Source organism: Janthinobacterium sp. DSP2-3-3 (assembly GCF_049897325.1).
Lineage (GTDB): Bacteria > Pseudomonadota > Gammaproteobacteria > Burkholderiales > Burkholderiaceae_D > Janthinobacterium.
This window is the reverse complement of the sequence record NZ_JAFCWA010000003.1, coordinates 1-115,343: the sequence shown is the minus strand read 5'-3', so window position 1 is coordinate 115,343 and position 115,343 is coordinate 1. Positions and strand designations below refer to the sequence as shown.

Below are 115,343 nucleotides of genomic sequence, written 5' to 3'. Positions count from 1 at the left end.
TCGACCGCGCCCGTCATGGCATGGTCGACAGCGGCGGCGAGCAACTGGTGTTCGCCTCACCGTTCGAATCGGCCAAGCTGAATATCGGCGACTACAGCGGCATGAACAATATTGGCGGCCAGTTCCCCCTGGGCGAAGTGTTTACGGAAGCGCAGGATCTGGAAGCGGTGAATGGCCGCGTGCGCATCTTTGTCTTTGGAGATACGCACTTCATGGTCAACCGCCCCGATACGCCGATTACCCTGATCATCGAGAAGGGCCGCGTGACGGGCACCGAACACGCCACGCCAGAATTTACCGCCATGCTGGAAATCATTCGCGCCCACGAAGGCGACGTGTGGGTGCGCGAACTGGGCTTCGGCATGAACCGCGCCTTTTCGCGCGAGCAGCTGGTCAACGATATCGGTACGTATGAACGCATGTGCGGCATCCATTTGTCGCTGGGCGCCAAACACGGCGTCTACACCAAACCGCAATTCAAGCGCAAGGATGCGCGCTACCATGTCGACATCTTCGCCGTCACCGAAGCCGTTTATCTGGACGACGAGCGCGTGTATGCGGATGGCGCGTGGACGCTGGAACCCGTCGCCTTCAACTGACCGTCAGTTGAAGAATCCCGCCGCTTGCAGCTCGCGGTCCCATGGCGGCACGGGCTGGTATTCGGCCACCAGGAAATCGATCAGCGCGCGCACCTTGGGCGATGGCTGGCGGCTGGCCGGATACAGGGCGCTCAAGTGATTCAGCGGCAGGTCCCAGCCGGACAGCACGGGCAGCAGGCTGCCGTCGAGCAGATTGCGCCAGGCGAGGAAGGTAGTGCTGTAGACGATACCGAGCCCCCGCTGCGCCGCCTGGTGCAGCACCAGGCCATTGTTCGCCGTGAAGCCCGCCTGCACGCGCACGCTCACCTCTTCTTGCTTGTCGCCCACCCCGCGCTGGAAATGCCAGTTCGTGCCATCGGTCAGATGGCTGAAATGCAGGCACTGGTGCTTCAGTAGCTCTTGCGGCGTCTGCGGCACACCCCACTGCGCCAGGTAGGCGGGACTGGCGCACAGCACGGCGCGGCACGGCGCCAGCGGTCGCATGGCCAGCGCGCTGCTGTCCGGGATGCCGCCCACGCGGATGGTCAAGTCAAAACCATGGCGTATCGGATCGAGCAGCGCATCGTCGACAAACAACTCGGCCTGCACCTGCGGGTGCAGCAGGCTGAAACGGGCGACGGCGTCGGCCAGCCACACGCTACCGAAACTCGATGGCGCCTGGATGCGCAGCGGCCCGGCGAGCTCCGCCCCCGCACCGGCCTGCGCCACGTGCGCCACCATGCGCGCCGCTTCTTGCGCCTGGCTGACGGTGGCCATGCACGGCGCCAGGTAGGCACGCCCCGCATCCGTCAAGCTCACTTCGCGCGTGGAGCGGTGCAGCAGGCGCGCATGCAGGCGTTCTTCCAGCTGCATGATGGTCTTGCTGACCATGGCCCGCGTCAGACCCAGGCGCTGGCCGGCCACAGTGAAGCTGCGCTGGCGCGCCACTTCGACAAAAATTTCCATCGCTTTTAGTTGATCCATATCAAATATTGTCTTCGTTTTAGCGACAATCTGTCAACCTACTGCCAATTGTTTGCCGCCTTCGCCCATCCTACAATGGCGCTTTCCATTGACCTCCGGAGCCGCCGCCATGCTGAATCAATCACAACAAGAACAATACCAACGCGACGGCTACATCATCTTGCCCGATTTCAAGGGCGCGGACGAAATCGCCGCCTTGCGCGCGCGCGCCGAGCAGATTGTCAACGAATTCGATCCCAGCGTCAGCCAGTCCATCTTCACCACGCGCGACCAGGCCAAAAACACCAACGACTATTTTCTCGCTTCCGACAACACCATCCGCTGCTTCTTCGAGGAAGAAGCGTTCGGCGCGGACGGCCAGTTAAAGCAGGCGAAATCGCTGTCGATCAACAAGATCGGCCACGCCATGCATGACCTGGATCCCGTCTTCCGCGCTTTTTCGGCCGACCCGAAGCTGGCCGAAGTGGCGCGCGACTTGGGCCTGGCAGACGCGCAGGTATGGCAATCGATGTACATTTTCAAGCAGCCCGGCATCGGCGGCGAAGTGCGCTGGCACCAGGACGCCACGTATTTCGAAACCACGCCGATCAGCGTGACCACCTTCTGGTTCGCGCTGGAAGACGCGACCCTGGACAATGGCTGCCTGTGGGCGGAACCGGGCGGCCACCGCGGCCCCTTGCGCGAACGCTTCATCCGCAACGGCGACGCCGTGCGCGTGGAAAAACTCGATACCATGCCGTGGCCCGACGACAGCACGGCCGTGCCGCTGGAAGTGAAAGCCGGTGCCCTGGTCTGCTTCCACGGCTTGCTGCCCCATTACAGCGCGCCGAACCGCTCGCCCGTCTCGCGCCACGCCTATACCCTGCATGCGACGGACGGCCAGACCGCATACGCAGCCCACAACTGGATCCAGCGCGACGCGGCGTTCCCTGTGCGGGGCTTCGTCTGATGCGCATCGAAGTCTACGCCGCCCACTGGGGCAATAACCACCTGGCGCCCGAGGTCTTCATCGACAAGGTGCTGGCGGCCGGTTTCGACGGCATTGAAATGTCGCTGCCGCTGGACGCTGCCCTGCGCGAGGAATGGACGGACCGCATCGCGCAAGCAGGCCTGGAACTGATCGCCGCGCAATGGGAAACTGTGTTCCACCGCGACTTCGAGCAGCACCGCGCCGCCCTGGCGGAACTGCTGGAAAACGCCTGCCTGGCGCGTCCCGTGCTGGTCAACACGCACACGGGCAAGGATTACTACAGCCAGGCACAAAACGCAGAGCTGCTCGACCTGGCCGCCGCCATCGCGGAAAAGCACGGTGTGCCCATCGTGCATGAGATCCACCGCAGCCGCTTCAGCGGCCACCCGATGCTGCTGCTGCCCTACCTGGCGCAGTATCCGCAATTGCCGCTGACGGCCGACCTGTCGCACTGGTGCTGCGCCTGCGAATCCTTGCTGGAAGACCAGCCGCCAACCCTGGCGCAGGTGCTGCCGCTGGTGCGCCACGTGCATGCGCGCGTGGGACATGCACAAGGCCCGCAGGTGGCCGACTTCCGTGCGCCGGAAGCCAAGGCAGCGCTGGATGCCCACCTGGCGTGGTGGGATACCATCGTCGCCCTGCGCCGCGCAGCCGGCGCCGAGCGCATGACATTCACGCCGGAATTCGGCCCCGCGCCATACACGCAAACCCTGCCCTGGACGCAGCAACCGGTGAGCGACGCGTGGGAACAGAATGTCGCCATGCTCGAACTGCTGCGCCAGCGCTACCAAGACTGAACGGAAGGCACCGGCCAGGGCAAGCCGGTGTGCCATCTACCCGCCGGCACTCGCTTGCAATTGAATAGCGCGCTATATATACTATCCCTATGGATACCACTGCCGCCCCCAACCCCTTGCACCAGGTGCCGCGCCTGGACAGCCAGCTATGCTTTGCGCTGTACTCGACCTCGCTTGCCATGAACAAACTGTACCGCAAGCTCCTGCGTAAACTCGGCCTGACGTATTCGCAATACCTGGTAATGATGGTGCTGTGGGAACGCGACGGCTTGACGGTATCGGAAGTGGGTGAGCGCCTGTTCCTCGACTCGGCCACCCTGACGCCTCTGCTCAAGCGCATGGAGCAAGCGGGCCTGTTGACGCGTGCGCGTGCCGCCAGCGACGAGCGCCAGGTCATCATTTCCCTCACACAGCAAGGCGACCAGCTGCGCCACGAAGCGGCCCTGTTACCCGAAGCCATCCTGACAGCCAGCCACTGCAGCGTGGAGCAGGTTGTGGACATGAAACAACAACTGGACCAGTTGCGCGACAGCCTGATGAAAAGTGAGTAAAAGCGCTACTTTCCCGAGCAAAATCAGGTAAAGCATCCTCCTGACAGCGCCAGGAAAAAGCTGGAGCAAAATCCGCCTTTCCTTATTACAAATCGATACAAGGATGGCCCCACCCTGCGTATAGAATAGTTGCCACTATTTCTTTACAACAACATCAGGGTGACTATGCGCATACCTTTCAGCTCCGTAGCCTCGTTGGCTCTCTGCTTTACCGTGTCGGCTTTCGCTGCCGAACCATTCGACGACAAGTTCCGCCAGCTCGAAGAAGTACTGCCCACCCCGAATACCTACCGCACCGCCTCCGGCGCGCCGGGCCACGCCTACTGGCAGCAACGCGCCGACTACACCATCCGCGCCACGCTGGACGAAGCCAAACGCGAGATCGCCGGTAGCGGCAGCATCACCTACCATAACCAGTCGCCTGACACCCTCGGCTACCTGTGGGTGCAATTGGACCAGAACATCTACCAGCCCGATTCCGACGCGCGCCGCATGACCACGGCGCCCTCGCGCCAGGCGTGGGCCAAAACGACGGGCGAAGAAACGATGAAGTTCGAAGGCTTGCGCGGCATCTTGGCGCGCGGCGACTTCCAGGGCGGCTTCCATATCCGCCGCTTGACAGGCGCGGATGGCCAGCCTTTGAAACATGTAGTGAACCGCACCATGATGCGCATCGACCTGCCGCAGCCTTTGAAACCGGGCCAGGATTTCGTCTTCCAGATCGACTGGGATTACCGCATCAATGAACAGAAGGTGCTGGGCGGGCGCGCCGGCTATGAAGTCTTCGACGACAAGAACGCCCTGTTCGAAGTGGCGCAGTGGTTCCCCCGCATGGCGGCCTATTACGACGCAGCCGGCTGGCAGCACAAGCAGTTCCTGGGATCGGGCGAATTCACGCTGGAATTTGGCGACTACGACGTGCAGCTCACCGTCCCCGCCGACCATATCGTCGCCTCCACGGGCGAGCTGCAAAATCCGCAGGCCGTGCTGTCTTCCGCGCAGCGCGAGCGCCTGGAAAAGGCCCGCAGCAGCGACAAGCCCGTCATCATCGTCACGCAAAAAGAAGCCGAGGCGGCCGAAAAATCCGTCAGCCGCGCGCAAAAGACCTGGCACTTCAAGGCGGCCAATGTGCGCGACTTCGCCTGGGCCTCGAGCCGCAAGTTCATCTGGGATGCGCAGGGCTACAAGAAGGGCGGCAGCGACGTGATGGCCATGTCCTACTATCCGAAAGAGGGCAATCCGCTGTGGGAAAAGTACAGCACGCAAGCCATCGTGCACACGATCGAACAGTACAACAAATACAGCATAGACTACCCGTATCCGACGGTCATCTCCGTCAACGGCCCCGTTGGCGGCATGGAGTATCCGATGATCTCGTTCAACGGCCCCCGTCCGGTGAAAGACAAAAAGACGGGCGAGCTGACTTACTCCAAGCGTACCAAGTATGGCTTGATCGGCGTGATCATCCACGAGGTGGGTCACAACTACTACCCGATGATCATCAACTCGGACGAGCGCCAATGGACGTGGATGGACGAAGGCTTGAACACCTTCGTGCAATACCTGGCGCAGCAGGCCTGGGAAGAGAACTATCCGGCCTCGCGCGGCGAGCCGCGCGAGATCGTCGACTACATGCGCAGCCGCGACCAAGTGCCGATCATGACGAACTCCGAATCGCTGCTGCAGTTCGGCAACAACGCCTACGCCAAGCCGGCGGCGGGCCTGAACATCCTGCGCGAGACCATCCTCGGGCGCGAACTGTTCGACTACGCGTTCAAGGAATATGCGCAGCGCTGGAAATTCAAGCGCCCCACGCCCGCCGACTTTTTCCGCACCATGGAAGACGCGTCCGGCACGGACCTGGACTGGTTCTGGCGCGGCTGGTTCTACACCACCGATCCGGTCGACATCAGCATTGACGGCATCAGCGAATATGGCGTGAGTTCCAAAAATCCGGCAACGGAAAAAGCCTGGAAGAAGGCGCAGAAGGATGCCCAGCCCGAATCCGTCACGAGCCGCGCCAACAAGGGTATGCCGCGCCGCGTCGACGCGCATCCGGAACTGAAGGATTTCTACAACCAGCACGACGACTTCACGGTGACCAACAAGGACCGCAACAGCTATGCCGAAGCGCTGGCCGGCCTGGAACCATGGGAAAAGGACTTGCTGAAACAGGGCAAGCACCTGTACCTGGTCGACCTGTCGAACCTGGGCGGCATGGTCATGCCCCTGATCCTGGAGATCGAACTGAAAAGCGGCAAGAAGTACGTCGAGCGCGTGCCGGCCGAAGTGTGGCGCTACTCGCCCAAGAGAATCACCAAGGTCGTCATCACGGATGAACCGATGGTGGGCCTGGTGCAGGACCCGTACTGGGAAACGGCCGACATCGACACCAGCAACAACGCCTGGCCGAGAAAAGTCACGCCATCGCGCCTGGAACTGTTCAAGAGCGAGAAGTCGCCCAAGGATAACCTGATGCGCGATTTTCATACGCCATTGAAAGGCAAGAACGGCGGCTCGGACAAGGGCGACGAGGCATGAAGCGCTGGCGCATGTTCGCGGCAAGCCTGCTGGCCTGCGCCAGCATGGCCGCTGGCGCCCACAATTTCCACATGGGCATCGCCGACATCAGCTATAACGCGGCCAGCGGCAACACGGAAGTAGTGCACACCTACACGGGCCACGACGTCGAGGCGCTGCTGACGCAGTTGTACCAGCGCCAGTTCGACCTGGGCCAGGAAGACAGCGAAGCGGCCCTGCGCCGCTATGTCGAAAAACAGTTTTATCTCGTGGCGCCGGACGGCAAGCGATTGCGTCTGAACTGGGTCGGCATGAAGGTCAATGCCGACAACGTGGTCATCTTCCAGGAAATCGAGCACACGCGCCTGGCCCCCGCCACGCGCATCCACAACCAGTTGCTGATCGATTTCCTGCCCAGCCAGCGTAACACCCTCAATGTGCAAGACAGCGGCACCATCCAGACGCTGACTTTCGACCGCCAGAACACGGAACTGCCGATCCGGTAAACACCGCCAGGACCCACCGCCGCCATACCCAGACACCCATGACGCCACGCTATCTTGCCCTCCTCCTCGCCGTCCTGTTTTCACCCGCCGCCCACGCCGACGACATGTTCCAGCGCGTGCTGGTCGACGGTTCGCGCATGAACCAGCTGGGCGTGGCCGATTCGGCCAACGCGGGCAGCGTCACGCAAAAGCAGCTCGACGCGCGCACCAACTACCGGCCCGGCGAATTGCTCGAAGCCGTGCCGGGGCTGATCGTCAGCCAGCATAGCGGCGAAGGCAAGGCCAACCAGTTCTACCTGCGCGGCTTCAACCTTGATCACGGTACGGACTTGCGCACTACCGTCGACGAGATGCCCGTCAACCAGCGCAGCCATGGCCACGGCCAGGGCTGGACGGACCTGAACTTCCTGATCCCCGAACTGGCCATGCGCCTCGATTACAAAAAGGGGCCGTATTCGGCGGCGCAAGGCGATTTTTCCTCGGCGGGAGCGGCGTCCATCGTCTACGCGAACCGCCTGACGCAGGGCATCGCCAGCGTGGGCATCGGGCAGAACGGCTTTCGCCGTGCCCTGCTGGCCGATACATTCGATGCCGGCGACGGCAGCCTGCTGTACGCGCTCGAAGCGCAGCATAACGATGGCCCGTTCACGCAGCCGGACCGCTACCGCAAGCTCAATGGCGTGCTGCGCTACAGTGTAGGCTACGCCAACAACGGCTTCAACGTCACGGCCATGGCGTATGACGCCAGCTGGCATGCCACCGACCAGATTCCGCTGCGCGCCGTGCAGGACGGCACGCTGGGCCGCTTCGACGCCATCGATGCCAGCGATGGCGGCAAGGCGCAGCGCTACAGCCTGTCAGGCGCCTGGCGCCAGACGACGAACGACATATCGTCCAAAGTCAGCGCGTATGTGATCGCCAACCGCCTGGACCTGTTCTCGAATTTCACGTATGCGCTGGACGATCCCGATAACGGCGACCAGTTCGCCCAGCCCGACCGGCGCGTGACTGCCGGCCTGGATGCCAGCCATACCTGGCACCGCCACACGGACAGGGGCAGCAGCGACACCACCATCGGCCTGCAGCTACAGAACGACAATATTCACAATGGCCTGTACAACACGCGCCAGCTCCAGATCCTGTCGACCACGCGGCAAGACCATATCGTCGAAACCAGCATCGGCGTGTATGGCGAAAACAGTACGCGCTGGTCGCGCTGGCTGCGCAGCGTGGCCGGCCTGCGTGCGGACGCCTACCGCTTCGACGTGCGCAGCGACCGCGCCGCCAATTCGGGTACGGCCAGCGACCATTTGTTCAGCCCCAGCCTGAGCGTGATCGCGGGGCCGTGGCGCGACACGGAAGCGTATATCAACATCGGCAATGGCTTTCACAGCAACGACGCGCGCGGCACGACGATCACAGTCGACCCGAAGACGGGCGAGGCGGCCGACAAGGTCACGCCCCTGGTGCGCTCGCGCGCCCTGGAACTGGGCTTGCGCAGCGACGCCATCGCCGGCCTGCAAACGTCGCTGTCGCTGTACCGCCTGGACTTCGATTCCGAGCTGCTGTTCATCGGCGACGCTGGCGCCACCGAGGCGGGCCGCCCCAGCCGCCGCTACGGCATCGAGTTTTCCAGCTACTACAAGGCGGCCAGCTGGCTGTCGCTGGACCTGGACCTGGCGTATGCGCGGGCGCGCGCGCGCGGCAGCGACCCGGCGGGCGACTTCATCCCCGGCGCCATCGAAGGCGTGGCCCAGCTGGCCATGACGGTGACGCCGCGCGGGCCATGGTCGGGCTCTTTGCGCCTGCGCTACTTCGGCCCGCGTCCTCTGATTGAAGACAACAGCGTGCGCTCGTCGGCCAGCGTGGGCTTGAACGGGCGCATCGCCTACCAGATCGACAAGGCCTTGCGCGTGGAGGTCGAAGGCTACAACCTGACCAACCGGCGCGACTCGGCCATCGATTACTACTATGCCTCGCGCCTGCCCGGCGAGACGCAGCCGGTCGACGATATCCACTTCCATCCGGTGGAATCGCGCTCGTTGCGCCTGACCCTGGTAAAGAATTTTTAACGCAACAAGCATAATTCCTGGCGGACGTAACACAAGAGTTGCCGCGAAGTCGTAGAATGCCAGGCTGGATAAACTGATACAGGCCGCGTTCCGGCCCGCACCGCCATGAGCACTTCCGCACCGATCTTTACCGACCCGTCCCACATCAAGGACGCCTTGCGCGACGATGGCTATGCCGTCTTGCGCCCGCAGGACGTGGCCGCGCTGGCCGGCTGCCCGCTGGACGCGTTGCGCGCGCTGGAACCGAGCTGGAATACCCTGGCGCTGGACAATTACCTGAAGGATGGCGGCCGCTATCGCCGCCGGCGCCACTCCTGCTTCGTGCAGGATGGCGCGCGCCTGACGCAGACGGCGCACCGTCCGCACTGGCAACCGGTCGAATACAACGCCCTGCATGGCGGCATGCACCGCCTGTTCGAGCCGGTCGAGCCAGCCATCGTCGCACAACCAGCCTGGCAACAGCTGATCCGCGCGCTGGGCGACGCCTGCTCGCAGGTCAAGGGTAGCCAGCCGTGGTTCATCGAGGCGCACCAGTTCCGCATCGATACGACCGATGGCATCGGCCGCCCCACGCCGGAAGGCGCGCACCGCGACGGCGTCGATTTCGTCGCCGTGCTGCTGATCGGACGCGAACAGGTCAAGGGCGGCGAGACACGCATCTTCGAAGCCAATGGTCCCAACGGCAAGCGCTTTACCCTGAGCGAGCCATGGTCGCTGCTGCTGCTCGACGATGCGGCGGTGATCCACGAATCGACGCCGATCCAGCCCATCGGCGAACATGGCCACCGCGACACGCTCGTGCTGACATATCGCGCGGGCCAGTTTCAGGGCGAGAATTAAGCGTTGGCCACAACATTCCCTGTGGCCAAAATAGTTACTTGTAAGTTACTTTTACAGACCTAAATCCGATATAGTCATACGATGTCGATATGGCGCGCTCACGGCGCCCAGCATCACCACACTGAAATCCTAGGAGAGGTCTGTGGACTCCAACAACCAAATCAAGCCTGACGAAATCGAGATCCTGATCGTCGAAGACAGCCCGACCCAGGCGGAGCGCTTGCGCCGCCTGATCCAGTCGCTGCACTACAATGCGCGCGTGGCGGCGAATGGCCAGCTGGCCCTGGCCGCCATCCGCGAGCGCAAGCCGCACCTGGTGCTGTCCGATATCGTCATGCCTGAAATGAATGGCTACGACCTGTGCCGTGCCATCAAGTCCGATCCGACCCTGCGCGACATTCCCGTGATCCTCGTCACCTCGCTCAACGACCCGAAGGACATCATCCGCGGCATCGAGTGCGGCGCCGACAATTTCATCCGCAAGCCCTATGCGGAAGACTACCTGCTCAACCGCATCAGCCACATGCTGATGAACCAGAAGCTGCGCAAGAACCAGAATGTGGAAATCGGCATCGCCCTGTACCTGGGTGACCAGAAGCATTTCATCAATGCGGAGCGCCAGCAAATCCTCGATTTGCTGATCTCCACCTATGAACAGGCGGTGCAGGTCAACGGCGAACTGCAAGCGCGCGAGCGCCAGGTGATCGAGCTGAACATGCGCCTGGCGCACCATGCGGCCGAACTGGAAACCATCAACCGCGAAATCGCCCTGAAAAACCTGGAGCTGGCCGAAGCGAGCCGCATGAAGTCGGCCTTCATCGCCAATATGTCGCATGAATTGCGCACGCCCCTGAACGCCATCATAGGATTTACCGGCGCGCTGCTGATGAAACTGCCCGGCCCCCTGACGTCCGACCAGGACAAGCAACTCAACACCATCCGCGCCAGCGCGCGCCATCTGCTCTCGCTGATCAACGACATCCTCGACGTGGCCAAGATCGAAGCGGGCAAGCTGACCCTGTCGATCGAACCCGTGCACTGCCAGGAGCTGATGGCCGAAGTGGCCGACACCTTGCGCCCACTGGCCCAGCAAAAAGGCCTGGCGCTGGAAATGGGATTGGGAGAAGCGGGCCGCCCGCCCGCCATCATCGACACGGACCGCCGCGCACTGACGCAAATCCTCATCAACCTGCTCAACAACGCCATCAAGTTCACGGAACAGGGCACGGTGCGCATCAGCCTGTCCCAGCGCGAGGAAGACGGTGTGCTGGTGACGGAAATGAGCATCGCCGATAGCGGCGCAGGCATCAAGGAAGAAGACCAGGCCAAGCTGTTCCAGGCCTTCTCGCAGCTCGATTCCACTTCCACGCGCCACGTGGAAGGCGCGGGACTGGGCCTGTACCTGTGCCAGAATCTGGCCAACGCCATCGGCGGCGCCCTGTTCTTCAACAGCGACTACGGTTCCGGCAGCACCTTTACGCTGGCCCTGCGCAGCAAGGCCTGAACTTCTGTGCGCCGCAACATGGAATGCTGATTTTTTGCTATCCAGGAGAGACCGATATAGTAGTTCTACGGTATTGCACTGCACCATTTTCAGCGCTATAGTGGAACTGTCTCCTCCAATTCGTTCTCCGAACATTGGATTTAGCCCGCGAATACAACCGCGGGCTTTTTTTTGCCCGCGTTTTACATTTTCTTCATCTTCCCTTAACTAAATCAACCGATTTAGTTATATCAATCGTTTGAGATATATGATTAAATCTCCGGCATGATTGAAAAAAACGCCATCCCCACTTCCCACGCCGACGACGGGCGCAAGCCCCGTTCCGACGGCGAACAGTCGCGCGAGCGGCTGCTGCATAGCGCCATCCGGCTATTTGCCGAACAGGGCTACGCCAAGACGTCCACGCGCGAACTGGCGCAAGCGGCCGGCACGAACGCGGCCGCCATCAGCTACTATTTTGGCGACAAGGCGGGCCTGTACCGCGCCGCCTTCGCCCAGCAGTCGTCGGCTCCGCAAGACAATATCGCCCTGTACGAGCAACCCCATTTCACCCTGCGCCAAAGCCTGGAAGGCTTTTATGCGCAATTGCTCGCCCCCATGCAGCAGGGAGAAATCGCGCGCGACTGCATGCGCCTGTGGTGCCGCGAAATGCTCGAACCGACAGGCCTGTGGGCACGCGAGATCGACCAGAACATCCGTCCCGAACATGAGGCGCTCACGCGCGTGCTGGCACACCACCTGGGCGCGCCCGACAACAGCGACGACATGCATCGGCTGGCGTTTTCCATCGCTTCACTGGCCCTGCAGCACATGGTGGGCGCCGAGGTACTGCAAACCTTGCGTCCGCAACTGCTGGAAACGCCGCACGCGATCGACACCTGGCTGGCGCGCATGACCGACTATGCGCTGGCCATGGCCGACGTGGAACGCCGGCGCCTGGCCATTCCTCCCTCTCCCCCTACCGCTCAATGACAAGCAGAAGGACCAGCATGACGACTATTCAATGCACCGTTCAACGCGTCCTGGCCGCCAGCATCGTGCTGGCGCTGGGCGGTTGCGCCCTGCAGGGGCCACCCGCAGCGGTGGCAGCTAGCGCACCCGCGCAGTGGCAGGCGCCGTTGCCGCATAACGGCAAGCTGACGGACCTGGCCAGTTGGTGGCAAGGCCAGGGCGACAGCCTGCTGGTGGAATTAATCACCGATGCGCAGCAGGTCAGCCCGACCATCGCCGCCGCCGGCACGCGCATCGTGCAGGCGCGCGCGGACCGAGTGGCCAGCGGCGCCTCGCTGGCGCCCACGCTCGACGCAACAGGCAGCGTGGTGCGCACCAGCCAGCAATCGGCCCAGCCGGGCGGCACCACCTCGCAGGCCGCCCTGCAAGCCTCGTGGGAAATCGATGTGTTTGGGGCCAAGCGCGCCACGCGCGATGCGGCGCAGGAGCGCTACGACAGCGCACGCGCCGGCTGGCATGAGGCCCGCGTCTCGGTCGCCGCCGAAGTGGCGAACCAGTACTACGCCTTGCGCACCTGCCAGCAGTTGCAAACAGTGTCCGAACAGGATGCCGTCTCGCGCCGCGATTCGGCACGCCTGACGGAACTGAGCGCCGGCGCCGGCTTCCAGCCGCCCGCCAACGCCGCCCTGGCCCGTGCCAGCGCCGCCGAAGGCGCCAGCCGCGCCATCGAACAGCGCGCCGCCTGCGATGTCAATATCAAGGCGCTGGTGGCCCTGTCGGCCATGCCGGAAGCGTCGCTGCGCCAGAAGCTGGCGGCCAGCCCCTTTGTTGCACCCTCGCCTGTGGCGATTGCGCAACTGCCGGCACAAACCCTGGGCCAGCGTCCCGACATCTACAGCGCGGAACGCGAAGTGGCGGCGGCCAGCTTCGAAGTGCGCGGCGCGCAGGCGCAGCGCTACCCGCGTCTGAGCCTGGCCGGCTCCATCGGCAAGGGCAATATCCGCAGCGGCGGCGACAGCATCACGGCCAGCACCTGGAGCATCGGGCCGCTGGCCGTCAGCCTGCCCATCTTCGACGGCGGCACCCGCCGCGCCCAGGTCGATGCGGCGTCGGCGCGCTATGACGAAGCGGTGCTGAAATACCGCGCCGGCGTGCGCCAGGCCGTGCGCGAAGTGGAAGAGGCGCTGGTCAACCTGGCCAGCACGGACGCACGCAGCGGCCACGCCAAAACGGCCCTGGAAGGTTACCGCGTGTCGTTTGTCGCCACCGAGGACCGCTACAAGAATGGCCTGGCCAGCCTGATCGAACTGGAAGACGCGCGCCGCACGCGCCTGGCCGCCGAAAACACGGTGGTCAACCTCGAGCGCGAACGCAGCGCCGCCTGGGTAGCGCTCTACCGCGCCGCCGGCGGCGGCTGGAACAGCAGTAGCGCCATCGCCAACAACGCACTTTGACGGATATGACAACATGAAAAAAATGACCTTGAAACCGATGGCACTCGCGCTGGCCACCCTCTTTGTGGTGCTGGGCGCCGGCGTGGCCCTGTATTCCCCGTCTTCCACCGCGGCCGACGATGCCAAGGATAAAAACGCGGCACAAAAGCCTGCGCTCACCGTCACCACGGCCAAGCCGCAAACGGCCAGCCTGCCCATCAAGCTGAAGGCCAACGGCAACGTGGCCGCCTGGCAGGAAGCCGTCATCGGCAGCGAATCGAACGGACTGCGCCTGACGGACGTGCGCGTCAACGTGGGCGACGTGGTGCGCGCCGGCCAGGTGCTGGCCGTGTTCTCGAACGACACGGTGAACGCCGACGTGGCGCAGGCGAAAGCGGCGGTGCTGGAGGCCGAAGCGAATGCCGCCGAAGCAGCCGCCAACGCGCAGCGCGCCCGCTCGCTGCAAAGCACGGGCGCCATCAGCGCGCAGCAGATCAGCCAATATCTGACGGCCGAACAAACGGCCAACGCGCGCATCGCGTCCGCCAAGGCGCAGCTGGCGTCGCAGCAGCTGCGCCTGAAATACACACAGGTGGTGGCGCCCGACAGCGGCATCATCTCTTCGCGCTCTGCCACCGTCGGCTCCGTCGTGGGCGCCGGCACGGAACTGTTCCGCATGATCCGCCAGGGCCGCCTCGAATGGCGCGCCGAAGTGACGGCCACCGAGCTGCTGAATCTGAAACCGGGCACCGTGGCGCAGGTGAAGGCCGCCAATGGCAGCGTTTTAACGGGCAAAGTGCGCATGATCGCTCCCACGGTCGACCCGCAGACCCGTTCTGCCCTCGTGTACGTGGATCTGCCGGCCAGCACCGGCAACAATGCGCCATTCAAGGCCGGCATGTACGCCAGCGGCGAATTTGAACTGGGCACATCGGGCGCGCTGACGGTGCCGCAGCAGGCCATCGCCGTGCGCGATGGCTTCAGCTATGCCTTCCGCCTGAATGCCGACCAGCGGGTCAGCCAGATCAAGGTGCAGGCCGGACGGCGCCTGAGCGACCGCATCGAGATCGTAGGCGGCATCACGGCCGACACGACAATTGTCGTCAGCGGGGCCGGCTTTCTCAACGATGGCGACCTGGTGCGGAATGTACAAAACCCGGTCGTGGCACCAGCAACCAAGACTGCCGCAGCATCTGCAGTGAAAAAGTAAGGAGAGGCCATGAATTTTTCCTCCCTCTCGATCAAGAACCCGATCCCGGCCATCATGCTGTTTGCGCTCTTGACCCTGGCCGGCCTGCTGGCCTACAAGGCCAACCCGGTGCAAGATTTCCCTGACATCGAACTGCCCATCGTCACCGTCAGCGCGGTGCTGCCTGGCGCCGCGCCGGCCCAGCTGGAAACGGAAGTGGCGCGCAAGATCGAAGACTCCGTCGCCACTCTGCAAGGCGTGAAAAACATCTACACCAAGGTGCTCGATGGCGTCGTCACGGTGACCGTCGAATTCATCCTGGAAAAGCAGATTGCCGAAGCCGTCAACGATGTGCGCGACGCCGTGGCCCGCGTCAAGGCAGACATGCCGGCCGAGCTGCGCGACCCCACCGTTACCAAGGCTTCCACGGCCGGGCGCGTGGTGCTGACCTTTATCGCCACGGCGAAAGGGGGCGTGGACAACCCGCTCGACGCGCCCGACCTGTCGTGGTTCGTCGACAACACGGTGGCCAAGCGCCTGCTGACCGTGCCCGGCGTGGGCGCCGTCACCCGCGTGGGCGGCGTTTACCGCGAGATCCAGGTGGAACTCGACGAGGCGCGCATGGCGGCATTGAAAGTGTCGGCCCTCGACGTCTCGCGCCAGCTGCGCCTGGTGCAGCGCGAAGCGCCCGGTGGCAGGGGCGACATCAGCGGCGCCGAGCAGTCGGTTCGCACCATCGCCACCGTCAAGACGGCCGATGAACTGTCGCGCGTGGAAGTGCCGCTGCCGGATGGACGCCATGTGCGCCTGGACCAGGTGGCCACCGTGCGCGACACGGTCGCCGAACCGCGCGCGCTGGCCGAGCAGGATGGCAGGACCGTCGTCGCCTTTGAAGTGTTCCGCACCAAGGGCGCCAGCGAAGTGGCCGTCGCCAAGGGCGCGCGCGACGCCATCGCCGATCTACAGAAGGAAAACCCCAACGTGGTGCTGCAGCAGTCGATCGACAATGCCTTCCCCGTCGAGGAAAACTTCGATGGCTCGATGGAGCTGCTGTACGAAGGCGCGCTGCTGGCCGTGCTGGTGGTGTGGTGGTTCCTGCGCGACTGGCGCGCCACCCTGGTGGCCGCGGCCGCCCTGCCCCTGTCCGTGATGCCGGCGTTCCTCGGCATCTACTGGTTCGGCTACACGCTCAATACCGTCACCTTGCTGTCGCTGGCCCTGGTCGTCGGCGTGCTGGTCGACGACGCCATCGTGGAAATCGAAAACATCGAGCGCCATCTGCGTATGGGCAAGTCGCCCATGGAAGCGGCCATGGAAGCGGCCGACGAAATCGGCATGGCGGTGATCGCCACCACCTTCGCGCTGGTGGCCGTGTTCCTGCCGACGGCCTTCATGAGCGGCATTCCCGGCCTGTTTTTCAAGCAGTTCGGCTGGACGGCGGTGCTGGCCGTGCTGGCCTCCCTGGTGGTAGCGCGCCTGCTGACGCCGATGATGGCCGCCTACCTATTGAAACCGCTGCCGCACAAGGAAGAGCAGGATGGCTGGCTGATGACGCGCTACCTGCACGTGATGCGCTGGTGCCTGAACCACCGCGGCATCACGGCCATCGCTGCGGCCCTGTTCTTTATCGGCGCCATCGCGCTCGTGCCGCTGCTGCCGACAGGTTTCGTGCCGGCCGCCGACCGCGCGCAGACGCAAATCAACCTGGAACTGCCGCCCGGCTCCACCCTGGGCGAAACGCAGGCAGTGGCAGCCATGGCGCGCGATGCGGCCATGCAGACGCCGGGCATCAAGGGCGTCTTCAGTTCGATTGGCGGCGGCTCCAGCGGCGACGCCTTCGCCCCCGGCGCGGCGGCCGAGGCGCGCCGCGCCGTGCTGACCCTGACCACCGTGCACCGCACGGAGCGCAAGGAATCGATGGCAGGACTGGAAACGCAGCTGCGCCACAAGCTCGATACGATACCCGGCGCCCGCTTCACGGTGGGGCCGCCCGACACGGGCGTCAAGATGCAATTGGTGCTGCGCTCGGAAGACCCAGTAGCGCTGATGGCGGCGGCGCAAAAGGTCGAGCGCGAACTGCGCGGCCTGAAAGGCATCGGCAACGTCAATTCCAGCGCTTCGCTGGTGCGCCCGGAAATCATCGTGCGCCCCGATTTTGCCAAGGCGGCCGATCTGGGCGTGACGGCGGCAGCCATCGGCGAGACGGTGCGCGTAGCCACGGCCGGCGACTACGACACGGACCTGACGAAGATGAACCTGCCCGAGCGGCAAGTGCCAATCCGCGTCAAGCTGCCCAACAGCGTGCGCGCCGACCTGGCCGCCATCGAACGCCTGACCGTGCCCGGCAAAAATGGCCCCGTGCGCCTGGCAAATGTGGCCAGCGTGACGATGGAAAGCGGCCCGGCGCAGATCGACCGTTTGAACCGCAGCCGCAACGTGACCCTCGATGTGGAACTCGGTTCGCGCACCCTGGGCGAATTGAATGAAGAGGCGCGCGCGCTGCCGTCGATGAAGAATTTGCCGCCGTCCGTGAAGATCGCCGAACTGGGCGACGCGCAGGAAATGGCTTCGCTGTTTGCCAGCTTCGGCCTGGCCATGCTGATCGGCGTGCTGTGCATCTACTGCGTGCTGGTGCTGCTGTTCAAGGACTTCATGCAGCCGGTGACCATCCTGGCGGCGCTGCCGCTGTCGATCGGCGGCGCCTTCGTGGCGCTCCTGATCACGGGCAGCGCCCTGTCGATGCCGTCGATGATCGGCCTGATCATGCTGATGGGGATCGTCACCAAGAACTCCATCCTGCTGGTCGACTATGCGATCCTGGCGCGCCAGGCCGGCATGAACCGCTTCGATGCGCTGGTCGACGCCTGCCACAAGCGCAGCCGACCCATCTTGATGACGACGATCGCCATGGGCGCCGGCATGATGCCGCTGGCACTGGGCTGGGGCGCCGATCCCAGCTTCCGTTCGCCGATGGCGATTACCGTCATCGGCGGCCTGATCACCTCGACTTTACTGAGCCTGCTGGTGGTGCCGGCGGTGTTCACCTACATCGACGATCTGGAGCACCTGCTCAAGCGCGGCATGGCGAAACTGCGCCGCCAGAAAGCGCCGCTGCGGCGCGATGACAAAGTGGCGCTGGAAAAATAAGCGCCGCCTTTGTTTGCAAAAGCGCCCCCTGCGGGCAAGGAAGCGAAGGAGCGACCGGCAGACCGCGCTCCCTCGCTTCCATCTATCTGGCATACTGCGCCCATTCTCCATGAACGCAATCTGCCTTGCCTATGAATTACCGCACCCCGCTCATTCTGCTACTGGTATCCGCACTGCTCGGCGCCTGTTCGGACAAGACCACCCCCGCCAGCGCCGACATGGCAGCTGACGGTGTAGCCGATGTCCCCGCAGCCGCTGCCGCTGACGATGCCGCATCGGCCGAACACGTGCCGCCGCCGGCCGCCACTCCCCCAAAGATGGAAGAGATGAACACGCCGCAGGCGCGCAAGCGCGAGGCGGGCATGATGCGTGCCGTCTTTGGCAAGGACTACCGCGGCGACAGCGACGATGCGCTGGCCGACCTGCCCGATCCGGACAACCATGTCGACAAACTCAGTTATGTCGTCAGTGCCGTCAGCCACAGGCTGCTGCCCGATGGCCGCGCCATCCTGGTGGCGAATGCGGAAACGGCCAACACGGAAGGCACGGCAGAATCGGCGCACGCCTCGTCGGGGCTGTTGAACGTCTTTTTCCTGGCACCCAAGGGTCAGCCGGAAGACGGCCAGTGGCAGGTCGTGAAGCGGCTGGAAAACATCGCGGCCCTGGGTTCGTCCGGGCAGCTGGGCGAAGTCCACTGGATCATGCTGGGTGCGAACAAGCCGGGACTGGCGATCCGCCACGGCTATACTGGCCAGGGTTACACCATCACGCAACTGGCCCTGTTTGAAATCGGCGACGGCAAGGTGACCGCGCTCGGTAGCGGCATCGAGCTGTACTCGGACAATATGGGCGCCTGCACGCCAGACATGGACGAGTGCTGGATGGTCGAAGGCAAGTGGCGCTTCGCCCCCGCGCGCAACGGCGGCGCCCACGACGACTTGCTGATCGACTTCACGGGGGCATCCGAAAAGATCAAGCCCGGCGTCACAGTCAAGCCTGACGAAGACCCGCCGCGCATCGCCACGCCCTTGAACGGCCGCGCGCGTTATGCTTTCGATGGCAAGGAGTACAAGCTGGTTGAAGGCAAAAACACGGTACCTGGCGTGTAAGCCAATACGCACCAAGCACCGTCATGCCGCTACCTGCGTGCCGCCTCCAGACGCACCAGCAGCGGCGCATACATAGCCCGCGTATGGCTGCTCCAGCGGGCCATGGCGCTGTCGATATCGAGCAGCAGGCGTCCCGACAACACCTTGTCACCCTGCTGCAGCGCCCAGATCGCATACTCGGCGCGGCACTCGAAGCTGTTGTAGCGCGTCAGCGCGTCGTCGAACTCCGCCTTCGCTTCCGGCTGGCGCCCGCTTTGCGCCAGCGCGCGCGCCGTCAGCAGGGAAACCATCTCGGGACGGAAATGGATGTCCGTGCGACGGATGAATTCCAGGTGCGTCAAGGCCTCGGCGCCGCGCGCGCATTCCAGGTAGGCGCGTGCCGCGCCCAGGCGAATTTCCAGGTCCGATGAAAACGCTCCCTGCAGGCAGGCTTCATACGTCGATGCCGCTTCCTGCGCATCGCCCGCTTCGAGCAACGCGCTGGCCAGGCGCATCTGGTTCTGCGCCGTCGGCGTGTACTCGAAGGCGGCCTTCGCCTCGCGCAATTCGCGGTTCGGGTCGAGTACTTGCACGGCCACCGAAGCGACCTTGCGCGCACCTTGCGGCAGGCGCGAATTTGGCAGGTAGATGGCGAAGAAATACACCACGCTGCCCAGCAGCGGGAACATGAATAAAATGAGCAGCCAGTACAACTGCTGCCCGTTGCGCACCACGTGAATCGCAAAAAATACCGCGATCAGTAGGTGGATGCCTATGCCAAAAATCGTCATGTTACAACCTCGTTCGTGACGGGAGCCGCTGGCACCATGCCGCCGCTTTCCCAGGCCAGAATATTACACCGGCCGCGGCAAACGGCCACGCCGTGCACGCGCGCCTATGGCGTCTTGGCCGACCAGCCGCCGCCCATGGCCCGGTACAAGTCGACCGAGGCAACGAGGATGCGTGTCTTCAGCTGCAGCAGCCCCACGTCGGCGCTGTACAGGGTACGCTGGGCGTCAAGTTCTTCCAGGTACGATGCGTAGCCATTGCGATAGCGGTTATGCGCGATGCGCAGGGTATCAAGCGCGGTGGCGCGGCGTGCATCGTTTTCCACGGCTTGCTGCTGGAGCCGGTAGATGGCACCCAGGCTGTTCTCCGTTTCGGCGAAGGCGTTCCTCACCACGTTTTCATAGGTGTACACCAGTTGGTCGCGCTGCGCGCCGGCCGCATCCGTCTGCGCCTGCACCCGCCCGCCATCGAACAGGGGACCGGCCGCCAACGCCGTCAGCCGCCACAGGGCGGTCGGCGCATGCAGGAAATCGGTCAAGGTCGTGGCTTGCCCGCCGCCGACGGCCGTCAGTTTGAATGACGGCAGCAGCTGGTCGCGCGTGGCGGCCAGACTCGCGTTGGCGGCCGCCAGGTTATGTTCCGCGCGCGCGATGTCGGGCCGCCGGCGCAGCAATTCGGACGGCAGGCCGGCCGGCACGTCAGGCGCCGCCAGCTCGGCCAGGGGCAAGCCGCGCGCGATGGGGCCGGGATTGCCGCCGACGAGGATGGCCAGCGCGTTTTCCTGTTCAAAGATCTGCCGCTGCAACTGCGGCACTTGCTCGGCCGCCGCATGGTATTCCGATTGTGCCTGCAGCCATTCCAGCCGCGAGCTGTAGCCCACCTCGAACTGCTTGCGCGCCAGCTCGCACGATTGTTCGCGCAGCTGCAGGGTCGATTGCGTCAGCGCCAGCTGCGCGTCGAGTCCGCGCAGGTTCAGGTAGGCAGTGGCCACGCTGGCCGCGATCGACAGGGCCGCCGCATCGAGGCTGGCCTGCTCGGCGCGGTAGCTCTCTCCGGCCGCGTCGCTCAGATTGGCCAGCCGGCCCCACACATCGATTTCATAGCTGGCCTGCAGTTCGGCCTGGAAAACATTCGTCACGTACGGCTTGCCGCTCGACGCCAGCGTGCGCGTGCGCGTGGGTGAGCCGTCAAACGCCAGGTTCGGCGCGCGGTTGGCATCGGCCTGCGCCAGGCGTGCACGGTATTCCTGCACGCGGGCGCGCGCCACGCGCAAGTCGCCATTGCGCGCCAGTGCCTCGCCCACCAGATCACTTAAAACGGGATCGCCAAATGCCTGCCACCACAGCTGTTCCACCTGTGTGCCATGCGCTGACGCTGCGCCGCCCTCGCCTTGCGCGCGCCAGCCGGACGGCAGTTGCAGGGCCGATGCGGGCTGCGGTGGCGCGTTGGCGGCGCAGCCCGCCAGCGCCAGCACGCCGGCCATCAGCCATACACAGCGCTTCATGGTTTGGCCTTCGCAGCCGCCTTTTTCGGTGCAGGCGGTGGCGCGGGATTGTCCGCCGAGTCGTTCAAGACGGCGGATGTGTCGACGCTGACCACCACCGACATACCCGGCACGAGGCGGCGCGCATTCGCCTGCCCCGCATCGATGCGGATGCGCACGGGAATGCGCTGGGCGATCTTCAGGTAGTTGCCCGTCGCGTTATCGGCCGGCAGCACGGAAAATTCGGATCCCGTGGCCGGCGAGATGCGCTCCACCTGGCCCGTCAACACGGCGCCGTCAAGCGCGTCGACGTGGAAGGTGGCGCTCTGCCCTTCCTGCACGCCATTCATCTGCGTTTCCTTGAAATTGGCGATCACCCACATCTGGCGCGGCACCAGCGCCATCAGCTGCGCACCGGAGTTCACGTACGCGCCCTGGCGCACCGTCACCTGGCCCAGCTGGCCATCGGACGGCGCCACGATGCGCGTGTTATCGAGGTCGATCTTCGCTGCCTTGACAGCCGCCTGCGCGTTCGCCACGGCCGCTTCCAGTGCCTGCTTGTTGACCACCACCGAATGCACGCTTTGCTGGGCAATGTCGAGATTGGCCCGCGCCTGCGCCAGCGCGGCCGCCATCTGCGCCTGCGTGGCGCGCGACTGGTCATGTTCGCGCTGCGACAGCGAACCGTCGGCCACCAGTTGCTCCACGCGATTCAAGTCGGCGCTGGCCTTGCGCGCCTGCGCTTCCGCGTTGGCCAGGGCCGCCTCGCTGACGGAAATCCCCGCCTGTGCGCTGGCCTTCTGCTGCGCCCAGTTCGACAGCGCCGCCTGCTGCGCCGCCTGCTGCGCTTGCGCCTGCTCATAGCGCTGCTGGTAGATGCGGTCGTCGATGCGCACCAGCAGCTGGCCTTCCTTCACATCCATGAAATCCTGCACCGTCACTTCCACCACATAGCCGGACAGCTGCGTGCCGATGATGGTCACCTGTCCGCGCACGGTGGCGTTTTCCGTCGTCACGATGGGACTGGTGAACGGCGGCAGGCGCCACGCATACAGCACGATCAGCACGCCCACCAGGGCCACGGCAGCGAAGGCCAGCGCGGACAGCCACTGGTGGCGCCGGTCCGGCTGCGGCGGGGTGGTGCTGGCTGCGGGCCCGGGTGCAGGCGGCGACGCTGGTGCTGGTGCTGGTGCTGGTGCTGGTGGTGTGGTGTTATTTTCTGTCATTGCTCGGTTCCGAATTGGTAATGGGGACGATGGCCATGGCCGTCTGCGCATCGCGCACGGGGCCGACCAAGCGACGCGCGCCGGTGGTAATGCGGGTCCAGGACTGGCTGACCAGCATCCACAGTAAAGTAGCAAGGGCGACACCGGCGATCATCAAAAAAACATCGTTGTAGGCGAGGACATTGGCTTCGCGCGTGGCGATGGCGCCCAGGCGCGCCACGCCCTGGGCGCTGCGCAAGGCGGGGTCCATCAGCACGCCGCCGTAAGCCGATGCCCCCGACTGCACGCGCGCGGCCACCTGCGGGTCGAGCATGGTCAGGTGCTCGACCAGGTAGCTGGAATGGTATTTTTCGCGCGCCGTCTGGATGGTGCCGACGATGGCCGAGCCGAGCAGACCGCCCAGGTTCTGGGTCATGGTAAACATCACGGAAAAACTCACGAGATTGCGCGGTTCCGCGATCACGGCACCCATGCCGGTGACCATGGTGGGTCCGAGAAAAAACGTACCGCCAAAGGCCAGCAGGAACTGGCTGACATACATGTTGACGGGGCGCGTCTGGCTGGTGGCGTGCGCGTCGATGAGCGCCCCGGCGGCGATCAGCAGCAGCGCGAACATCAGCGAGCGGTTCAGCGTCGCCGGATTTATCGTCAGCGCGCTGGCCACCAGGCCCGCCACGCTGCCCAGGAGCACCACGATGAACAGGTTCTGCATCTGGTCCGTATTCAAGCCCAGCGCCTGCAGGAAGCCGACCGCCCCCGTCGACTCGGACAACACGATGCGAAACAGCAGCACGGATAAAAACAGCTTGGCGATCTTGCCCGTGGTAAGCCAGCGCGTATTGAGCAGCGGGCGCGCGCGGTTATGCTCGATGGCCAGCGAGGCGGCGATCAGCACGATGGAGCACGCCAGGCACACGCCCACCCACTCCGCTTCCATCCACCACGCCGTGCGGCCCTGTGCCAGCACGGCGCACAGCAAGGCCACGCCGGGCGCGAACAAGATGAAAGTGAGGAAATCGAGCGGCTCGAAGGTTTGCACGCGGTCGCCCGGCGGCAATTTGAGGGCCAGCACACAGCCCAGCGCCAGCAGGGCCAGGCCCAGTTCGAACAGGTACAAGCCGTGCCATTCGCCGATCTGCAGCAGTTCGGAGGTGAAGATGCGCGCCAGGGGCAAGGCCAGTTGGGCAAAGCCCAGGCCCAGCACCACGCCCTTCAGGCGGTGCCGCGCAGGAAACGCCTGCAGAGTGTAGTACAGGCCCAGCACCCCCAAGGCGCCGCCCACCATGCCATGTGCGGCGCGCACGGCGATCGCCGACGGCAAGGTATTCGCATACAGGTGGGCGAACGTCACCAGCGCGTACAGCACCAGGAACGCTTCTGTGAACAGGCGCAGGCCGAACTGCTGGCGGAACTTCACCAGTAGCAAATTCATCGACACGATGGTCATCACGTAAGCGGCTGGCAGCCACTGCATCTGGTAGGCATAGGCTGCCAGCGAACCTTGCAGGTTCAGCAGATTGGCCGTCACCAGGCCATTGCCCAGTCCCCCCGTCAGCGCGACGATCAGGCCGACGATGAAATACGCGACACGCCTGGGCGTCGAATGTTCGGGCATCGATGGCGACCCGGGCAAGGTCGGGCGTTCGCCCGGCCCCCAGGTGCGCGGTGTGTACTTGTCCATGCAGTAATCGCGATCCGGTTTGCTGAAGCCGTTCTTTGCTGCTGTTATAGAAATAGTTGCAAATGAACAGTTCTAGTCAGCAGCATATCACCGCAGGACATCTTTATTGTTTACATATTGTATGGCGTTGCGCAGGCAAGGCAGTATGCAACCGGACCGGCGGGTCCGACCCTGGCCTTGCACCTGCGCTGACGCCGCCACTCACACACGCGGCGGGTCCGTTTCGCGCGCGAACGCCCGGTGCGCCGCCAGCGCCTTCTTGAAGGCGGCCACGGCTTTCACCACGTCGCCGGACGGCGCGACGATGATGGCAGGATCCGGCTTGCCATCGGGCAGGGCCGCCGGCACGCCTGCCTTGTCCAGCAAGCCCTTGCCCGCGCCGACAGCCAGCATCGGCTTGCAGTGGCGGTATTGCAGGCGCAGGAAGTCGAGCGCGTTGGCGTCGTCGCCCAACTGCTGTACGGCACCTTGGCCGTCGGCAAGCACGACGGCGTCAAACAGCACGGATGGTCCCGCTTCGAGCGATATTTCCACGTCGAGCGGCGCACCGCTGCTGGTGTCGACACGGCCAAGCTGGCTGCCCACCAGGCGCGGCACGGCGCCGTCGGCCAGCAGCGCGGCATAGATGTTGCGCACCTGCGCGCCATCGCTGCCCGGCCCCACCAGGATGGCCACGCGCAGGGTATGAATGCCCGTCTTGCCGGGGCGGAAAAAGAGCGACAACGCTGGCGACGGCGCATACGCGGGCAGCGGCTGCAGGGAGGCGCGCGGCATGACCGGCGGCAGCACCAGGCCCAGCCCATCGGCCAGGCGCTGCGCCAGGGTATCGTCGACATTACGCAGCATGGCGACGATACGCTGGCGTATCACCACGGTCTGTACCTTGCTCAGCTCAAAGCGGAAGGCATGCACGATATGGTCTTGTTCAACCGGCGTCTGGCTGATCCAGAACAGGCGCGCCTGGCCATAGTGCTCGGCGAATTTCTCGGGCTTGCCGCGCACCTTGTCGCCTTCGGCGGCTGCGGGAAAACTGTTAAAACCCCTGGCGCCCGCCTGGAAGGGACAGCCGCCCGCCAGCGAATTGGGTTCGTACGCGACCCGGCCACGGTTGATGGCCTGGCGGTGGATGCCGTCGCGCTGGTTGTTGTGCAGCGGCGCCAGCGGAGCATTGATAGGGATTTCATGGAAGTTCGCGCCACCCAGGCGCGTGAGCTGCGTGTCCAAATACGAGTGGATGCGGCCCTGCAGCAGCGGGTCGTTGGAAAAATCGATGCCGGGCACAATGTGCGCCGTGCAAAAGGCCACCTGCTCCGTCTCGGCAAAAAAATTGTCCGGGTTGCGGTTCAAGACCATTTTGCCGACGGGGACGAGCGGCACCAGTTCTTCGGGGATCAGCTTGGTCGGATCGAGCACGTCGAAGGGGAACGCTTCCGCCTGCGCTTCCGTGAAGACCTGGAAGGACAGCTCGTATTCGGGATACTCGCCGCATTCAATGGCTTCCCACAGGTCGCGCCGGTGGAAATCGGAATCGGCGCCGCTGATCTTGACCGCTTCGTCCCACACGAGCGAGTGCGTGCCGGCCATGGGCGACCAGTGGAATTTGCAGAAGACGGACTGGCCCTTGGCATTCACGAGGCGGAAGGTATGCACGCCGAAGCCCTGCATCATCCGATAGCTGCGCGGGATGGCGCGGTCGGACATGGCCCACATCAGCATATGCGTGATTTCCGGCGACAGCGAAGCGAAGTCCCAGAAGGTATCGTGCGCGCTGGCCGCCTGTGGCATGCCATTGTGCGGCTCGGGCTTGACGGCGTGGACAAGGTCGGGGAACTTCATCGCATCCTGGATGAAGAAGACGGGAATGTTATTGCCCACCAAATCCCAGTTGCCCTCGTCCGTATAAAACTTCACGGCAAAGCCGCGCACATCGCGCGCCGTATCGGTCGAACCGCGTTCGCCGGCCACGGTGGAAAAACGCACGAAGACGGGCGTGCGCTTGCCCTCCTTGGCGAACAGCGCCGCGCGCGTATGCTTGCTTTGCTCCTTGTAGCATTCGAAGTAACCATGGGCGGCAGAACCGCGCGCATGCACGACGCGCTCGGGGATGCGCTCGTGGTCGAAATGCGTGAGCTTTTCACGCAGAATAAAATCTTCCATCAGGGTGGGGCCGCGCAAGCCCGCCTTCAGCGAATTCTGGTTGTCGCCCACAGGCACGCCCTGGTTCGTCGTCAGCACGCAGCCACTGTCATCCGATCTGGCGCGGTCCAGCGAGGCATTCACGGCATTCTCGCCAAGCGCGGGCTGGCCATCGCCGGTTTTCGGTGATACTGTCGTTTCACCCGTGGTGCTGGCCGTCGCCAGCGGTTCGCCCGCTGCCACATGCACGCCTTCGGCCGGCGTGCGCGCCGCGTCGCCATACTGGCCGTCTTCCTTGGGATTTACCGCCATGGCGGCGGCCAGCTGCTGGCTGGCGGCGGTTTTTTGCAGCAGCGAGCGGGTCACATCATTGTCCGCGCCCAGGCTGTACGGCGCCTTGCTGTCGGATGGGCCGGACATGCTGCTCAAGACGGAACCCGCACCGTCCGTGGACGGCGTTTTTTTGTTGCTAGCCATTACATCTCCTGTGAGTAATTAATTTGCCCCGGGAAGTAACGCTACAACTCCCTCATTCAGCGCACGAACAGGGCAATCAAAATAATGAAGGGAATAGGTATGCCGATCAATCACAATAAAACGGAGCGCATTATCACTCTGCTTTACTGCTTTCTACTACCTCGTGCGCGTGGACGCTGTCCCACCGCGCCATGACGGCGAAGGGAACAGCACCCACGACAACACCTTGCCGAATTGCGTAAAACTTATTTACGCGAACCCAGCAGTTTGGACAGGCCATAACCGGCCGCTGCAGCAATCAACAGGGATACGGCAGGACGCTCGCGCACATAGCCGCGCCCCGTCTCGCCGGCGCGCTGGCAGGCGGCGCCCAACTGCTTGCCGCGCGCCATCAACGTTTCGGAGGCTTTGCTCACGGTGTCGCTGACCTGCTCGATGCGCTCACCCACCTGGTCCACGCCGTCGTGGACGCGCGTGGCCACCTTGTCGGCCAGAGGCTGGGCCTGGCTTGCCACCTTGTCGATGGTGCGGTGCATATCCTGGCGGGTATCCTGGGTGGTGCCATTCAGGTCGGAGCTGGTTTTTTCAATCGCGTTCATGATGGTTTCCTTTAATAGTGAATAATTTCAACCATGCTCGATGCCGTGACCGAATCATGATTCTCCTCGCTTCGGGGAAAAAGAAGCGGCTAAACGCTGCCGGGCTGAGCCATATCAAATACTGGATCAGCAGCAAGCTGTTGACACTACCTTAACCGCGCCTGCCGCACGCCACTGTGCGCTGCCACACCTTGTGACCCAGACTTAAATTCCTGATGGAAATAACAATCCTTACCGGCCTGGTGGGGCGGCGGGGATAGCAGCGGGGGACGGCAAGCCTGGCGCGCTGTTTCTTAATTGCCGCCCGACTTTTCCAGCAGGCGCGCCACATCCTGCAAGATGGCATTATCCAGGCGCAATGGCGATTTCGCCGGCAGCGCAGAGTCAAAATCGCTGGCCGTCATGCTTACTCTTGCAAGCGTGCGCGCTCGGGCGTCATCTGCAGCGGCATCATGTTCCTTGGGGTTATGCATGACTCACAGGAAGCCTGCCACCACGAGATAAAGCCTGTTACACATATAAATGTATGGATTTTTACACGTCTTTTCCCCATAATTACAGGAAGAAATATCCATACATGCAGATAAAATGTCCCAGTCAAAATCCATACAAAAAGAAAGCCAGGCCAGCGCGTGGATCACGCCCTTCGTGCAGTACGGCGGCCCGCGCTACCTGCAGATCGCCGACATGCTCGAGCGCGCGCTGTCCGACGGCAGCCTGCGCCCGGGCGACCGCCTGCCGCCGCAGCGCCGCCTGGCCGCCCTGTTCCAGGTCGATCTGACGACGGTGACGCGCGCCTACGACGAGGCCAAGCGCAGGAATCTGCTGGAAGGACAAGGTGCGCGCGGCACCTATGTGGCCGCGCCGAAAGTGGAATTGACGCTGATGCTGGACCTGAGCATGAACATCCCGCCGCCGCCCGTGGGCGTGGATTTCGACGACCTGCTGAAACAGGGTGTGGCGCAGGTACTGATGCGCACGGACAGCGATTTATTGATGAGTTATCACCTGGGCGGCGGCGGCAAGGCCGACCGCGCGGCGGGGGCCGCCTGGCTGGCGCCCATGTTCGACCACGTCGAGGAAGAGCACGTGGTGGCCTGCCCCGGCGCGCAGGCGGCGCTGGCGGCACTGATACTGACCTTGAGCCGGCCCGGCGATACCATCTTGACGGAGCCGGCCGTGTATCCGGGCTTGCGCTTGGCGGCGGGACAACTCAACCGCAAAGCCATCATCGTGGAAACGGATGCGGACGGCATGCTGCCCGAAGCGCTGGAAAAAGCCTGCCGCAAGCACCATGCGCGTCTCATCTATCTGAATCCCACCCTGCAAAACCCCACGGCACACACCATGCCCGCCGCGCGGCGCCTGGCCATCACGGAAGTGGCCCGGCGCTGCGGCATGCACATCATCGAGGACGACCCGTACTGGCTGCTGGCCGCCGACGCACCGCCGCCGCTGGCCCACTACGCGCCGGGCCACGTGTCGTATATCGCCACGCTGTCGAAATGCCTGGCGCCGGGCTTGCGCATGGCCTACACATTGATCGCCGACGCGCATCTGCGCGAACGCTTCGTGCAAGCCCTGCGCTCGTTTTCCTTGATGGCCACGCCCCTGACGACGGCACTGGCGACGCAATGGATACACGACGGCTCTGCGCGCGAACTGCTGGCCGGCGTGCGCAGCGAAGCGGACGCGCGCCAGGACGTCATCCGCACGCTTTTGACCGGCGCCAGCCATCCGCGCAGCGAGGGCATCCATGTATGGTTTTCGCTGCCCAGCTACTGGACCTCACGCGACCTGGCCGCCACCGCCCGCGCCCAGGGCGTGGCCGTCACGGCCTCGGACGCCTTCTACGACAGCCGCCCGCCGAACGCCATCCGCATCTCGCTGGGCAGCATCCGCGACCGCGCGCACCTGGCCAACGCCTTGAAAAAGCTGTCGCTACTGTTGGCGCACAAGCCGGTGGTGCGCAGGGAGTTTGTGATTTAGGCAGGCGGCGAGGTGGTGGAGATCCCGCCCGCGCAGGCTGGCGGCGATAAAGCTGCAGACGAAAAAAAACCACCGTTTGAGCGGTGGTTTTTTCTACTGCGAATACTTGGTGCCGTTGGCCGGAATCGAACTGGCGACCTTCACATTACGAATGTGCTGCTCTACCAACTGAGCTACAACGGCGAAGACCCACATTCTACAAACAATGCATAAAATTTGCTAGTGTCAACGCGATCTTTTTTCATTTTTTTTAGCGGCCGGGCTGCGGGCCGCTAAAAATCGCTGAAAAGTGCGGTTTTTTTACTCAGCGTGATATGCGGTGACGCGGGCCACTTCGTCCTTCGAGCCGAGGAACACGGGCACGCGCTGGTGCAGCTTGTGCGGGGCGATGTCCATGATGCGCTGCTGGCCGTCGGTGGCGGCGCCGCCGGCCTGTTCGACGATGAAGGCCATCGGGTTCGCTTCGTACATCAGGCGCAACTTACCCGGCATCGACGTGTCGCGCAAGTCGGCCGGGTACATGAAGATACCGCCGCGGTTCAGGATGCGGTGTACGTCGGCCACCATCGATGCGATCCAGCGCATGTTGAAGTTGGTGCCGCGCGGGCCCGTATCGCCGGCCAGCAGTTCGTCGACATAGCGCTTCACGGGCGGATGCCAGTGGCGCGCGTTCGACATATTGATGGCAAATTCCTTGGTGGTGGCCGGAATCTGCATATTGCTTTGCGTGAGCACCCACGAACCCATTTCGCGGTCCAGGGTAAAGCAGTTCACACCATTGCCGAAGGTCAGCACCAGCATGGTTTGCGGGCCGTACACGGCGTAACCGGCGGCAACCTGCTTGGTGCCGGCCTGCATGAAGTCCTGCTCGGTCGGCTGCCCCATGCCTTCCGGGGCTTTGAGCACCGAGAAAATGGTGCCGATCGAGACGTTGACGTCGATGTTCGACGAGCCATCGAGTGGGTCGAACAGCAGCATGTATTCGCCCTTCGGATAGCGGTTCGGGATCGGGTGAATCGATTCCATTTCTTCCGACGCCATGGCTGCCAGGTGGCCGCCCCATTCATTCGCTTCGAGCAAAATCTCGTTGGAGATGATGTCGAGCTTTTTCTGCACTTCGCCCTGCACGTTTTCCGTGTCGGCCGTGCCCAGCACTTCACCGAGGGCGCCCTTGCCGACAGCGTGGCTGATAGTCTTGCAAGCGCGCGCGACGACTTCGATCAGCAGGCGCAGTTCGGCGGGAATGCTGTTGTTCGAGCGCTGCTCTTCAACCAGGTATTGCGTAAGACTGATGCGTTTCATGAATTCCCTTTTGTTTTGGTGATGATTTGCCGTGCTAGTTCGCTAAAGCCTTGCTGACCACTTCCATCACGTCATTCGACAGGCTGGCCTGGCCGGCGACTTGTTCCAGCGCGTCGCGCATGTGACTTTGCAGCGCGGGCACGTAACGGCGCCAGCGGTCCATGGAACGCGCCAGGCGCGCGGCCACTTGCGGGTTCAGGGCGTCGAGCGCGATAACTTGCTCGGCCCAGAAGGCGTAGCCGCTGCCGTCTTGCGCATGGAATTGCGACGGATTGCCGTTGGTGAAATTGAAGATCAGGCTGCGCGCGCGGTTCGGATTTTTCAAGGTGAACGCCGGATGCGTCATCAACTGGCGCACGGCTTGCACATCGCTCGTTGGCGCGGCCGCCTGCATGGCAAACCACTTGTCGACCACCAGCGCTTCGTTCACGAAGTCGGCATAGAAACTGGCCAGCGCGGCCTCTGCATGCGATTGCGAACCCGAATGTATCAGGGCCGCCAGCGCAGCCGCACGGTCCGTCATGTTACCGGCGCTGTCGAACTGCTGCTGCGCCAGCGCCAGTTCAACATTGCCTGGTGCGATCAGCAGGTAGGACAGGGCCAGATTTTTCAGCGCCCGCTTGCCGGCCGACAGGGCGTCAGGGCTGTATTCGCCCGGCGTCTGGTTGGTGTGGTACTGCGCCCGCAATTCAGGCTTCAAGGCGGCAGCGATGGTGCTGCGCATGAACTGGCGCGCCGCATGGATCGCCTGCGGATCGACTTGCGCCATGCGCTCGGCGATGATGGTTTCCGATGGCAGGATCAAGGCCAGCTCGCGGAAGGCAGGATCGAGCGTTTCGTCGGCCAGCAAGGCGCGCTGCGCGGCGATGAAGGTGTCATCAAGCACCAAGGCCTCTCCGGCGGCGACGGCGCCCGTGAGTTTCAGCAAACGTTCCATGGCCAGGCGCTGGCCCGCTTCCCAGCGGTTGACCGGATCGCTGTCGTGTCGGAACAGGTGCAGCAGCTCGGCGTCGGTATAGTCGTATTCCAGCACCACGGGGGCGGAAAAGTCGCGCAGCAGCGATGGCACGGGGACTTCCCCCACCTGCGTAAAGCGGAAGGTTTGCGAGGCCTCGGTCAGCTCCAGCACCACGCTGGTGGCGCCGTTCGACACCACGCCATGCACGTACAGCGGCAGGTCGCGCCCATCCGCGCCCAGCAAGCCGACGGTGACGGGAATATGGAATGGCAGTTTTTTCGGCTGGCCCGGCGTGGCGGGACAGCTTTGCGCCAGGGTCAGTTCGAACGTCTGGCTGGCAGAGTCGTAGCGCGTGGAGGCCTTGACGATGGGCGTGCCGGCCTGGCTGTACCAGCGCTCGAATTGCGTAAAATCGCGGCCATTCGCGTCCGCCATGGCGGCGCGGAAGTCGTCGCACTGCACGGCCTGGCCATCGTGACGTTCAAAGTACAGGTCCATGCCCTTGCGGAAGCCGTCGCGGCCCACCAGGGTCTGGACCATGCGCACCACTTCGGCGCCCTTTTCGTAGATGGTGACGGTATAAAAGTTATTGATCTCGACGAAAGAATCGGGACGCACGGGATGCGCCATCGGACCGGCATCTTCAGGGAACTGCGCCTGGCGCAGGGTGCGCACCTGGTCGATGCGCGTGACGGCGCGGCCCGTGTCCGTGCCGATCATGTCGGCCGAGAATTCCTGGTCGCGGAACACCGTGAGACCTTCTTTCAGCGACAGCTGGAACCAGTCGCGGCACGTCACGCGGTTGCCGGTCCAGTTATGGAAGTACTCGTGGCCCACCACCGCTTCGATGCCCGCGTAATCGACGTCGGTCGCCACGCGCGAATTGGCCAGCACATACTTGGTATTGAAGATGTTCAAACCCTTGTTTTCCATGGCGCCCATGTTGAAGTCGCCCACGGCGACGATCATGAAGCGGTCCAGGTCCAGCTCCAGGCCGAAGCGCTCCTCATCCCAGCGGATCGAGTTTTTCAGCGACTGCATGGCGTAATCGGTTTTATCCAGGTTGCCCTCTTCCACCCACACCTGCAGCAGCACTTCGCGGCCGGACTTGAGCGTGTAGCGTTCTTCCTGGCACACCAGGCGCGCCGCCACCAGGGCAAACAGGTAAGACGGCTTCTTGAACGGATCTTCCCACTTGGCGTAATGGCGGCCGTCGCCCAGGTCGCCCTCTTCGATCAAGTTGCCGTTCGACAACAACACCGGATATTTGTCCTTGTCGGCCCGCAACATGACGGTGTATTTAGCCATCACGTCCGGACGGTCTGGGAAGAAGGTGATACGGCGGAAGCCTTCGGCTTCGCACTGCGTAAAGAAGTTATGGTTCGACACATATAAACCGGACAGCGAGGTATTGTCCTGCGGCGACAGTACCGTTTCGATATCGAGCAGGACCTCGTCCGGCGCCTTGGGAATGGTCAGCATGCCGGCCGTCAAGGTGTACTGCGACGGTTTCAGCAGCTTGCCGTTCAGGCGCACTTGCACCAGTTCGATGTGTTCGCCGTGCAATTCGATGCTGCGGCTGGTGCTGGCCGGGTTGTGGCGCATGCGCATCCGGCTCGCCACCACTGTGCGGGCGGGATCAAGATCGAAACCAAGTTCGACGCTGTCAACCAGGAAGCTGGGCGGCGTGTAATCTTTGCGGTAAATCGTCTGAGGGCTGTCTGTGCGCATAGGGAATGGGTGGGAGCGGAGGCAAAAGCCTATTTTACCAACACCAGGCAGGGAAAGGACCGATTCACCCGCCAATTGCACCGATTCAGATCAGGAATGTTGGATTCCCTTACACGCCGACATACCAGGTAACATTCTGTAATAATGCATGGGAACAAACAGCACTATTCTTATCATATTAGACGATGAATTGCCTCTACTATCAGGAGATCATGCCATGAAACGATATCTGACCATCATGATGGCTGCATTGACCGTGTTGCTGACCGGATGCGCCACCACCATACGCAGCGATGTGACCGTCTTCCATGAGTGGCCTGCGCAATTGCAGGACAAATCGTATGCTTTTGAAGCGCCAGCGCCCGAAAACGACACGCTGGAATACCGCAGCTACCAAAACCTGGTGCGCGCGGAACTGGCAAAACACGGCTTCGGCGAAGCTTCCGGCCCGGCGGCAGCCAACTTGCGCGTGGCGATGCATTTTTCGACAGTCGACTATCCTGAGCGCGTGCTGCAAGCCACCGATCCATTCTGGTATGGCCCCGGCTACTGGCCTGGCCGCTACGGCTATCGCTACGGCGCATGGCCAGGCTATGGCCGCTTTGGCTACAACCCTTACTGGTATGGTCCGATGGATATCGAAGAAAGCGTACGACATAAATACGAACGCGAATTGCGCGTGACGATCAATGACCGCAGCGGCAAGAAACTGTACGACGTGACCGTGCAATCGACCAGCAACAAACGCGCCACGTCGCAAGTGATGCCAGCCATGGTGGCCAGCGCCTTTGCCGACTTCCCCGGCCAGAGCGGCGTGCCCCGTAAAGTCGAAGTTAAAATAGAGTAATGACGTGGCAACACAAAAAACCGGCTTATGCAGCAATGCGCAAGCCGGTTTTTTCATGTCTACGAGTAATACGCTTCGGCGGCAAAAGTGAGCACGCCGATCAGGGCCACTGCCAGCACCAGCACGATCAGCAGGCGGCCGAACTTCGGCGTGCCATCATGTGCGCCGCTCATGGCACGATGATGGTCGAACCAGTGGTCTTGCGCCCTTCCAAGTCCGCGTGCGCCTGGGCGATATGGGCCAGGCTATAGTGCTGGTTGATCTCGATCTGCACTTCGCCACTGCTGACCACGCCGAACAACGAAGCGGCCATCTCTTCCAGGTTCACGCGGTTGGAGGCATAGCTGAACAGGGCGGGGCGCGTGAGGAAGAGCGAACCGCGCGAGGCCAGCTCGGACAAGGTAAACGCCGGCACGGGGCCGGAGGCATTGCCGAAGCTGACCATCATGCCCAGCGGCGCCAGGCAGTCGAGCGAGCCAGTAAACGTATCCTTGCCGATGGAATCGTACACGACAGAAACACCCTTGCCGCCGGTGATCTCGCGCACGCGCTCGACGAAGTTTTCCGTGTTGTAGTTGATGACGTGGGCCGCGCCATGCGCCTTGGCCAGCGCCGCCTTTTCATCGGAGCCGGCCGTGCCGATCAGGTTCACGCCCAGCACCTTCGCCCACTGGCAAGCGATCAAGCCCACGCCGCCCGCGGCCGCGTGAAACAGAATAGTGTCGCCCGCCTTCAGAGCCACCGTGCGGTGGAACAGGTATTGCACCGTCAAGCCTTGCAGCATCATGGCGGCAGCCGTATCGAAACCGATACGCTCGGGCAGCGCCAGCAACAGGGCCGCCGGCAAGTTGCGCTGCTGCGCATACGCGCCATTGATGCGCGCCGCGTAGGCCACACGGTCGCCCACCTTGACTTCCGTGACACCCTCGCCCACCGCCTCGACGATGCCCGCGCCCTCGACACCGAGGCCATTGGGCAGCGGCTGCGGATACAGGCCCGAGCGGAAATACACATCGATGAAATTGAGGCCGATCGCCTCGTGTTTCACGCGCGCTTCGCCGGGACCGGGCGGCGGCAGCTCCACGTCCACGTATTCCATCACTTCCGGGCCGCCCACGCGCTGCACGCGGATGGCTTTGGTGGTAATCGTTGCGCTCACAATATGCTCCTTGAAGAAGAATCGGGAAAAACGTCAGGCAGCCGCGTTGGCCAGCGCCTGCAGCTGCGACAGCACCAGGTGCGCCGACGACAGATTCGTCGCGCACGCCACGTTGTGCACGTCGCAGGCGCGCACCAGGGCGTTGATGTCCGGCTCGTGCGGCTGCGGCGTCATCGGATCGCGCAGGAAGATCACGCAATCGATCAAGCCTTCCACCAGCAGCGAGCCAATCTGCAAGTCGCCGCCGAACGGGCCGGAATGCTTGCGCTCCACTTGCAAGCCCAGCTCGTTGATCAGGCGGCCGCCCGTAGTACCCGTGGCCGACAGGTCACAACCCTTCAAAAAATCCAGGTATTCGCCCGCCAGGGTAATCATGTCATCTTTTTTCTTGTCGTGGGCAATCAGGGCGATGCGTGTTTTCATGTTCGGAGCGTTTTCAGTGGTTGGAGGAATTATTTCTTTTTCGACAGCAAGTAAATACCGGCCAATACCAGGCTGGTGCCAGCCAGTTGCCAGTTGGTGATCGGTTCATCGAGGATCATGGCGCCCAGGAACAGGGTCGACACGGGGCCGATCATGCCCGCCTGCGAGGCGACGGGCGCGCCGATGCGTTCCACGGCGATCATCGTCATGAAGACGGGCATCACCGTGCAAAAGATGCCATTTAATACAGACAAGCCATACACGGGCATGGGCTGGATCAGCAGCTCGACGGGGCGCAGGATGAAGAATTGGGCGATGCAGGCAAAGCTGGCCACGCACATCGCGTAGGAAACGAGCCGCATCGAGCCGATGCGCTTCACCAGTTCGCCGGAGCCCAGCAGATACACGGCGTACGAACAGGCCGAGCCCAGCACTAAAGTGGAACCCAGCGCCACATTGCTGGCGCCGCCCTGCAAGTCGTGCACGAAGACCAGCACGATGCCGCAATACGAGGTGAACAGGGCCATCCATTGCAGACGGCTGATGCTCTGCTTGAAGTACACCGTGGTAATCAGGAGCACGAAGGTGGGCGTGAGGAACAGGATCAGGCGCTCCAGTCCAACGGAAATGTATTGCAAGCCAAGAAAGTCCAGATAGCTGGACAGGTAATAGCCGACGAGACCCAGTCCGACCAGGCGCCAGCGGTCGCTGGTCGACAGCGGCGGCTCCGTGCGCATCTTCCACCAGGCGATGACGGCGAATACGGGCAGCGAGAAAATCATCCTGAAGGCGATCAGGGTGACGGCATCGATCTGGTAGCGGTACAGCAGCTTGGCGACGATGGCCTTGGTGGAAAACAACACCGCCCCGCCCACAGCGATGGCCAGGCCACCGAGGTAGACGGAACGGGGAATCGATGCAGGACTTGCTTGCGGGGAACTGGAGCTCATGCCCAGATTGTAATGGATAAGCACAAGTTTGCCGGGCCTGCCCCTCCGCACCGGCCGCCAGCCCCCATTCCAGCGACGGCTTAGGAAATACTGACCCCCACCGTACCAGCCGCCACCGTGGCCGTCGTCACGCGCGCAATCACGTTGCTTGGTGCCGCGGTGCCGATCAGCTTGTTGACCTGCTTGAACTGCGCCACCAACTTGCCCGGTGTCAAGGTGACTACCGTGTAGCCCTGCGCATCCGTATTCAGATGCTTGATCCATGGATTATTGCCCAGGCTAGACAATTGCTGTGCCAGGCCCAGCAGGGTCGCGCTGAAGTCAGTGCTCGCTTTCAAGCCTGCCTGTACGGCTGTAACCGTGGCGTCCAGCTGCGCTTCCGGCACGCCCTTGGCGGCCAAGGCGCCGCGCAGTTGCACGCGCAATTGCTCCAGCAAGCTGTCGATGGTGGGCGCCGCCTTGCCCATGGTGTAGTCGAGCAGGTTGATGTCCAGGTTGACCGAACCCAGGCCTGTGACGGGAATGGCCAGCGGATAGCTGACGAGGGTGCCAATGTCGCCCATGCTGCCGGCGGCCGACTTCAGGTAGCTGAAGAAGGAGTCGGAGCTGACGCCGGCCGACACCAGGTCCACCATGACGGGCGTGCCGCCGCCGGCCGCGTCGAAGTCGTCGCTGACCGTGCCGGCAAAGAAGGAATGGATATCGCCCGTGATGGCCACGACGTTGCCGATGGCATTCGTCTTCAGGTGCGCCATCAGGTTCCTGCGCTCGCCGTTATAGCCATCCCACTGGTCGCAATTGAGCAGGAAACGCGTGAAGAATGGCGTCAGCGCCGCTTGCTGGCCGGAAGCGGCCACAAAACTCGATGCGGCGCCCTTGGCCTGCACGTCGGGCTTGATCCAGCCGAAGGCGATCACTTGCGCGGCGGCGGCCGGCGAGCCGCTGTTGTAGGCAGCCACCGTTATACCGGCCTGGGCCGCACTCAAGCCGGCGCCCACAGCAGCGGCGCCCTGTGCGCTGGCGTTGGCTGCCGCGCCGGCAATCGCCATGGCCGCCGCTTGCGCCACGGTCGTCGATGCGCCCGCCGTCGAAGCGGCCACGATGGCCGAGGCCAGCGGCACGCTGCCGCCCACCAAAGGCAGGGTGCTGGCGATGGCCTTGCCCACGTTCGACATGGCGCTCAGCGCCAACAAGGTGGCTATCGCATCCGTGCCATTCAAGCCCATGCGCAGCAATGACACTTCATTGCCCCACAGCTTCCAGGTGGACGTGGCGGCCTTCATCTTGCTTTTCCACCAGTCGCGCTGCGTGCTGCCCAGCATGCCAACGGCAGCCAGCGGGTCGGCGCCAGCCTTGGTGGCGGCGGCCATTTTCTGCCCTTCCACGCTGTCGAACAGCGCTTGCGGCACCAGGTAGCGGCTGCCGATGCTGCCCAGCGGCTTGCCCGTGGCCGGGTTGATGGTCGACTCGGCAATCGCATGGTCAGCGCGGTACAGGCGCTCGTCCGTCATCACCAGCTGCATCAGTTTGCCGAACTGGAAATCGCGGTAGATCTGGATGTTCTGGAACGTTGTCGCGGCAGCATCGAACGTGACGTCGGCCGGCATGTATTCGAACCAGGCCTGGTTGGCGCTGCGGCGGCGATTTGGCTGGTGCAGGTCGCTGCCGTCCGTCGCCACGATGCTTTCATAGGTGGAAGCGTCCTGCCAGGCGTCGTCCGTGAATTCGTGGTCGTCCCAGATGGCGATGAAGGCAAAACGCTCGTGCACGGCTTGCAGGCGCGTATCGGTGCGGTATTTCTTGTACAGGTAGCGGTAGTCGGCCACCGTGGTCGCGTACTTGGCGCCGGCGTTGCCGCTCTTGTACGTGCCGTCCGGCAGGATCAAGCGGTCGTGGCGGCTTTCCACTGCGCCGCTCTGGAAGGCCTCGCCCACCGTTTCATAGATGTAATCGCCCAGGTGGACAATAAAATCGAGCGACTCGTTGGCGGCGATGTGCGACAGCGCGCCCCAATGGTTGATGCTCCAGTCCTGGCACGTCAGATAGGCGAACTGCAGCTGCGACACGTCAGCCGTGGCCGCGGGCGCCGTCTTGAAGCGGCCCACGTTCGAGCGCACGTCGCCGGCGATGAATTGGTAAAAATACACCTGGCCAGCTTGCAAGCCCGTCACCTTGTGGCGCAGGGTATTGTCGAAATCGGCTTTCAGCGGCAGTTTCGCATCGACGATGGGTGTGCCGGCCAGGGCCGTGTTGCTGCCCAGGGCGGCCGTATTGTCGCTGGCGCTGACGATCAGGCGCACGGCCACGTCCGACTTGCCGGCCACGGCGGGGGCGACGGCGTCAAAACTGGCGGGCACGACGCGCGTCCACAGCATGGCGCTGTCGGCGCGCGGATCGCCCGAGGCCACGCTTTGCGGGAATTTCCAGTCGCTGCCGGATGCCAGCGGCACGCCAGGATCGCTGTAATCGGTGCTGCCGCAGGCGGCGAGGCCGACAGTGGCGACAGAGACAGTTATAAAACCGCCCAATTTCAGAAATTGCCGTCTATCCATTTGACTTGCCATGATGTCGCGCCCTTAATCTTGATTATTGGAGTGGTGGGATGATGCATAACATGAAAGCGCGTCACTTTAACAACAAAATGTGTCGGCTTGATGACGGGGCCATGCCGCTTCGCAGGGGGGCAATATGCTAAAATGTCGGCCACAATTGAACACCTCGTCTAAGGAAGATTCGACATGGCAGGACATAGCAAATGGGCCAATATCAAGCATAAAAAGGCTGCCACCGATGCCAAGCGCGGCAAAATCTGGACGCGCCTGATCAAGGAAATCACGGTCGCGGCCCGCATGGGCGGCGCCGACGCCATCACCAATCCGCGCCTGCGCCTGGCGGTCGACAAGGCGGCTGACGCGAACATGCCGAAAGACAACGTCCAGCGCGCGATCAACCGCGGCAGCGGCGGCGTCGATGGCGCCAACTACGAAGAAGTGCGCTACGAAGGCTACGGCGTGGGTGGCGCAGCCGTCATCGTCGAATGCATGACCGACAACAAGGTGCGCACGGTGGCCGAAGTGCGCAACGCCTTCAACAAGAATGGCGGCAACATGGGCAACGAAGGCTCCGTCGCCTTCATGTTCCAGCACTGCGGCCAATTGCTGTTCGCGCCGGGCACCGACGAAGACAAGCTGATGGAAGCGGCGCTGGAAGCGGGCGCCGACGACGTCATCGCGGACGAGGAAGGCGGCTTCGAAGTGCTGACCCCCGTGCACGATTTCGCCACCGTCAAGGAAGCGCTGGAAGCGGCCGGATTCAAGGCCGAAGTAGCCGAAGTCATCATGAAACCGGCGACAGAAACCGTGTACGCGGGCGACGACGCCATCAAGATGCAAAAGCTGATCGATGCATTGGAGTTGCTGGACGACGTCCAGGAAGTCTTTACCAACGCCCTGATCGAGAACTAAGCGACAACATCAAGGGCGGCACCGCCGCCCTGCAACCCACACTGAACGAACGGTCCCTATGAAAATTCTGGTAGTCGGCTCTGGCGGCCGCGAACACGCCCTGGCCTGGAAACTGGCCCAGTCCGAACGCATACAGATGGTGTATGTCGCGCCGGGCAATGGTGGCACCGCACGCGATGCGCGCCTGGTCAATCTCGACATCAGCGACCCGCAATTGCTGGCCGACTTCGTTCAGCAGGAACACATCGGCCTCACGGTCGTCGGTCCGGAAGTGCCGCTGGCAGCGGGCATCGTCAACCTGTTCCGCTCGCGCGGCCTGAAAATCTTCGGCCCGACGAAAGAGGCGGCGCAGCTGGAATCGTCGAAGGACTTCGCCAAGGCCTTCATGCAGCGCCACGGCATTCCGACTGCCGCTTACCAGACGTTTTCCGACGTCGCGCCCGCGCATGCCTACATCGATGCCATGGGCGCGCCCATCGTCATCAAGGCCGACGGCCTGGCCGCTGGCAAGGGCGTGGTCGTTGCCATGACATTGGAAGAAGCGCACCAGGCGGTCGACATGATGCTGGCCGATAACCAGTTCGGCGACGCCGGCGCGCGCATCGTCATCGAGGAATTCCTCGCCGGCGAAGAAGCAAGCTTCATCGTCATGTGCGACGGCAAGAACATCCTGCCACTGGCCACCAGCCAGGACCACAAGCGCCTGAAGGACCACGACCAGGGCCCGAACACGGGCGGCATGGGCGCGTATTCGCCGGCGCCGATCGTCACGCCGGCCATGCATGCGCGCGTCATGCGCGAAATCATCGTACCGACCATTCAGGGCATGGCCAAGGATGGCATCACGTTTACAGGCTTCCTGTACGCCGGCCTGATGATCGACGACAAGGGCACGCCGAAGACCCTGGAATTCAACTGCCGCATGGGCGACCCGGAAACGCAACCCATCATGACGCGCCTGAAAACCGACCTGGTGAGCGTCATGGAGCACGCCGTCAACGGCACGCTCGACGCGGTGGAACTGGAATGGGACCGCCGCACCGCCGTCGGCGTGGTGATGGCCGCCGCCGGCTACCCGGACGATCCCGTCAAGGGCACGGCTATCGGCGACATCCCGGCCGAAACGCATGACTCGGTGACCTTCCATGCGGGCACCAGCATCGAGGGCGAGCGCCTGGTCACCAACGGTGGCCGCGTGCTGTGCGTGGTGGGCCTGGGCGACAGCATCAAGATGGCGCAGAAGCAGGCGTATGAAACCGTGGAAAAAATCCATTTCGATGGCGCGCAGTACCGCCGCGATATCGGCTGGCGCGGTTTGAAGCATTGATCGCCCCATAACGATCACACGGCGGGCCGGCGCGGAATGCATCCGCCCCGGCCCGTTTTCATTTTGATTGTCAGCCCCATTGCTCGCCATGACCATTCCAACCGGCCTTGCCGCACCAGACAACGATGCCCCGGTGAGCCCCCTGGCCTGGCTGACGCTTGCCTCGCTGCTCGTTGCCGGCCTGGCCTGGTACTGGTTCAGCAGCTATGCCGTACCGCGCTGTGACACCAGACAAAACGTGGCCGCGGTCACGGATGGCAAATTCAGCCTGCACGATATCAAACAGGCCGGCTATGCCTGGTCGCAAAAAACCCGTGGCTGCCTGGCCACCGTCATCCAGGACGGCAAGCCGATGCAATACGCCTGGACCATTTCGCGTGTGGAAGGCCGCCGCAAAAGCCGGCTGGGCTATGACCACGCGCATCCGGGCATCGTGCAAACGCGCTTTGCCGACATCGCCTGGCATGGCGGTTTTGTGCAGCAGGGCCAGCCCATCGGGCGCGATGGGCTGAAGAATGCGGTGCTGACCGGCATGGATGCACTGCGCGGCAAGCCGCTCTACCATGTCAATCTCAACGCAGTGGCGTCGCCGCAGCACTACCGTGAAATTGGCGATATTGAAGCGCTGGGACCATGCAAAGATGTGTTGCCCGGCGTGGTTTCCTGCCGTCTGCTGCTGGCCCGTAACGACCTTGTGCCCGCTGCCGCAACAAAGGTGCTGGCAGTCTCGGTGCTGCAGCAAGGCGACTTTACTTTCCAGCGCAGCAAGGATGGCAAGAACTGGTCAGTAACACCGCAGTTCAGGACAGAACTGGATCAGGCGCAGCTTCAATAGTGCGCTGGGGAAACGAGATTTTATTGTAAAGTTTATCATCTTAATTCTTGATAAACCCACTCCCGATGACAAGCAAGCTACCTGTGTCCACGCATATTTCCGTCGAGGCGCTGCATGTGCTGAAGCTGCTCACGCGCCGCCAGCGCGAGCATGCGCTTGCGCATCCCGACTTGCCACAGCTCGCCATCGGTACGCCGCTACCCGACACCTTGATGTGGTTGTACCGGCGCCAGATCATTACGTCCGAGGATGTGACAAGCCTGTCATTGAGCGTGGCGCGCAACTTCAGCGGCGACGAGCTGGCACTGCGTTTGTCGATCTTGCAGCAACTGGTGGAAGTGCTCAATCGCGTATCGCTCGATCAGTTGCGTGACGAAACGCTGATCACGCCAGAGCTGTACCAGCGGGCGCTGGCACACCTGCCCGGCGACGTTTTGCTGCCCACGCCGGGCGAGGCGCTGAACTGGATGCTGCATGTGGGACTGCTGCCGCGCGCAGAATTCAAGTCCATGGCCCAACGCATCGAGTCCGGCGGCAGCGATGATGCAAAGCGCGTGGTCCAGCATGCGCAAGGGCGCCAGGATGAACATAAAAAGGCGGTACGCGGCGTGATCCTCGATGGCCTGTTTCCCGGTTCGCGCCTGATCTGGGTAATCGTCGCGCCGCTGGCGCTGGCGGGCATGGTCTGGTACCTGGTCAGTGGCAATTCTGTCCCCGAGTGCGACGCCACTAACACGCTCACCACCGTGACACGCATGCTCAACAAGGCGGCGCCGGAAGGCATGGGCAAAGCAAGCCTGCACGACGTGAAAGAAGCCGGTTACGCCTCGTCACAAAATATCCGTGGCTGCCTGGCCACGATAGCACTCGATGGCGAGAAGATGGACTATGCCTATACCGTCGCGCGCGACGACAGCGGCAGCAAGAGCCGCATCAGCTATGTGGGCGCGCAACCGTTGCTGGTCCAGGCGCGCTTTGGCACCATCCAGGATGGCGACTTTGCCCAGCAAGCCAAGCCCCTGGGACGCGAGGCGCTGGAAAAGGCTTTCCGCGACGGCATGGATGGTGCGCGCATCATGCCCCGGCCACGGCAAGCGTTTTCGCTGACGCAATCGATGGAACGCACGCGCGAAATCGCCGAAATCGAACCGCTGGCGCCATGCAAGGAAATCTCGCCGGGCGTTTATTCCTGCCGCCTGCTGATCGAACGCAATGACGCCGTGCTGAGCATGCTCAACGGCGGATCGGCGGTCATGCTGGAAGGCGACTTCACCTTTCAGCGCAGCAGCGAAGAAAGCTCCGGCAATGGCTGGTCGGTGACGCCGCAATTTGCCGGCGAACTGCGCCAGGCCAAAGTAAAAGAGTAAGTCCATGCAGATCGAACCGCCCCACGCATCGCTGGGCCAGCTGTACCAGCTTGGCCTGATCACCGCGCAGGAACTGGACGAGGCTAACTCGGAACGCGATGTCGACGCCTTGTACGACCTCGATTTGCTGAACCAGTTCCAGCGCAATGCCGCACACGCGGCCGCGCCAGACGACCGCATGTTTTATACGTCCTGGATCGCCATGCGCTGGCTGGTGGTCAACGACGTCCTGCCGACGGCGCAGTTCGAGGCGCTGGAAGTTCACGTACGTGAACATGGCAGCGAACTGGCGCGCGAAATCATGGAAGCGTCCAGGCTGCGCCATGGTCACGACCGCATCGCGTACAAGCGGCCACCGGCCTGGAAAGGCGCGCTGATCGTGCTGGGGCAGATCCTGGTGATGTCCGCGGTGTATCGCTTGCTTACCGGAGGCCTGCAGCCATGAGCACCGATCCACGCCTGCTACCGCTGGCAGAACTGCTGCACCTCGGCCTGATCACCAGCGACGAATACGACGATACGCTGGCCGAGCTGGAGATCATCGACCTGCAGCGCGCGCACAATGCTGCCGAAGACATCGATGTGCCGGAACTGGCGATGAATGCCGACCAGATCAGGACGCTGGCCTGGCTGCTGAGCGCCGAATTGGTGCCCGAGGAGCGTTTTTTCAAGATGCCGCGCAAGCTGCCCGCCGATGAACCACGACGGCAACTGGCCAGCGCCGCGCTGCAGCAAGTGAACCGGCAGGCGGTCGACGCGCTGTACGACCAGAACCTGATCAACCCGTGGCAGCGCGACGCCGCCCACGACAGCCTGCCCGCCGATCACCTGGCCGGCACGCCCGTCGCGGCCTTGCGCCATATGCTGAAACAGGGCACGCTATCGCCGCTGCAATACAAGGAGCTGCAAGCGCGCACGCGCGCGAACGGCTCGCAACTGGCGCGCGTGATCGTCGATGCTGCCGGCAAACCGCCGGCCCAGTATGGCCGGCGCGCCGCGCGCCCGTTCAACGTCCTGATGATAGTGTTGATGCTGGTGATGCTGATGCTCGTGGCGATTGTGGGGCCGCTGTGGCTCAAGCGCGAGCAGCCGACGCCTGTGGCACCACTGGCGCAGCCGGTCGACACGGTGGAACGCGACGCCCTGCAGCAGCGCGCGGCGCAAGCACTCGACCACGCCCGCCAACCGGGCCATGACAGCGTGCAATATGATGTCCATGTGGTGCAAGACAAGCCGCCTCAGTAAAGCAGAGCCGGCAACAGCATCGCCGGTTTTGCTATCACAAAAATCCGTTACAGGGTACAATCCGTCCTTACTTTTTTATTTCGGCCTCGTCGGCCCACGCGATGTCGTCAACTCCCTCTCCTTCGGCCGTCAAGGCTTATTTGCTCGATTTGCAAAGCCGTATCGTGCAGGCGCTCGAAGCACAGGACGGCAAGCCCTTCCTGACCGATGCCTGGCAACGCCCCGAGGGCGGTGGCGGTATTTCGCGCCTGATCGAGGAAGGCAATGTGTTCGAGCGTGGCGGCGTGAATTTTTCGCACGTCACCGGCACCGCACTGCCGCCATCGGCAGCGGCCGCGCGCCCTGAGTTGGGTGGCAAGGCGTGGGAAGCGATGGGAGTGTCGCTGGTGCTGCATCCGCGCAACCCGTATGCGCCCACGGTGCACATGAATGTGCGGTTTTTCAGCACCGTGAATGCCGCTGGCGAAGCGGTATGGTGGTTTGGTGGCGGCATGGATTTGACGCCGTATTATGGCGATGCGGGCGACGTAAAGCACTTTCACCAGGTGTGCCATGACGCGTTGGCGCCGTTTGGCGCGGAGCTGCATCCGAAGTTCAAGCAGTGGTGCGACGATTATTTCTACCTGAAGCACCGGCGCGAAGCGCGCGGCGCCGGTGGTATTTTCTTCGATGACTTCAACGCCCTGGGCTTTGACAACAGCTTTGCCATGCTGCGCAGCGCCGGCGACGCCTTCATTGACGCCTATGTGCCGATCCTGGCGCGGCGCAAGGACACGCCCTACGGCGAACGCGAACGCGATTTCCAGTGCTACCGGCGCGGACGCTATGTCGAGTTCAACCTGGTGTTCGACCGCGGCACCCTGTTCGGGCTGCAGTCGGGCGGACGCACCGAGGCGATCCTGATGTCGATGCCGCCCGTGGTCAAGTGGCGCTACGACTGGCACCCGGAAGCGGGCAGTCCCGAAGCGGCGTTGTATACTGACTTCCTCGTGCACCGCGACTGGCTGAAGGCGTGACCGAAGGTAGTACGGCATGCGTGACGCTGCTGGGCGGCAGCTACGATCCGGTTCACATAGGGCATGTCGCGCTGGGCACGCATTTTTCCAGCCTGTTGCACGCCGATGAGCTGCGCGTGATTCCGGCGGGCGCGCCCTGGCAAAAAGGCAATCTGGGCGCCACCGGCCGGCAGCGCGCCGAGATGGCCAGCCTGGCTTTTTCCGGCTTGTCCTTGCCCGTGATGATCGATCGCCAGGAAATCGAGCGCAGCGAACATGGCCAGGCCAGCTACACCATCGATACCTTGCGCCAGGTACGCGCAGAACTGGGACCGCGCGCTTCCATCGTTTTCCTGATGGGCGCCGACCAGCTGCAGCGCCTCGCGACATGGCGCGAATGGCAGCAATTATTTGAATACGCGCATATCTGCGTCGCGGCCCGCCCCGGCTTCGCGCTGAATGACACAGCAGTACCGCAAGTGGTCGCCGACGAATTTTCGCGCCGCCTGGGGTCGCTGGAAAGCATCCGCAACACGCCGCACGGTCTGACTTATCTGGCACAGGACTTCGCGGTGGATATCTCCGCCACCGAAATACGTGCGGCATTACAACGGGGGAATCGGGCAAACTCGCTTGTTTCCCCGCTAGTGCTAGACTATATTGAACAACATAATTTATACAAAAGCTAAATGGACATCAAAAAACTGCAAACCCTCGTCGTTGACGCCCTTGAAGACGTCAAAGGCCAAGACATCGCCGTCTTCGAAACGAGTCACCTGACCAGCCTGTTCGACCGCATCGCGATCGTCTCCGGCACCTCGAACCGTCAAACCAAGGCGCTGGCCGCCTCGGTGCGCGACAAGGTCAAGGACGCCGGCGGCCAAATCATCGGCATGGAAGGCGAGGAAACGGGTGAATGGGTACTGGTCGATCTGGGCGACATGATCGTCCACATCATGCAAGCACCTATCCGCGCCTACTACCGCCTGGAAGAAATCTGGGGCGACACCCCGATCAAGCTGGGTGCCGCCAAGCGCGCGCCGAAAAAAGCCAGCGACGACGAGCCGAAGAAAATCAGCGGCCATCTGGCGGCCAGCAAGGCCAAGGTCGAAGTTTCGCCCGTGATCGAGAAAAAGACACCGGCCAAGAAAGCCACGGCAGCCACCGCCGCCAAAAAAGCCCCGGCGAAAAAAGCCGCCTCGAAAGCTGTCGGCAAGACCGTGAAAATCGCACCGACCAAGACCGAAGCAGCTGCCGTGAAAGCCCTGAAAGCGTTGCCAGAGAAAAAAGTGCGCGCGCCACGCGCGGCCAAGCCGGCAGCCGATGCTGCACCGGCAAAAACCGTGATCAAGCGTATCAAAAAAGTCGAAGCGTAAGCCTCGATGCAGCTCATCATCGCTGCGGTCGGCCATAAAATGCCGGCCTGGATAGAGACGGGCTTCGCGGAATACGCGAAGCGCATGCCGCCGGAACTGCGCATCGTGCTGAAAGAAATCAAGCCGGTGGAGCGTTCCGGCAGCAAGACCGCCGCTACGGCGATGGCGCTGGAACGCGAACGCATCGAAGCCGTCCTGCCCAAGGGCGTACGCATCATCGCCCTCGACGAACGCGGCAAGGACCTGACCAGCGTCGGCCTGTCGCAGCAGTTGATGGCGTGGCAGCAGGATGGCCGCGACACCGCCTTTTTGATCGGCGGCGCCGACGGCCTCGATCCGCAACTCAAGGCGCGTGCCGAAGGCATGCTGCGCATTTCCAGCATGACCCTGCCGCATGGCGTGGTGCGCGTGATCCTCGCCGAGCAGCTGTACCGTGCCTGGTCGATCACGCAAAACCACCCCTACCACCGCGTCTGAACTCCCCATGAAAACGGCTGATCACAAGATCTACCTTGCTTCCAAAAGCCCGCGCCGGCGCGAACTGCTGCGCCAGATCGGCATCGATTTCGAATTGCTGCTGCTGCGCAGCGACGGCCCGCGCGGCGCCGACGTCACCGAGGAAATCTTCGCTGGCGAATCGGCGCTCGACTATGTCGCCCGCGTGTCGAATGAAAAAGCCGCTTTCGCCTGGGACCTGGTGCGCCGCCGCCACCTGACCCCGCGCCCCGTGCTGGCCGCCGACACCACCGTCACCATCGACGGCATCATCCTCGGCAAACCGGTCGACCGGGCGGAAGCGGTGGCCATGCTGCAGCAGCTGTCGGGCCGCACGCACCAGGTGCTCACCTCGATCGCCGTGCACTACAAGGATTTCGCCGAGCAGCGCACGCAGGTGTCGCAAGTGCGCTTCGGCGTGCTCTCGCCCGCCGCCATCGCCGCGTATTGCGCCACGCCGGAGCCGTACGACAAGGCCGGCGGCTACGGCATCCAGGGCAGCGCCGCGCTGTTCGTCGAGCATATCGAAGGCAGCCATTCCGGCATCATGGGCCTGCCTCTGTACGAAACTGCACAGTTGCTAAGGCTAGCAGGTTTGCCCCTGCCCTGAACACGGGTATGATGTCATTCGTTGCCTCCACTCCCGCGCCTCCATGAACGAAGACATCCTGATCAATATCACGCCGCAAGAAACCCGCGTCGCCCTCATCTTGCAGGGCGCCGTGCAGGAATTGCACATCGAGCGCACGCTCACGCGCGGCCTGGCCGGCAATGTGTATTCCGGCAAAGTGGTGCGGGTGTTGCCGGGCATGCAATCGGCCTTCATCGACATCGGCCTGGAGCGCGCCGCCTTTCTGCACGTGGCCGACATCTGGGAAGCGCGCGGCCACGATGGCCAGAACGCCACGCCCGCTCCCATTGAAAAAATCCTCTTCGACGGCCAAGTGCTGACGGTGCAGGTGATCAAGGACCCGATCGGCACCAAGGGTGCGCGCCTGTCGACGCAGATTTCCATCGCCGGGCGCATGCTGGTGTACCTGCCGCAAGACAAGCACATCGGCATCTCGCAGAAAATCGAAAAGGAAGCGGAACGCGAGCAATTGCGCGTGCGCCTGCAAAGCCTGCTGCCGCCCGATGAAAAAGGTGGTTACATCGTGCGCACCATGGCCGAGGACGCCTCCGACGCGGACCTGAAGGCAGACGTCGATTACCTGCGCAAAACCTGGAGCACCATCACGCACGGCGCGCGCACGCGTCCCGCCACCAGCCTGCTGCACCAGGACTTGAGCCTGGCGCAGCGCGTACTGCGCGACTTCGTCGGCGATGAAACGGCCACCATCCAGGTCGACTCGCGCGAAAACTATGTGAAATTGCGCGAATTCGCGGAAATCTACACGCCCAGCGAACTGACGCGCTTGCAGCACTACACGGGCGAGCGCCCCCTGTTCGACCTGTACGGCGTGGAAGAAGAAATCCTACGCGCGCTGGGCCGCCGCGTCGACCTGAAATCGGGCGGCTACCTAATCGTCGACCAGACGGAAGCGATGACCACCATCGACGTCAACACGGGCGGTTTCGTAGGCGGACGCAATTTTGCCGACACCATCTTCAAGACCAACCTGGAAGCGGCGCACGCCATCGCGCGCCAGCTGCGCCTGCGCAACCTGGGCGGCATCATCATCCTCGACTTCATCGACATGGACAACGCCGAGCACCGCAATGCCGTGCTGGCCGAACTGAAACGCACCCTGTCGCGCGACCGCACCAAGGTTTCCGTCAGCAATTTCTCGCCGCTGGGCCTGGTAGAAATGACGCGCAAGCGCACGCGCGAGTCGCTGGCCCACATCCTGTGCGAACCCTGCCCCGCCTGCGCCGGCAAGGGACAAGTCAAGACCTCGCGCACGATCTGCTATGAAATCCTGCGCGAACTGCTGCGCGAAGCAAAACAGTTCAACCCGCGCGAGTTCCGCATCCTCGCCTCGCAGGAAGTCGTGGATCTGTTCCTCGAAGAAGAGTCGCAGCACCTGGCCATGCTCGGTGATTTCATCGGCAAGAAAATCTCGCTGCAGGTGGAGAATGCCTACCACCAGGAACAGTACGACGTGATTTTGATGTAGGCGACCACGCTCTCTTTCCATGAAAAAACCGCTGGCCTGGGGCTGTTACTGCTGTATGCCCCATGCGGGCGCCGCCACCTCGGTGACGTATGGCGCCTGGGTGGTGCTGGCGCATGATTACTGGTGCCCGGGCGCCGCCTTTCTGGCATAGAACGTGGCCACGCTGTCGATTTCCTCGTCCGTCATCGGCCGGGCCATATTGCGCATTTGCTGTTGCCCGTCATTTGTGCGCCGGCCATGTTTGAAGTCCTCCAATTGCTGTACCAGATAGGGTTTTGGCATGCCTTCCAGCCATGGCGCACCCAGTTTCTGATCCACGCCGCCATGGCAGGAAATACAGGGGGCGATATTGCGCATGGGGTCGCCCACGCGCACCAGCGCCGGCAAGGCTTCGTCGTAGGTGGTCGGCGCCGTGCGCGTCTTCGGCAGGCTGGCATAGTAGGCCGCCAGATCGGCGATGTTTTCTTCTGTCAGGTTTCTGGCCAGGGCCGTCATGATCGCGCTTGCCCGCTTGCCGCTCTGGTAGTCGAGCAGTTGCTTGCGGATCACCTCAGGATATTGCCCTGCCAGGTTGGGCACATCGGAGCGGCTCATGCCGAGCGCGCCGTGGCACATGGTGCAGTTCAGGGCCAACGTGGCGCCCCGCCCCACCGATGCCGATGACGCTGGCTTGCCCATCGCCGGCAGCAGCACCACATTGGTGGCGACCGTCGGCACACCTTCCCGGCGCCCGGCGTCATCCAACCATTTCCCGGGCACGCCGGCGGCGCGGCAGATGCTATCCCACAGGCCTTGCGCGCGGAAGTCCGCCTGCGCCGAGGGCAGCCAGGCAAAGGCGACCAGCGCCGCGACAAGAGTGAACACGGTGAGGCCCACGGTGCTCGCCCATGCCACGCGATTGGTTCTGGAGAAAAAGCCGTGTTCTCGCATTATCGCGCTCCGATTGGAACAATAGGCACGGACGCCTCGGGTGTCAGTGCCAGCTGCAAGATGGGATAGCCGTAGTTGACGACGGTGAGCGCGATCATCATGGTCACCCACAGGCCAAAGCCATTCAAGGCGGCCGGCACCCTGGCGTTGGGATGAACCGCCTGGCTGAACGTGAACGCGGGCACCTGAGCGTCCTGCCGTCTGGCCGCGGCCAGGATGTACAGAAATATCGCCGCGGAAATCACCAGTATCAGGCCGCCGAAGGTGGACATGGTGACCGTGATGGCCTGCGGCGCCAGCAAGGGATGCGTGTAGTCGTAATAGGCCATGCGGCGCGGCGCACCGAGGAGGCCCACCAGATGCCATGGCATGGTCAGTATCATCATGCCGATAAACCAGGTCCACAGCTGCGTTTTCATCAGGCGCTGGGACAGGGGCTGGCAGGCGCGCAGCTGCGGCCACAGTTCATAGGCCACCATAAAATACATGATGACGATGGCGCCGGCGAAGATCAGGTGGAAGTGGCCCGTGACCCATTGCGTGTTGTGGATCGATTCATTCAACTGATAACTCATGTTGATAATGCCGCCCGCGCCGCCGAATCCCAGCATGATGAAGGCCAGCGTCACGGCCAGCATCCATGGGTTTCCCCACGGTAGCGCCTTGACCCAGCCTAGCGGCCCCTTACCGCCGCGCAGCCGGCCCACGATTTCGGCCGAGGCGACGATGGTAAACACCGTGAGCAGGGTCGGGATGGAGACCATGGCCGTCATGGCGGCATGCACGAACTTGAAGCCGGCACCCACCTGCGGATCCGCAAACAGGTGGTGGATACCGATCGGCATCGAAAACACAAGGAACAGGGCAAACGCCACGCGCCCCATGGTGTCACTGTACAGCCGCCCGCCGATGGCGCGCGGGAACAAGGTATAAAACGCGATATAGGCTGGCATCAGCCAGAAGTACACGATGGCGTGCAAAGTCCATGAAAACAACACCCGCGCCAGGCCCACGTTGATGGTGTCGGTGAACCCCGTGGATGCGGGCAGGATCAGGACCAGGATTTCCACGGCCGCGCCGACGGAGGTCCAGGCCCACAGATAGGCACCGGCCACATTGCCGAACATGGCCAGCGGCATGACGGCGCCGGGGTGGGCTTTTTTCCACGCCCGAAGATTGATGGACATCAGCGCCACCCAGATCCATGAACCCACCACCACCAGCACGATGCCCAGGTAATAAAAGGTGCTGCCTATCATGGGCGGATAAAACGTGTACAGCACCGACGCCTTGCCGGATGCCGTGGTCAGCGCCGCCATCAAGGTGCCGGCGATGACCAGCCAGAAACCGGCCCAGGCCCAGCGCAAACCGATCAGAGGACGCTTGAGCGCCAGTTCCGTAATCGCGTAACCAAAGCCCATGGCCACCAGCGTGGGCAGCACATATGCCATCACCGTGCCATGCGCCGTCACCGAACGGTAATAGTGCTCCGGGTTGTTCACCCAGGGAGATAATGGGCTGCGCACGAACATCTGCCACTCGCCCAGCAGGATGGCCGCGAAGAAGGCGACAAACGCCACCCAGAAGTGCGCCAGCACCAGTCGTTTAGCCAGGTACACAGCTCATCCTTTCTGTCACTTTCGCTTTGGCGAAAAATTCTTCGGATGGGATCACCTGGAATTTCGCCCACATGGCCTCATGCCCTGTGCCGCAGTATTCGTGGCAGGGCATCAACTGCTCGCCGACCTTGGGAAAGGTGGTGGTAAAGGTCGAGACGAAGCCGGGGATCAGCATGGTATTCGCGTTGGTGCGCCCCACAACAAAGCCGTGGATCGCATCGGTGCTGGTGCCACGAAACGTGACAGGCACGCCGGCGGGCACCACGATGCATTGCGGCGCAAACGAATATTGCTGGCCGATCAGCCGCACGATCACGCGGCCATCTTTTTCGACCGCCGTGCCCAGGTTGCTTTCGACGAACTCGCCTTTGAGGTGCAGCGTCTTGACGTCGATCGTCTCGACGCGCGACGGCGGCATCGCGGCCCAGTGCAGGCCCGTAAAGATCATGACGCCCAACAGCAGCGCGATGATGGCAATGACGATATAGGCCCAGCGCCGTTCTGCCGCCACGGCGACCCTCTCGGACGCATGGTGCAGGTCTGGAGTCGCGGGCTGCTTCATTGCACCGTCCCCCGTGGCAGGTAAACCAGCCAGTAAAACAGGAAGAAAATGGCGAGGACGATAAAAGTCGCAATACCCGCCACCGCAAAGGCGCCTGACGGTCCGCGGCTGACTATCTCATCGATGCGTTTATCGAGTTCATCGGGCTCTTCATGGCCAGGCGTAGGCATGCGGTTCCTTTACTCGGGTAGTAATTTGCGCAAGTCATTGACCTGGGTGGCGCTGACGGGCGTGCCGCCATTGCCCCAGGTGACGCGAATATAAGTGACGACAGCGGCGACCTCATCGTCGTTCAGGAGATGCGAAAACGGCGGCATGCCGTGCGGCCGGGGATTTTTTTGCGTGCCCGGCGGGTAGCCGCCATTGAGCACCATGCGGATCGGATTGACGGGCGTGGCCATGGTGATAGAGCGGTTGCCCGCCAGGATAGGGAAGGACGGCGGCTGCCCGCCCCCTTCCCCGCCGTGGCACATCGCACACTGTGCCACATACACCCTGCGGCCCGTCTCCATCACTTCCGGATCGACCAGCCGTGCCTGGCTGGTGGGCGGCGCAGTATCGTCCTTTTGCGGCAGTGCCTTCAGATACACGGCCATCGCCTTGGCGTCTTCATCCGTCATGTATTGCAAGCTGTTGTAGACCACTTCGGCCATCGGTCCGTACACCGTGCCCCGCTGCGACACGCCCACTTGCAGCAGGTCGGCGATGTCGGCGATTTCCCAGTCGCCCAGACCCGCTTCGCGGTTCGAGGTGAGCGACGGCGCATACCAGTTCTGGTTCGGAATCATGCCCCCTTCAAACGCTTTCGATTCGCTCGATCCGCCCAGGGCGTTGACGGCCGTGTGGCACATGGCGCAGTGCCCCAGTCCCTTGACCAGGTAAGCGCCCCGGTTCCATTGCGCCGTTTGCGCGGGATCGGGCTGGAACTCGCCCTGCTTGAAGTACAGGGTGCGCCAGCCGATCAGCAACTCACGGTTATTGAAGGGAAAGCGCAGCTCGTGTTCGCGGTTCTTCTGCTTGACTGGCGGCACCGACATCAGATAGGCAAAAATGGCGTCCGAGTCGGCCCGCGTCACTTGCGTGTACGAGGCAAACGGCATGGCCGGATACAGCAGCGTGCCGTCGCGCGAGACGCCCGTGTGCATCATCCGGTAGAACTCGTCCGGCGTCCACAGGCCGATGCCGGTGTCGTCATCGGGCGTGATGTTCGGTACGTACAGGTTGCCAAACGGTGTCGCCATGGCCCGACCGCCGGCAAACACGGGGCCATTGGGCACCGTATGGCAGGCAACACAATCGCCCGCGCGGGCCAGATATTCGCCTTTATTGATGAGCTGTGTCGAGGCGCTCGGTTCCGTCTTTTTTTGATGCGGCAACTGGCCAGGGCTGAGAAAGTACAGCGCCGCGAGCGCGACTAGCGCCAGGAGCAACAACGCAAACAGGATGTGGAGGCCTTTGCGCATGGAACACCCCTACCGTTGGCTGCCGCAAGCGACCGGCATGCGAACGACGTCGGATGGCTCCGGGGAAGCATCGGCTGGCGGGGTTTGCTGGGCGAGCCAGGCAGCGACCGCAGAAATGTCGGTGTCGGACAGGCGCGTGGCAATGCGTTTCATGCAGTCGGGCTCGGCGGCGCGGCGCTCTCCCACGCGCCATCGCGTGAGCTGGCCCACGATGTAGGTGGAACGCAGGCCGGCCAGACCCGGGATGCCCGGCTCCATTCCCGTCAGGCTCTTGCCATGGCAAGCGATACAGGCCGGCACGCCCTTGGCGCTGTCGCCGCTGGTGGCGAGCAAGCGTCCACGTTCGGCCATGGTCGCATTCGCCAGCGCTGTTTCGGGCGGCTGAAAGGCGGGGCGCTGCGCCGCAAAGTGCCGCGCCATTTCCTTCAGATAGGCGTCGGGCAGATAGGCCACCAGGTAGTTCATGGGCGGATAGCTGCGCGTACCGTCGCGGAATCCGACCAACTGGTTATAGAGGTAGCCGGCGGGTTTGCCCGCAATGCGCGGAAAATAGCCGTTCGCCGTACCTTGCCCCTGCTGGCCGTGACATGTCACGCAACCCTGAACGCGCGCTTCGATGGAATCGAGCTTGCTGAATGCCGGGACGGCATCGCTATGCTGCTTGGGCTGGCCGCTTGCATGCACAGCGCAAAAAAGCAGCAATGCGCCTGCCAGGGGTTTGGCGACATGAAGCATGGCGTACACTCTCCAAAGGAAAAGTATGCTCTTGCAGCGTTGATCCGGATTGCGACGTCTGGAACCCGAACCGCCGATCCGCCATGCCGATATCCCGCATGGTGCATGCGATTAATGTGGCAGAGTATGGCGGAGTGGGTAAGTGAATTTAGTCTAGCATTGTTTTTGCGCGCACAATTGGAGTCCGATAAATTTCCATCGTTAACAAGACAGCCAGGCTAGCGGGAGGAGAAGGGAAAGCAGATGGGAAAGAACGGCGGCGCCGCCGGGACCGATATCCAGCGCCACCGCGTAAAGCAGGGGTATCAGGCAGGAATCGGGTCCAGGTAAAACACGGCGTACACTTTCAAGGGCGTCGTGACTGTCGCTTTTTCCGAGCGCACGACGGCGCAGTCGTCGGCGGCCATGCTGCGCCAGTTCTGCACGCCAGCCTTGGCAAACATGGCATGCGCGGGCGCATTTGCGGCCAGGTCCAGCACCAGGCAGGCATTGCGCGGACCGGTGGGCGCATAGCTGATGGCGCGAATTTCAATGCCGAAGGTAGTCATCCAGGCTGCCCACAAGCCTTTTTCCTTGCCGTCCGCCATGCGGTCGAGCATCTCGCCGAAGGATAGGCCTTTCTTGACGGTGCCGCGCAGGGCGGCCAAGGATGGGGCCAGGCGGGGATCGGGCTGCTTGTTGCCGGCGCGGATTTCGGCGATCGCCTTCAATTCCTTGATGATGGCGGCGTCGCGCTCCGTGTAATCGCGCATGCGCGCATAGAATTCGGCATCAAGGAAGGGATTGACGGTCAGCTTGACGGCGCCCTCTTCGCGGCGTTTGGCGGGAGGCGTGGTGGTTTTTGTCATGGCGATGGAGGGCAAGGGAAACAATGAGGGCCGCCAGTTTAACACCATGCGGCACCAGCGGCATACCTTGCGGCCGCTTTCATGCCATGCCTGGCGGGAGCCGGACGGTGCGACGCCTTTGGTGCGCGTGCCGGGCGACAGGAGAAAGCGGCATGGTCCGAGGCCCGCATACAGCCGCGCCAGCGGAGAGCGTACTTGATTCAGTACTGGCTGGCGCCGATGACTCAGTTTCTAAAGATCGGCCAAGTGCAGCCTGACAGCATCAGCAAGTTGGCGACGCTGAACACGAGGAGCGCCATGCGAATCTTACGGGGAGAAGATGTTTTCAATTTATTTCCTTAGTCAGTGAGATTGAGCGCGGATAAACATCGTTGAATCGGCCAATATAGCCAATACGGCCAGGCCAACGATAGCGTCGGGCATTTCACTATAGCAGATGGCGCAGGACGATCCTGCATATACGCATGTGTTCGCCAGTGGAATGGCAAACAGGGGAACGGAGGCGGTTCAAGCGCGCGGCGGCGCCGTCGATTCGCGCACCACCAATTCCGGCTTCAGGCGCACGTCGAGCACCGCGGAATCGGACGAGTCTATGGTTTGCAGGATCAGCCGCGCCGCTTCCGTGCCGATGCCGTGGTGGCGAATGCGAATGGTGGTCAGGGGCGGACGGATCATGTCCATGTACGGCATGTCGTTGTGGCCGACCACGGAGATATCCTCGGGGCAGCTCAAGCCCAGCTCGCGAATGGCATCGTAGCAGCCGATGGCCACCAGGTCGCTGCCGGTCACCACGGCCGTCGTCTGCGGCGACTGGCGTAGGAGCGCCAGCAGGGCTGCCTTGCCGCATTCGCGCGAATAGCCGCTGCTTTCAAAAACGAAGGCTTGCGAGGGATCGAGTTCGCTGGCCTGGATGGCGGCCAGGAAACCGAGGCGGCGCACGTGGCCCGTGGAGAGGTTTTCCGGTCCCGCAATGTGCGCGATATGGCGGTGGCCCAGCGCCAGCAAGTGCTCGACGGCCAGTCGCATGCCGACCACGTCGTCGCTGACGACACAGGAAGCGACGCCGGTCTCGTCGCTGCGGTTGACGGTGACGACGGGCACATTCTGGTCGATGCACATCTTGATGACGGGATCGTGGCGGCGCGCCGTTGCCAGGATCAAGCCATCGACCTGCTGCCCCAGCAGACGGTTGATGACGAACAGCTGCTCTTCCTCGTCGGCGCCCACGTTGGCGACGATGGCCAGGTAGCCATGCTTGCGCAAGCCTTCCTCGATGCCCAACAGGATCGGTGGAAACACAGCATTGGTAATGTCGGGCAAGACCACGCCGATGATGCGCGACTTGCGCGTGACCAGGGTAGAGGCGGCGCGATTGGGCCGGTAACCGAGCCGCCCCGCTTCGGCCAGCACGCGCGCGGCCACCTCGGCGCTGACCATTTGCCGCGTTGCCGGGTTCATCACGCGCGACACGGTGGAAAAATGCACGCCGCTGGCCCGCGCAACGTCGCTTAAGGTGGGGTTCTTGTTTGTCATGGGCTTCCCGGATCGCAATACCGTGATTTTATCGCAAAAATTCCCCTCCCCGTTAAAAACCGAGCAAACGCTTGCATTGAAATAAAGCCCTTACCCAAAGCGGTTTTGATCGGCTTAAGCACAATCCAGCCTTGACAGCGTGCAAACGCTTGCATACCATTGCTCGGACTTACCACTCGGGCCTGGTTGCCCTTCCCAGAATTCCTATGTCTACTTCGCACAGCAAGCACGCCGAACAGAACGGCGAAACCTTCAACCTGAAAGAAGCCGCCCTCGCCTATCACGCGGAACCCCGCGCAGGCAAGATTTCCGTGACGCCAACCAAACCGCTGGGCGACGCCCGCGCCCTGACCCTGGCGTACTCGCCGGGCGTGGCCTTCGCCTGCGAAGCCATTGTCGAAGATCCGCGCACGGCCGGCATCTACACCTCGCGCAGCAACCTGGTGGCCGTGATCACGAATGGCACGGCGGTGCTGGGCCTGGGTGATATCGGTCCGCTGGCCAGCAAACCGGTGATGGAAGGCAAAGCTTGCCTGTTCAAGCAATTTGCCGACGTCGACGTATTCGATATCGAACTGGCCGAGAACGATCCCGACCTGTTCATCGACACCGTGGTGCGCATGGAACCGACCTTCGGCGGCATCAACCTGGAAGACATCAAGGCGCCGGACTGCTTCTATATCGAGCAGCAATTGCGCAAGCGCATGAACATTCCCGTCTTCCACGACGATCAGCACGGCACGGCTATCATCGTCGCGGCCGGCATCCTGAACGGCCTGGAGCTGGTGGGCAAGGACATCGGCAACGTCAAAGTGGCCGTCTCGGGCGCTGGCGCCGCCTCGATTGCCTGCCTCGACTTGCTCGTCTCGCTGGGCCTGAACAAGGCGCTGCTGAAGGTATGCGACAGCCAGGGCGTAATTTACCCGGGCCGCGATGCCAGCATGGAAGAGAACAAGGCGCGCTACGCGAATGACACGAGCGACCGCGACCTGGCCGACGCCATGGTCGGCGCCGACATCTTCATCGGTGTCTCGAAGGGCGGCGTGGTCAGCGCGCAGATGGTCGAATCGATGGCCGCCAAGCCGCTGATCTTCGCTCTGGCCAACCCGCATCCGGAAATCGCCCCGGAAAAAGTGCATGCCGTGCGCGACGACGCCATCGTGGCCACGGGCCGCTCGGATTACCCAAACCAGATCAACAACGTGCTGTGCTTCCCATACATCTTCCGTGGCGCGCTCGACGTGGGCGCCACCACCATCAACGAAGAAATGAAGCTGGCCTGCGTACGCGCCATCGCCGCGCTGGCAAAAGAACCGCTGCCGGGCCACACCACCAGCGCGCTGACGCCGCTGCAACTGATTCCGTCACCATTCGACGAGCGCCTGCGCAGCTGGGTCGCGCCTGCCGTGTCGCAAGCAGCCATCGCCACCGGCGTGGCCACCCGCGTACCGGCCAGCGCCTGATACCAATGACAGGCCTGCCGGCCTTGGCAAATTAAGGGCAAGTTACCATTGCTTACAAAAAAACCATGGCTTAAAACCATGGTTTTTTCATTTCTGCCCTTGAGGCCGCCTATATAGTTGTAAAAAATCAAGTTTCTCAGGGGCGTTTTTGCCACTGCCTTCGATTACAATGACGCCTACTTTATGTTGCTACAGTTGCCATTATGGCGACGATGTGCGTTAACAAGGATATTCATGCTTGGCCTGACTTCTGTTTCTGTGTTTCTTTTTTTTGCATTGGCGCTGGCTGTCAACAGCGGATATTCCCTTGGTGCACTGGTCCTCCTGCTGGCCAGCAGCTGGCTACTATGGAAACGCCCCCGTCTGAACCTGCAACGCCAGGACTATCTGCTGCTCGGTACCCTGTTGCTGTATTTCTGTGTTTTCACTGCCAACATGCTGTACCACGCCGATCCGGCGCGTGAACTCGACATTCCGCTGCGGGCACTGCTGGCCGTACCAGTGCTGCTGCTGCTGCTCGCGTATCCACCGCGGCCGGGGGCCTGGTGGAGCGGTTTGGCCATCGGTGCCATCAGTGGTGCGGCTCTGGCTTTCTGGCAATTCTTTGCCAGTGATATTGGCCGCCCCCAAGCTGCCACAAGCAACGCCATCCATTATGGCAATGTGAGCATGCTGCTGGGTATGCTCTCGTTGTGCGGCGTCGCATGGGCACGCGCTCAATCGCGCCAGCGCCTGTGGACATTACTGATGCTGTGCGGCTGCATCGCTGGAATCGCAGGTTCGATCATAAGCGGTAGCCGTGGGGGCTGGCTGGCATTGCCGGTCTGCGTCTGCATCATCGCCCTGCATCATGCTAAAAAACACGGCAACCGTTACCTTTTCAGCGTCGCCACAGCCTTTGTTGTATTGGGAACCCTGGTCTATGCGCTCCCCAACTCACCGGTGCGGGAGCGCAGCGTCGCCGCCATCAACGAACTCAACAGCTTCAAGGATTCCGGCAACATATACTCTTCAGTTGGCCAGCGCGTGGAAATGTGGCGTTCTGCGCTACGCATGTCCGACGACAACCTGTTGCTTGGCATCGGCCGCAATGGCTATCTGCAACAAAAGCAGGAACTGGCTGCCGAAGGCAAGTTGAATGCCGTGGCGCGCGATTTCACGAATGCCCACAACGACTATATCGATTCGCTGGTCAAGCGCGGCATGCTGGGCCTGTCAGCATTGCTGGTGTTGTTTTTCCTCCCGCTGCGCTTATTCACCCAGGCCCTGCGCGAGGCTGGCAATGGACAAGCGACACAATCCTATGCACTGGCCGGTGTCATCCTGCTGTCCTGCTATATCACGTTCGGCTTGACGACGAACTCGCTCACCCTGAATATCGGCATCATCATGCTGGTCTTCCCGATGGTGATATTGTGGTCTCTGCTGCGCCATCAAAAGCGCACTTCCTGAACTCGTTTTCCGCCTGACCGTTTTTGCTATCTCCTGCAAGGAACCATACCGATGCTCACGCCCGACCTGAAGCGCCTCACAGCGCTGCACGCGCCGTATAAAAAACATCTGGCCCTGGCTCTGCTGGCGATGGTCGTCACGGCGGCCACGGAACCACTGTTGCCGTATGCGCTCAAGTTACTGCTCGACAATGGCTTTGGCGGCAAGGTCAATTTTTCCTTCTGGCTGGTGCCGCTGATCGTCATCGGTATTTTTGCCATGCGCGGCGCATCGACGTTTGCCAGCAGTTACCTGATGAGCTATGTCTCCACGCGCATCCTCAACGAATTGCGGCGCAGGATGTTTGCCAGCATGCTGAACTTGCCCATCGACTTCTACAACACACATACGGTTGGCAAGGTCATCAACTCCATCATGTTCGAAGTGCAGCAGATCATTGAAATGGTGACCAAGGTGTTTACCTCGATCGTGCGCTCCTCGCTGACCGTGCTGGGACTGCTGGCGTGGCTGCTGTACCTGAACTGGGTGCTGACCCTGGTCACCCTGGTGCTGCTGCCTCTGCTGACCATCGTCGTACGCACCACGGGCAAGCGCCTGAAAAAACTCAACCGCGACTCGCTGGCCGTCAATGCCGAGCTGACACAGGTCATCGAGGAAACCACGCGCGCGCAACAAGTGATCAAGATTTTCGGCGGCCAGGACTACGAAAAGGCGCGCTTCGAAGAACGCGCCGAACAATTGCGCCGCTACAGCATGCGCATGACGACGACCTTTTCCGCCACCGTGCCCATCACGCAAGTGATCACGGCTGCCGCCGTGGCCCTGGTCATCGTGATGGCCCTGCTCCAGTCGGAACAGGGGCAAATCACGGTCGGTGGTTTTGTTTCCTTCATCACGGCCATGCTGATGCTGCTGACACCCTTGAAGCAACTGGCGGAGGTCAACGGCCCCCTGCAGCGCGGCATGGCCGCCGCCGAGGAAGTCTTCCAGCTGATCGACAAGACACCGGAACGCACGGGCGGCAAGCCGCTCGCTGGCCGCAGCAAAGGCCGCATCGAGTTCAATGACGTGAGCTTTGCCTATCCAGGACATCAGGAACCGGCCCTGCGACACATCGATCTGAGCATCGCGCCGGGACAAACGGTGGCCTTTGTCGGTATGTCCGGTGGCGGCAAATCGACCCTGGTCAGCCTGCTGCCCGGCTTTTACTCGGCCAGTAGTGGTGAAATCTTGCTCGATGGGCAGAATATCGATGCCATCGCCCTGACGAGCCTGCGCAGCCAGATCGCCATGGTCAGTCAGCAGGTGGTGTTGTTCGACGATACCCTGGCCGCCAATATCGCGTATGGCGATGCCGCCCCGGACCGGCAGCGCGTCGAAGCGGCGGCCGCCGCCGCCTTCCTGTCTGACGTCATCGATGGCTTGCCCGACGGCCTGGAAACGCGCCTGGGCGACAACGGCTCGCGCCTGTCCGGTGGTCAGCGCCAGCGCGTGGCTATCGCCCGCGCGATCTACAAGGATGCACCCATCCTGATTCTTGATGAAGCCACCTCGGCACTGGATACGGAGGCGGAACGGGCCGTACAAGCGGCACTGGAGCACCTGATGCAAGGTAAAACGACATTGGTTATTGCTCATCGGCTATCAACAATTGAACGTGCGGACCGTATCGTGGTATTGTCACATGGGAAAATAATGGAAACCGGCAATCACCAGCAATTATTGGATGCCAACGGCGCGTATGCCAATCTGCATCGCCTGCAATTTTCCCAGCAAGTGGTTTGACACCATCGAATGAATACCTGAAATCGTACTGATACATGACGCCTTTGATTCCCGCCGAACTTCTACAAAAGTCGGACAAAATTCTTTTCATCGCCCATCTGGCGTTGGGAGACTTTACCTACCTGCAAAACGGTTTCCGCGCCTTTGCCGCGGCCTATCCGCATATGCAAATCCACCTGTGGGTCGATGAGGTACGGCGCACGTCCGACGCCAGGCAATGGGAAGGCTTGCGCACCTATTCGCTATACGACTGGGTCGAACAGTCGGGCTTGTTCTCCAAGGTTTACCGCAAGACCTACAGCCCCGCGCTCTACGAAGAATCATTGCGCGAAGCACAGGCGGAGCACTATCCTGTCGTCGTGTCGCTGGCCCACGTACGGCCGCAGCAATATGCGGATCTTGCCCGCGCGATCAGCCCGACCGGGCTGGTGATCGGCACGCGCAAGCCGTTCAGCCCGTTGCGCCCCTGGCATTACCTGGCCTACCGTAAGATCGATGCGGTACTGGCGTCGTATGCGGGTCAGGATGCCGGTGAGCACCATATCAGCAGCGTGTATGCGGACTGGTTCCATCAATTGACGGGGCTCGATATTCCCGTGACAGAACGCTATCCCTTCGTGCACATTCCCGAGCTCGCGTTGCAACAGGCGCAGGAACAGTTGAGCGCCTGGGGCTTTGCCCCGCGCCAGGGTCCACTCGTACTCCTGAATCCGTTCGCCAAATCGCACAAGCGCAGCTGGCCGCTGGAGCGTATTGCCGAGCTGATCGCACGCATGCAAACGATGCCCGAATGGCAGAACGCCTGCTTCCTGATCAACGCCATGCCGCAGGAACTGGCCAAGGTGAATGCCGTCGTGCAGGCGCACAACTTGCCGCGTACACAGGCCTTCAGTGCCGTCGACAACTTTTTCCAGCTGCCGGCCATGCTGGCGCAATGCGACCTGATTATCTCAGTGGAAACGTCGATCATGCACTTGGCGAACGCCGTGCATGTGCCCGTGGTGGCATTGATGCGCAAGAAAAATCCCGAATGGGCACCGTTCGACAGCGCCAACAGCACCGTCATCACGGTGGCGCGGCGCAGCGACTGGGTCAAGGCGATTTCAGTCGATCAGGTATTGAAAACCATCGCCTAGAGAATCTTTAACGGTTAGCCGGTGGCCAGCATGCTGATGCGCACCAGGTCAGCCACATTATCGACCCCCAACTTGTCCATCAGGCGCGCCTTGTGCACTTCCACCGTGCGCACGGAAATACCCAGCACCGGTGCGATATCACGGTTGTGCTGGCCCGTCACCACCAGGTGCATCACTTCCCGCTCGCGCGGCGTCAACGCGCGCAGCAAGGCCTGCCCCGCCGCTTGCCGCTGCAACTGGCCGCGCGCACGTGCCTCGCACGAAAATGCTTCATCGATGGCTGCCAACAACTTGTCGTGGTCAAATGGTTTTTCCAGGAAATCGCTAGCCTGTGCCCTGAATGCCTGGCGTGCCAGGGCTACGTCGGCGTGCCCCGTGATAATAATGACGGGCAACATGCACTCGAGTTCCAGCAAGCGGCGCTGCAGGCTCAGGCCATCCATGCCCGACATGCGGATATCGATCAGCAGACAGCCGGCCCACTCGGGCCGCCAACTGTGCAGGAAATCCTCGCCGCAGGAAAACAGGGCAGTGCGATAGCCGCGTATGCCTAATAGCAAACCCAGCGCATCGCGCACGGCGGGATCGTCATCCACGATAAACACCGTCAAATTACTTGTCACCATGCTCTCCTGTAGCGGCCGCACTGGCGCGCGCCAGGGGCAGGATAAAACGAAAAATACCATGCCTGCCCACTTCAGCCCATAGCTGGCCACCATGCGCTTCAACTATGCTTCGGCTGAGTACCAGTCCCAGCCCCAGGCCGCTGGCCTTGGTCGAGACAAATGGTTCGAACAGGCGTGCCGCCAAGCTATTGGAAATGCCGGGCCCGCTATCTTCCACGGACAGGCGCAGCCGCCCGCCCTCGATCCGCTCGGCTGACACCGTGATGCGGCGCTGGCCATGCGGCTGACCCATCACCGCATCCTGCGCATTGGCCAGCAAGTTACGTAGCACCAACTCGATTTGCAGGCGATCGGCGTTGACGGCCAGCGGCGACGGCGGCGCCAGCACCAGCTCGATGCCATGCTCATGGAACAGCGGCGTGAACTGGCGCGCCATGCCCTCGATCAATGCGCTCGCCTCGACCGCTTCGAGCTGCATCGCACCCGTGCGAAAAAAGTCACGCAGGCGACGCACCACGTCTGCGGCGCGCCCCGATTCGACGATCATATGTCCCACTGCGCCCTGCAGCAAGGCGCCAGTCTCACCGCGTTCCAGCAGGTATTCGCACGCCTTGCCATAGGTCGACAAGGCCGTCAGCGGCTGGTTCAGCTCATGCGCGAGAGCGGCCGCCATCTCGCCGGCGGCCGCCAGGCGCAGCGTGTGTTTCAGTTCGTCGGCCACCTGGCGCATTTCATCGACGACGATGCCGATAAAAAATCCCACCAGCGCCAGCACGGCATCGAGCAGTTGCAATTCATAAAACTGGATATCGACCGCATGCGTCCATTTCACCAGGGTGATGATGCACAGTTGCAATACAAACACGGCCAGCACGGCGCCATGCAAGCCCTGGCGCGAGGCGGCCCAGATCACGGGGAGAAACAGGAAGTAGAAATGCTTGTATTCGGAACGCACGATGGAACCGAAAAGGCTCCACAACACAAAACTGGCGAGTGCCAGATACGCCAGAGTTTCCCAACGCCAGACGGCGGCATGCAGGCGTTCGCGCCCCCGCTCGCTGAACAGCACCCAAATCAGCGGCATCGACACCAGCATGCCGACCATGTCGCCTATGCCGAAGCGCCAGACTGCCGTCCCCCATTCGCCAGCCGGGATGCGCCCCGTCAGCGACAGCAAGGAAATATAGCCGAGCGCATTGAGCACGGTGCCACACAGCACGATGGCAACCCAGGCGCTCAGGCGGCGCCGGCTGTCGAAGATGTCGCTGCTGCTGAAACTGCGGCGCAAGACTGCGCCGATACCGCCATAGCCGAGCACCAGCCACGCCGAACAGAGCAAGGTCAGGGGCAGGCCTGCCGGCATGCCACGCACCAGCACCTCGCCTGCCACCAGGGCAATAAACCAAGGCAGCGCAGCCTTGCGGCCATGGATCAGCCAAAATACCAATCCCAGCGCGGGATCGGGATTCCAGGGGGTGATGTTCAGCCCGTACATCGGGTCGATATACGTGGCCCAGTCAAACAACAGATACAGGCCGATAAAGGCGGGATACTGCAGGTAGCGGGACAGAAATGGGCGCATAACGGTGTTTTTTTAACTGTCCCGCATTATGCATCGCAAGCGTGCGCCACGCCATCTCATCTTGCGTTATAAGCACACAAAATAATCTTCATGCAATATCGCAAGTCGCCCAGGCAGTATCAGGCCACGACCAAGGGCAAGCGCACCTCCACCAGCAAGCCCCGGCCGCCATTGCCTCTATGCAACTGAATCGTGCCGCCGTGCTGGCGCACGACGGAAGCGACGATGGACAAGCCCAGGCCACTGCCCGGCTGCGCCTGCTGCGGCGCACGGAAAAAGCGGTCGAATACACGTTCATACAGGGCGGGCGCAATCCCCGGCCCCTGATCAGCCACGTGCAACACGGCCTGGCCCCGCTCCGCATGCAGCGACACCGTCACGCTGCTGCCGCGCGGACTGTACTTGATGGCGTTTTCCACCAGGTTGTCGATCAACGAAACCAGGCTCTCACGCTGTCCGGGCACGCTGAGCGAGACGCTGGCTTGCAACTCGAGCTCGATATCGCCCGCCTGAGCCAGGCCGGACAGGGCCGCCAAGCGGTCTTGCAGCAAGGTATCGAGCGCCTGGTGCTGCGGCAACTCGCCCCCGCCAGCCTGCACTTCGGTGCGCGTCAGCTGCAGCAGCTGGCCCACCAGGCGGGCTGCGCGGTTGCCACTATTTAAAATACCGTCCAGCAGCTCTTGCTGGCGTGCATCATGCGCCTGCCCCTGCAAGGCCTCGACATTCACGCGCATGGCCGCCAGTGGCGTGCGCAACTCATGCGTGGCATCGGCGATGAAGCTGCGTTCGCGCGCAGCACTGGTATCTACCCGCTGCAGCAGGGCATTGATATTGTCGACCAGTGCCGCCAGTTCGCCATGCGGCGGCTTGAAGGCCAGCGGACGCAAGTCCTGGGGCCCGCGCGCCGCCACCTCCTGCGCCACCTTGCGCCATGGTCGCATCGCAAGGCGAATCGACAGCCAGGCCGGCACCAGCAGGAACGGCAGGCTGATCAGCAGCGGCAGCAGGTAGTACCCGCGTGAATTGATCGTGATGAAAAATTGCCAGGCGCCGCCCACCTCCAGCACGGTCACGCGGGTCCCTCCTTCGGCCAGGCTGCGGCTGCGCCAGGCCTGGCCCTTGACGTACACCACTTCCATCTGTTCCGGGCCGGCGCTGCGGATACCGCTGGGCGCATCGGGGGACTTGTAGACCAACTTGCCTTCGCGCCAGACCAGGATGCGCGGCGCCAGCTCCGGCACCTGCCCCATTTCAAATTCCTCGCGCAAGGCTTCGTCGATGGCGCGCAAGCTTTGCTTCTGGCGCTCAGGCTGCTCGGCCAGATTATCGGCCACACTGATAATGGCGTGCAGGACGCCGCGCGTCACATTGCTCGCTTCGCCCGCCCCCTCGACCAGCACATACGCCACGGCCAGACTCCATAGCACAGTCAGCATCAGCATTTGCGCGATCATCAGGCGGCGCACCAGGGTAGGCCGGCGCAGCATGGCCCAGAAACGCCCCATCATGCACCGGCACCCGGCGGAGTAGATGTCTCGCCTTGCTGGTCGATGACATAGCCAACGCCGCGCACAGTACGGATATAGCCTTCGCCTATCTTGCGGCGCAGGTTACCCATATGCACATCCAGCGTATTGCTGGCATTGGCCAGCCCGCCGGGCAGGATATGTTCCTCCAGCACGCGGCGCGTGATGACGCGGTTGGCGCGCATCAGCAAGGTCTTCAGCAAGGCATATTCACTGGCGGTGAGTTCCACCGGCCGGCCGTGCACGCTGACACGGCGCGTGGGCACTTGCAGCAGCAGGCCGCGCAACTCGATGGTATCGCCATCGAAGCCATAGCTGCGGCGCGCCAGGGCACGCACGCGCGACAGCAGCTCAGCCAGCACAAACGGTTTTACCAGGTAATCATCGGCACCGCCGTCCAGGCCCCGCAGGCGCTGTTCCAGCGTGTCGCGGGCGCTGAGGATCAGTACCGGCAAGCGGGCCGCGCGCAGTCGGGCCAGCAAATCGAGGCCATCGCCGTCCGGCAAGCCCAGGTCCAGCAGCACCAGCTCGCAACTGTCGTGCTCGATACTGCGCGCCGCATCCTCCAGGCTGCGCACCCAGACCACTTGCATGCCCTGGTCGCGCAAGGCAATCCGCACGCCATTGCCCAGGTCCATATCGTCTTCAATCAGCAGTATTTTCATGGTGAGTATTAGACCACCGCAAGCTGAAGAATGGGTAAAGAAGCGCTCTTCATGCAATCTTAATAAAAGGCTCATTTTCCCTTCATGGCAAGGACAGATACTGTCGGCAGTCAATCGAGCCACTCCGGACTCGGTTCTCCACCTGACGGAAAACTCCATGCACGCATCTACAACCTTGTTGACCTCGCTGGCGCTGGCCTGCGGCCTGAGCTTGAACCCCTTGGCCGCCGCGGCGGCCGAACCGCCTGCGGAAAATGTCTTCACCATCGGCGGCGGCGTCGCCGCCGTGTCCAGCTATTCCGGCTCCGACAAGCTGTCGGCCTCGCCGCTGATCATCCTCGACTACGCCATGGCCAATGGCCTGTTCATCAGCACCTCGCGCGGTATCGGTTATGGCGGCCAGGCCGGCCCCTTCAGCTACAGCGCCGCGCTGGGCTACCGCGGCAAGCGCGAAGACCACAAGCGCACCGGTGTCAACGGTTTCGGCGGCAGCGATTACCTGAAAGGCATGGGCGAAGTCAAGGGCAACGCCAGCGCCCTGCTGAGTGCGGGCTATTCACCCTTGCCGGGCCTGTCGTTGAGCGTTTCAAGCGACACTCCCCTGTCGAATCGCGAAAATGGCGTGAACGTGCACTTCGGCGCGACAGGCCAGATTTACGGCCGCGCCGATGCCAAGGGAACACAGCAAGACAGCGTGAGCATCGGCGGCCAGCTGGGCTGGGGCGAGCGCAAGTACGTGCAGACCATGTATGGCGTAACGGCCACCCAGGCCGCGAATACTTCGTTCAAGCAATACACGCCGAAGGGCGGGTTATATGAAGCGCAGGCCACCGTCAACTGGGAGCACCGCTTCGATGCGCGCTGGGGTATCAATACCCTGGTCGGCATCGAGCACCGCATGGGCGATGCGGCCAAGAGCCCCATCGTGCAGCGCAAGACATCCCCGATTGGCGCCGTGTATGTCACCTACCGCTATTAGAACAGGGGCCGCATAAGGGGAACCCGTACGCTGTTTCGCCAATTTACAGGGGATGAGGGCATGGATAAGATGACCTGGTTTTCTGACTATGGCCATCCTTCCATGCATGCATCACGCCTTGCCCCGCAACATCACCGCGCCCCGGACAGCGCCGCGGGCGCGTACGGTAAGCCGGGCCAGGCATCATCGACGGTGTGCGCTACGCCAAGCGGCTACAGGAATGGGGGATATGCGTGAGTGTCAGCCTGCTGCATGTGACGCCAGCGCAAGCACGCCCTGCCGCAGCAAGATGCAGCTGAAGATGCCGGCAGTACGCTCACGCTGGCAGCCGGGCAAATCATGCACGAGGCCGGCTTGTACCTGAGCCGTTCACATATAGCCTTCACTACCCACATTTTTCCAGGCGAAATCATTTTTACGATACTCAACACGGCCGAAATGCTGGGATGCCATGAAATTGTCTTACTTGGCATTAAGAACAGTTCTTGGCGAAACCGATTCTCGGACGCCCTGGCGTGCAAGCTGGCCCACACCAGCCGTAGCGCCACCGTGCTGCTGGCCAATACCGATGGCATGAGCTGTCCGTCGCTGCCCTGAAGCACAGCCCGCAGCCACCACCGTTCTCATTTACCAAGGAAAGTGCCTGATGACACAAGCGATTACTCTGCATGCTGGTCTCACCAATATGCCCCCTGGGATTGCCCGCCTGCGCGAGCTGTTCAAACTGCAATTGCGGGCACGCCTGCAACAGCGGCAGACACGTCTCTGGCTCAAGTTGCTCAATTCCCACCCTGTCTTCGGCGACCTGCTGCAAGCCTACCCGCGTCTGGTCCACAAGGTGTACCGGCACTACCTGAGCAAAAGCCTGTCATGCCAGCAACGCGTATCCATGCTGGTCGACCACTATCATTTCATCCTGCAACAAGGCTGGGGCAAGCTGATGGTACAGGCTGCGCATCAGCCGGTCATACTCGCCACGGTACCGGGAAAATCCGGTTCGCTCTACCATCTGCGCCTGTCTTCGCTGTTCCGCATGGACCGCGAAGGCGAGATGGTCTTGCAGTTGATCCATGATGACGATGTGCTCTACACGGTGGTCTTCACCTTCTTCGGCTGCCGCACGCGCGCGCCCAGGGATGTGGGCGTGGGCATCGGCTGCATCCAGGGTCCGCAGGGCGCGGAAGGCTTGCGCCGCGTGCGCGAAGCCACGCGCGACCTGCACGGCATGCGCCCCAAGTTCCTGATGATACGCCTGGTACGCCAGTTGGCATACGAGCACGGTTGCCGCACCATGCTTTTGGTAGGCAATGCCAACCGAGCCGGCCACCATTCGGCAAAGAAGAATGGCCGGCTGCTCGCTGACTACAATGCATTGTGGCAAGAACTTGGCGCCACGGCCCGTAGCGATGGCGACTTTGAATTGCCATGCGAAAATCTACCTGCGCTCGTCCTCGAAGAGATCGCTTCCAAGAAACGTTCGGAAGCACGCAAGCGCCACGAACTGACCTTGAACATGATCGACAGCCTGCACAACGGCCTGGCATCGCATCGCAGCCATGTCCACGTCGCTGTGCACGGCACCGCCATGGCCGCCAATGATGCCCAGCATCCGGCCGAATTTGATGACGAGCACTTTTCCACCGTAGCCTGACCCTCTCCCTGGTATAGGCCAGGCGCCCCGCCCCCGCGCCCGCAGTCATTCCGCCACGCAATACCCCAGTTCTTCTCCCGCACGCGCGCAAAAACCATGCGCCGCACATTCCTGTTACGCTAGTCAGATCGGTGTGCATTCCTGGCGCGCCGGTTCCCCCAACGTTTACTAGGAGGCATTCATGCGCGTAGACATCTACCGCCGAGCCGAGCACGACGGCATTTTTTCCTACCTCGCCGTGCCGGAAGGAAAGATCATTCCGGAAGAAGTGACTAATACCGACTGGCAAATCGAAGTACGCGCCAGCGAAGTGGCCGACGACGCCCAGGCCTTGCCCGACTACCACATCGAACAGCCGCACCAGCAGATTGCCGCAAAAGGTTATGCAATCACGGGCCTGAAAGACATGTAAACGTCAAAAGCCAAACCCGATTCGCATCCGGTTTGGCTTTGGCGTAGTGCCTGCGCTGCTGCCGGTCAGTATTCGACCGCCACCTCTTGCGCACCCAGCATTTGCTCCAGCGCCATCTGCAATTCATCCGATGGCGCCACTTTCCACTCTTCCCCAAACTGCAGCACGCAACTGACGCCTTGCGGGCTGACCCGCGCAGCAATCGGCAAGCCCGTCTCGGCCCGGTGCGGCATGATCACGTCACGGATGCGCTTGGCGTCCAGGGTAGCAGGCAAGGTCAGGCCCAGCTGGCGGCCATACTGCACGCGCGCAGCGATGATATCGAAGGCGCTCTCGGCCGTGATGCGCAAGCCCCCCGAAAAACGGTCTTCCGACACCTTGCCCACGACGGCCAGGAATTCATCTTCCTTGAAGATTTTCCGGTTGGCATCGAACAATTCGCCATACACCGTCACTTCCACCGTGCCGCTTTTGTCGTCCAGGGTGACGATGAGGATCTTGCCGCGCTGCGTCATCTGCGTGCGCAAGCCCGTGATGACGCCGGCCATCATGCGCGGTTCGCGCGACGGCGACAATTCAGACAGTTTCGTGCGCGCGAAACGGCGCGCCTCGGGCGCATACGAATCGAACAGATGACCTGACAGGTAGAAGCCCAGCGCGATCTTTTCTTCCGTCAATCGCTGTTTATCGGTCCACACGGGCACCTTGACGTACTCGGGCGGCGCCACCATGTCGCTGTCGTCGCCGCCGAACAGGCTCACCTGATTGGCCGCCTTGGCGGCCTGGTCCGCGCATTCCATGGCGAACGCCACGGACGCGAGCAGGATGGCGCGGTCGACCTTCAGGCAGTCGAAGGCACCGCTGCGTATCAGGGACTCGATGGTGCGGCGGTTGATTTGCTTTTTATCCACGCGCTTGCAGAAGTCAAACAGGCTGGTGAATGGACCGCCGGCCTCGCGCGCGGCAATGATGGCTTCGATGGCGTTTTGGCCTGAACCTTTCACGGCACCCAGGCCATAGCGGATTTGCGTGACTTTCTTGCCACTCACGGAAGGCGCCGCACCGCTCGGCGTGAAGCGGTAATCCGATTCGTTGATATCCGGCGGCAACAAGGTCAGCTTGCAGATTTCCAGCGAGTCTTCCACCAGAATCTTGATCTTGTCCGTGTCGTCCATGGCCAGCGACAAGTTGGCGGCCATGAAGGCGGCCGTGTGGTGCGCCTTCAAATAAGCCGTATGGTACGACAGCAAGGCGTAGGCGGCGGCGTGCGATTTGTTGAAACCGTAGCCGGCGAACTTTTCCATCAAGTCGAAGATCTCATCGGCCTTTTCCGCCGTCAAGCCATCCTTGGCCGCACCGGCGCGGAAGATCTCGCGGTGCTCGGCCATCTCTTCGGCTTTCTTTTTACCCATCGCGCGGCGCAGCATGTCGGCGCCGCCCAGCGAGTAGCCGCCGACGATCTGCGCCATCTGCATCACCTGCTCCTGATACACCATGATGCCGTAGGTTTCGGACAGAATCGATTCCGTGCGCGGATCGGGATAATCGAAGCGTTCGCCGTGCTTGCGCTTGCAAAAGTCGGGAATCAGGTCCATCGGGCCGGGACGGTACAGCGCCACGAGCGCGATAATGTCTTCGAAACGGTCGGGACGCGCATCTTTCAGCATGCCCTGCATGCCGCGCGACTCGAGCTGGAACACGGCCACGGTCTTGGCCTTGGTCAACAGGTCGTAGGACGGCTTGTCGTTCAGCGGCAAGGTGGCCAGATCGAAATTGGCTTGCGCCGGATCGAGCTGCTTGATGTAGCGCACGGCGCGGTCGAGAATCGTCAGCGTGGTCAAGCCCAGGAAGTCGAACTTCACCAGACCAACGGCTTCCACGTCATCCTTGTCGTACTGCGAGACGACGCCCGAGTCGCCGCCCTGCGTGTACAGCGGGCAGAAATCCGTCAGCTTGCCCGGCGCGATCAAGACGCCCCCCGCGTGCATGCCAATATTGCGCGTGATGCCTTCGACCTGTTGCGCCAGGTCCAGCAACTGCTTGACCTCTTCCTCGTTTTCCAGGCGCTCCTTGAGCAACGGCTCTTCCTCGATGGCGTCGGCGATCGACACGGGTTTGCCCGGCTTGAACGGGATGAGCTTGGAAATACCGTCGCAGAAGTTGTAGCCGAAGTCCATCACACGGCCCACGTCGCGGATCGCGCCCTTGGCCGCCATGGTACCGAAGGTGGCGATCTGCGAGACCGCCTCCTTGCCATACAAATCCTTGACGTGCTGGATGACCCGGTCGCGCCCTTCTTGGCAAAAGTCAATATCGAAGTCGGGCATCGAGACGCGTTCGGGATTCAGGAAGCGCTCGAACAGCAAGTTGTATTGCAATGGGTCCAGATCGGTAATCAGCAGCGAATACGCCACCAGCGAACCGGCGCCCGAACCGCGGCCAGGCCCGACGGGCACGCCGTTTTCCTTGGCCCACTGGATAAACTCGGCCACGATCAGGAAGTAGCCGGGGAATTTCATGTTGCAAATCGTATCCGTCTCGAATTTCAAGCGCGATTCGTAGCGCGGACGCTCCTTTTCACGGCGCTCGGGATCGGGATACAGCTGCAACAAACGTTTTTCCAGGCCTGCCTGCGATTCGGCGACGAGGAACTGGTCGATCGTCATGCCGGGCGGCGTGGGGAAGTTCGGCAGTTGCGGCTTGCCCAGGGTCAACGTCAAATTACAGCGCTTGGCAATTTCCACGGAATTGGCCAGCGCCGCGGGCAAGTCGGCGAACAGTTCCGCCATGTCCGCCTGCGACAGGAAGCGCTGGCTGTCATTGAAGCGCTTTACCCGCTTGGCGTTGGCCAGCATTTCGCCTTCGGCGATACAGGTACGGGCTTCGTGGGCAATAAATTCTTCTGGAGAAATAAATTGCACGGGATGCGTGGCGACGACCGGCAAACCCAGCTTGGCCGCCAGGGCCACCGCATGGCGCACTTGCGCTTCCTGGTTGGCCTGGCCGCCGCGCTGGATCTCGACATAAAAATGCCCGGGGAAAATCTCGGCCCAGCGCTGGGCATTGCGCTCGGCCAGGGCCAGGTTGCCATTCTCGATAGCAATACCGACATCGCCGAAGTGCGCGCCGGACAGCACGATCAAGCCATTCGCCGCGCTTTCGCCCGGGTACAGATCATAGGTATTCGTCGCCAGCGCCTGCAGCCACTCGATGCGCAACTCGGCACGCCCCTTGTACTGGTTGGTCAGCCAGGCCATCGACAGCAGTTCGCACAGTTGCAGATAGCCCATGCGGTTCTTCGCCAGCAACAGCAAACGCGACGGCTTTTCGCGGTTGTCGTCATTCGTGATCCACACATCGACGCCGACGATGGGCTTGATGCCCTTGCCGCGCGCTTCCTTGTAGAACTTGACCATGCCAAACAGGTTCGACAAGTCGGTGACAGCCAGCGCCACCTGCTTGTCCTTCGCCGCCGCCTTGACCACGTCGTCGATGCGCACCAGGCCATCGACGATCGAGTACTCCGAGTGCACGCGCAAGTGGACGAACGCAGGACCGGGCTGCATCGCTTGCTGTGAACCTGCCGGAGTGCCGGCCTCTTGCATTACCATTTCCATCCTGTGTACCATTTCGTGCAAAATTCAATGGGGTCTATTCTACCGCGTCGCGGGTGCGGACCGGGTATCCTGCCTGGCCCGTCGGGCTTATAATATCGGCTGTTCAGTCTAACCCGATCTCCATCATGCAAGCCATCACCCCAGCAACACCCGCCGTTTCCGCCGCCGTCAGCACGCCAGCTGCCACGTTTGTCAATATCGCCGCGTATAAATTCATTACGCTAGACGATACGGAAGCCATGCGCCCCTTGTATCAGGAGCAATGCCTGGCGCTGGAACTGAAGGGCACGATCCTGCTGACGCCAGAAGGCATCAACATGTTTCTGTCGGGCACACGCGAACATATCGACAACTTCCTCGCGTGGGTACGCAGCGATGAGCGTCTGGCCGATCTGGAATGCAAGGAAAGCCTGTCGATCGAGCAATCGCACAAGCGCATGCTGGTCAAGCTAAAAAAAGAAATCATCACCATGCGCATGCCATTGATCAAGCCGGAACTGGGTCGCGCGCCGTCCGTCGACGCGCATACGCTCAAGCGCTGGCTCGACGCCGGCGTCGACGACGCGGGCAAACCGGTGGTCATGATGGAAACGCGCAATGCCTTTGAAGTGGACGTAGGCACGTTCAACAACACGCTTGATTACCGTATCGACAAGTTTACAGAATTCCCGGCCGTCGCCGCCGCGCACAAGGACGAGCTGGAAGGCAAAACCGTCGTCACCTTCTGCACGGGCGGCATCCGCTGCGAAAAGGCCGCCATCCACATGAAGGAAATCGGCTACGACAGCGTGTACCAGCTCGACGGCGGCATACTGAAATATTTCGAGGAAGTGGGCGGCGAGCACTACACGGGCGACTGCTTCGTGTTCGACTACCGCACGGCCCTGAACCCGAAACTGGAACCGACGGAAACCGTGCAATGTTTCGTCTGCCGCGCCGTCGTCACGCCGCGTCAGCAGCTGGCGCCGGAATATGTGTATGAGGTGTCATGCCCGCATTGCCATGGCAAGCAGAACTAGCCCCCGGCCTTGCCCATGCGCGCCTGGTGGCGCGCCACAGCGCCATCCCCCCCCCCCCCCATCGCGCCAGAGGCGTGCCAACTACGCATGCCATAATTAACAATATTGCTCGCTTCCGGGAAACGCCACCATGCATAGTAAAGACAAGCAATAACAAAATGACAAAACAAGGCTTGGCCATTGCGGTCGTCATACCCAGTTATAAGGTAGATAAGCATATCCTTTCTGTCATCGGTCAGATTGGCGCAGAAGTGAGCCGTATTTATGTCGTCGACGACTGCTGCCCGGACCGCTCAGGCGACCTGGTCGAGGGCCATTGCCGCGACCAACGCGTGGTCGTGTTGCGCCACGCCGAAAACCAGGGCGTCGGCGGCGCCGTCATGACCGGCTATCGCGCCGCACTGGACGATGGCATGGATATCATCGTCAAGGTCGATGGCGATGGCCAGATGGATCCCGCATGCATTCCCGACTTTATCGCTCCGATTGTCGCTGGCGAAGCCGACTACACCAAGGGTAACCGCTTCTACGATCTGGAAAGCGTGCGCAGCATGCCAAAGGCGCGTCTTTTTGGCAATGCGATCCTGTCCTTCATGAGCAAGATCTCTTCCGGCTATTGGGACATCTTCGATCCGACCAACGGCTATACGGCCATCCACTGCGAGGTAGTGCGCCACCTGCCGATGCAAAAAATCAGCCGTCGTTATTTTTTTGAAACTGATATCTTGTTTCGCCTCAATACCTTGCGCGCAGTCGTCGCCGATATCCCCATGGATGCAAAATATGGCGATGAGGTCAGCAATCTGAAGATTTCCCAGGTTGTGTTTGAATTTTTTGCCAAACATATGCGCAATTTCTTCAAACGCATTTTCTACAACTATTACTTGCGGGACCTGTCCATTGCCTCTATTGAACTGCCCATCGGTGTCCTGATGCTTGCCTTCGGGTGCGTGTTTGGTGCGACGCAATGGCTGCATTCCGTCCATGACGATATGCCCGCCTCGGCAGGAACAGTCATGCTGTCAGGCTTGCCGGTGATTGTCGGCCTGCAATTAATACTGGCCTTTCTCGGACACGATATCAGCTCGATCCCGAAAAAACCATTCCATCGCATTCGGCGTGGCAGGAAGTGAAAGCGCGATGCATCGCCTGACAGACAAACCGTAGGCAATGACAGAAGACTGTACCCCTGCGCCAGAATACGGCGCACTGGGCATCGCCCCAGCAATTCTATGGAGATAAATGAATGACTTATATCGTGGCCCTGTTATGTGTACTAGGCATTGCAGCCGGACAAATCCTGTTTAAAATCAGTGCCAATGGGTTGCTACAGAGCGGCAGCTTTTTTTCCGTCAAAACGCTGGCCGCCCTGTCGGCTGCAATCTTCCTCTATGGACTGACGACGCTGGCTTGGGTCTGGGTACTGCAGCGCATCGAACTGGGCCGAATCTACCCGCTGATGGCGCTGGCCTTTGTATTGGTGCCGATCGGCAGCCATTTTCTCTTTGGCGAACGCTTCCAAACCCAATACATGATCGGTGTTGCGCTGATCATCGTCGGCATACTTGTTGCCACGAAGGCATAAGCACCCTATCGCCGCCACCTACGGTGCAGGTCCATTCTCTTGCTCGAATTTGAAGTTACCCATGAAAAATCAGGTTTTCACTCCCTTGGCCATCGCCATGACGGCTATCGTCCTGACTGTTATCTGGTACTGCTTTGCCCCCGGCTTCATGTCATATGATTCCATGGTGCAATACAAGACAGCACTGAATCAGTACTATACGGATAGCAATCCCGCCATCATGTCCTACGTATGGCATATGTGTCTGTACCTGGTTTCCGGCCCGCAAAGCTTGCTGATGCTGCACCTCGCCTTGTTGGCAGCAGGCATCCTGATCTGGTACGGCAACATGGCACATCGTGGCTGGGCCCTGCTGATTCCCGCCATGTGTCTGCTGCCATGGGTCGTCAATTTTGCCGGTGTACTGTGGAAAGACGTGGGCATGGCTTTCGCCCTGCTCGTGGCGACAGGACTGCTGTATTCAAAGACGAAGAACTGGCGAGTCGCCGCCCTGGCCATCCCTTTCATTTTCTATGCCTCTGCCGTCAGGCACAATGCCATCCTGGCCATTGTGCCCCTCATCTACTGCGCCCTGCGCTACTTCTGGCCAACACGATCCATCGTACAAGTGGCTATCTTGAGCGTGTTGCTGTCTGCTACCCTGCCCCTGGCCACGTCAGTTCTCAGCTACAACGTTCTGCATGCGGAGAGAAAACACTTTGAAACATTAACGATGGGGGATGAAGTGGCCAAGATCGCCTTCATGACGGGCGAAAACTTGATGCCTTGGGTAAAGCCTGAAGACAATGCCACCTGCTCTCCCATGCCTATCCAATATGAACGGGCGATGTGCTTTGTACGCAAAGGTTACGACCTTAGCGGCAGCCTGTTTGCCGGCATGCCGCATACGGAGGCCCATGCCCTATGGAAAAAGACCATCCTTGAGCATCCGCTGCCGTACCTGCAGATCAAGGGCGAAGCATTCCTGTATTTCCTGCGCTCGCCCACGCTGGAACCCTACTACGCCTGGCACCCAGGCATCCTGGAAAATAAATTGGGAATCAAACTGGACAATCCGAAACTAGCGCACCTGATGCAAGCCTATGTCGAAGGTAGCCAGGTCACGCCGCTCGGAGAACTCTTCAAGCCGTATTCCTGGCTGCTGCTGGCAATCGCCATGATGGTACTCGGCTGGCGCATGCTTCCATCGCTGGAAAAGACGCAGATACTGGCTTTGAACGCCTCTTCGCTCGGCTACTTCCTAGGCTATCTGGCGAGCGTACCGTCAGCCGATTTCCGTTACATCTACTGGTGCATCATTGCCACCAGCCTGTCAATCATCATCTGGCTGGCGGCATGCGCCAGCGCGCGCGCTGGCCTGGCCAAAAACTAGCGGCCAAGCTTCACCGCATAGATCGTCAGCATCGAGCAAGGCGTCGGGAGAATCGAGAGCAATGGGCAAGCCGCCGATCGTGACCATTGGCTGCCATTCCGGCAGCGTGGCCAGATCGATGGAATTGCTGCCAGGCGCCTCCATGAAACGTACACTGAGCGTTTCGCTCGGATGGCCGTCCGCAGCATGCCAGTACAGTTGTACAGGAACCGCCATGGAGTTGTCGTCACAACCCAGGTTAAACGTTACTCTGGACGCCTCGGCGGCGCGCACTGCCGGCAAAACAGCGTTTCTGAGCTGTATAATAAATAGCTGGCTTCGCTGACAATACATGCCCGCATAATCCGGACTTGTCCGACATTGAATGGGATGCAACATCGCCTGCGCGCAGACGGGCAGCAGCCATCGCCATGATCCATCCCGCTTATTTTCAGCATCCTAATCACTCCCAAACATGTCTTATTTAAAAATTGGTATTTAGTTTTAATAAAAAAAATGATTTCGTCCCTAGATTTTCAGTGACATTACACAGGAGAATATCGCCCATGAGTCAATTTATCGTAATTGGTGAAGGCAAAGTTGTAGTTGCTGCGAGCGCAAAGATCGCCCCGACGGCCCAAATTATCTTCCATGCGCCAGGCACTGTCACCATAGGCGACTATTGCGTCATCGGCCCTGGCGTCAAGTTCATCTGTGCCGGTGGCGATGTGATGCTTGGTGACTGGAGCACTTTGCATGAAAATTGCTTGGTGCTTAGCGGCCAGGGAACGCAAATCGGTGCGCATTGCTGGTTTGGGCAAAACAGCATTATCGACGGTACGGGTGGCATCAGCATTGGCCGCGGGGTTCGTGTCGGCATGTACTCCCAACTTTGGTCGCACGTCGCCGCAGGCGAACAGATCGAAGGCTGCACCCTATATGGTGAACGCCCGGTGGTGATCGAAGACAATGTCTGGCTGGTCGGCTCCTGCATTGTCGCCTCAGGCGTGACAATAGGCGCCCGTACGGTCGCCCTCATCGGCTCCAATATTACAAAATCATGTGGTGCAAACATAGTCATCGCCGGTTCGCCAGCCGTGCAAAAGTCAAATATGTCGTTTTATCGCGAGATCACACTCAATGAGAAATGGCAGTTGCTCGATCATTGGCTAGATGAAATTGCGGCAGACCTGCATCTGCGCTGCGATAAGGATATTCTGGCTGGCATCACCGCCTTGCGGGAAGTAGATGATTCCGCTGCCGAAACCATCATGTTCGTGCGCGACACCACAACTGCAGCAGCGCAGCGCCTGGCCCATCTGCAATCGACGGTGTGCTGCGTGGAGGATAAAACTTATACCAAATGCCGCTCTGGCATTGAATACAAAGTCCTCAAGGCATTGGCAAGCAATAAGGCCCGCTTTGACGCCGTAGTGAGCCAATAAGCAAGCGTAAAGTGCAGCAGCACAGTGTCTGCTGCACGTGCAGGCACTGCATGACGTAAAAAAGCCCACGCTAACGTAACCGTTGCGTGGGCTTTTCACTCACGGAGGTAAAAAAAGCGAACTACAGGTTTTCACGCCACCATTTACGCAGCAAAACGATCGCCGACGACAAGAAGAAGCCGAACAGCAGACTCAACAGCAATACCGCAGACAAGCGGATATTACGTTTCTCCGGCAAGGTAGGACCAGCGATGAAGCGGCTCTTTTCCAGATACAAATTGATGGCGCGCTGGTTATCAATCGTGATCATGTTATATACCTCCTTGACCACTTCATCGTTCAGATTCTTGGTCTTGAAGACGCCTTCCTTCACCGCTTCGAGGCCGCGCAGCAGCGCTTCGCCCGATTGGTTGGTATCAAGCAGGCTCTTGGCCTTGTCATAGTATTCGCGCAATAGCGCATTCTGTGCCTGCTGGCGCTTGAGCGTAATAATGGTTTCGCTGGTGCTCAAAGCTTCTACTTCGCCGGACATCAGATGGGTAATGGGCGACAAATAACGAGCGCTGTCTTCCGTGACTGAAATTACCGAGGTTGCCGACTTGTTCGCCGCTTCCGGATAATTGCCCACGATCTTCTTGAGCACCACGCCCTTGCGCTGATACATCTCCAGCCGCTCATTCATGTTGATGATTTCGTTATCAATCTTGGTGATCTTGGCCGATAATTCAATGTGCTTGAAACGCAGCACATCAGAATAATTGGAGTAGATGATGCTGTCGATGGTATAGCGCCCCAGCAATCCCACCATGCGCTGAGCACTCTCGGCATTGCCTGCTGCATAAGAAATACGCAAACCAATCACATTATTGCCACCATCCTTGGGTTGCTCCATCAACTCCTTGGCGTCCATCTTGGTGAAGGGGAAAATCGGCTCTACCATCTTGTTAAATCCGTCACCGCTGGCCATGGCCTTGCGCAGTACCCCGATGCCGTCGACTGCCTGCAGCTTATTTGCCTGCACAAAAGCATCAAAGCGCTCGCTGGTACTGAAGGCGGCGGCATAGCGTTTGTAATCAGTCAATACGATACCCGGATTACTGTCTTTATCCTTGTCCTTGTCCTTGTCCTTTTTCGAATCCTTGTCTTTGTCCAGCGTCTCCAGTGACAAGGGAATCGGACCACCAAACTGCAGGAAGCCTTCGCTACGATACTGCCCCAGATACAAGGCACCGGACACGGCGATGGCCATGACCGCTATCGTGGCAGCACCAATCCACTTGCGCGCGTCACGCAAGGCTTTCACATAAATGACAACGTTCTCGCCATTGTGCTTGTGAAGCTGATTCAAATTTTCCATGTTTCTTCTTTAGAAAGTAAATATATTAATCCATCGGTACCGCGAGGCAAGAGGTGCGCGAGCTGTAACTGATTACTCAAGGCTGCGACGATGCGGCATCGCCACGGGCGCACCAAATCAAATCTTCAATACCGCACTGTGGCGCATATTCGGTTACCGCCTGCAGCAGCAAGGCGCGCACCGCCTCATGATCAAACCGTGCGCATGCTTGCGTCAACTCATCGAGCAGTAACTCCAACTGCGGCCAAGGCAATTCGGCTTCTTGGGCACGCATGATCAAGGGATGATCGGTACCTTCAACGTTATCGCCGATCAGCAGTTCTTCATATAGTTTTTCGCCGGGACGCAAGCCCACATGATGGATGTCAATGGTGCCATTCGGCGTCTGTTCGCTACGCACTTCGAGGCCGCTCAGATGCACCATGCGCTTGGCCAGATCGACGATTTTCACCGGATCGCCCATGTCCAGCACGAAGACGTCGCCGCCTTCGCCCATGGCGCCAGCTTGCAGAACCAGTTGTGCAGCTTCCGGAATCGTCATGAAGTAACGCGTGATTTCCGGATGGGTAATGGTGATGGGTCCGCCTGCCATGATCTGTTTCCGGAACAAGGGCACAACAGAACCAGATGAACCCAGGACATTACCAAAGCGCACCATGCAGAAACGCGTCTTGTCCTGTTCACGTGAAAATGCCTGCAGAATCAATTCCGCCAGGCGCTTGGTCGAGCCCATGACATTGGTTGGCCGCACGGCCTTGTCGGTGGAAATCAGCACAAAGCGTTTCACCCCGGCTGCAATGGCAGCGCGCGCCATGCTCAAGGTACCCAAGGCATTGTTGCGTATTCCCTCGATCGGGTTATGTTCCACCAACGGCACATGCTTGTATGCCGCTGCGTGATATACCGTTTCCACCTTGAACGTGCGCAGAATCTTTTCGCATTTTTCGGTTTCCAAGACGGAACCCAAGAATGGCAACAGCTCGAGTTCGATATGCTGCGTCTTGCGCAAGCCTTGCAATTCCTGTTCGATGGTATACAGGGCAAATTCCGACATCTCGAGCAAGATCAGACGCGCAGGCCGCTGCCGCAGAATCTGGCGGCACAATTCGGAACCAATGGAGCCGCCGGCGCCCGTGACCATGACGGTCTTTCCAGTGATACACATGGCCATCAAGTCATGGTCAGGCTCGACTGCGTCACGGCCCAGCAAATCCTCGATCTCGATCTCGCGCAAATCCTGCAAGCGAACCAGACCGCTGATCAGACTCTTGATCGGCGGGGTCACCAGCGTCTTGATCTTCAGGGGTTCCAGCTTGTCGAGAATACGGCGCTGCTGCGCACGCGACAAGGATGGCAGGGCCACCAGGATCTTGGTGATGCCCTTGTCCACCACAAGTTCCGGCAAGTCTTCGGGGGCATACACGCGAATGCCGGCAATGATTGCGCCGTGCAACTCTTTTTTCTCATCGATCAGCGCCATCGGGCGGTACTCGGCGCCATAGCTGAGCGTCTGTGCCAACTGGCTGCCGGAAGCACCTGCGCCATAAATAGCGACAGGAATACCACCGGTAACGCCCGATACTCGCGCGAAATAGCCGCGCGCCATGAAACGGCTGGCCGTCACGTACATGATCGCACTAACCCAGTAAATGCCAAAGACACCGCGCGACAGGCCGATCATGTGCGTGGAGAAGGCCGCAAAGGCCAGCAAGACCGCCACCGACAGCGTCACGCCCAGCACCACCACGTAGACTATCTTGTAATCGATAAAACGGATCACTGCTCGGTACAGCCCCAGCTTGATAAAGATCGGAATGGAGACCAGTGGCGCCAGGAGAATCAGCCAAAAGTACGGGCGGAATACGGCGAGGCTGACACCGTCAAAGCGCAGCAGTACCGCCACGCAAAATGTCAGTGGCAAAAAGAACATGTCCGCAGATGCGGCGATCAGCTGCTTTTGCAAGCGCGGGAAATTCGATAAAGGAGTCATCAATTCTTACCAATCTCAATATACAGGCGCAACCTGGGCATCAATGCGTGATGCCATCGCGACGCACCACTTTCAGGAAGGTCAGGAAGATAATTTTCAAGTCAAGGAGAAACGACTGGCGCTGCAGATACTCGGCATCCAGGCGAACTTTGTCCGGTATCGGCAATTCATCACGGCCGTTGATTTGCGCCCAGCCGGTCAAGCCAGGCAATACCTGGTCTACGCCATATTCGGTACGCAAGGCAATCAAGTCATCCTGATTGAACAGGGCGGGACGCGGGCCGACAAAACTCATGTCACCAATAAGGATACTCCACAGCTGCGGCAACTCATCCAGGCTGGATTTACGCAGGAACGGGCCGACCGGCGTCAGGAAGCGCTTTGGGTCGGACAGCAAATGGGTCGCTACCGCCGGGGTATCAACACGCATGGTGCGAAATTTTGGCATCCGAAAAATACGGTTATGGCGCCCCACTCGGTCCGACCAATACACGATGGGCCCGGGCGAGGTCAGTTTGACCAGCACGGCCACCACCAGCAGCGGTATGGATAGTACGGCAACAGCCAGCAAGGCAACACTTACATCAAACAAACGTTTCATTTAATTTCTCCGCGCCGCACGACGCAAACCTTCATCCACACTCAACGGCGGCACCCAGCCGAGCAGCTGTCGCGCCTTTGAAATATCCACCTGCAAAGACCCGCACAAGCGCTGCGCGAAGCCGCGCTTGCCAATCACCGCGCATGCCGCACCCAGCATCCATACCGGCACCGGCAGCAACCGAGCGGGCTTGCCCAGCGCCTGACCCATACGGCGCAGCAGCTGGCTCGTCGACAAGTCTTCGCCATCGGCCACCAGCCAGACCTGATTGGCCGCCGCCGGGTGCTCCGCGCATACGGCAACCAGGTCAGCCAAATTGCCCAGCGCGACCAGACTGCGCCGATTCTGGATCGCTCCCAGCGGCAGTGGCACACCGCGCCGCAGCCAGCGCATCATGCTGAGGAAATTGGCCCCGACGCCCGGCCCATAGACTAGCGGCGGCCGTATCACCACCACCTGCATGCCGGTTTCCCGGGCCAGCGCAAACAGACCCTGCTCAGCTTCCAGCTTGGAAATACCATACGGATCCGACGGTGCCGGAACATCGCTTTCAGAGAAGGTTTGTCCAGGCAGTGTCGCTTCGCCATTCACCTTGATGGAACTGATAAACACAAAACGCCGTACCCCGGCGCGGGCGGCGCAACGTGCCAGGTGCAGGGTGCCATCGACATTTACACGACGAAATTCCTGCAGGGGATCGGCCGCCGTCTCGTTCATCACATGCACGCGCGCTGCGGCATGCACGACCACACTCACCGAGTCGAAAGCATGATCCCAGCATGTCTGGCTGGACAGATCGTCGATGACAAACGTTTCCACCGTATCAGGAAACACGGCACTGGCATCGCGCGTGCAGGCACGAATGCTTCCATCGCCCATGCGAGCCAGCCGTTCAATCAATGCGGCGCCGACAAATCCGGTCGCTCCAGTCAATAACACCACAATACATTCCTAATCAAAAACATCGGGACAGGACTCCGGGCCGGTGTCCTGTCCGCCGCATTGGCGGCTTATCCTGCCATTAGCGCACCTGGCGCGGCGTATCAAACAAGGCGGCATACTTCGCCGAAATTGTGCTCCACGTATAATTTTCTTCAGCGATCCGCTTCATGGTACGCCCAATCGCCTGCAGCTCATCTGGCTGCACGGTATTGAGGATGGCCAGCAAACCGGCTTCATCGTCGAAGTATCGGGCCTGATTTTGCGTTGTTTCCCGGTTATAGCTCACGCCAAATGCCAGAATGGGCAAGCCCAGGTACATCGCTTCCACCAGCGAAGGATTGGTTCCACCGGCGCTGTGGCCATGCACATACATGCGGCAGTTGCTGCGCAACTGGTTCAGGATGCTCTGGTCATAAATCGGATCAAGCAAGTGCACATGCGCCAGCTGTGCATATTGTTGCTTCAACTCTTGCCCATACGCGCTATTGGCCCAATTACCGACAATAACCAGGGGCATGCGCGTCTGCGAAGCAAAGACATCGATGATCAAGTGCACATTATTTTCCGGCTCGATGCGGCATACCTTGAAGGCATAATCATGCTGCAAGAAGGGAAAGCGCTGCAATACCTCGCCGCTGATGGGCTGCTGCGTCACATGGTCTGCACCATACGCAATTAATTCACTGGGGCGACCATATTGCGCGGTGACGTATTGCTGAATCGCCTTGTTGTCCGCAATCGTCACATCGGCAAAACGCACCGCCGTCGCTTCGGAAAGCTTCAGGAACCATTTGGCGAAACGCCCCCATTTGGCGCGGCGCCATTCCATGCCATCGATATTGACGATAACTTTCTTCTTGCTCAGCAACTTGATAACAGGCAAGAAAATACAGCCTGAGACCCCCAGGATCACCAGCACGTCCGCATAGCGTAGCGCGGACAGCATGGAAACGATATCGTATGGAATACTCTGCACGCCATTCGCGTCCAGATTGACATATTTCAGCTTGACGCCCTTGTACGTCGGCGGCTGCTCGGCATATTTTTTGCCACTGCAGTATACGGTGATATCAAACTTGTCGCTCAGATTATCCGTTAGGTGCTCGGTCAGCGTTTCCCATCCACCGTATTTTGCCGGTAAACCCACGGTTCCAATAATTGCAATCTTCATTTACCAACCTTCATTTTTTACTTGTCATTCAACACAAATTTTCTCTCCGGATACTCTGCACACTGCAAGCAGCAAGGACGATCCGACAGGCAAAACAGGTAACTATTTCCGGAAATACCTTAGTTTCAGCACATCCGACAATATTCTCAGGCAACCGAATGCGATAGAAATCAACATGCAGTCGATGCCATAAAATCGCCAATGGCGCAACATGACTTTCTTTGCGCGGAATTCATTCAAACGCATCTTGAACAGCGCGGCAGACAGGCCGCCCGTGCTGCCCGGCGCGCGCGACAGCGTCGTCATCGGCAGAGGAACGAAATGCACCGCCTTGGCCCGTGCATTAATGTTGAGCAGATACGCATAATCTTCGCAATAGCGCATCAACGGCACGCCCAGGCCCAAGTTACGCCGCACTACCAGGCAAGGGGTATACACGGGGTTGAGCGCTGCCAGCAGATACTTGAACGGCAAATGGCGCAGGCGCCCCGCATACCAACGCGCATTGATGGCATTGATATTGGTCGGCGTATCGACGGGATGATAAACAATGTCGCACGTACCCTGCTTCAGGTAGCCAAGCAGGAAATCAATTTTCTCTGGAGCAAACCGGTCATCCGAGTCCAGAAACGCCACGAAACTGAAGCGCGCGCGGCGTATGCCGAGGTTGCGTGCCGACTGGGGGCCACTGTTTTTCGCCAGGCGGTAAACCCGTACGGGCACACCCGATGAATTGTAAACTGGCAACTTCTCAGCCAGCACCAGATTGGGCGAACAGTCGTCAACGACCACGATCTCGACCTGTCCAATTGCGCTGGTCGTGACAGACTCGATGGCATCAAGCAAGGCGTCATAGCGCGCATACGCGGGAATGACCACGGTAATTCCAAATGTTTTTCCGATAGTCATCATTTAAAAGAAGCTCACCGAATTAATGGAAGACGAACCGAGCAGGAAAGCGATGGTCAGGCCAAATGACACGAGGACATAGCAATACACGCGCGAGTACATCTCCAAGGATCGGCTGCGCTCAAGCTCATAGGCAAAGCACCACACAAAGATCGGATAAATCGAATACACAAACCGATAGCTGAAGTACGGCAGGGGAAACAGCAGCACGCTGGCGATAAACAGCAGCCAAAGGAAGCTCGCGTAGGGCTTCAGGTCGATATATTCGCGCTTGTTCAAATGACGCATGAACGCATACAGACAGAAAAAACTGGCATAGATACAGATCCGGGCCAAAATCTCATCGTTATCATGCGCCAGATATTTCGTGACTTCGTACAAAAAACCGTTGAACGGTGTATACAGGACGCTGTCCGCTGGCACAATGAACAGGCAGAGTAAGGCCACTAGGCCCCCCTGGAACAGGCGGCGCATGTCACAGCAGGACAACAGATAAATTGCCAGCAACAACAATGAACTTTTGTGCAACAGCAGCGACAGGACCAGGAAGGCCAGCCCAGACTTGTGTTTCATTCCGCGCGAGACAGCCACACAAAACAGGATGGCCGATGCGGATTGCCTAAATGCATTTGTAAAAAACTCGGCGCCGACTGGGGAAATAACCAGGAAAAACAACATGAAGAACTTGACCCGGATATTTCCTTTCATAAACAAAATCGGCAACACGATGAAGAGAATCCAGATGCTCGCAAAAGCATAGCGGTTGCACAATGCCCCGGGCGCCATCGAGAAAAAGAAGTCCATGACATAGAAGGAATAATCATCGGTTTCGATGGCGCCTCCTCCACCTTGGCAAGCCGATAAGAAATAGTTCAGGTATGTCGAGGAATCGGTACCGAATTCCGGCGAACGAAAGGCAAAGGCGCACAAGGTAATCAGGCAGCACATTGCAATCTGAAATGACAGACGCGACTTATCCTGGGTAAACATCCCGAGTATCAAGACCGGCAGGAATGCGAGTATATAAACTTGACCGATTGGCATTTTTCTTTTTTCAAACGGGGCGGTGCCGACTTTGCACTACAGGGACGCAACACCTGCGGCGCGCAGCGTGCCAAGCGCCGAAGAGCCTGGAAACGCAATTCCGGCAACATCTCAGCGCTTGAATTCTTTCATGGCGGATTGCAACTGGGGCAGATTCGGTTGCACATGCGTCAACAAATGCGCATATGCCTCACCAATATTCGTCAGCTTTTCCTTGGCATAAGCTTGGCGGTTAATCGCCGGTTTGAACTTGATCTGCATAAAACGATAAGCACGGCGTGAAAACTCGCGGAACAGTTCCCATACAAACGATAAACAGGCGGGGCTGTAACGTTCGCGTTTGACATAGGCACACAGGGCAGCCTTCGTTTCACGCCAGTATTTAGGGTGATGCAGGCAGCACTTGGCATACAGGCGGGGCAAATTAGGGCGATAGGCGGCTTTGCCGATCTTATCGATCGCCGCCTTGAAAGAGTAAGACCAGACCGTTGGCACGCTGTAGAACTCAGGAATCAAGGGATCCCACACCAGATTGATGAAGGCACCGATGTGCGCATTGTCGCGCAAGCCCCCCTTGTGCCCTCCTTCCGCACTTTGTCCCGAGGTGCTGCCCCCCGAACTACCGGCGATAATAAAAGGAAAATCGATCTGCACGCCGCTGCGCGATTCTTCGGCAATCAGCGCCGCGCTATAGATATCAGGGCTGACGCCGCCAAATAGCGCACCATATTTTTGCTCGATACGTTCGGCGAGCGCACGCGACATCATGCCCAGATAGGCGCGTGGCATGGACATGACACCCGTTCCCAGATTTTTCAATGCCTGCTGCAGCACCTGCGGTCCGTCGAGCGGGGAAATGGTGGCGGCAAACGGCTGCACCGTCAGCTTGGCGGTAAAGTCAGCCCCGAAATACAGGGACTTGAAGTCCGGCCAGAAGTAAGCCGCACCCAGGGAACAAGCGGCCGCTTCGACCTGCGTATCGCGCGCCCAGCGCGCCAGCTCTTCTGCACCTGGTCCCAGGCAATCGTCATCGCCGAGGAAGATCAGATAATCGCCAGTTGCCAGGCGCAGTCCATTCTGAAAATTGCTGACCACATCCATTGGACGTTGCGGATGGTGATAAATCAGCCGTCCGGATTCGATCCAATGCCCCAACTCTTCAGCGATTTGCATGGTATCGCTGGTATCCGAGACTACGACTTCCGTATCCGGAAAGTTTGTCAGGATAGTGGTAATCGCATTGATCGCATAGCGTTGACGATTATGTGTAGGAATGATTGCAGACAGAAGAGGCATTATAAGTATTATGTATAAACAAATGAGTGGTGTATCAACAATGCAATCAGATACTGCTTTAATGCGGTAGCCTTCGGGAAAATTTAGTGTTAGCCAGCCAACGCCGGATATCTGGTGCGCACAACGCGCTGCATCCAATAGACAGCACTGCCGTCACAGCGATAAGCAACAAGCGCAGCCACCGGTCATCGATGGTAGAGAGACACCAGTAACCCAACATCAGGCATGGCAAACTGGCCAGCACTGGCAATGCCAGGCTTTGCCGGAACCACCGTCCAAACTGGCCCGGCAAAAAATTGCGATGCAAGAAATACATATACGGCGGCATGGTGCACAGGTTCATGATCAGCCATGACAAGCCAGCCCCAGCCAAACCGTGGTGCAGCACGAGGTAAATCATCATCGGCGTCACGACGACGACGGACACAATGCCGACCTGCAAATTCAAGCGAATATTGCCATGCGCCAGAGCCAGGTAATATGGCACGACTGTCAGTGCCTGCAATACTTGCCCGCCAAGTAACAGCGAGGCGGCGATTGCAGCGGCCTTGGCACTGGCAGCGGAACCGGTCCATAAATAAATCACATCTTGTGAAAACAGCGCCACTACTAGGCAGCCAGGCACGGTCACGATGGCAACAAACTGGCAGGTCCGGTGATACAGGGCAATAAGTTGCTCGGGCTCATTGCGTGCGACCAATTCTGTAAAGCGGGGGAAAATTGCCGAGGCGATTGGACTGGCCAATATCAACGGGACCGATGCAAGTGTTCCGGCCAGCGTATAAAAGCCCAGCATTTCAAGCGACAACATCTTGCTAATCGTCAACTTATCGATTTGGGTCAGCAAAATCGACAGCAGCGCCATGCCCGCCATCCCTGACGCATAGCGCCAGGTATTATGAAACACTTGCTTACGGAAAAAGCCGACAGCGCGCACGCCATCGGTTCTCAGCGCATGCCATAAGCCATGCCGTACCGTAAGGCAATAAATCGCATTCGCCACCAGTTGCCAGACAGCAAAGGTGACGATCGTTGGCGAAAACAGCCACAACACCAACAGGGTGCCCAAGCCCCGGTAAGCGCTCCAGGCAATCTGCAAGAAGTTCGCACGCACTTGTTGCTGCAAGCCCATCAAACCACCGATGTACAGGCCTGAGGGCAACTGAAACGCAATGGCAACGCCCATCAGCCGGATCGCCAGCGTGATATCGTCGGAACGCAAGGTGCTGGCTTGCAGCCAATGCTCGGTAATCAATGGCGCACCCAGCCACAGCGCCACAGCGATCATGCAACAAATCACCAGGTAGCTCAATTCGTAGGTGCGTAACAGGTCGCGCCGCTCCTGCGCTGCATTGGCGCTCGCTGACAGACGTGCCATCTCGCGATTCAAGGTGGCGGAAAAGCCCATGTCGGCAAACGCCATGACACCGAGTAGTGTGGAATAAAACCCTACCAAGCCATACGCTTCCGCCCCCAGCATGTGCAGATACAGGGGCACAAACAGATACACTGAAATGAAGCCCCATGCACGTCCCACGATATTGGCAGTGATATTCCGCTTAATCATGAATATCCGGGGAGTGGTGCAGCAAGATAGAAGATTTCATTTTTATTATAATTCTTAAAGCAATATGTTCGGCATCTTTTATCGATGCCGTACCATTTCCGCTGCTTATCAGCTATTCTTCAATTCCTGTTGCACATAATCAAGGGACAGCAGCAATTTCTTGACGCCCTCGACATCGAGGCGCTGCGTATTATGCGAGGTATAGTCCTGTGTCTGATTCACTTCGGGCTGTCCATCCAGGATGAATTTATCGTAGTTCAAATCGCGGTTATCGGCCGGCACACGATAATAATCGCCCATGTCCTCTGCCTTGGCGATCTCTTCGCGCGACACCAGCGACTCGTACAGTTTTTCACCGTGCCTGGTACCGATCACCTTGATGGGCACATTGCTGGAAAATAGTTCCTGTATAGCCTGCGCCAATACTTCGATCGTGCTGGCAGGCGCCTTCTGCACAAAAATATCGCCTTGCTGTCCATGCTCGAAAGCATGAATTACTAGGTCAACCGAATCTTCCAGCGACATCAAAAAACGGGTCATTTCCGGATCTGTCACCGTCAGCGGCACGCCAGCCTTGAGCTTTTCAATAAAGAGCGGAATCACCGAACCACGCGACGCCATCACATTGCCATAACGAGTGGCGCACATCACAGGGCCGCCTGGGCGCACCATGCGCGACTTGGCGACCAGAACTTTTTCGGCCATGGCTTTGGAGATACCCATCGCATTAATTGGATACACTGCCTTGTCAGTACTCAGCAAAATGACTTTTTGAACGTTATTGGCAATCGCCGCATTCAGCACATTTTCCGTACCCAGCACATTGGTCCGCACCGCTTCCATTGGATAAAACTCGCATGACGGTACCTGCTTGAGTGCCGCCGCGTGGAAAACATAATCCACTCCAGCCATCGCCTGCACGATACTCTGGTAATCGCGCGTATCGCCAATATAAAATTTGACCTTATCGTTGTTCAACGCGATCCGCATGTCTTCCTGCTTCTTCTCGTCGCGACTAAAAACAATGATCTCTTTGACATTCGTGTTTAAGAATCTGTTCAACACGGTATTGCCAAAAGATCCAGTGCCACCAGTGATCATTAAAACTTTATTATCAAACATGTCAGTCCAGGTAAAGGTAGAAATTAAAATAGCGCTATCGTCAGGCTTGACCGACACACTCGTGCAGCGCGCTCTTCACGGCAGCGATCAGTTGCTCGATGTCCTGCACGGAAAGCCACCAGCCACACGGCAGGGCGATAATGCTACGTTGTAATATGTCGGTATTCGGTAATTCACGGCGACAAGCCACAAACCCGGAATAAATATCATTGCGTTGATGTAATATTGACGCTGCTACGCTGCGCGCTTTCAGCGCTGCCAAGACAACCTCACGTTGCTCGACCGCAATTAATACGGCCCAATATGACGGCAGCGCTCCGGCGCTCGGCGCCAACAGGGTCAAGCCGGCACAGGACGCCAACCCGTCTGCGATCTGCTGCGCATGCATGCGCGTCTGTGCCATGCGCTGCGCGACTCCCTGCAATTGTACAGAGCCCAGCGCCGCGCACAAATTATTCATGGCCATCGACCAGCCGATGACGGGAATATCGGACTGCGGATTGATTTCACCAGCTGCGGTACGAAAATTGCTGGCATCGATACCGAAACGACGCAGCTTGCGCGCACGGACAGCATCATCCGGATCACGGCACGCCAGCGCGCCCCCCTCGGTGGTATTGATTTGCCGGTTCGGATAAAAAGAAAACACCGCGAAATCACCGAATGTACCGACTTGTTGCCCATCGACTGTCGCCAGCAAGGCGTTGTCGCAATCTTCGATCAAAACGATGCCGCGCTGGCGGCAAATTTCAGCGATCACCTGCGCCGGGCCCGGATAGCCGGCTAGGTGGTACAGAATCACGGCGCGCGTGGCCGGTGTGATGGCACGCTCAAAATCAGCCACGTCCATGCAGGCTGATGCGGGTGCCACATCTACCCAGACGGGACGCCCCCCGCATCCGGCAATGGCCGAATTGGTCGACATGCAGGCAAAAGCCGTGGTCAGCACATCATCCCCCGGGCGTACACCTGCCAGATACAAGGCCAGGTGCAGCGCACTGGTCATATCCACGGTGGTAACGACATGCAACTGGTTCAGCAATTCCCCCAAGCCAGCCTCGAATGCGGCAACGTGCGGGCCGGACGCAATGCGCCCCGAGCGCAATACGGCCAGCGCCGCCGCTTCCATCTCCGGCGTATTTACCACGCCAAACAAAGGCAGCATGGACATGGATGTCATCCTTTTTTCAAGGCGTCGACAATGCGCTCGCGATCTTCCGCACCCAGCCACCAGCCGCACGGGATATGCACCATGCGGCGATAGTAGGTATCCAGCTGTGGCAGGGGAGCGGCCAGTTCCTTGAAAATGCTATGCAAGTGGTTCGGACGATGCAGCTTCGATGCTGACACACCGATGGCGGCAAGCCGGCGCTCGACATCGGCAGAGTCGTCCGACAATACGGTGTACAGCCAGTAGCTGGGCTCGGCCAACTCGTCGAACGCAGCCACGGCAAGACCCGGGATGGCGCCGATAGCACGGTCAAAATAACGGCCGTTTTCCTTGTGCGGGTTCAGTACACGGGCAGCAATGTCTTGCAGTTGCGCCAGCCCAAACGCGGCCGTCACATTATTCATATTGTATTTATAACCGATGGACGTGATGTCGACTTCGGTACGCGGCACGCCCTTTTCCAATCCGAACCAGCGGAATTTCTTTGCCTCCCGAATCAGCGACGCATCGCGCATGGTCAACATGCCACCGTCAACGGTCGTCATGTGCTTGATGGCCTGCAGCGAGAAAATGGCAAAGTCGCCAATGGTGCCAATTGCCGCGCCATCGTAGCGCGCACCCATGGCATGCGCACAATCTTCGATCAACGCAATGCTGTAACGACGCGCGATGGCAGCGATCTCGGCCAGTCGCACCGGCATTCCGGCATAGTGCACAACCAGGATAGCCTTGGTCTTGCTGGTGATGCCTGCCTCGATGGCGGCGGGGTCAAGGTTGCCGGAAAGCGCGTCGACATCGGCAAACACGGGCACCGCGCCCATTTGCAGGATAACTACATTCGTTGGCTCCGCCGTCATGCTGGTCGAAATGACCTCATCGCCAGGCCCTACGCCAGCCAGATGCAATGCTGCATGCAACGCTGCCGTACCGCTGCTCATCCCCAATGCAAAAGGCAAACCAAAATGCTCGGCGAAACGTCGCTCAAACTCGTAGACCAGCTCCCCCTCCCCAACTTGGCCGCTATACAGCACTTGCTCAAGCGCAGGCATCAGTACCTGCTTATCAGGGAAGCCAACTTTTACTAAAGGAATCATCTTCAACTCTCGGTTTACCAAAGGCATTAAACAATGGGCAGCAACGCAAAGGCGCAGCAGCACCCCGACTTCCCGGCATACCATACATCAATGCTGGCATAAAATAGTCACATCACACATTGCCCCTTATCGGCAAGCAATGAACGGAGACAGGCTGACACTGTCACGGACCGGCGACCCATCGCCACGCATAGGCAATTGTCCACGCATTAACAATCATTTGCGAAATCAGTTTTCTTTGATCGCACCACGATCATGGGGACGGTGCACTGTCAAAGCCACACAAGCTGGCGACCAGACACGCATGCGCCCCAGACTGGATGCAAATCGGCTGTGCGACGCATGCACTGCCATGCAACTAACGCCACCAATCGCACTCCAGACACTACAGTGCGTGAGACTCGCATGCACTGCCTTATCAAGAAAGATCACCGAATCCTCGTGTTGGGTCAAGCATTCCTTGTGAAAGAAAAACAAACCCCGCATTGCAAATTATCAATAAATCAACATTTTGTAACGCAAAATGCGAGCATTCATTTTAAATGAAACACACATCTATTACCAGAGCCGGGTATCGGAAATCAAATCACGCCCCAACGAAAAATGCAACACGCCAGCAATGCACATATTAAATTTTTCAAGAATACGTACGGCACTAACACACTCAAAACGCCAGAAACAGAATAATCGCGTCCCTTATCAAGCAATATATCAAGTTTATCAAAAAAAATAATCATGGCACGCTAGGATAACGCCACGAAAAATACACTCGCGGCAAGCGGAAAAATCTGCTGCGGCGTTTTCGCGCACAACGATGCTGTCACATGACTCATAGTGCGCGCACGATAGTCAGGGCAGCGCGCTCGGCAACACAGCCCCAGACTAGGCAAGAATGATACTTTCAACAACACCTTACAGTTGGGCTCAAGCGTAGCCTATGTCAAATTTATCCAATAAAAAAAGTGTCTTACACCTTGTCACAAAAAATGCCGACTGCTCAAGCCCTCCGATACACCGCAAGGCAATCAGCGAAGCGCCCCCTCAGCTTGACCGGCAGCATCGGCATCATACGACATAGCCGCCAGCACCTGCAGGACCACAGGCATCTGGCGCCCCGCAGCCGGGCCACATTGAAGAGGGTAGGCAATTTCCCATGCACCACATTGGCCGCAAAAGCAGGCGGGAAACAGGCAGGATATAATCGCTAAAGAATGCAGGAATTTGAATGCGGCGCTCGATCAAATAATGGGCAAAGACAAAATCAATTAACTACAGCCCATGCCGGACGCATTTACCATCATAGACATTAAGAATTGCCGACCATTGTTTGAATATCGAAAAAATATATTTGTATCGCGGCAAAAAAAGCCCGCCATAGTGGGCGGGCATCTCTTCCATACTGACAGGCGCAAGCGTTATCCGATATCAAAACCATGGCAAGACTGCGCCTGCCATCGTTTTCCATACGACATTATTGCTTCAACAACCCACCCAACAACGCCGCTACCCTCTGCTTCGGCTTGGCCGCGACAGGCGCTATGCTGGCAGCAGCGGTAGCGGCTGCCTTGGCGGGCTCATACGGCTTCAGGAACCAGGGATCGGCCTTTTCGCGGCGGACTCCGGGGCCGAAGGCGGGACGCGCACCGCGCTCGGCGGAGCGACTGTCGCGGCTGCTGTCGCCAGCATGGCGGCTCTCAGGTGCGCGCGCGGGACGCGCCTCGCTACCTTCGGTCCGGCGCGGCGGACGGCGTTCGCTGTCGCTGCTGCGGGCGGAAGCCGGATTGAAACCCGTCAGTTCGCCGCGCTTGATGCTTTGCTTGATAAGCTTTTCGATATCGGCCAGCAAGCGCTCGTCTTTATCCGCATAGATTGAAATGGCGTCGCCCGAGGCGCCGGCGCGGCCCGTACGGCCGATGCGGTGCACATAGTCTTCCGCGTTGTATGGCAAGTCGAAATTGATAACGCAAGGCAAGTCAGAAATATCCAGGCCGCGCGCCGCCACGTCGGTAGCGACCAGCACATCGATCTCGCCCTTCTTGAACGATTCCAGCGCCGCCATGCGCTCCTGCTGGCTCTTGTCGCCGTGAATCGCCGTGGCGCTCATGCCTTCCTGTTCCAGCACGCGGGCCAGGCGCGAAGCGCCGATCTTGGTATTCGAAAATATGATGACCTGTTTCAGGTCGCGCTGGCGCAGCAGATGGGCCACCACGGCGTGTTTCTGGTCTTCCGTCACTTTGTAGACCACTTGCGTGACCTTGTCGGCCGTCTGGTTGCTGCGCGCCACTTCGATCGTCAGCGGATCATTGAGGAAGGTTGCGGCCAGCTTCTTGATTTCTGGCGAGAACGTGGCCGAGAACATCAGGTTCTGGCGCTGTTTCGGCAGCAAGTTGATGATGCGCTGCAAGTCCGGCAGGAAACCCATGTCCAGCATGCGGTCGGCTTCATCCATGACTAGCATCTGCACCTGGCTCAGGCTGATGTTCTTTTGCTCGATATGATCAAGCAAGCGGCCCGGCGTGGCGATGACGATTTCCACACCGCCGCGCAGGAGGACGGTTTGCGGCTTCATGTCCATGCCGCCGAAGACGACGGTGGAGCGTAACGGCGTGTGCTTGGCGTAGGCCTTGACGTTTTCGGCCACCTGCACCGCCAGTTCACGGGTCGGCGTCAGGATCAGCGCGCGCACCGGATGGCGTGCCGGCGACATGCTGCTGCTGGCATGCGCCAATAGCAACTGGATGATCGGCAAGGAAAAACCGGCCGTCTTGCCGGTGCCCGTTTGCGCGGCGCCCATCACGTCGCGGCCTTGCAGCACTACGGGGATCGCTTGTTCCTGGATCGGTGTCGGATGGGTGTAGCCCTGATCGGTCAGTGCGCGCTGGATTTCAGGCGCGAGGCCAAAGTCGGCAAAAGTCAGGGTGGGGGCAGCGGATGCGGCAGGTGCAGGTGCAGGTGCAGGTGCAGCGATAACGGGCGCCGCTTCAGGGGCAATCGCCGGGCTGGGTGTAGGAGTCGATTCGGTTTCAGACATAAATTTTCTGGTGTGCCTCCGCACTGCGGAAGCCATGCTTTCTCAATAAACAACATTTCGGGGCACAGGCAGCTCCGTCTTGCAAGCCATGGATCATCGTTCTTGCGGCACCTCCGTGCTCCGGGACATGCTGTATGGCGTATGCGGGAGCGTCGAAGAGATGTGCTGCGATGGCGGCGGAGATCGCGCCGGCGGAACATCGCGCGCAGAAGATACAATATCAGTGCTGTAAACGATACCCTAATTCACCGCAACTGTACACGGAAACCGTAATTTTTGAGCAAAAAGCGTTCCAGCAATGGCACGCCGGAATGCCGTATGATGCAAGCTTCGATGCCAGCTTCGCCGTCGCCTGCCTTCACCATGCCCACGCCACCTTTACCCCGCGATCCGCAACCGCAGGCGCCCAGCAAGCCGGGCAATGACGAGTGTTGCCACAGCGGTTGCACCTTTTGCGTGCTGGAAATGTACCAGGAAGACCTGGCCGCCTACGAAGAGGCCCTGAGGGCATGGCAACAGCGCCAGCAAGCCGCTGCCGCGCCTGCCACCCAAGGCATCAAAACACCGCGCAGGCGCGCTTAATTTCTTCATTAAAAGCTTTCCCACTCATCCACTGGCGCCGTGCGACGCGCCGTGCCGGCCAATCGACGCGGTGCCGGTGCCACCGCAGCCGGTGCATTGAAAACCTTGACTGGCGCGCGCCGCCCGCTCGCCGCGGCGCTGGCAACCTCGAGCTTGAAGATGCTGACCACGGCGCTCAGACTGGCCGCCTGCTCCTGCATCGATTCAGCCGCCGCGGCCGCCTCTTCCACCAGGGCCGCATTTTGCTGCGTCACCTGGTCCATCTGGGCGATGGCCTGGTTGACTTGCTCAATACCAGCGCTCTGCTCACTGCTGGCGGCAGTGATCTCGCTCATGATATCCGTCACGCGGGTGATGCTGGCAACGATGTCATCCATCGTGCGGCCCGCCTTGCCCACCAGTACGGATCCCGCCTCGACCTTCTCGACCGAATCACCGATCAGGACCTTGATATCCTTGGCCGCCGCAGCCGAGCGTTGCGCCAGGTTGCGCACTTCGGTGGCCACGACGGCAAAGCCGCGCCCCTGCTCGCCCGCACGCGCGGCCTCGACGGCGGCATTCAAGGCCAGGATATTGGTCTGGAAAGCAATGCCGTCGATGACGGCGATAATGTCGACGATCTTGCGCGACGAGGCATTGATCGACGCCATCGTGCCCACCACTTCGCTGACGACTTTGCCGCCCTCGATGGCGATGCTCGACGAGCTCAGCGCCATGGTGTTGGCCTGACGCGCATTGTCCGCATTCTGTTTGACGGTCGAGGTCAGTTCTTCCATCGAGGATGCCGTTTCTTCCAGCGAACTGGCCTGCTCTTCTGTGCGCGATGACAAATCCTGGTTGCCGGCGGCAATCTGGCTCGACGCCGTAGCGATGGTATCGGTGCCGCTGCGCACCTGGCCCACCAGGTTCTGCAGGCTGGCATTCATGTCTTTCAAGGCCTGCATCAATTGCCCTGTTTCGTCTTGCGATTGCACAACGATATGCGCCGTCAAGTCGCCGGCCGCCACCTGACGCGCCACGCCGACGGCCACAATCAGCGGACGCGCCACGCTGCGCGCCACCCACAGCGCCAGCAGCATGCCGATGACGACGATGCCCACCAGCAAGCCAATCAGGCTGGCGCGCGAGGCCGCATACGTTGCATCGGCACTGGTACTCGAACGCACGCCGCCATCGGTATTAATGGACACCAGTTTATCCAGGACTACCATCATGTCCGCCATGACCTTGGCCGACGGTCCCACGGCCAGCGCGCGCGCCTCTTCCTTCTTCATCTCGCGCGACAGGCTCAGCATGGCTGCATGAAGGCGCATGAATTCATCGTTGAGCGCCAGGAAGCGCTCGAACACTTCCTGTTCGCCCGGTTCGGAAATCAGGCGGCGGTAGTTGTCGCCATCGGCCTTCAGCTTGGTCTGGGTTTCCGTCATGCGCGTTTCGTTCTGCGCCATGTCGGCATCCTGCGCGGCCAGCATGTGCGCCAGCTCCCAGCGGCGGAAATCGCTGACATCGCTGCGCATGGACATGGCTGCCAACACGCTGGGCATCCAGTTATCGGCCAGGTCCGTCGACGCGGTATTGATGCGCGCCATGGAAAAGATCGCCGACACGCCCAAAGCCGCCGTCAACAACAGCACGGCACCAAACGACAAGATCAGCTTGGTGGCAATCTTTAAATCAAAAAACCATTTCATGCGTTGCTTTCTTTCATTAAACGGGTAAACGGGACAAGACAGGCGCGCGCGCCGGCACATGCACGGCGCGCGCAGTAAGGCGATCATGGAAGGCATCGCAGGATAAAGCGGAACTGACCTGGATTGAAGAGCAAGCGCAGCAACTCCTATCGAAACGCGCATCGAATTTCCGCAAGGCAACATTTTATCATTATCGTACTACCGAATGGTTTGACCGCTGCCTGCGGCCAAAGTTCGCGTGTAGCGGGCAGCTTGTCGCATTTTTGCCCAGGCACCGTTATTTCCGCAGGAACAAATGCAGAAGCAGGCGTAGGAGTCGGATGACACGAGGCAATGTTCCTAGCCTACATAAGCACGTCGGCTCATCCGATGCCCGCCCGCGTCTCCTGGTCCTATAGTGGATACAAGATTCAGCACAACGCTAGCAAGCCAGAAAAGCAGCGCCATACAACAAAATCAGAAGACGAGGCCCTACCATGTACAAAGCTTATAGCAACCTGACCCCAGCAACGAATAGCCACGCCACCCAGCACGACTGGCAAGCCGCGCCGGCAACGCCCATGATCAGCATCACGGGTGCGCAACAGAACGAATTGCTGCGCGCCTTGTCGCGCGCCGATCTAGAGCGCTTGTTTTGCCAGTTGGAACTGGTCGCTTTGCCTGCCGGCAAGCACCTGTTCGATTGCGGCGGCAAGATTGAATACACGTATTTCCCTACCAACGCCATCGTTTCCCTGCTGTATGTGATGGAAGACGGCGCCACCACCGAGATCGCCGTCATCGGTCGCGAAGGCGTCGCCGGCGTGGTGCTGTACGAAGCCGAGCGCGCCACCTGCACTGCCATCGTGCAGACGGCCGGCTACGGCTACCGCCTGAAAACAGCCTTCCTTCGCGAAGTATTTAATGAGGGTGGCGCGTTGGCACAATTACTGATGCGCTATACCAGCGCCATGTTTGCGCAAATGGCACAGAACGTGGTGGGCGGCCGCCATTGCAGCATCGAACAGAAACTGTGCCGCTGGCTGCTGGACCGCCTTGACCGTTCCCTGTCGAACGAGCTGAAGGTCACGCAAGACACCATGGCCAACATGCTGGGCGTACGCCGCGAAAGCGTTACCGTCACGGCCCGCAAGCTACAGGACGAAGGCTTGATCCAGTACCGCCGCGGCACGGTCGAAGTACTCGACCGCGAAGGCCTGGAAGCGGCAGCCGGCAATTGCTACAAGGCAGCCCGTGCCGGTTTCGAACAATTTCGCAGCGGCATCAGCGCGCATAACTAAGTAATCAGCGCTAATTAATCAGCGCGAGCACGCTTCGGCGTGCTTTTTTCATTCCGGGGCGTTAACGCTGCTGCAAATCAGGCGCCCCTCATCAGCAGCGGCAGTGGCGACCAACCACCAGTGCGGCTTGCGATCTTCAAACGAGTGGTATTCGGGCGTAAAGGCGGCCTGGGCAGGATCATCAAAACTGCCCACCAGCAAGGCCACGGTGGGCGCATCGTCGATGGCGCCGATGGAACTGCCACAAGCGGCACAAAAAGCCCGGCTGGAGTAATCGGAAGAACGGTAGGTGGCCGGTGCACCGGCCGTGCCCGTCCAGCGCACTTGATCACGCGCAAACTCCATCCACGCCACCGTCGGCGCGCCCGTGTGCTGCTGGCAATTTCGGCAAGAACAGCTGTGCGGGTTGCTGCCCTCGCCGGTCACCTCGAAGCGCACGGCGCCACATAAACAGCCGCCTGTCTGCACCACTTTCACCATTGCCTCTCCTCGTTTGCACCGTTGCGTACCCGCCAACTGGCACGCACCCGGTACAATATTGCCATGACCCCTTACCTGGCGCGACCCGCACCGCATGGCGCCGGCACTATGAAAGAATGAATGGAAGACATCAATTGCGAAGGCTTGCCGCATATCCGCGTACTGGCAGGCGAAAACACACGCGGCCCCGTGTATGAAACCCTGCCGGCACGCCAGATTGACGAGCACGTCTATGAACTGCTAGCCTCGCCCGGCCTGACCCTGAACCTGGCGCGCGGCGATATCGTCAGCATCGCCAACCCGCTCGCCCCCGCCGAAGTATTAAAGCGCGGCGGCAACTTCTGCATCCAGATCTACGCCGACGACGTGCCGCAAGCAGTAGTGGACCAGCTCGAACGCGACGTGCAAAACCAGCTGGGCGGCACCATGGACGGCCAGTACAATGGCAATCTTACCTTCAGCGTGCCAGGACACCACGGCATCTACAACGTCAACGGCCCCTTCGACGCCTTCCGCACAGCGACGGGAGTGGAATGGTACTTCGCCAATATCTACGTCAACCTCGATGACGACGACGATGAAACCTTGCTCAACTGGTGGGTGGATAGGTAAGCATGCCGTGCGCCAGGCAGGGCAATGACACATGTCAATGCTGCGTACTGCTCTGGCACACATCAAGCTGCTTGCCCGCGCCTTGCGTACGCTCTCTCTATCGTCAGCCATAGAGAGAAACGATATGCCTTACATTGCGCGCGCCGACTATGCAAAGCAAAAAGAAATCGTGGGAAATGGCGAGTGCGTCACCCTGGTCAGACACCTCGCTGGCGCCCGTGCCGCTTCGCTTTGGCGCGAAGGCGACAAAGTGCCGAACCTGCTGGAAAAAGGCGGCATGTCGAAAGGCACAGTGATTGCCACCTTCATCAACGGCCGCTATCAGAATCTGGGGCAAGGCAACCATGCGGCGCTGTTCATCCGCCAGGTGCCTGACGGCATTGAAATTTTCGACCAGTGGCGTAACCACAAACCCAGCGCCCGCGTGATTTACTTTGGCCGTTCGGCGGCCGGGGCATCGAATCGCCCCGAACTCTATTCGGTGGTCGAATGAAGCCACTGGCACTGCTGGCATTGCTCATCGCTGCCGCAGCGATGCGGCCAGCTGCCGCAGCCCCCTGCCCGCAAGCAGCGCCGTCAAGCTGGAACCTGCGAGCCGCCAAACTCGACAGCGTGCGCGTGCTCTCCTATCCGGCGGATCAGCCGCCAGCAGACGGTGAAGCCTGGCCTATCCTGGCCCCGGTCAGGGAATGGACACGCGCCGGCACTTCGTATCAACGCTGGGACATCAATTTTGATGCGCCCCAATATCTGTTTCAGGTGGATTGCCTGTATGCCGGTACCGAGCGCTACCTGCGCATGGCTTTGCCAGGCGTCAAGCAGTGCGTCGCGACCATTCAGCAGCGACCGAAAATGGTCAGGTTTCAGTGTAAATAGTGCGCTCGGCACAATTCCCCTACGATTGACATATCTCAAGATAGCTGCCGAGCACCTTGTCTATGCCCAGCTCGATGCACTCGACCACCAGCGCGTGGCCGATCGACACTTCCAGGATGCCGGGGATGTCCAGGAAGCGCGCCAAGTTGTGCAAATCGAGGTCGTGCCCGGCATTCACACCCAGTCCCAGCGCCTGCGCCCGCCGCGCAGCCTGCAGATACGTGTCAAATACGGCATCGGCCTGCGCGCTGCCATGACTCTCGGCAAACCGCTCTGTGTACAGCTCAACGCGCGCCGCCCCCACCTCGCGCGCCCATTCCAGTGCCGGGTAGTCGGCATCGACAAACAGGCTGACGCGGATGCCCAGGTCGTTCAATTGCGCAATGGCGGGACGCAACAGCGCTGCATGCTGTTCAATGTCCCAGCCATGATCGGACGTCAGTTGACCCGGCATGTCGGGCACCAGGGTGCATTGCGCCGGGCGCGTGCTTTTCACCACATCCAAAAAATCCGCCGCAGGATACCCCTCCACATTCAGCTCGCGTCCCCGCTCCGCGCACAGACGCTGCAACGGGGCAACATCATCGTAGCGCGCATGGCGCTGGTCAGGGCGCGGGTGGATTGTAGCGGATTGCCTACTCAGGGGATGGCCAACCGAACTCATCGCTACGTGCTACGATATAACATAGATTTCCACGCTCTCAACAACATGCCATGAAATACAAATTATTCCTGTTTGACCTTGACGATACCCTGCTCGATTTCAGGGCGTCCGAAAAACGCTCGTTCCTGCATACCATGCACGAGCTGGGCTTGCGCGACGGCGTCGACGCGCTGTTCACCCAATACCAGGCGATCAACGTCGAGCTGTGGAAACGTTTCGAAACGGGTAACGTGAGCAAGGATTTCCTGAAGGTAGAACGCTTCCGCAAGACGTTTGCACTGGACGGTATCGCCATCGATCCGGAACTGGCCAGCCGCGTGTATCTGGACTCGCTGCCGGACACGGTCGTGCTCATCGATGGCGCCAAGCAAGTGTGCGAAACGCTGTCGCGCATCGGCGAAGTGGGCATCATCACCAACGGCGTCGAGTCCATCCAGAACCGCCGTATCGCCGCATCCGGCCTGAGCAACTACATCTCCTTCGTCGCCACCTCCGAAGCGTGCGGCCACGCCAAGCCGGACGTGCGCTTCTTCGAATACGCCGCCAACATGGCGCGCGCGTTCCGCAAGGAAACAACGATCATTATCGGCGATCGCCTGGACGCCGACATCCTCGGCGCCAACCGCTACGGCATCGACAGTTGCTGGTTCAACCCGGACAGCATGGCCAATACCTCGGCCGCCATCCCCACCGATGAAGTGGCCAGCCTGCATGACATCGTGCCGGTACTGGACGTGATGTCGATCAAGCTGAAACAGGCTTGATCTTCAACAAGCGCACCACCTGAAATACGCTGGCAGAGGCACGAAAACACGCCGCTACTCGCGTACCATCAGGACTCATCCTATCTGGTGCCAGCCCATGCCTCCCTTCATCGTCCTGCTCGCCATCGCGGCCTTGATCCTGTTCTTTGTCATGCTGTCCAAGCGCCAAGCGGCCAAGTCCCGTAAGCCGCTAAAGCTGCAAAGAAAAGCCGTCATGACGGCGCGCGAGCAGCAAATGTACCACCTGCTGCAAACGGCCTTGCCGGAATGCACGGTGCTGGCGCAAGTGGCGTTTTCCGCGCTGATGACGGCGAAGGGATGGGCAAACAGAAACCGTTTCGACCGCAAGGTGGCCGATTTTGTCCTGTGTAGCAAGCAACTAAATGTCCTCGTCGTGATCGAACTCGACGACAGCAGCCACGCCGGCCGCGAACGCCAGGACAGGGAACGCGATGCCATGCTCAGGCTGGCAGGTTATGTGACCTTGCGCTATGCAAACTTCCCTACCCAGCAGGCGCTGCGCGCTGATGTCGAAAAACTGCTGCTGAAAAAAGCCGGCGTCGTATCTGCCTGATTACCCCATCCAAACATCAATCGCGCGTCAGCACTTCCAGCAATTCAATCTCAAAGACCAAATTGGAGCCAGGCGGAATCAATCCCACCTGACGTTCCCCATACGCCAGTGCCGCCGGCACCCACAGCTTGCGCTTGCCACCGGCCTGCATGCCATGCAAACCCAAAATCCAGCCTTGGATGACCTTGTTATTGCTCAACACACAGCGGAAAGGCTCGCCCCGCTGATGCGACGAGTCAAACTCCATGCCATCTTCCAGCCAGCCCCGGTAATGCGCCGTCACCAGCGCGCCGCGTGCCGCCGCCTTGCCGTCACCCACCACGATATCGTCAATCTTCACTTCAGCCGTCATCTCGTTTCATCCCTCATCAATCGCCATGCCGCGATTGTACGACAACACGAAAAAAGCCCCGGCAGTCACCCGCCGGGGCTCATTCTATTGCTGCTAAATTCTGGTGGGCCTCCCGTGAGTCGAACACGGCACCAACGGATTATGAGACACATGCTCTACCAATATAATAATCAAAGAACATGCCTCCGGAAATTTGTCGAAAATTCAATACATTAAATTAAGCATATTCAAAAATACAAAGTTAATGCAATAAGATTAATAATAACTTATATTATTTCAGGCTGAGCCAAATCTTCAAAATCATCCAATAACTCATACAACAAAGTACTTGGATTCATCTCGCCATCAGCCCTGGCCTCTTTAATAATTCTCTCTGCATTTCCTCGCGCTCCTGGCAGTTTTTCGATAAGGGAATTAAAAATACTTACAACTTTCCCTTTTTCGTACTCGGCCATACCATCGCACTCTTTTAATGCTCGAAGCATTTGAGCACCTGGGGAGTGCTTTCCAGTTGCACAATATGTCTTCCTATTATACTTAAAATGCAAAAGAAGCCAGAATTCAAAACATGGATACGATACTATCAACTTAACTTTCTTTGAAGTTTTCGCCAACAATACCGCCTTATCAAAATTTTCGTGAGTATCTCGATCTATCACACAATAAACAGAATTGTATTTCTTCTCTCGAGCTATTGCCTGCGTAACAATACCAAGAGGATCGGTATTCCCTACGTGGGCAACTTCAACCTCAGCTGCAACTCGGAAATGTACAGCAGCATCATTAAGATATTGCTTTCCCGATTTAGTATCTTCACAAATAATTAGCACTGATGCATGAGCCCTTAGAAAAGATGCGCCACGACCAAATGAATTAGAAGAGCGTCCCATATTAAAGGCTTCTCAAGATTGGCAATCCACGATACTTACCCTCATAGTATCGTTTCTCGATATCTTCGCCTTCACGCCCCTCAAAATCGTGTATTGATCTCAATATAGTTGCCCCATTCTTATCGCGCTCAGTCAACCAAAATTGATCCCGACGAAGCAACTTTGAATCCATCAAGTGCGTATCATGAGTCGTAAATATAAGCTGACTAGAAACACTATTATTAAGGTGTTTTTCAACTAAAGTAGAAACAATTTTGGGATGAAGGCTACTATCAAGCTCATCAACTACAATCGCTTTCTTTCCTAAAAATACCCATGGCATAAAAAATCCCAGCAAATTTCGAGTCCCCCTGGATTCTTCGGAAAAATCGAAATCAGCTCGCCCTAATGCAGTTGTATGAGTTAATGTCGTTCTCCGCCTTGTCCCTGGCTTCATCAAAATATCCAAGTGCATAGGTTTTTTTGAAGGCGCCTCTTCCTTATGCTCACGACCATCTTCAAATAGGCTCTCAAATACAATATTTGTTATTGGAACATCTACATCTTGCAGAAAGTTTGCAACATCATTGGCAATAAAAGGTCTTTGTGCGCCATACGCCTGAACAACCTTACTCCAATGCTCCATCTCATCTTCAACAACTGTAATAAAACCGCTAGAAAGCCATTTACGTGGAATTCTAAGTTGCATCAAGTTCTCATTGCTATTAGCTACAGCTTGAGAAATGAATAGCGTCTGCGGGCCAGTAAGATTCTTCCAAACATCATGAAGAGACTCCCCACCCTCAAGAGATTCACCAAGTTTATAAACATCACCAACCGGAGAATTTACTCGCTCATATAACAAAGTTTCTTTTCCAGAAGGATATGTTATCAATCGTTCTAGAGTAATGCGTTTTGAATTAAGTCCCAAATTAAACTGATAACGCTGACGCTCAACCACAAAATGAAACTCAAATTCACTTGGCTCATCAAGTAGTGCCTCGTCAAATCGAAAAGGCGAGACAGGAAGCTCACGTGACTCTGAGCTTGGAATGAAATTAGTCATTTTTTGAACGACTTCTATTGCTGCCAAAAGATTACTCTTGCCTGAAGCATTAGGCCCATAGATCGCAGCAACCTTTAGCAAGTCTGGCAACTGCTCACCCTTGACATCGATCTTGAAGACGCAATTTTTCTTCCTCAAGCGCGGCGTGGCGACCATCGAGAGCGTTTGACGACCTCTAATCGAGCGGAAGTTAGATACTGAAAATTCTATTAACATGCAGAATTCCTGCAGATGAAGTGTATAAACATACCCTATTATCATAGAAATTCCGGTTTTGTGCAGTTTTTTTACACTTCTACTGAACTCTCTCAACATCCCAAGATGCACTCACAAAAAATTGCACTTCTTACATCAAAAAATTACTCACCTACTCTCTACAATTAGAGGCGGCAAACGAGATGCATACTCAGCTAAGTGCGACGCCGAGAAGTGAGCATATCTCCTCACCATTTGAGCACTCTCCCACCCACCCAACTCTTGCAGCACATTCAACGGCGTTCCGTTCTGCACATGCCAACTAGCCCAAGTATGGCGCAAGTCATGCCATCGAAAATCATCAATCCCACACCGTCTCAGCGCTTTGTACCAAGCGGCTGTCGTTACCTGAGCTACTGGCGATCCCCTATAGCTAAACACCCGAACAGGATGTTTTCCAAGCTGCAATGAAACAATACGTGTCGCATCAAGGTTCAGTGGGACAGCAATAGCCTTACGTGTCTTCGACTGATCGGGATGTATCCATGCGAGTCGGCGCGGCAAATCAACTTGCGACCAACAGAGTCCAATGACGTTGCTTTTTCGAAGCCCTGTAGAGAGAGAAAAAGCGGTCATATCAGCGAGATGCGATGGTAGTTGCAGAAGTAATGACTCAGCTTGAGATTTTGTAAGATAACGTACACGACGCACAGGCTCACGCAACAGACGTACTTTAGGTACAGTTGGTAGCCACTCCCAATCCACTGAGGCACGAATCAAGATCGAGCGTAGTAAAGCAAGCATTCTATTTACAGTCCCATTTGCAGCTCCAGATGCAATTTTTCGATGGGTAAGTGAGTCGATAATTGGCCGCGTAATACTAGAAATTGACAGACCGCTCAAGTACGGATCCAGCCAACGAAGGATGCACCGATCTGACTTCAAAGAAGCCTTATCCGCCTTCTCGATCAACCATCGTGCAACGGCGTCATCCCAAGTTTTTTGCATGACACCATCCACAGGAAAAACCAACTGCGACGACTCCGAAACGCCCATAACTAGGTAACTCCAAATGTTGCCATGAATAAACTATACAACATTCAAAACGGACATTCATGCACGCCATCAGGTAGGCCCGGAGCAGTCGCAAGATAGATAACGCCAAGCCCGTTGTTGCACCAAGTCTGCAAACCATCCATGCAATGCCCCTCAATCGCACGGAAAGCGGCCTGTGCGGCGCTAAGCATCGACGTGCAGCCCAATAGGCGCCAAGAGTGGACTTCGGGAACCACAATACCCTTGGAGCGGAAATAGCGCTTCTGATCGAGCGCCCTGCACTGCATTTCCTTGCCGCAGTACTTGGCAATGTAGCTGGCGATCTTGTGCGCACCAGTGACGCCAAAGCCGAAGCGATGCGGATCGCGGACGTTGACTTGCCCCATTTGCTCGCCGTTCGGCCCACGACCCAGGACGCTTTGCCAAATCGAGCGCAAAAGCGCATACATTTGCCGACCGGCCACCGCCACATGGAAGTGCAGCGCGCCTCGCTCTTGTTCCTCGATGACGGCGACATAGTGAAATTGCTTGTGCTTGCCGAGCTTGCGGCAGAATGCTTTCCAGTGCTTGAGTGCTGTCTCACGATCCACCATATTTTCTCGATACGTCAGCGTGACCATGCGATCAGCGCCGATCTGTTTGCAGCAGTGTTTGACGTTCTTTTTCGCACGGCGGCCAGCATCATCATCGTTTGCCTCGCGGTTTTCGGACTCGCCGCGCTTGGCCTTCGTTTTGAGCATCCTAGCCGGGCCTACAAAGTGCCGTTCCTTGGTTACTGTCACTTCGCACTGTCCGTCAGGAAAAACGCGCTTACGGGCCGTATAGTTGTCGTTCCATGTGTTCTTGATCCCTTCATCGTCCCACCACTCCGGGCGATGTTGCGTAGATGGCTCTACAGGCGAGAAATCAATTGACGCTAAAGCGTTTTCATAATCTAATTCGGTCATTCGGTAGTCCTGTAACGGCAGGTTTATCGAAGGCCCCGGGCATTTAGTAGATGCCTGGGGCTTTTTTTTTGTCCATCAAAAAACTGGTCTGAAAATCCTGTACTGCACTTGCCTGTAACTGCGTTTTCTACTGCTGTGTTCTTAAGTGTCCCTAATACAAGTTTAGCGGCGCTTCGCGCCGCCACCCGCGCTGCGCGCAGATAGCGGCACGAAGCTTTCCGCTACCGTTTGCGCAGCAATTGCTGACGCAATAATTTCTCGATCACCTGATCCGGCGTGATGTCCTTAAAGCGGACATATGCCTTCAATCCTTCAAGCACCTTCGCATCTACATGCACCGTCAGAAATGCCTTGCCATCGTCGCGCAAACGCTCCCTACGCTTTTTTTGCCGCTGTGCACTGGTCTTTGCCGCGCCAGTAGCCGGACGCCCCCTACCGCGTTTAATCGGGCCGAGTAGATCAATCGTCTTGTCATCCTCAAGCTGTTTCATATGCATACTTTCAAAACGGGTTTTCAGAGTGGGCCGTACTGGCCAACGTGCAGCGACGCGGTACTAAGCGTGGCAGCGGACTACCCGCTAAAACTTTGAAATCTTGTCGCTCCCCGCTCCGATGCGCACGGGCCGTCTGGCGCTATTACTTCAAAGTCAAACGCCGACTTCGATATGCCCTCAAAGATTTTGCCCTCCGGGCCGCTTGTGCCGTCACCCCGGAATTAACGTGACAAATCACTGTTTTTCAGAAGTACGCGGAACCTGCGCACTCAAGATCAGCACCAGATCGGTATGCAGCTTCGTCCCCGATCGAGCGGCCCACGAAGACGGCAGAAACGAGAAGCCAGAGGAGCTATCGACAGTTTGCGCATCGTTCAAGCCGCCAATCAACAGCACCTCGCCATCGTTGACCGTCACCGCTGTTTTGACCTGGCGCTTAATCAGCGTGGGCGAACCCGTCACGCCGCTGGCCGTTGGCTTGAAACTGGAAATTTGCCCGTCAATTGCAAGATTGATTTTGCCGTTGCCGAGTACCTTTGGCAGCACGTCGACGATGACGCCGGAAGGCCGATAAACGATGTTTTGAACACTGTTGCCGGAATTGTCTTTGCCCGTGCTGGAAATCGTCGGCGTTTCATCGCCCACCGTCAGCACCATCTTTTGATAGTCATCACCCACAATACGGCTGTTCGACACTTGCTTAAAACGGCCGTCGGTATTGAGCGCGTCAATCACCAGCTGAAAATTGGTGTTGCGCAAGCTGATGGCGGAAGCCGAATTGACACTGCCAAGCGACGCGCCGAACTTAGCACCCAGCACATTGGCCATGATGGAAATGCCGCGGCCAGAGCTGGCGTTATCCGTGACCTCGACCCACGACGCGGAAACGTCAACCATGCGCGGCAACTGATCGAGCGCCTCGAGCAAGATACGCATCTTGTTCAACTCCGATGGGCTACCAGTCAAAACAATTTGATTGCCAGCGGCAACCGCACTACGCGGACCAAACGCAGCCGCCACGACCCCCGCCAAGAAATCAGCCGAACGGCCAGCAGGCGCGTATACCTCAGAATCATCATCACGACGCCGGCCGGCAACAACGGGACTCGAATCGACAGCGCCCTCCTCAACATCGACACGCACAGCACGCGATATCGACCTATCAGAAAACGCAGAAGAGGAACCGCCCCCCGGCACATCAACAGCCGCTAGACGGACAGCAGACGGAGCAGGAAGAGAAGACTGTGCAGCGCGCAGATAGTAGACACCATCACGCAATTCGGATGATATGCCCTGGTCGCGCAAAATGCCCTCAACAAACGTCGGCAACCGATCAGCATCAAGAGAACTCACCGACACCGTAAGCTTGCGATCCAGAGCCAATGCGTCTGGCGATATCACAAAATCCCGAGCAAGCATATTCTTGAAAGTGGCCTGCGCAAAGGCAACAAGCGACACAGAAGAAAGCTGTATCGACACCGGCTGACCAGCACCGAACGCGACACACGGAAACCAGATAAACAGAATAAATAGTTTTTTCATGACACGCCCTTGACCCAGGTATCAGCATCGACCAGCGCAAGCCAACCGCCATCAATGAAACGAAAGCGCAACGCCGTCACACTGCGACCATCCGACAAAGTGACAACGTACACACTCCCCCGCGCGATATAACCGATGCCAGTGAGATTTTTTGATGGGACTATTTCAGGCTGCTTTTGGACAATTGCAGGAGCAAGAACTGGCCTGCCAAAGTGATAGCCGAACACGCCCAGGGCGCCGCCAAGGCACAGCGCGGCAAAGAGAAATTTAGTCATATGTTTGTGAGGTGGCTTAGGAGGAAGAGCGCGATAGCTCAACATCGACAGAGCGGCAGGCGTAGCCTGCAATGGCCCAATGAAATCGGGAGGAACACCTGCAACGGCAGACAAATGCCAAGCCGAAAGCAACGAGTGCGTGCCGTGCGGATAGGTATCAGAAAAAACTTGCGTCGTGTTGTAAGCCTTGTTCAGATCATCGCCACGAAAATACCAACGATCCGCGACAAGAGCGTCAGGAGACGCCCCCAATCGCACCACACCAATGTGCAAGCGCGGCATGCTACCGTTTGAAGCCCCGGCAGTCATCAACGCAATGGCGGGGCTTAAAACAGGCACCCGCATACGATCCAAACGATTCAGCCTGACAACATACTCAAGCAACGAATCACGCAACTGTTTATCAACCTGGCTGATGTTTTGCATGATGAAAAAAACATCCCAGCCATACTTGCGTGCATGGATAGCCCATTCCAGCATCTCAGCACGGCCCCTGTCTTGAAAATTCCGAGTATTCAGCCACGAACCGCACTCATCGAGCAGGAGCGCACCATTGTGCGACTCATCAAACCCCGGCAACAACTTAGGCGACGGCGCAGACGCCGTGATACCGGATCGCCCATGCTGCAAAATCGGCTCAAAATCGATAAAACGATTGCCACTACCAATCATGTACAAATCGACGGCAGATGGCTTATCAGGCACCCGTATAACGACACTACGATCCCGAGCTGGCATCAAGTGCTCAAGGAACACATCGCAGTTGGTAGCGACACGCTTGCCATCGCGCAAATAACGCCTAATTTGATCGATAGCAGCCTTACCCTTGCCACTGCCCAATTTACCTGTAATTGCGTAAACAGCCATATCACCCGCCTATTTCACAACGAGGTTCAAGCCCTTTTTCTGCACAACGTACAGTTGGCAACCAAGCCAGACAGTGACGTAACAGGTAGCAGCAGAAAGAGTGGTGGAATTAAATACAATACCAAGTCCTACAGCAAAATTCGGATGCGAACCAGACATACCCGAAATTCCCTGGGCGCAAACACCCTTAGCGCACGAAGACATTAAGGCGATCATGACACCGACAAGAGACAGCATAAGCATGACTGCAGATAAGCGAAACGCCTTTTCCAATACCATATATTTAGCAAATATATTAATCAGAAAAGCCAACATATTGACTAGTAAAGTACCAAGTAAAGGCATGATTAAGCTTTAATTGCAGATTGAACCTGTTGTACAGCACCAATAAGCGCGAAAAAGCAAATCACGCCACTTATAAACCGAGAAAAGACATTGACGTAATAACATATATCCACTTGAACGCTGGCACCTGTAACAGGATTATTCACCGATGGATTAGTGCAAGCAGCAGTGGGCACGGACGGGAACCAGTCACCCAAACCAAGCTTTTCTTTTGTCAAATCCTCAATAGCGCCCATGTTGTCTTTATCAGCCGCCCTTATAGCGTCCTCACCTACCCGCCCCATATCTTCATCAATCTTTGGCATTCCTTTTTCATCAATCCGGCATGCAGGCTGACCCGGCGCACCGCATCGATTACCATCATCCTTATCGCCAGGAGTGCCTCCAGGGGTTCCACCAGGAGTGCCACCAGGAGTGCCACCAGGGGTTCCGCCAGGGGTTCCGCCAGGGGTTCCACCAGGAGTGCCGCCAGGAGTACCGCCAGGGGTTCCACCAGGAGTGCCACCGGGATCACCACCAGGAGTGCCGCCAGGAGTACCACCAGGATTCCCCGGATCAGTAGGATTCGTTGGATCAGTAGGATTCGTTGGATCGGTGGGAGTAGTTGTATCGTTCCCGTTATATGGAGGAATCTTGGTATCCGGTAATTTCTCTACGCTACAAGTTTGCGCACTTTCTGTTAACTTTACGTCAAAGACATAGAGGAAAATCCCCGGCTTTGGCGATGATTTTTGATACAACTTGCCAACGTCGGAATCACGAGCAACCACGGCCTTGCAGGAATTGATACAAAAAATATCATTAAAATTATTACCATCAGCAGCAAGTTTTTGAACGTAGTCAATACTAGTACCAGACTTACTAGGACGGCCATAACCGCTAGGATATTCATAAGTTCCGAGACTATCGCCTAAATTACACTTTCCTGATTTTGAAACAGTAATAAGATTTGGAGAACCGTTAAACGTGGTGAACCGACAATTCCAAAGTTCACCATCAGTACCAACAGGGGTACAAGTTCCTGCTGTATTCGGCCTATCAACAGGAGCAAGATATGTCTGCCATGCTTCAGACAAACTGGACTTAGGCTCACCACCGCCAGCTCTATAAAAAATGCCAGCAAAAGAACCGTTTGCAACGAAAAACAACAACAACAAAATAACGTTTTTCATATTTACACCCGAAAAAAAGGCGACCGGAGCCGCCCTGATAATGCTGATGACTTTTAGCCAGCTTTGGAGAAAGCCTTTTTCATCATCTTGATACCCCAGAAGCCACCAGCGACCAGGACGGCGACGGCAAACGCCGCAGTGATATAGGTGGTGGCCTGACCGGACAACGCCGTGATAGCCGCAACACCCGGATCATCAGCCGCCGATGCAATGCCCGAACCAACAACCGCACCCACCAGAGCCAAACCACGAATGATATTTTTGTTCATTTGCACATCCTTTAAAAATGACGGTCTACATACGATTGACGACGACCTTGCGCCAAAAGACTGCTAATCCAATATTTCGATGGAGCGCCTGATAATTCGCTGTATCGAGCCAGCGGCATACCCGACCCCGAACGCACTCAACACGTAACCAACAGCAGCGGCGATAGTCATTACTTATGCTCCAGAAACCGGGCAATAACGTACTTAACCAGATGCACGGCGCAGACAAACAGGCCAACCAAAAACAGGATGGGCCAGAGATTTTTAAGCAGCATCATCGTTGCGCCCCTGCAATCCAGCCCAATGCGAACAGCACGACCACCGCCGCCACAAAAAATATATCCACAGCCTTATCCTGCGCAGACACAGCGGCCACATACTCAGCGCCTGACTCGACCACATAGGCACATGCAGACAACTCAGTGGGAGCGCTAGACACCGTGTACAGCACGGCACCAGACGGAGCATCTGGCCCCGTCAATTGTGTGGAATCGACGCAGGAAGGCATGGAAAATTACGAAGCAGTTTGTTGACCTGGGTTCGCCTTGACGGCAGGGGCCACGGCAGCAGGTTTTGCTTGCGATGCGGCAGAAATGGGAGTGATGGAAAATACTTGGGCACCGACGCGTTTGTCTTGCGAGATCGACACTTCGAATTCGACCTCATACGTGCCCGGCAGGGTGTCCTTGAAACGCTCCGGCAACACCAGTTCACCGATTAACGGCTCGATGACACCGGTATCGCGGTTTGGCTTGTGGACGATGCATTGCGCCATGCGCATATCGTAGTCATTGCCGGTTTTTTTCGAACGGCCAGCCACTTGGGTGACATGCAGAATTTGAATGGTATTTTTCATGATCTTTTCCTTAGAGTGAGGTACCCTGACTTTTTCGGACACTCTTGTTTGGCAAACTTCACCAACTGGAGAACATATGAAACGCTCAACAACATACACGCCAGAGCTTCGAGAAGAAGCAGTAAAGCTGGTCTT

103 protein-coding genes, 1 tRNA gene and 1 pseudogene (1 of these 105 running past the window's edge) are annotated in these 115,343 nt (G+C 59.5%); 49 read left to right on the top strand and 56 right to left on the bottom strand.

What is annotated here, in order from left to right; genetic code table 11:
* On the top strand, positions 1-599 hold the 3' portion of the coding sequence (locus ACP7DE_RS07250; protein ID WP_426071470.1) for a hypothetical protein. Its footprint begins 472 nt before the window's first position; the window shows 599 of its 1,071 coding nt (coding positions 473-1,071); its start codon lies off the left edge, out of view; it ends in the stop codon at positions 597-599.
* 3 nt (positions 600-602) lie between these two features.
* Here ACP7DE_RS07250 and ACP7DE_RS07245 read toward each other — a convergent pair whose 3' ends face one another.
* Positions 603-1,562, bottom strand: a complete 960-nt coding sequence (locus ACP7DE_RS07245) for a LysR family transcriptional regulator (RefSeq protein ID WP_426071469.1) — start codon at positions 1,560-1,562, stop codon at positions 603-605.
* 109 nt (positions 1,563-1,671) lie between these two features.
* Between ACP7DE_RS07245 and ACP7DE_RS07240 the strand changes: the two genes are divergently transcribed.
* The 13 genes from ACP7DE_RS07240 (at position 1,672) to ACP7DE_RS07180 (ending at position 19,151) form a co-directional block, all read left to right on the top strand.
* Positions 1,672-2,511 (top strand): phytanoyl-CoA dioxygenase family protein, encoded by an 840-nt coding sequence (locus ACP7DE_RS07240; RefSeq protein WP_426071468.1) that lies wholly within the window; start codon positions 1,672-1,674, stop codon positions 2,509-2,511.
* Positions 2,511-3,329, top strand: coding sequence for a sugar phosphate isomerase/epimerase family protein (locus tag ACP7DE_RS07235; RefSeq protein ID WP_426071467.1), 819 nt, complete (start codon positions 2,511-2,513; stop codon positions 3,327-3,329). Before ACP7DE_RS07240 ends, ACP7DE_RS07235 begins: the two co-directional genes overlap by 1 nt.
* 89 nt (positions 3,330-3,418) lie before the next feature.
* The gene (locus ACP7DE_RS07230) at positions 3,419-3,880 is read left to right on the top strand and encodes a MarR family winged helix-turn-helix transcriptional regulator (RefSeq protein WP_426071466.1); all 462 of its coding nucleotides are present in this window, start codon (positions 3,419-3,421) and stop codon (positions 3,878-3,880) included.
* A gap of 165 nt (positions 3,881-4,045) precedes the next feature.
* Positions 4,046-6,421, top strand: coding sequence for a M1 family metallopeptidase (locus ACP7DE_RS07225; RefSeq protein ID WP_426071465.1), 2,376 nt, complete (start codon positions 4,046-4,048; stop codon positions 6,419-6,421).
* The gene (locus ACP7DE_RS07220) at positions 6,418-6,906 is read left to right on the top strand and encodes a DUF6702 family protein (protein WP_426071464.1); all 489 of its coding nucleotides are present in this window, start codon (positions 6,418-6,420) and stop codon (positions 6,904-6,906) included. Before ACP7DE_RS07225 ends, ACP7DE_RS07220 begins: the two co-directional genes overlap by 4 nt.
* Positions 6,907-6,944: 38 nt before the next feature.
* Complete coding sequence (locus tag ACP7DE_RS07215; RefSeq protein WP_426071463.1) at positions 6,945-8,978, top strand: TonB-dependent receptor; 2,034 nt, start codon at positions 6,945-6,947, stop codon at positions 8,976-8,978.
* A 105-nt stretch (positions 8,979-9,083) separates the two neighbouring features.
* Positions 9,084-9,818, top strand: coding sequence for a 2OG-Fe dioxygenase family protein (locus tag ACP7DE_RS07210; RefSeq protein ID WP_426071462.1), 735 nt, complete (start codon positions 9,084-9,086; stop codon positions 9,816-9,818).
* A 142-nt stretch (positions 9,819-9,960) separates the two neighbouring features.
* The gene (locus ACP7DE_RS07205; RefSeq protein ID WP_426071461.1) at positions 9,961-11,322 is read left to right on the top strand and encodes a hybrid sensor histidine kinase/response regulator; all 1,362 of its coding nucleotides are present in this window, start codon (positions 9,961-9,963) and stop codon (positions 11,320-11,322) included.
* 264 nt (positions 11,323-11,586) lie between these two features.
* Positions 11,587-12,294, top strand: a complete 708-nt coding sequence (locus tag ACP7DE_RS07200; RefSeq protein ID WP_426071460.1) for a CerR family C-terminal domain-containing protein — start codon at positions 11,587-11,589, stop codon at positions 12,292-12,294.
* 17 nt (positions 12,295-12,311) lie between these two features.
* Positions 12,312-13,727 carry an efflux transporter outer membrane subunit gene (locus tag ACP7DE_RS07195; RefSeq protein ID WP_426071459.1) on the top strand — a complete coding sequence of 472 codons (1,416 nt, stop codon included), beginning with the start codon at positions 12,312-12,314 and terminating at the stop codon, positions 13,725-13,727.
* Positions 13,728-13,740: 13 nt separating this feature from the next.
* Positions 13,741-14,916, top strand: a complete 1,176-nt coding sequence (locus tag ACP7DE_RS07190) for an efflux RND transporter periplasmic adaptor subunit (protein WP_426071458.1) — start codon at positions 13,741-13,743, stop codon at positions 14,914-14,916.
* 9 nt (positions 14,917-14,925) lie between these two features.
* The gene (locus tag ACP7DE_RS07185) at positions 14,926-18,042 is read left to right on the top strand and encodes an efflux RND transporter permease subunit (protein WP_426071457.1); all 3,117 of its coding nucleotides are present in this window, start codon (positions 14,926-14,928) and stop codon (positions 18,040-18,042) included.
* A gap of 131 nt (positions 18,043-18,173) precedes the next feature.
* Positions 18,174-19,151 (top strand): hypothetical protein, encoded by a 978-nt coding sequence (locus ACP7DE_RS07180; protein WP_426071456.1) that lies wholly within the window; start codon positions 18,174-18,176, stop codon positions 19,149-19,151.
* Between the two features lie 29 nt (positions 19,152-19,180).
* Here the strand turns inward: ACP7DE_RS07180 and ACP7DE_RS07175 are convergent, their stop codons facing one another.
* The 6 genes from ACP7DE_RS07175 to ACP7DE_RS07150 form a co-directional block, all read right to left on the bottom strand.
* Positions 19,181-19,921, bottom strand: coding sequence for a tetratricopeptide repeat protein (locus ACP7DE_RS07175; protein WP_426071455.1), 741 nt, complete (start codon positions 19,919-19,921; stop codon positions 19,181-19,183).
* Between the two features lie 104 nt (positions 19,922-20,025).
* Complete coding sequence (locus ACP7DE_RS07170; protein WP_426071454.1) at positions 20,026-21,423, bottom strand: efflux transporter outer membrane subunit; 1,398 nt, start codon at positions 21,421-21,423, stop codon at positions 20,026-20,028.
* Entirely contained in the window at positions 21,420-22,628 is a 1,209-nt protein-coding gene (locus ACP7DE_RS07165) for an HlyD family secretion protein (RefSeq protein ID WP_426071453.1), read from the bottom strand. The genes ACP7DE_RS07170 and ACP7DE_RS07165 overlap by 4 nt, the downstream gene beginning before the upstream one ends.
* Positions 22,615-24,309, bottom strand: coding sequence for an MFS transporter (locus ACP7DE_RS07160; RefSeq protein ID WP_426071452.1), 1,695 nt, complete (start codon positions 24,307-24,309; stop codon positions 22,615-22,617). Before ACP7DE_RS07160 ends, ACP7DE_RS07165 begins: the two co-directional genes overlap by 14 nt.
* A 201-nt stretch (positions 24,310-24,510) precedes the next feature.
* A complete protein-coding gene (locus ACP7DE_RS07155) occupies positions 24,511-26,922 on the bottom strand; it encodes a catalase (protein ID WP_426071451.1) in 2,412 nt (803 codons plus the stop codon).
* Between the two features lie 245 nt (positions 26,923-27,167).
* Complete coding sequence (locus tag ACP7DE_RS07150; protein ID WP_426071450.1) at positions 27,168-27,521, bottom strand: DUF883 family protein; 354 nt, start codon at positions 27,519-27,521, stop codon at positions 27,168-27,170.
* A 588-nt stretch (positions 27,522-28,109) separates the two neighbouring features.
* Between ACP7DE_RS07150 and ACP7DE_RS07145 the strand changes: the two genes are divergently transcribed.
* Positions 28,110-29,510 (top strand): PLP-dependent aminotransferase family protein, encoded by a 1,401-nt coding sequence (locus ACP7DE_RS07145; protein ID WP_426071449.1) that lies wholly within the window; start codon positions 28,110-28,112, stop codon positions 29,508-29,510.
* Positions 29,511-29,617: 107 nt separating this feature from the next.
* Here the strand turns inward: ACP7DE_RS07145 and ACP7DE_RS07140 are convergent.
* From ACP7DE_RS07140 to pepN, 3 genes are all read right to left on the bottom strand, one after another.
* Positions 29,618-29,693 (bottom strand) — tRNA-Thr (locus ACP7DE_RS07140).
* A 117-nt stretch (positions 29,694-29,810) separates the two neighbouring features.
* Positions 29,811-30,812 (bottom strand): class 1 fructose-bisphosphatase, encoded by a 1,002-nt coding sequence (locus ACP7DE_RS07135; protein ID WP_426071448.1) that lies wholly within the window; start codon positions 30,810-30,812, stop codon positions 29,811-29,813.
* A 34-nt stretch (positions 30,813-30,846) separates the two neighbouring features.
* Positions 30,847-33,501 carry an aminopeptidase N gene (pepN, locus tag ACP7DE_RS07130; RefSeq protein WP_426071447.1) on the bottom strand — a complete coding sequence of 885 codons (2,655 nt, stop codon included), beginning with the start codon at positions 33,499-33,501 and terminating at the stop codon, positions 30,847-30,849.
* A gap of 217 nt (positions 33,502-33,718) precedes the next feature.
* On the opposite strand from pepN, the gene ACP7DE_RS07125 reads away from it, so the two are divergent.
* Entirely contained in the window at positions 33,719-34,348 is a 630-nt protein-coding gene (locus ACP7DE_RS07125) for a DUF4136 domain-containing protein (RefSeq protein ID WP_426071446.1), read from the top strand.
* Positions 34,349-34,517: 169 nt separating this feature from the next.
* Here the strand turns inward: ACP7DE_RS07125 and ACP7DE_RS07120 are convergent, their stop codons facing one another.
* The 4 genes from ACP7DE_RS07120 to ACP7DE_RS07105 all read right to left on the bottom strand — a co-directional run bounded on the left by ACP7DE_RS07120 (position 34,518) and on the right by ACP7DE_RS07105 (position 39,432).
* The gene (locus ACP7DE_RS07120) at positions 34,518-35,447 is read right to left on the bottom strand and encodes a quinone oxidoreductase family protein (protein WP_426071766.1); all 930 of its coding nucleotides are present in this window, start codon (positions 35,445-35,447) and stop codon (positions 34,518-34,520) included.
* Between the two features lie 93 nt (positions 35,448-35,540).
* A complete protein-coding gene (locus ACP7DE_RS07115) occupies positions 35,541-35,930 on the bottom strand; it encodes a methylglyoxal synthase (protein ID WP_426071445.1) in 390 nt (129 codons plus the stop codon).
* A gap of 29 nt (positions 35,931-35,959) precedes the next feature.
* Positions 35,960-36,880, bottom strand: a complete 921-nt coding sequence (locus ACP7DE_RS07110) for a DMT family transporter (RefSeq protein ID WP_426071444.1) — start codon at positions 36,878-36,880, stop codon at positions 35,960-35,962.
* Between the two features lie 80 nt (positions 36,881-36,960).
* Entirely contained in the window at positions 36,961-39,432 is a 2,472-nt protein-coding gene (locus ACP7DE_RS07105; RefSeq protein WP_426071443.1) for an alkaline phosphatase D family protein, read from the bottom strand.
* A gap of 186 nt (positions 39,433-39,618) precedes the next feature.
* Here ACP7DE_RS07105 and ACP7DE_RS07100 point away from each other — a divergent pair, with 186 nt between their 5' ends.
* The 13 genes from ACP7DE_RS07100 (at position 39,619) to ACP7DE_RS07040 (ending at position 50,252) form a co-directional block, all read left to right on the top strand.
* Entirely contained in the window at positions 39,619-40,344 is a 726-nt protein-coding gene (locus ACP7DE_RS07100) for a YebC/PmpR family DNA-binding transcriptional regulator (RefSeq protein ID WP_010401062.1), read from the top strand.
* 58 nt (positions 40,345-40,402) lie between these two features.
* Positions 40,403-41,671 carry a phosphoribosylamine--glycine ligase gene (gene purD, locus ACP7DE_RS07095; RefSeq protein ID WP_426071442.1) on the top strand — a complete coding sequence of 423 codons (1,269 nt, stop codon included), beginning with the start codon at positions 40,403-40,405 and terminating at the stop codon, positions 41,669-41,671.
* 88 nt (positions 41,672-41,759) lie between these two features.
* Positions 41,760-42,506, top strand: coding sequence for a hypothetical protein (locus tag ACP7DE_RS07090; RefSeq protein ID WP_426071441.1), 747 nt, complete (start codon positions 41,760-41,762; stop codon positions 42,504-42,506).
* Positions 42,507-42,589: 83 nt separating this feature from the next.
* The gene (locus ACP7DE_RS07085) at positions 42,590-43,873 is read left to right on the top strand and encodes a hypothetical protein (protein WP_426071440.1); all 1,284 of its coding nucleotides are present in this window, start codon (positions 42,590-42,592) and stop codon (positions 43,871-43,873) included.
* A gap of 4 nt (positions 43,874-43,877) precedes the next feature.
* Positions 43,878-44,318, top strand: coding sequence for a hypothetical protein (locus tag ACP7DE_RS07080; protein ID WP_426071439.1), 441 nt, complete (start codon positions 43,878-43,880; stop codon positions 44,316-44,318).
* Complete coding sequence (locus ACP7DE_RS07075; RefSeq protein WP_426071438.1) at positions 44,315-45,118, top strand: hypothetical protein; 804 nt, start codon at positions 44,315-44,317, stop codon at positions 45,116-45,118. Before ACP7DE_RS07080 ends, ACP7DE_RS07075 begins: the two co-directional genes overlap by 4 nt.
* A 101-nt stretch (positions 45,119-45,219) precedes the next feature.
* Entirely contained in the window at positions 45,220-46,134 is a 915-nt protein-coding gene (hemF, locus tag ACP7DE_RS07070) for an oxygen-dependent coproporphyrinogen oxidase (RefSeq protein ID WP_426071437.1), read from the top strand.
* On the top strand, positions 46,131-46,802 hold the full coding sequence (locus ACP7DE_RS07065; protein ID WP_426071436.1) for a nicotinate-nucleotide adenylyltransferase: 672 nt from the start codon (positions 46,131-46,133) through the stop codon (positions 46,800-46,802). Before hemF ends, ACP7DE_RS07065 begins: the two co-directional genes overlap by 4 nt.
* Complete coding sequence (rsfS, locus tag ACP7DE_RS07060) at positions 46,803-47,489, top strand: ribosome silencing factor (RefSeq protein WP_426071435.1); 687 nt, start codon at positions 46,803-46,805, stop codon at positions 47,487-47,489. It abuts the gene before it with no gap.
* A gap of 6 nt (positions 47,490-47,495) precedes the next feature.
* Positions 47,496-47,966: a 23S rRNA (pseudouridine(1915)-N(3))-methyltransferase RlmH gene (gene rlmH, locus ACP7DE_RS07055; protein WP_034747108.1), complete on the top strand. Its 471-nt coding sequence runs from the start codon at positions 47,496-47,498 to the stop codon at positions 47,964-47,966.
* A gap of 7 nt (positions 47,967-47,973) precedes the next feature.
* Positions 47,974-48,594 (top strand): Maf family protein, encoded by a 621-nt coding sequence (locus ACP7DE_RS07050; RefSeq protein ID WP_426071434.1) that lies wholly within the window; start codon positions 47,974-47,976, stop codon positions 48,592-48,594.
* A 43-nt stretch (positions 48,595-48,637) separates the two neighbouring features.
* Positions 48,638-50,101, top strand: coding sequence for a ribonuclease G (rng, locus tag ACP7DE_RS07045; protein ID WP_034747098.1), 1,464 nt, complete (start codon positions 48,638-48,640; stop codon positions 50,099-50,101).
* 19 nt (positions 50,102-50,120) lie between these two features.
* The gene (locus tag ACP7DE_RS07040) at positions 50,121-50,252 is read left to right on the top strand and encodes a hypothetical protein (protein WP_426071433.1); all 132 of its coding nucleotides are present in this window, start codon (positions 50,121-50,123) and stop codon (positions 50,250-50,252) included.
* Here ACP7DE_RS07040 and ACP7DE_RS07035 read toward each other — a convergent pair.
* The 8 genes from ACP7DE_RS07035 to ACP7DE_RS07000 all read right to left on the bottom strand — a co-directional run bounded on the left by ACP7DE_RS07035 (position 50,219) and on the right by ACP7DE_RS07000 (position 57,791).
* Positions 50,219-51,031: a c-type cytochrome gene (locus ACP7DE_RS07035; RefSeq protein WP_426071432.1), complete on the bottom strand. Its 813-nt coding sequence runs from the start codon at positions 51,029-51,031 to the stop codon at positions 50,219-50,221. The genes ACP7DE_RS07040 and ACP7DE_RS07035 overlap by 34 nt on opposite strands.
* Positions 51,031-52,650, bottom strand: a complete 1,620-nt coding sequence (locus tag ACP7DE_RS07030) for a b(o/a)3-type cytochrome-c oxidase subunit 1 (protein ID WP_426071431.1) — start codon at positions 52,648-52,650, stop codon at positions 51,031-51,033. Before ACP7DE_RS07030 ends, ACP7DE_RS07035 begins: the two co-directional genes overlap by 1 nt.
* A complete protein-coding gene (locus ACP7DE_RS07025) occupies positions 52,637-53,212 on the bottom strand; it encodes a cytochrome C oxidase subunit II (protein ID WP_426071430.1) in 576 nt (191 codons plus the stop codon). Before ACP7DE_RS07025 ends, ACP7DE_RS07030 begins: the two co-directional genes overlap by 14 nt.
* A complete protein-coding gene (locus tag ACP7DE_RS07020; protein WP_426071429.1) occupies positions 53,209-53,382 on the bottom strand; it encodes a hypothetical protein in 174 nt (57 codons plus the stop codon). The genes ACP7DE_RS07025 and ACP7DE_RS07020 overlap by 4 nt, the downstream gene beginning before the upstream one ends.
* Positions 53,383-53,391: 9 nt before the next feature.
* Positions 53,392-54,675, bottom strand: coding sequence for a c-type cytochrome (locus ACP7DE_RS07015; RefSeq protein ID WP_426071428.1), 1,284 nt, complete (start codon positions 54,673-54,675; stop codon positions 53,392-53,394).
* 9 nt (positions 54,676-54,684) lie between these two features.
* Entirely contained in the window at positions 54,685-55,410 is a 726-nt protein-coding gene (locus tag ACP7DE_RS07010; RefSeq protein WP_426071427.1) for a c-type cytochrome, read from the bottom strand.
* A gap of 305 nt (positions 55,411-55,715) precedes the next feature.
* Entirely contained in the window at positions 55,716-56,258 is a 543-nt protein-coding gene (locus tag ACP7DE_RS07005; RefSeq protein WP_426071426.1) for a hypothetical protein, read from the bottom strand.
* Between the two features lie 507 nt (positions 56,259-56,765).
* The gene (locus ACP7DE_RS07000; RefSeq protein WP_426071425.1) at positions 56,766-57,791 is read right to left on the bottom strand and encodes a LacI family DNA-binding transcriptional regulator; all 1,026 of its coding nucleotides are present in this window, start codon (positions 57,789-57,791) and stop codon (positions 56,766-56,768) included.
* 206 nt (positions 57,792-57,997) lie between these two features.
* Between ACP7DE_RS07000 and ACP7DE_RS06995 the strand changes: the two are divergent.
* From ACP7DE_RS06995 to ACP7DE_RS06980, 4 genes and pseudogenes are all read left to right on the top strand, one after another.
* Positions 57,998-59,236, top strand: a pseudogene (locus tag ACP7DE_RS06995) (malic enzyme-like NAD(P)-binding protein); the annotation flags it as partial.
* Between the two features lie 252 nt (positions 59,237-59,488).
* On the top strand, positions 59,489-60,706 hold the full coding sequence (locus ACP7DE_RS06990) for an O-antigen ligase family protein (protein ID WP_426071424.1): 1,218 nt from the start codon (positions 59,489-59,491) through the stop codon (positions 60,704-60,706).
* A 51-nt stretch (positions 60,707-60,757) separates the two neighbouring features.
* Positions 60,758-62,491 carry a lipid A export permease/ATP-binding protein MsbA gene (gene msbA, locus ACP7DE_RS06985; protein ID WP_426071423.1) on the top strand — a complete coding sequence of 578 codons (1,734 nt, stop codon included), beginning with the start codon at positions 60,758-60,760 and terminating at the stop codon, positions 62,489-62,491.
* Positions 62,492-62,526: 35 nt separating this feature from the next.
* Positions 62,527-63,627 carry a glycosyltransferase family 9 protein gene (locus ACP7DE_RS06980; RefSeq protein ID WP_426071422.1) on the top strand — a complete coding sequence of 367 codons (1,101 nt, stop codon included), beginning with the start codon at positions 62,527-62,529 and terminating at the stop codon, positions 63,625-63,627.
* Positions 63,628-63,641: 14 nt separating this feature from the next.
* Here the strand turns inward: ACP7DE_RS06980 and ACP7DE_RS06975 are convergent, their stop codons facing one another.
* The 4 genes from ACP7DE_RS06975 to ACP7DE_RS06960 all read right to left on the bottom strand — a co-directional run bounded on the left by ACP7DE_RS06975 (position 63,642) and on the right by ACP7DE_RS06960 (position 68,026).
* On the bottom strand, positions 63,642-64,253 hold the full coding sequence (locus tag ACP7DE_RS06975) for a response regulator transcription factor (protein WP_426071421.1): 612 nt from the start codon (positions 64,251-64,253) through the stop codon (positions 63,642-63,644).
* Entirely contained in the window at positions 64,240-65,835 is a 1,596-nt protein-coding gene (locus ACP7DE_RS06970) for an ATP-binding protein (RefSeq protein WP_426071420.1), read from the bottom strand. Before ACP7DE_RS06970 ends, ACP7DE_RS06975 begins: the two co-directional genes overlap by 14 nt.
* A gap of 119 nt (positions 65,836-65,954) precedes the next feature.
* Complete coding sequence (locus ACP7DE_RS06965; protein WP_426071419.1) at positions 65,955-67,343, bottom strand: ATP-binding protein; 1,389 nt, start codon at positions 67,341-67,343, stop codon at positions 65,955-65,957.
* Positions 67,340-68,026: a response regulator gene (locus ACP7DE_RS06960; RefSeq protein WP_034786469.1), complete on the bottom strand. Its 687-nt coding sequence runs from the start codon at positions 68,024-68,026 to the stop codon at positions 67,340-67,342. Before ACP7DE_RS06960 ends, ACP7DE_RS06965 begins: the two co-directional genes overlap by 4 nt.
* Positions 68,027-68,183: 157 nt before the next feature.
* Here ACP7DE_RS06960 and ACP7DE_RS06955 point away from each other — a divergent pair, with 157 nt between their 5' ends.
* The 4 genes from ACP7DE_RS06955 (at position 68,184) to ACP7DE_RS06940 (ending at position 71,068) form a co-directional block, all read left to right on the top strand.
* Complete coding sequence (locus ACP7DE_RS06955) at positions 68,184-69,005, top strand: MipA/OmpV family protein (RefSeq protein ID WP_426071418.1); 822 nt, start codon at positions 68,184-68,186, stop codon at positions 69,003-69,005.
* A 339-nt stretch (positions 69,006-69,344) separates the two neighbouring features.
* A complete protein-coding gene (locus tag ACP7DE_RS06950) occupies positions 69,345-69,602 on the top strand; it encodes a hypothetical protein (RefSeq protein ID WP_426071417.1) in 258 nt (85 codons plus the stop codon).
* 49 nt (positions 69,603-69,651) lie between these two features.
* A complete protein-coding gene (locus ACP7DE_RS06945; protein WP_426071416.1) occupies positions 69,652-70,656 on the top strand; it encodes a VirK/YbjX family protein in 1,005 nt (334 codons plus the stop codon).
* Positions 70,657-70,837: 181 nt separating this feature from the next.
* The gene (locus ACP7DE_RS06940; RefSeq protein ID WP_426071415.1) at positions 70,838-71,068 is read left to right on the top strand and encodes a DUF6139 family protein; all 231 of its coding nucleotides are present in this window, start codon (positions 70,838-70,840) and stop codon (positions 71,066-71,068) included.
* Between the two features lie 65 nt (positions 71,069-71,133).
* Here ACP7DE_RS06940 and dnaE read toward each other — a convergent pair whose 3' ends face one another.
* Complete coding sequence (gene dnaE / locus ACP7DE_RS06935; RefSeq protein WP_426071414.1) at positions 71,134-74,673, bottom strand: DNA polymerase III subunit alpha; 3,540 nt, start codon at positions 74,671-74,673, stop codon at positions 71,134-71,136.
* 137 nt (positions 74,674-74,810) lie between these two features.
* Between dnaE and ACP7DE_RS06930 the strand changes: the two genes are divergently transcribed.
* The 4 genes from ACP7DE_RS06930 (at position 74,811) to ACP7DE_RS06915 (ending at position 78,661) form a co-directional block, all read left to right on the top strand.
* The gene (locus ACP7DE_RS06930; RefSeq protein WP_426071413.1) at positions 74,811-75,704 is read left to right on the top strand and encodes a sulfurtransferase; all 894 of its coding nucleotides are present in this window, start codon (positions 74,811-74,813) and stop codon (positions 75,702-75,704) included.
* A gap of 158 nt (positions 75,705-75,862) precedes the next feature.
* A complete protein-coding gene (locus ACP7DE_RS06925; protein ID WP_426071412.1) occupies positions 75,863-76,837 on the top strand; it encodes a glycosyltransferase family 2 protein in 975 nt (324 codons plus the stop codon).
* A gap of 113 nt (positions 76,838-76,950) precedes the next feature.
* On the top strand, positions 76,951-77,289 hold the full coding sequence (locus ACP7DE_RS06920; protein WP_426071411.1) for a 4-amino-4-deoxy-L-arabinose-phospho-UDP flippase: 339 nt from the start codon (positions 76,951-76,953) through the stop codon (positions 77,287-77,289).
* Between the two features lie 85 nt (positions 77,290-77,374).
* Complete coding sequence (locus ACP7DE_RS06915; RefSeq protein ID WP_426071410.1) at positions 77,375-78,661, top strand: hypothetical protein; 1,287 nt, start codon at positions 77,375-77,377, stop codon at positions 78,659-78,661.
* Here ACP7DE_RS06915 and ACP7DE_RS06910 read toward each other — a convergent pair.
* A complete protein-coding gene (locus ACP7DE_RS06910; protein WP_426071409.1) occupies positions 78,602-79,039 on the bottom strand; it encodes a hypothetical protein in 438 nt (145 codons plus the stop codon). The two genes, ACP7DE_RS06915 and ACP7DE_RS06910, sit on opposite strands and share 60 nt — an antisense overlap.
* A gap of 167 nt (positions 79,040-79,206) precedes the next feature.
* Here ACP7DE_RS06910 and ACP7DE_RS06905 point away from each other — a divergent pair, with 167 nt between their 5' ends.
* A complete protein-coding gene (locus tag ACP7DE_RS06905; protein WP_426071408.1) occupies positions 79,207-80,085 on the top strand; it encodes an acyltransferase in 879 nt (292 codons plus the stop codon).
* Positions 80,086-80,206: 121 nt separating this feature from the next.
* Here ACP7DE_RS06905 and ACP7DE_RS06900 read toward each other — a convergent pair whose 3' ends face one another.
* From ACP7DE_RS06900 to ACP7DE_RS06840, 13 genes are all read right to left on the bottom strand, one after another.
* On the bottom strand, positions 80,207-81,442 hold the full coding sequence (locus ACP7DE_RS06900; RefSeq protein ID WP_426071407.1) for a lipopolysaccharide biosynthesis protein: 1,236 nt from the start codon (positions 81,440-81,442) through the stop codon (positions 80,207-80,209).
* Positions 81,443-81,518: 76 nt separating this feature from the next.
* Positions 81,519-83,432, bottom strand: a complete 1,914-nt coding sequence (locus tag ACP7DE_RS06895) for a polysaccharide biosynthesis protein (protein ID WP_426071406.1) — start codon at positions 83,430-83,432, stop codon at positions 81,519-81,521.
* 40 nt (positions 83,433-83,472) lie between these two features.
* Positions 83,473-84,033: a sugar transferase gene (locus ACP7DE_RS06890; RefSeq protein WP_426071405.1), complete on the bottom strand. Its 561-nt coding sequence runs from the start codon at positions 84,031-84,033 to the stop codon at positions 83,473-83,475.
* On the bottom strand, positions 84,034-84,978 hold the full coding sequence (locus ACP7DE_RS06885) for a UDP-glucose 4-epimerase family protein (RefSeq protein WP_426071765.1): 945 nt from the start codon (positions 84,976-84,978) through the stop codon (positions 84,034-84,036). It abuts the gene before it with no gap.
* A gap of 76 nt (positions 84,979-85,054) precedes the next feature.
* Positions 85,055-86,146, bottom strand: coding sequence for a DUF1972 domain-containing protein (locus ACP7DE_RS06880; RefSeq protein ID WP_426071404.1), 1,092 nt, complete (start codon positions 86,144-86,146; stop codon positions 85,055-85,057).
* A 102-nt stretch (positions 86,147-86,248) separates the two neighbouring features.
* Entirely contained in the window at positions 86,249-87,058 is an 810-nt protein-coding gene (locus ACP7DE_RS06875; protein WP_426071403.1) for a glycosyltransferase family 2 protein, read from the bottom strand.
* A complete protein-coding gene (locus ACP7DE_RS06870; protein ID WP_426071402.1) occupies positions 87,059-88,099 on the bottom strand; it encodes an EpsG family protein in 1,041 nt (346 codons plus the stop codon). It lies immediately after the preceding gene.
* Positions 88,100-88,210: 111 nt separating this feature from the next.
* Complete coding sequence (locus ACP7DE_RS06865; protein ID WP_426071401.1) at positions 88,211-89,395, bottom strand: glycosyltransferase family 2 protein; 1,185 nt, start codon at positions 89,393-89,395, stop codon at positions 88,211-88,213.
* A 58-nt stretch (positions 89,396-89,453) separates the two neighbouring features.
* A complete protein-coding gene (locus tag ACP7DE_RS06860) occupies positions 89,454-90,962 on the bottom strand; it encodes a lipopolysaccharide biosynthesis protein (protein ID WP_426071400.1) in 1,509 nt (502 codons plus the stop codon).
* Positions 90,963-91,070: 108 nt separating this feature from the next.
* A complete protein-coding gene (locus ACP7DE_RS06855; RefSeq protein WP_426071399.1) occupies positions 91,071-92,084 on the bottom strand; it encodes a polysaccharide biosynthesis protein in 1,014 nt (337 codons plus the stop codon).
* Positions 92,085-92,124: 40 nt separating this feature from the next.
* Entirely contained in the window at positions 92,125-93,255 is a 1,131-nt protein-coding gene (locus ACP7DE_RS06850) for a DegT/DnrJ/EryC1/StrS family aminotransferase (protein WP_426071398.1), read from the bottom strand.
* Between the two features lie 5 nt (positions 93,256-93,260).
* Positions 93,261-94,349: a DegT/DnrJ/EryC1/StrS family aminotransferase gene (locus ACP7DE_RS06845; protein ID WP_426071397.1), complete on the bottom strand. Its 1,089-nt coding sequence runs from the start codon at positions 94,347-94,349 to the stop codon at positions 93,261-93,263.
* Positions 94,350-95,820: 1,471 nt separating this feature from the next.
* The gene (locus tag ACP7DE_RS06840) at positions 95,821-97,380 is read right to left on the bottom strand and encodes a DEAD/DEAH box helicase (RefSeq protein ID WP_426071396.1); all 1,560 of its coding nucleotides are present in this window, start codon (positions 97,378-97,380) and stop codon (positions 95,821-95,823) included.
* A gap of 318 nt (positions 97,381-97,698) precedes the next feature.
* Here ACP7DE_RS06840 and ACP7DE_RS06835 point away from each other — a divergent pair, with 318 nt between their 5' ends.
* A complete protein-coding gene (locus tag ACP7DE_RS06835) occupies positions 97,699-97,962 on the top strand; it encodes an oxidoreductase-like domain-containing protein (protein WP_426071395.1) in 264 nt (87 codons plus the stop codon).
* A gap of 8 nt (positions 97,963-97,970) precedes the next feature.
* Here the strand turns inward: ACP7DE_RS06835 and ACP7DE_RS06830 are convergent, their stop codons facing one another.
* Positions 97,971-99,653, bottom strand: a complete 1,683-nt coding sequence (locus tag ACP7DE_RS06830) for a methyl-accepting chemotaxis protein (protein ID WP_426071394.1) — start codon at positions 99,651-99,653, stop codon at positions 97,971-97,973.
* Between the two features lie 560 nt (positions 99,654-100,213).
* On the opposite strand from ACP7DE_RS06830, the gene ACP7DE_RS06825 reads away from it, so the two are divergent.
* A complete protein-coding gene (locus tag ACP7DE_RS06825) occupies positions 100,214-100,933 on the top strand; it encodes a Crp/Fnr family transcriptional regulator (RefSeq protein WP_035828139.1) in 720 nt (239 codons plus the stop codon).
* 48 nt (positions 100,934-100,981) lie between these two features.
* Here ACP7DE_RS06825 and ACP7DE_RS06820 read toward each other — a convergent pair whose 3' ends face one another.
* Positions 100,982-101,413 (bottom strand): GFA family protein, encoded by a 432-nt coding sequence (locus ACP7DE_RS06820; RefSeq protein ID WP_426071393.1) that lies wholly within the window; start codon positions 101,411-101,413, stop codon positions 100,982-100,984.
* A 120-nt stretch (positions 101,414-101,533) separates the two neighbouring features.
* Between ACP7DE_RS06820 and ACP7DE_RS06815 the strand changes: the two genes are divergently transcribed.
* The 3 genes from ACP7DE_RS06815 to ACP7DE_RS06805 are packed head-to-tail and all read left to right on the top strand — an operon-like array spanning position 101,534 to position 102,901.
* Complete coding sequence (locus ACP7DE_RS06815; RefSeq protein ID WP_426071392.1) at positions 101,534-102,025, top strand: DUF4265 domain-containing protein; 492 nt, start codon at positions 101,534-101,536, stop codon at positions 102,023-102,025.
* A gap of 31 nt (positions 102,026-102,056) precedes the next feature.
* Entirely contained in the window at positions 102,057-102,518 is a 462-nt protein-coding gene (locus tag ACP7DE_RS06810; RefSeq protein WP_426071391.1) for a BPSL0067 family protein, read from the top strand.
* Entirely contained in the window at positions 102,515-102,901 is a 387-nt protein-coding gene (locus tag ACP7DE_RS06805; protein ID WP_426071390.1) for an STY0301 family protein, read from the top strand. The genes ACP7DE_RS06810 and ACP7DE_RS06805 overlap by 4 nt, the downstream gene beginning before the upstream one ends.
* A gap of 19 nt (positions 102,902-102,920) precedes the next feature.
* Here the strand turns inward: ACP7DE_RS06805 and ACP7DE_RS06800 are convergent, their stop codons facing one another.
* A complete protein-coding gene (locus ACP7DE_RS06800; RefSeq protein ID WP_426071389.1) occupies positions 102,921-103,565 on the bottom strand; it encodes a pyridoxine 5'-phosphate synthase in 645 nt (214 codons plus the stop codon).
* 50 nt (positions 103,566-103,615) lie between these two features.
* Between ACP7DE_RS06800 and ACP7DE_RS06795 the strand changes: the two genes are divergently transcribed.
* Together ACP7DE_RS06795 and ACP7DE_RS06790 are read left to right on the top strand one after the other, a co-directional pair.
* Complete coding sequence (locus tag ACP7DE_RS06795) at positions 103,616-104,329, top strand: YjjG family noncanonical pyrimidine nucleotidase (protein ID WP_426071388.1); 714 nt, start codon at positions 103,616-103,618, stop codon at positions 104,327-104,329.
* 97 nt (positions 104,330-104,426) lie between these two features.
* Positions 104,427-104,903: a DUF2726 domain-containing protein gene (locus ACP7DE_RS06790; protein WP_426071387.1), complete on the top strand. Its 477-nt coding sequence runs from the start codon at positions 104,427-104,429 to the stop codon at positions 104,901-104,903.
* 16 nt (positions 104,904-104,919) lie between these two features.
* Here the strand turns inward: ACP7DE_RS06790 and ACP7DE_RS06785 are convergent, their stop codons facing one another.
* From ACP7DE_RS06785 to ACP7DE_RS06730, 12 genes are all read right to left on the bottom strand, one after another.
* The gene (locus ACP7DE_RS06785) at positions 104,920-105,255 is read right to left on the bottom strand and encodes an FKBP-type peptidyl-prolyl cis-trans isomerase (RefSeq protein WP_426071386.1); all 336 of its coding nucleotides are present in this window, start codon (positions 105,253-105,255) and stop codon (positions 104,920-104,922) included.
* Positions 105,256-105,521: 266 nt separating this feature from the next.
* Positions 105,522-106,145, bottom strand: coding sequence for an RloB family protein (locus tag ACP7DE_RS06780; protein ID WP_426071385.1), 624 nt, complete (start codon positions 106,143-106,145; stop codon positions 105,522-105,524).
* Between the two features lies 1 nt (position 106,146).
* Complete coding sequence (locus ACP7DE_RS06775; RefSeq protein WP_426071384.1) at positions 106,147-107,406, bottom strand: AAA family ATPase; 1,260 nt, start codon at positions 107,404-107,406, stop codon at positions 106,147-106,149.
* Positions 107,407-107,553: 147 nt separating this feature from the next.
* Positions 107,554-108,393: a tyrosine-type recombinase/integrase gene (locus ACP7DE_RS06770; RefSeq protein WP_426071383.1), complete on the bottom strand. Its 840-nt coding sequence runs from the start codon at positions 108,391-108,393 to the stop codon at positions 107,554-107,556.
* Positions 108,394-108,485: 92 nt separating this feature from the next.
* Complete coding sequence (locus ACP7DE_RS06765) at positions 108,486-109,388, bottom strand: rolling circle replication-associated protein (protein ID WP_426071382.1); 903 nt, start codon at positions 109,386-109,388, stop codon at positions 108,486-108,488.
* Between the two features lie 221 nt (positions 109,389-109,609).
* The gene (locus tag ACP7DE_RS06760) at positions 109,610-109,879 is read right to left on the bottom strand and encodes a hypothetical protein (RefSeq protein ID WP_426071381.1); all 270 of its coding nucleotides are present in this window, start codon (positions 109,877-109,879) and stop codon (positions 109,610-109,612) included.
* 237 nt (positions 109,880-110,116) lie between these two features.
* On the bottom strand, positions 110,117-111,424 hold the full coding sequence (locus ACP7DE_RS06755) for a type II secretion system protein GspD (RefSeq protein ID WP_426071380.1): 1,308 nt from the start codon (positions 111,422-111,424) through the stop codon (positions 110,117-110,119).
* Positions 111,421-112,566 (bottom strand): zonular occludens toxin domain-containing protein, encoded by a 1,146-nt coding sequence (locus tag ACP7DE_RS06750; RefSeq protein WP_426071379.1) that lies wholly within the window; start codon positions 112,564-112,566, stop codon positions 111,421-111,423. Before ACP7DE_RS06750 ends, ACP7DE_RS06755 begins: the two co-directional genes overlap by 4 nt.
* 9 nt (positions 112,567-112,575) lie before the next feature.
* Positions 112,576-112,911 carry a hypothetical protein gene (locus ACP7DE_RS06745; RefSeq protein WP_426071378.1) on the bottom strand — a complete coding sequence of 112 codons (336 nt, stop codon included), beginning with the start codon at positions 112,909-112,911 and terminating at the stop codon, positions 112,576-112,578.
* 2 nt (positions 112,912-112,913) lie between these two features.
* Positions 112,914-114,083, bottom strand: coding sequence for a hypothetical protein (locus tag ACP7DE_RS06740; protein WP_426071377.1), 1,170 nt, complete (start codon positions 114,081-114,083; stop codon positions 112,914-112,916).
* Positions 114,084-114,136: 53 nt separating this feature from the next.
* A complete protein-coding gene (locus tag ACP7DE_RS06735) occupies positions 114,137-114,352 on the bottom strand; it encodes a major coat protein (protein ID WP_426071376.1) in 216 nt (71 codons plus the stop codon).
* A 514-nt stretch (positions 114,353-114,866) separates the two neighbouring features.
* On the bottom strand, positions 114,867-115,208 hold the full coding sequence (locus ACP7DE_RS06730) for a hypothetical protein (protein WP_426071375.1): 342 nt from the start codon (positions 115,206-115,208) through the stop codon (positions 114,867-114,869).
* Positions 115,209-115,343: the final 135 nt, after the last annotated feature.

Coding starts and splice junctions, on each gene's coding strand:
- ACP7DE_RS07245 (WP_426071469.1), bottom strand. CDS start 1,562: ATGGATCAACTAAAAGCGATGGAAATTTTTGTCGAAGTGGCGCGCCAG.
- ACP7DE_RS07240 (WP_426071468.1), top strand. CDS start 1,672: ATGCTGAATCAATCACAACAAGAACAATACCAACGCGACGGCTACATC.
- ACP7DE_RS07235 (WP_426071467.1), top strand. CDS start 2,511: ATGCGCATCGAAGTCTACGCCGCCCACTGGGGCAATAACCACCTGGCG.
- ACP7DE_RS07230 (WP_426071466.1), top strand. CDS start 3,419: ATGGATACCACTGCCGCCCCCAACCCCTTGCACCAGGTGCCGCGCCTG.
- ACP7DE_RS07225 (WP_426071465.1), top strand. CDS start 4,046: ATGCGCATACCTTTCAGCTCCGTAGCCTCGTTGGCTCTCTGCTTTACC.
- ACP7DE_RS07220 (WP_426071464.1), top strand. CDS start 6,418: ATGAAGCGCTGGCGCATGTTCGCGGCAAGCCTGCTGGCCTGCGCCAGC.
- ACP7DE_RS07215 (WP_426071463.1), top strand. CDS start 6,945: ATGACGCCACGCTATCTTGCCCTCCTCCTCGCCGTCCTGTTTTCACCC.
- ACP7DE_RS07210 (WP_426071462.1), top strand. CDS start 9,084: ATGAGCACTTCCGCACCGATCTTTACCGACCCGTCCCACATCAAGGAC.
- ACP7DE_RS07200 (WP_426071460.1), top strand. CDS start 11,587: ATGATTGAAAAAAACGCCATCCCCACTTCCCACGCCGACGACGGGCGC.
- ACP7DE_RS07195 (WP_426071459.1), top strand. CDS start 12,312: ATGACGACTATTCAATGCACCGTTCAACGCGTCCTGGCCGCCAGCATC.
- ACP7DE_RS07190 (WP_426071458.1), top strand. CDS start 13,741: ATGAAAAAAATGACCTTGAAACCGATGGCACTCGCGCTGGCCACCCTC.
- ACP7DE_RS07185 (WP_426071457.1), top strand. CDS start 14,926: ATGAATTTTTCCTCCCTCTCGATCAAGAACCCGATCCCGGCCATCATG.
- ACP7DE_RS07180 (WP_426071456.1), top strand. CDS start 18,174: ATGAATTACCGCACCCCGCTCATTCTGCTACTGGTATCCGCACTGCTC.
- ACP7DE_RS07175 (WP_426071455.1), bottom strand. CDS start 19,921: ATGACGATTTTTGGCATAGGCATCCACCTACTGATCGCGGTATTTTTT.
- ACP7DE_RS07170 (WP_426071454.1), bottom strand. CDS start 21,423: ATGAAGCGCTGTGTATGGCTGATGGCCGGCGTGCTGGCGCTGGCGGGC.
- ACP7DE_RS07165 (WP_426071453.1), bottom strand. CDS start 22,628: ATGACAGAAAATAACACCACACCACCAGCACCAGCACCAGCACCAGCA.
- ACP7DE_RS07160 (WP_426071452.1), bottom strand. CDS start 24,309: ATGGACAAGTACACACCGCGCACCTGGGGGCCGGGCGAACGCCCGACC.
- ACP7DE_RS07155 (WP_426071451.1), bottom strand. CDS start 26,922: ATGGCTAGCAACAAAAAAACGCCGTCCACGGACGGTGCGGGTTCCGTC.
- ACP7DE_RS07150 (WP_426071450.1), bottom strand. CDS start 27,521: ATGAACGCGATTGAAAAAACCAGCTCCGACCTGAATGGCACCACCCAG.
- ACP7DE_RS07145 (WP_426071449.1), top strand. CDS start 28,110: ATGTCCCAGTCAAAATCCATACAAAAAGAAAGCCAGGCCAGCGCGTGG.
- ACP7DE_RS07135 (WP_426071448.1), bottom strand. CDS start 30,812: ATGAAACGCATCAGTCTTACGCAATACCTGGTTGAAGAGCAGCGCTCG.
- pepN (WP_426071447.1), bottom strand. CDS start 33,501: ATGCGCACAGACAGCCCTCAGACGATTTACCGCAAAGATTACACGCCG.
- ACP7DE_RS07125 (WP_426071446.1), top strand. CDS start 33,719: ATGAAACGATATCTGACCATCATGATGGCTGCATTGACCGTGTTGCTG.
- ACP7DE_RS07120 (WP_426071766.1), bottom strand. CDS start 35,447: ATGGAATACGTGGACGTGGAGCTGCCGCCGCCCGGTCCCGGCGAAGCG.
- ACP7DE_RS07115 (WP_426071445.1), bottom strand. CDS start 35,930: ATGAAAACACGCATCGCCCTGATTGCCCACGACAAGAAAAAAGATGAC.
- ACP7DE_RS07110 (WP_426071444.1), bottom strand. CDS start 36,880: ATGAGCTCCAGTTCCCCGCAAGCAAGTCCTGCATCGATTCCCCGTTCC.
- ACP7DE_RS07105 (WP_426071443.1), bottom strand. CDS start 39,432: ATGGATAGACGGCAATTTCTGAAATTGGGCGGTTTTATAACTGTCTCT.
- ACP7DE_RS07100 (WP_010401062.1), top strand. CDS start 39,619: ATGGCAGGACATAGCAAATGGGCCAATATCAAGCATAAAAAGGCTGCC.
- purD (WP_426071442.1), top strand. CDS start 40,403: ATGAAAATTCTGGTAGTCGGCTCTGGCGGCCGCGAACACGCCCTGGCC.
- ACP7DE_RS07090 (WP_426071441.1), top strand. CDS start 41,760: ATGACCATTCCAACCGGCCTTGCCGCACCAGACAACGATGCCCCGGTG.
- ACP7DE_RS07080 (WP_426071439.1), top strand. CDS start 43,878: ATGCAGATCGAACCGCCCCACGCATCGCTGGGCCAGCTGTACCAGCTT.
- ACP7DE_RS07075 (WP_426071438.1), top strand. CDS start 44,315: ATGAGCACCGATCCACGCCTGCTACCGCTGGCAGAACTGCTGCACCTC.
- hemF (WP_426071437.1), top strand. CDS start 45,220: ATGTCGTCAACTCCCTCTCCTTCGGCCGTCAAGGCTTATTTGCTCGAT.
- rsfS (WP_426071435.1), top strand. CDS start 46,803: ATGGACATCAAAAAACTGCAAACCCTCGTCGTTGACGCCCTTGAAGAC.
- rlmH (WP_034747108.1), top strand. CDS start 47,496: ATGCAGCTCATCATCGCTGCGGTCGGCCATAAAATGCCGGCCTGGATA.
- ACP7DE_RS07050 (WP_426071434.1), top strand. CDS start 47,974: ATGAAAACGGCTGATCACAAGATCTACCTTGCTTCCAAAAGCCCGCGC.
- rng (WP_034747098.1), top strand. CDS start 48,638: ATGAACGAAGACATCCTGATCAATATCACGCCGCAAGAAACCCGCGTC.
- ACP7DE_RS07040 (WP_426071433.1), top strand. CDS start 50,121: ATGAAAAAACCGCTGGCCTGGGGCTGTTACTGCTGTATGCCCCATGCG.
- ACP7DE_RS07035 (WP_426071432.1), bottom strand. CDS start 51,031: ATGCGAGAACACGGCTTTTTCTCCAGAACCAATCGCGTGGCATGGGCG.
- ACP7DE_RS07025 (WP_426071430.1), bottom strand. CDS start 53,212: ATGAAGCAGCCCGCGACTCCAGACCTGCACCATGCGTCCGAGAGGGTC.
- ACP7DE_RS07020 (WP_426071429.1), bottom strand. CDS start 53,382: ATGCCTACGCCTGGCCATGAAGAGCCCGATGAACTCGATAAACGCATC.
- ACP7DE_RS07015 (WP_426071428.1), bottom strand. CDS start 54,675: ATGCGCAAAGGCCTCCACATCCTGTTTGCGTTGTTGCTCCTGGCGCTA.
- ACP7DE_RS07010 (WP_426071427.1), bottom strand. CDS start 55,410: ATGCTTCATGTCGCCAAACCCCTGGCAGGCGCATTGCTGCTTTTTTGC.
- ACP7DE_RS07005 (WP_426071426.1), bottom strand. CDS start 56,258: ATGACAAAAACCACCACGCCTCCCGCCAAACGCCGCGAAGAGGGCGCC.
- ACP7DE_RS07000 (WP_426071425.1), bottom strand. CDS start 57,791: ATGACAAACAAGAACCCCACCTTAAGCGACGTTGCGCGGGCCAGCGGC.
- ACP7DE_RS06990 (WP_426071424.1), top strand. CDS start 59,489: ATGCTTGGCCTGACTTCTGTTTCTGTGTTTCTTTTTTTTGCATTGGCG.
- msbA (WP_426071423.1), top strand. CDS start 60,758: ATGCTCACGCCCGACCTGAAGCGCCTCACAGCGCTGCACGCGCCGTAT.
- ACP7DE_RS06980 (WP_426071422.1), top strand. CDS start 62,527: ATGACGCCTTTGATTCCCGCCGAACTTCTACAAAAGTCGGACAAAATT.
- ACP7DE_RS06975 (WP_426071421.1), bottom strand. CDS start 64,253: ATGGTGACAAGTAATTTGACGGTGTTTATCGTGGATGACGATCCCGCC.
- ACP7DE_RS06970 (WP_426071420.1), bottom strand. CDS start 65,835: ATGCGCCCATTTCTGTCCCGCTACCTGCAGTATCCCGCCTTTATCGGC.
- ACP7DE_RS06965 (WP_426071419.1), bottom strand. CDS start 67,343: ATGATGGGGCGTTTCTGGGCCATGCTGCGCCGGCCTACCCTGGTGCGC.
- ACP7DE_RS06960 (WP_034786469.1), bottom strand. CDS start 68,026: ATGAAAATACTGCTGATTGAAGACGATATGGACCTGGGCAATGGCGTG.
- ACP7DE_RS06955 (WP_426071418.1), top strand. CDS start 68,184: ATGCACGCATCTACAACCTTGTTGACCTCGCTGGCGCTGGCCTGCGGC.
- ACP7DE_RS06950 (WP_426071417.1), top strand. CDS start 69,345: ATGCACGAGGCCGGCTTGTACCTGAGCCGTTCACATATAGCCTTCACT.
- ACP7DE_RS06945 (WP_426071416.1), top strand. CDS start 69,652: ATGACACAAGCGATTACTCTGCATGCTGGTCTCACCAATATGCCCCCT.
- ACP7DE_RS06940 (WP_426071415.1), top strand. CDS start 70,838: ATGCGCGTAGACATCTACCGCCGAGCCGAGCACGACGGCATTTTTTCC.
- dnaE (WP_426071414.1), bottom strand. CDS start 74,673: ATGCAAGAGGCCGGCACTCCGGCAGGTTCACAGCAAGCGATGCAGCCC.
- ACP7DE_RS06930 (WP_426071413.1), top strand. CDS start 74,811: ATGCAAGCCATCACCCCAGCAACACCCGCCGTTTCCGCCGCCGTCAGC.
- ACP7DE_RS06925 (WP_426071412.1), top strand. CDS start 75,863: ATGACAAAACAAGGCTTGGCCATTGCGGTCGTCATACCCAGTTATAAG.
- ACP7DE_RS06920 (WP_426071411.1), top strand. CDS start 76,951: ATGACTTATATCGTGGCCCTGTTATGTGTACTAGGCATTGCAGCCGGA.
- ACP7DE_RS06910 (WP_426071409.1), bottom strand. CDS start 79,039: ATGTTGCATCCCATTCAATGTCGGACAAGTCCGGATTATGCGGGCATG.
- ACP7DE_RS06905 (WP_426071408.1), top strand. CDS start 79,207: ATGAGTCAATTTATCGTAATTGGTGAAGGCAAAGTTGTAGTTGCTGCG.
- ACP7DE_RS06900 (WP_426071407.1), bottom strand. CDS start 81,442: ATGGAAAATTTGAATCAGCTTCACAAGCACAATGGCGAGAACGTTGTC.
- ACP7DE_RS06895 (WP_426071406.1), bottom strand. CDS start 83,432: ATGACTCCTTTATCGAATTTCCCGCGCTTGCAAAAGCAGCTGATCGCC.
- ACP7DE_RS06890 (WP_426071405.1), bottom strand. CDS start 84,033: ATGAAACGTTTGTTTGATGTAAGTGTTGCCTTGCTGGCTGTTGCCGTA.
- ACP7DE_RS06880 (WP_426071404.1), bottom strand. CDS start 86,146: ATGAAGATTGCAATTATTGGAACCGTGGGTTTACCGGCAAAATACGGT.
- ACP7DE_RS06875 (WP_426071403.1), bottom strand. CDS start 87,058: ATGATGACTATCGGAAAAACATTTGGAATTACCGTGGTCATTCCCGCG.
- ACP7DE_RS06870 (WP_426071402.1), bottom strand. CDS start 88,099: ATGCCAATCGGTCAAGTTTATATACTCGCATTCCTGCCGGTCTTGATA.
- ACP7DE_RS06865 (WP_426071401.1), bottom strand. CDS start 89,395: ATGCCTCTTCTGTCTGCAATCATTCCTACACATAATCGTCAACGCTAT.
- ACP7DE_RS06860 (WP_426071400.1), bottom strand. CDS start 90,962: ATGATTAAGCGGAATATCACTGCCAATATCGTGGGACGTGCATGGGGC.
- ACP7DE_RS06855 (WP_426071399.1), bottom strand. CDS start 92,084: ATGTTTGATAATAAAGTTTTAATGATCACTGGTGGCACTGGATCTTTT.
- ACP7DE_RS06850 (WP_426071398.1), bottom strand. CDS start 93,255: ATGTCCATGCTGCCTTTGTTTGGCGTGGTAAATACGCCGGAGATGGAA.
- ACP7DE_RS06845 (WP_426071397.1), bottom strand. CDS start 94,349: ATGATTCCTTTAGTAAAAGTTGGCTTCCCTGATAAGCAGGTACTGATG.
- ACP7DE_RS06840 (WP_426071396.1), bottom strand. CDS start 97,380: ATGTCTGAAACCGAATCGACTCCTACACCCAGCCCGGCGATTGCCCCT.
- ACP7DE_RS06835 (WP_426071395.1), top strand. CDS start 97,699: ATGATGCAAGCTTCGATGCCAGCTTCGCCGTCGCCTGCCTTCACCATG.
- ACP7DE_RS06830 (WP_426071394.1), bottom strand. CDS start 99,653: ATGAAATGGTTTTTTGATTTAAAGATTGCCACCAAGCTGATCTTGTCG.
- ACP7DE_RS06825 (WP_035828139.1), top strand. CDS start 100,214: ATGATCAGCATCACGGGTGCGCAACAGAACGAATTGCTGCGCGCCTTG.
- ACP7DE_RS06820 (WP_426071393.1), bottom strand. CDS start 101,413: ATGGTGAAAGTGGTGCAGACAGGCGGCTGTTTATGTGGCGCCGTGCGC.
- ACP7DE_RS06815 (WP_426071392.1), top strand. CDS start 101,534: ATGGAAGACATCAATTGCGAAGGCTTGCCGCATATCCGCGTACTGGCA.
- ACP7DE_RS06810 (WP_426071391.1), top strand. CDS start 102,057: ATGTCAATGCTGCGTACTGCTCTGGCACACATCAAGCTGCTTGCCCGC.
- ACP7DE_RS06805 (WP_426071390.1), top strand. CDS start 102,515: ATGAAGCCACTGGCACTGCTGGCATTGCTCATCGCTGCCGCAGCGATG.
- ACP7DE_RS06800 (WP_426071389.1), bottom strand. CDS start 103,565: ATGAGTTCGGTTGGCCATCCCCTGAGTAGGCAATCCGCTACAATCCAC.
- ACP7DE_RS06795 (WP_426071388.1), top strand. CDS start 103,616: ATGAAATACAAATTATTCCTGTTTGACCTTGACGATACCCTGCTCGAT.
- ACP7DE_RS06790 (WP_426071387.1), top strand. CDS start 104,427: ATGCCTCCCTTCATCGTCCTGCTCGCCATCGCGGCCTTGATCCTGTTC.
- ACP7DE_RS06785 (WP_426071386.1), bottom strand. CDS start 105,255: ATGACGGCTGAAGTGAAGATTGACGATATCGTGGTGGGTGACGGCAAG.
- ACP7DE_RS06780 (WP_426071385.1), bottom strand. CDS start 106,145: ATGGGACGCTCTTCTAATTCATTTGGTCGTGGCGCATCTTTTCTAAGG.
- ACP7DE_RS06775 (WP_426071384.1), bottom strand. CDS start 107,406: ATGTTAATAGAATTTTCAGTATCTAACTTCCGCTCGATTAGAGGTCGT.
- ACP7DE_RS06770 (WP_426071383.1), bottom strand. CDS start 108,393: ATGCAAAAAACTTGGGATGACGCCGTTGCACGATGGTTGATCGAGAAG.
- ACP7DE_RS06765 (WP_426071382.1), bottom strand. CDS start 109,388: ATGACCGAATTAGATTATGAAAACGCTTTAGCGTCAATTGATTTCTCG.
- ACP7DE_RS06760 (WP_426071381.1), bottom strand. CDS start 109,879: ATGAAACAGCTTGAGGATGACAAGACGATTGATCTACTCGGCCCGATT.
- ACP7DE_RS06755 (WP_426071380.1), bottom strand. CDS start 111,424: ATGAAAAAACTATTTATTCTGTTTATCTGGTTTCCGTGTGTCGCGTTC.
- ACP7DE_RS06750 (WP_426071379.1), bottom strand. CDS start 112,566: ATGGCTGTTTACGCAATTACAGGTAAATTGGGCAGTGGCAAGGGTAAG.
- ACP7DE_RS06745 (WP_426071378.1), bottom strand. CDS start 112,911: ATGCCTTTACTTGGTACTTTACTAGTCAATATGTTGGCTTTTCTGATT.
- ACP7DE_RS06740 (WP_426071377.1), bottom strand. CDS start 114,083: ATGAAAAACGTTATTTTGTTGTTGTTGTTTTTCGTTGCAAACGGTTCT.
- ACP7DE_RS06735 (WP_426071376.1), bottom strand. CDS start 114,352: ATGAACAAAAATATCATTCGTGGTTTGGCTCTGGTGGGTGCGGTTGTT.
- ACP7DE_RS06730 (WP_426071375.1), bottom strand. CDS start 115,208: ATGAAAAATACCATTCAAATTCTGCATGTCACCCAAGTGGCTGGCCGT.